The organism is Candidatus Curtissbacteria bacterium (genome assembly GCA_024654445.1).
Lineage (GTDB): Bacteria > Patescibacteriota > Microgenomatia > Curtissbacterales > GWA2-41-24 > JANLHP01.
The window spans coordinates 1-113,056 of the sequence record JANLHP010000017.1 but is presented as its reverse complement, the minus strand read 5'-3'; the positions used below and the strand labels follow the sequence as shown (position 1 = coordinate 113,056).

Annotated in this window: 127 protein-coding genes, 2 tRNA genes and 1 pseudogene (1 of these 130 cut by a window edge); 106 read left to right on the top strand and 24 right to left on the bottom strand. The window is 41.0% G+C overall.

Annotation, left to right across the window (positions count from 1 at the left end; translation table 11 throughout):
• The 6 genes from NUV69_02875 to NUV69_02850 form a co-directional block, all read left to right on the top strand.
• On the top strand, positions 1–826 hold the 3' portion of the coding sequence (locus tag NUV69_02875) for a hypothetical protein (GenBank protein ID MCR4324605.1). The gene continues 146 nt to the left of window position 1, outside the view; the window shows 826 of its 972 coding nt (coding positions 147–972); its start codon lies off the left edge, out of view; it ends in the stop codon at positions 824–826.
• 39 nt (positions 827–865) lie between these two features.
• Entirely contained in the window at positions 866–1,909 is a 1,044-nt protein-coding gene (locus tag NUV69_02870) for an AAA family ATPase (protein MCR4324604.1), read from the top strand.
• A gap of 104 nt (positions 1,910–2,013) precedes the next feature.
• The gene (locus NUV69_02865; GenBank protein MCR4324603.1) at positions 2,014–4,110 is read left to right on the top strand and encodes an FtsK/SpoIIIE domain-containing protein; all 2,097 of its coding nucleotides are present in this window, start codon (positions 2,014–2,016) and stop codon (positions 4,108–4,110) included.
• A gap of 7 nt (positions 4,111–4,117) precedes the next feature.
• A complete protein-coding gene (locus tag NUV69_02860) occupies positions 4,118–4,744 on the top strand; it encodes a helix-turn-helix domain-containing protein (protein MCR4324602.1) in 627 nt (208 codons plus the stop codon).
• A 59-nt stretch (positions 4,745–4,803) separates the two neighbouring features.
• Entirely contained in the window at positions 4,804–5,094 is a 291-nt protein-coding gene (locus tag NUV69_02855) for a hypothetical protein (protein ID MCR4324601.1), read from the top strand.
• Positions 5,075–5,416 (top strand): YtxH domain-containing protein, encoded by a 342-nt coding sequence (locus tag NUV69_02850; GenBank protein MCR4324600.1) that lies wholly within the window; start codon positions 5,075–5,077, stop codon positions 5,414–5,416. The genes NUV69_02855 and NUV69_02850 overlap by 20 nt, the downstream gene beginning before the upstream one ends.
• A 197-nt stretch (positions 5,417–5,613) precedes the next feature.
• Here NUV69_02850 and NUV69_02845 read toward each other — a convergent pair whose 3' ends face one another.
• On the bottom strand, positions 5,614–5,871 hold the full coding sequence (locus tag NUV69_02845; GenBank protein ID MCR4324599.1) for a hypothetical protein: 258 nt from the start codon (positions 5,869–5,871) through the stop codon (positions 5,614–5,616).
• A gap of 52 nt (positions 5,872–5,923) precedes the next feature.
• Here NUV69_02845 and NUV69_02840 point away from each other — a divergent pair, with 52 nt between their 5' ends.
• The 47 genes from NUV69_02840 to rpsI all read left to right on the top strand — a co-directional run bounded on the left by NUV69_02840 (position 5,924) and on the right by rpsI (position 44,764).
• Positions 5,924–7,699 carry an alanine--tRNA ligase gene (locus NUV69_02840; GenBank protein ID MCR4324598.1) on the top strand — a complete coding sequence of 592 codons (1,776 nt, stop codon included), beginning with the start codon at positions 5,924–5,926 and terminating at the stop codon, positions 7,697–7,699.
• A gap of 100 nt (positions 7,700–7,799) precedes the next feature.
• Complete coding sequence (locus NUV69_02835) at positions 7,800–8,519, top strand: hypothetical protein (GenBank protein MCR4324597.1); 720 nt, start codon at positions 7,800–7,802, stop codon at positions 8,517–8,519.
• A gap of 129 nt (positions 8,520–8,648) precedes the next feature.
• On the top strand, positions 8,649–10,868 hold the full coding sequence (locus NUV69_02830; GenBank protein MCR4324596.1) for a baseplate J/gp47 family protein: 2,220 nt from the start codon (positions 8,649–8,651) through the stop codon (positions 10,866–10,868).
• A gap of 45 nt (positions 10,869–10,913) precedes the next feature.
• Positions 10,914–11,630 carry a sortase gene (locus NUV69_02825; protein MCR4324595.1) on the top strand — a complete coding sequence of 239 codons (717 nt, stop codon included), beginning with the start codon at positions 10,914–10,916 and terminating at the stop codon, positions 11,628–11,630.
• A gap of 20 nt (positions 11,631–11,650) precedes the next feature.
• Entirely contained in the window at positions 11,651–12,859 is a 1,209-nt protein-coding gene (purD, locus tag NUV69_02820) for a phosphoribosylamine--glycine ligase (GenBank protein ID MCR4324594.1), read from the top strand.
• Positions 12,856–13,254, top strand: a complete 399-nt coding sequence (ruvX, locus tag NUV69_02815; GenBank protein MCR4324593.1) for a Holliday junction resolvase RuvX — start codon at positions 12,856–12,858, stop codon at positions 13,252–13,254. The genes purD and ruvX overlap by 4 nt, the downstream gene beginning before the upstream one ends.
• Positions 13,255–13,531: 277 nt before the next feature.
• Positions 13,532–14,524 carry an endolytic transglycosylase MltG gene (gene mltG / locus NUV69_02810; GenBank protein ID MCR4324592.1) on the top strand — a complete coding sequence of 331 codons (993 nt, stop codon included), beginning with the start codon at positions 13,532–13,534 and terminating at the stop codon, positions 14,522–14,524.
• Positions 14,525–14,560: 36 nt separating this feature from the next.
• On the top strand, positions 14,561–14,818 hold the full coding sequence (locus NUV69_02805; GenBank protein MCR4324591.1) for a hypothetical protein: 258 nt from the start codon (positions 14,561–14,563) through the stop codon (positions 14,816–14,818).
• A gap of 247 nt (positions 14,819–15,065) precedes the next feature.
• Positions 15,066–18,428 (top strand): DNA-directed RNA polymerase subunit beta, encoded by a 3,363-nt coding sequence (gene rpoB, locus NUV69_02800; GenBank protein ID MCR4324590.1) that lies wholly within the window; start codon positions 15,066–15,068, stop codon positions 18,426–18,428.
• Positions 18,429–18,530: 102 nt separating this feature from the next.
• Positions 18,531–22,223 (top strand): DNA-directed RNA polymerase subunit beta', encoded by a 3,693-nt coding sequence (gene rpoC / locus NUV69_02795; GenBank protein ID MCR4324589.1) that lies wholly within the window; start codon positions 18,531–18,533, stop codon positions 22,221–22,223.
• Positions 22,224–22,543: 320 nt separating this feature from the next.
• Entirely contained in the window at positions 22,544–23,023 is a 480-nt protein-coding gene (gene rpsL, locus NUV69_02790; GenBank protein ID MCR4324588.1) for a 30S ribosomal protein S12, read from the top strand.
• A 93-nt stretch (positions 23,024–23,116) separates the two neighbouring features.
• Entirely contained in the window at positions 23,117–23,611 is a 495-nt protein-coding gene (rpsG, locus tag NUV69_02785; protein ID MCR4324587.1) for a 30S ribosomal protein S7, read from the top strand.
• A 444-nt stretch (positions 23,612–24,055) separates the two neighbouring features.
• On the top strand, positions 24,056–24,331 hold the full coding sequence (locus tag NUV69_02780) for a hypothetical protein (protein ID MCR4324586.1): 276 nt from the start codon (positions 24,056–24,058) through the stop codon (positions 24,329–24,331).
• Between the two features lie 91 nt (positions 24,332–24,422).
• On the top strand, positions 24,423–26,570 hold the full coding sequence (fusA, locus tag NUV69_02775; protein ID MCR4324585.1) for an elongation factor G: 2,148 nt from the start codon (positions 24,423–24,425) through the stop codon (positions 26,568–26,570).
• Positions 26,571–26,675: 105 nt separating this feature from the next.
• On the top strand, positions 26,676–27,857 hold the full coding sequence (tuf, locus tag NUV69_02770) for an elongation factor Tu (protein MCR4324584.1): 1,182 nt from the start codon (positions 26,676–26,678) through the stop codon (positions 27,855–27,857).
• A gap of 350 nt (positions 27,858–28,207) precedes the next feature.
• Positions 28,208–28,516 carry a 30S ribosomal protein S10 gene (gene rpsJ, locus NUV69_02765; GenBank protein MCR4324583.1) on the top strand — a complete coding sequence of 103 codons (309 nt, stop codon included), beginning with the start codon at positions 28,208–28,210 and terminating at the stop codon, positions 28,514–28,516.
• Positions 28,517–28,789: 273 nt separating this feature from the next.
• The gene (gene rplC, locus NUV69_02760; protein MCR4324582.1) at positions 28,790–29,608 is read left to right on the top strand and encodes a 50S ribosomal protein L3; all 819 of its coding nucleotides are present in this window, start codon (positions 28,790–28,792) and stop codon (positions 29,606–29,608) included.
• The gene (gene rplD / locus NUV69_02755) at positions 29,605–30,309 is read left to right on the top strand and encodes a 50S ribosomal protein L4 (protein ID MCR4324581.1); all 705 of its coding nucleotides are present in this window, start codon (positions 29,605–29,607) and stop codon (positions 30,307–30,309) included. The genes rplC and rplD overlap by 4 nt, the downstream gene beginning before the upstream one ends.
• Entirely contained in the window at positions 30,299–30,664 is a 366-nt protein-coding gene (locus NUV69_02750) for a 50S ribosomal protein L23 (GenBank protein MCR4324580.1), read from the top strand. Before rplD ends, NUV69_02750 begins: the two co-directional genes overlap by 11 nt.
• On the top strand, positions 30,665–31,492 hold the full coding sequence (gene rplB, locus NUV69_02745; protein ID MCR4324579.1) for a 50S ribosomal protein L2: 828 nt from the start codon (positions 30,665–30,667) through the stop codon (positions 31,490–31,492). It begins immediately after the preceding gene.
• Between the two features lie 118 nt (positions 31,493–31,610).
• Positions 31,611–31,895 (top strand): 30S ribosomal protein S19, encoded by a 285-nt coding sequence (rpsS, locus tag NUV69_02740; GenBank protein ID MCR4324578.1) that lies wholly within the window; start codon positions 31,611–31,613, stop codon positions 31,893–31,895.
• 99 nt (positions 31,896–31,994) lie between these two features.
• Entirely contained in the window at positions 31,995–32,390 is a 396-nt protein-coding gene (gene rplV, locus NUV69_02735) for a 50S ribosomal protein L22 (protein ID MCR4324577.1), read from the top strand.
• Positions 32,374–33,015, top strand: coding sequence for a 30S ribosomal protein S3 (gene rpsC, locus NUV69_02730; protein ID MCR4324576.1), 642 nt, complete (start codon positions 32,374–32,376; stop codon positions 33,013–33,015). The genes rplV and rpsC overlap by 17 nt, the downstream gene beginning before the upstream one ends.
• Positions 33,016–33,169: 154 nt before the next feature.
• Positions 33,170–33,577: a 50S ribosomal protein L16 gene (gene rplP, locus NUV69_02725; protein ID MCR4324575.1), complete on the top strand. Its 408-nt coding sequence runs from the start codon at positions 33,170–33,172 to the stop codon at positions 33,575–33,577.
• 2 nt (positions 33,578–33,579) lie between these two features.
• Positions 33,580–33,816 carry a 50S ribosomal protein L29 gene (rpmC, locus tag NUV69_02720; GenBank protein ID MCR4324574.1) on the top strand — a complete coding sequence of 79 codons (237 nt, stop codon included), beginning with the start codon at positions 33,580–33,582 and terminating at the stop codon, positions 33,814–33,816.
• A 10-nt stretch (positions 33,817–33,826) separates the two neighbouring features.
• Positions 33,827–34,033: a 30S ribosomal protein S17 gene (rpsQ, locus tag NUV69_02715; protein ID MCR4324573.1), complete on the top strand. Its 207-nt coding sequence runs from the start codon at positions 33,827–33,829 to the stop codon at positions 34,031–34,033.
• Positions 34,034–34,402 (top strand): 50S ribosomal protein L14, encoded by a 369-nt coding sequence (rplN, locus tag NUV69_02710; GenBank protein ID MCR4324572.1) that lies wholly within the window; start codon positions 34,034–34,036, stop codon positions 34,400–34,402. It begins immediately after the preceding gene.
• A gap of 1 nt (position 34,403) precedes the next feature.
• Entirely contained in the window at positions 34,404–34,709 is a 306-nt protein-coding gene (rplX, locus tag NUV69_02705) for a 50S ribosomal protein L24 (protein ID MCR4324571.1), read from the top strand.
• Position 34,710: 1 nt separating this feature from the next.
• Entirely contained in the window at positions 34,711–35,253 is a 543-nt protein-coding gene (rplE, locus tag NUV69_02700; GenBank protein MCR4324570.1) for a 50S ribosomal protein L5, read from the top strand.
• Positions 35,254–35,255: 2 nt separating this feature from the next.
• Positions 35,256–35,441 (top strand): type Z 30S ribosomal protein S14, encoded by a 186-nt coding sequence (locus NUV69_02695; protein ID MCR4324569.1) that lies wholly within the window; start codon positions 35,256–35,258, stop codon positions 35,439–35,441.
• A 61-nt stretch (positions 35,442–35,502) separates the two neighbouring features.
• Positions 35,503–35,877 (top strand): 30S ribosomal protein S8, encoded by a 375-nt coding sequence (rpsH, locus tag NUV69_02690; GenBank protein ID MCR4324568.1) that lies wholly within the window; start codon positions 35,503–35,505, stop codon positions 35,875–35,877.
• Positions 35,878–35,998: 121 nt separating this feature from the next.
• Positions 35,999–36,541, top strand: coding sequence for a 50S ribosomal protein L6 (gene rplF / locus NUV69_02685; GenBank protein ID MCR4324567.1), 543 nt, complete (start codon positions 35,999–36,001; stop codon positions 36,539–36,541).
• Between the two features lie 3 nt (positions 36,542–36,544).
• Positions 36,545–36,892 carry a 50S ribosomal protein L18 gene (gene rplR, locus NUV69_02680; GenBank protein MCR4324566.1) on the top strand — a complete coding sequence of 116 codons (348 nt, stop codon included), beginning with the start codon at positions 36,545–36,547 and terminating at the stop codon, positions 36,890–36,892.
• A gap of 2 nt (positions 36,893–36,894) precedes the next feature.
• The gene (gene rpsE, locus NUV69_02675) at positions 36,895–37,350 is read left to right on the top strand and encodes a 30S ribosomal protein S5 (GenBank protein MCR4324565.1); all 456 of its coding nucleotides are present in this window, start codon (positions 36,895–36,897) and stop codon (positions 37,348–37,350) included.
• On the top strand, positions 37,347–37,871 hold the full coding sequence (rplO, locus tag NUV69_02670; GenBank protein MCR4324564.1) for a 50S ribosomal protein L15: 525 nt from the start codon (positions 37,347–37,349) through the stop codon (positions 37,869–37,871). The genes rpsE and rplO overlap by 4 nt, the downstream gene beginning before the upstream one ends.
• Positions 37,868–39,157, top strand: a complete 1,290-nt coding sequence (secY, locus tag NUV69_02665; protein ID MCR4324563.1) for a preprotein translocase subunit SecY — start codon at positions 37,868–37,870, stop codon at positions 39,155–39,157. Before rplO ends, secY begins: the two co-directional genes overlap by 4 nt.
• On the top strand, positions 39,157–39,705 hold the full coding sequence (locus NUV69_02660) for a nucleoside monophosphate kinase (GenBank protein ID MCR4324562.1): 549 nt from the start codon (positions 39,157–39,159) through the stop codon (positions 39,703–39,705). The genes secY and NUV69_02660 overlap by 1 nt, the downstream gene beginning before the upstream one ends.
• Positions 39,686–40,435 (top strand): type I methionyl aminopeptidase, encoded by a 750-nt coding sequence (map, locus tag NUV69_02655; protein MCR4324561.1) that lies wholly within the window; start codon positions 39,686–39,688, stop codon positions 40,433–40,435. Before NUV69_02660 ends, map begins: the two co-directional genes overlap by 20 nt.
• Before the next feature lie 32 nt (positions 40,436–40,467).
• On the top strand, positions 40,468–40,707 hold the full coding sequence (gene infA, locus NUV69_02650) for a translation initiation factor IF-1 (GenBank protein MCR4324560.1): 240 nt from the start codon (positions 40,468–40,470) through the stop codon (positions 40,705–40,707).
• A gap of 112 nt (positions 40,708–40,819) precedes the next feature.
• Positions 40,820–40,933, top strand: coding sequence for a 50S ribosomal protein L36 (gene rpmJ / locus NUV69_02645; GenBank protein ID MCR4324559.1), 114 nt, complete (start codon positions 40,820–40,822; stop codon positions 40,931–40,933).
• A 1-nt stretch (position 40,934) separates the two neighbouring features.
• Positions 40,935–41,333, top strand: coding sequence for a 30S ribosomal protein S13 (gene rpsM / locus NUV69_02640; GenBank protein MCR4324558.1), 399 nt, complete (start codon positions 40,935–40,937; stop codon positions 41,331–41,333).
• Between the two features lie 3 nt (positions 41,334–41,336).
• Entirely contained in the window at positions 41,337–41,732 is a 396-nt protein-coding gene (rpsK, locus tag NUV69_02635) for a 30S ribosomal protein S11 (GenBank protein MCR4324557.1), read from the top strand.
• 1 nt (position 41,733) lies between these two features.
• Entirely contained in the window at positions 41,734–42,342 is a 609-nt protein-coding gene (gene rpsD, locus NUV69_02630; GenBank protein MCR4324556.1) for a 30S ribosomal protein S4, read from the top strand.
• Between the two features lie 154 nt (positions 42,343–42,496).
• Positions 42,497–43,420: a DNA-directed RNA polymerase subunit alpha gene (locus NUV69_02625; GenBank protein ID MCR4324555.1), complete on the top strand. Its 924-nt coding sequence runs from the start codon at positions 42,497–42,499 to the stop codon at positions 43,418–43,420.
• A complete protein-coding gene (gene rplQ / locus NUV69_02620) occupies positions 43,417–43,902 on the top strand; it encodes a 50S ribosomal protein L17 (GenBank protein MCR4324554.1) in 486 nt (161 codons plus the stop codon). Before NUV69_02625 ends, rplQ begins: the two co-directional genes overlap by 4 nt.
• Positions 43,899–44,315 carry a 50S ribosomal protein L13 gene (rplM, locus tag NUV69_02615; protein ID MCR4324553.1) on the top strand — a complete coding sequence of 139 codons (417 nt, stop codon included), beginning with the start codon at positions 43,899–43,901 and terminating at the stop codon, positions 44,313–44,315. The genes rplQ and rplM overlap by 4 nt, the downstream gene beginning before the upstream one ends.
• The gene (gene rpsI / locus NUV69_02610; GenBank protein MCR4324552.1) at positions 44,312–44,764 is read left to right on the top strand and encodes a 30S ribosomal protein S9; all 453 of its coding nucleotides are present in this window, start codon (positions 44,312–44,314) and stop codon (positions 44,762–44,764) included. Before rplM ends, rpsI begins: the two co-directional genes overlap by 4 nt.
• Positions 44,765–44,906: 142 nt before the next feature.
• Here rpsI and NUV69_02605 read toward each other — a convergent pair whose 3' ends face one another.
• The 3 genes from NUV69_02605 to NUV69_02595 all read right to left on the bottom strand — a co-directional run bounded on the left by NUV69_02605 (position 44,907) and on the right by NUV69_02595 (position 45,964).
• Complete coding sequence (locus tag NUV69_02605) at positions 44,907–45,191, bottom strand: hypothetical protein (GenBank protein MCR4324551.1); 285 nt, start codon at positions 45,189–45,191, stop codon at positions 44,907–44,909.
• 87 nt (positions 45,192–45,278) lie between these two features.
• The gene (locus NUV69_02600; GenBank protein ID MCR4324550.1) at positions 45,279–45,740 is read right to left on the bottom strand and encodes a hypothetical protein; all 462 of its coding nucleotides are present in this window, start codon (positions 45,738–45,740) and stop codon (positions 45,279–45,281) included.
• 153 nt (positions 45,741–45,893) lie between these two features.
• A tRNA-Pro gene (locus NUV69_02595) sits at positions 45,894–45,964 on the bottom strand.
• A gap of 229 nt (positions 45,965–46,193) precedes the next feature.
• Here NUV69_02595 and recA point away from each other — a divergent pair.
• The 4 genes from recA to NUV69_02575 all read left to right on the top strand — a co-directional run bounded on the left by recA (position 46,194) and on the right by NUV69_02575 (position 49,940).
• A complete protein-coding gene (recA, locus tag NUV69_02590; GenBank protein MCR4324549.1) occupies positions 46,194–47,276 on the top strand; it encodes a recombinase RecA in 1,083 nt (360 codons plus the stop codon).
• Positions 47,277–47,284: 8 nt separating this feature from the next.
• Entirely contained in the window at positions 47,285–47,941 is a 657-nt protein-coding gene (locus NUV69_02585) for a RecX family transcriptional regulator (GenBank protein MCR4324548.1), read from the top strand.
• A gap of 138 nt (positions 47,942–48,079) precedes the next feature.
• On the top strand, positions 48,080–49,579 hold the full coding sequence (rny, locus tag NUV69_02580) for a ribonuclease Y (protein ID MCR4324547.1): 1,500 nt from the start codon (positions 48,080–48,082) through the stop codon (positions 49,577–49,579).
• Between the two features lie 88 nt (positions 49,580–49,667).
• Positions 49,668–49,940, top strand: a complete 273-nt coding sequence (locus tag NUV69_02575; protein ID MCR4324546.1) for an HU family DNA-binding protein — start codon at positions 49,668–49,670, stop codon at positions 49,938–49,940.
• 11 nt (positions 49,941–49,951) lie between these two features.
• On the opposite strand, the gene NUV69_02570 is transcribed toward NUV69_02575, so the two are convergent.
• A complete protein-coding gene (locus tag NUV69_02570) occupies positions 49,952–50,263 on the bottom strand; it encodes a hypothetical protein (GenBank protein MCR4324545.1) in 312 nt (103 codons plus the stop codon).
• A 103-nt stretch (positions 50,264–50,366) separates the two neighbouring features.
• Between NUV69_02570 and NUV69_02565 the strand changes: the two genes are divergently transcribed.
• On the top strand, positions 50,367–50,735 hold the full coding sequence (locus tag NUV69_02565) for a diacylglycerol kinase family protein (protein MCR4324544.1): 369 nt from the start codon (positions 50,367–50,369) through the stop codon (positions 50,733–50,735).
• A gap of 22 nt (positions 50,736–50,757) precedes the next feature.
• Complete coding sequence (locus NUV69_02560; protein ID MCR4324543.1) at positions 50,758–51,915, top strand: MiaB/RimO family radical SAM methylthiotransferase; 1,158 nt, start codon at positions 50,758–50,760, stop codon at positions 51,913–51,915.
• Positions 51,916–52,018: 103 nt separating this feature from the next.
• On the opposite strand, the gene NUV69_02555 is transcribed toward NUV69_02560, so the two are convergent.
• The gene (locus tag NUV69_02555) at positions 52,019–53,329 is read right to left on the bottom strand and encodes a phospholipid carrier-dependent glycosyltransferase (protein ID MCR4324542.1); all 1,311 of its coding nucleotides are present in this window, start codon (positions 53,327–53,329) and stop codon (positions 52,019–52,021) included.
• A gap of 23 nt (positions 53,330–53,352) precedes the next feature.
• On the opposite strand from NUV69_02555, the gene NUV69_02550 reads away from it, so the two are divergent.
• The 18 genes from NUV69_02550 (at position 53,353) to NUV69_02465 (ending at position 73,173) form a co-directional block, all read left to right on the top strand.
• The gene (locus tag NUV69_02550) at positions 53,353–54,996 is read left to right on the top strand and encodes a hypothetical protein (GenBank protein ID MCR4324541.1); all 1,644 of its coding nucleotides are present in this window, start codon (positions 53,353–53,355) and stop codon (positions 54,994–54,996) included.
• Positions 54,935–55,951 (top strand): tRNA (adenosine(37)-N6)-dimethylallyltransferase MiaA, encoded by a 1,017-nt coding sequence (miaA, locus tag NUV69_02545; GenBank protein MCR4324540.1) that lies wholly within the window; start codon positions 54,935–54,937, stop codon positions 55,949–55,951. The genes NUV69_02550 and miaA overlap by 62 nt, the downstream gene beginning before the upstream one ends.
• Positions 55,952–56,980 (top strand): AI-2E family transporter, encoded by a 1,029-nt coding sequence (locus NUV69_02540; GenBank protein ID MCR4324539.1) that lies wholly within the window; start codon positions 55,952–55,954, stop codon positions 56,978–56,980.
• A gap of 583 nt (positions 56,981–57,563) precedes the next feature.
• Positions 57,564–57,764: a hypothetical protein gene (locus NUV69_02535; protein ID MCR4324538.1), complete on the top strand. Its 201-nt coding sequence runs from the start codon at positions 57,564–57,566 to the stop codon at positions 57,762–57,764.
• Positions 57,765–57,809: 45 nt separating this feature from the next.
• A complete protein-coding gene (locus tag NUV69_02530; protein ID MCR4324537.1) occupies positions 57,810–58,166 on the top strand; it encodes a hypothetical protein in 357 nt (118 codons plus the stop codon).
• 21 nt (positions 58,167–58,187) lie between these two features.
• Entirely contained in the window at positions 58,188–59,018 is an 831-nt protein-coding gene (locus NUV69_02525) for a carbohydrate kinase family protein (protein ID MCR4324536.1), read from the top strand.
• An 86-nt stretch (positions 59,019–59,104) separates the two neighbouring features.
• Positions 59,105–60,223 carry an AIR synthase-related protein gene (locus NUV69_02520; protein ID MCR4324535.1) on the top strand — a complete coding sequence of 373 codons (1,119 nt, stop codon included), beginning with the start codon at positions 59,105–59,107 and terminating at the stop codon, positions 60,221–60,223.
• Between the two features lie 105 nt (positions 60,224–60,328).
• Positions 60,329–61,795, top strand: a complete 1,467-nt coding sequence (locus NUV69_02515; protein MCR4324534.1) for an L-lactate permease — start codon at positions 60,329–60,331, stop codon at positions 61,793–61,795.
• A 24-nt stretch (positions 61,796–61,819) separates the two neighbouring features.
• Positions 61,820–62,833: a formate--phosphoribosylaminoimidazolecarboxamide ligase gene (locus tag NUV69_02510; GenBank protein MCR4324533.1), complete on the top strand. Its 1,014-nt coding sequence runs from the start codon at positions 61,820–61,822 to the stop codon at positions 62,831–62,833.
• Positions 62,834–62,911: 78 nt separating this feature from the next.
• Positions 62,912–64,192: an adenylosuccinate synthase gene (locus NUV69_02505; protein MCR4324532.1), complete on the top strand. Its 1,281-nt coding sequence runs from the start codon at positions 62,912–62,914 to the stop codon at positions 64,190–64,192.
• On the top strand, positions 64,185–65,300 hold the full coding sequence (locus NUV69_02500; protein MCR4324531.1) for a DUF1297 domain-containing protein: 1,116 nt from the start codon (positions 64,185–64,187) through the stop codon (positions 65,298–65,300). The genes NUV69_02505 and NUV69_02500 overlap by 8 nt, the downstream gene beginning before the upstream one ends.
• Before the next feature lie 114 nt (positions 65,301–65,414).
• Positions 65,415–66,803, top strand: coding sequence for an adenylosuccinate lyase (purB, locus tag NUV69_02495; protein MCR4324530.1), 1,389 nt, complete (start codon positions 65,415–65,417; stop codon positions 66,801–66,803).
• Entirely contained in the window at positions 66,764–67,912 is a 1,149-nt protein-coding gene (locus tag NUV69_02490) for a 5-(carboxyamino)imidazole ribonucleotide synthase (protein MCR4324529.1), read from the top strand. The genes purB and NUV69_02490 overlap by 40 nt, the downstream gene beginning before the upstream one ends.
• Entirely contained in the window at positions 67,909–68,427 is a 519-nt protein-coding gene (gene purE, locus NUV69_02485; protein MCR4324528.1) for a 5-(carboxyamino)imidazole ribonucleotide mutase, read from the top strand. The genes NUV69_02490 and purE overlap by 4 nt, the downstream gene beginning before the upstream one ends.
• Entirely contained in the window at positions 68,424–69,395 is a 972-nt protein-coding gene (locus tag NUV69_02480) for a phosphoribosylaminoimidazolesuccinocarboxamide synthase (GenBank protein ID MCR4324527.1), read from the top strand. Before purE ends, NUV69_02480 begins: the two co-directional genes overlap by 4 nt.
• 5 nt (positions 69,396–69,400) lie before the next feature.
• Positions 69,401–70,921 carry a glutamine-hydrolyzing GMP synthase gene (guaA, locus tag NUV69_02475; GenBank protein MCR4324526.1) on the top strand — a complete coding sequence of 507 codons (1,521 nt, stop codon included), beginning with the start codon at positions 69,401–69,403 and terminating at the stop codon, positions 70,919–70,921.
• Positions 70,922–71,417: 496 nt separating this feature from the next.
• Positions 71,418–71,975, top strand: coding sequence for a non-canonical purine NTP pyrophosphatase (locus NUV69_02470; GenBank protein MCR4324525.1), 558 nt, complete (start codon positions 71,418–71,420; stop codon positions 71,973–71,975).
• A gap of 40 nt (positions 71,976–72,015) precedes the next feature.
• Entirely contained in the window at positions 72,016–73,173 is a 1,158-nt protein-coding gene (locus tag NUV69_02465) for a FapA family protein (protein ID MCR4324524.1), read from the top strand.
• On the opposite strand, the gene NUV69_02460 is transcribed toward NUV69_02465, so the two are convergent.
• A complete protein-coding gene (locus tag NUV69_02460) occupies positions 73,170–73,784 on the bottom strand; it encodes a GtrA family protein (GenBank protein ID MCR4324523.1) in 615 nt (204 codons plus the stop codon). The two genes, NUV69_02465 and NUV69_02460, sit on opposite strands and share 4 nt — an antisense overlap.
• Before the next feature lie 61 nt (positions 73,785–73,845).
• Between NUV69_02460 and NUV69_02455 the strand changes: the two genes are divergently transcribed.
• Positions 73,846–74,409 (top strand): thermonuclease family protein, encoded by a 564-nt coding sequence (locus tag NUV69_02455; protein ID MCR4324522.1) that lies wholly within the window; start codon positions 73,846–73,848, stop codon positions 74,407–74,409.
• Between the two features lie 7 nt (positions 74,410–74,416).
• On the opposite strand, the gene NUV69_02450 is transcribed toward NUV69_02455, so the two are convergent.
• The 3 genes from NUV69_02450 to NUV69_02440 are packed head-to-tail and all read right to left on the bottom strand — an operon-like array spanning position 74,417 to position 77,993.
• Positions 74,417–75,052 (bottom strand): class I SAM-dependent methyltransferase, encoded by a 636-nt coding sequence (locus NUV69_02450; GenBank protein ID MCR4324521.1) that lies wholly within the window; start codon positions 75,050–75,052, stop codon positions 74,417–74,419.
• Positions 75,049–76,524 carry a glycosyltransferase family 39 protein gene (locus NUV69_02445; protein MCR4324520.1) on the bottom strand — a complete coding sequence of 492 codons (1,476 nt, stop codon included), beginning with the start codon at positions 76,522–76,524 and terminating at the stop codon, positions 75,049–75,051. Before NUV69_02445 ends, NUV69_02450 begins: the two co-directional genes overlap by 4 nt.
• Before the next feature lie 20 nt (positions 76,525–76,544).
• Positions 76,545–77,993: a glycosyltransferase family 39 protein gene (locus tag NUV69_02440; GenBank protein ID MCR4324519.1), complete on the bottom strand. Its 1,449-nt coding sequence runs from the start codon at positions 77,991–77,993 to the stop codon at positions 76,545–76,547.
• Between the two features lie 119 nt (positions 77,994–78,112).
• Here NUV69_02440 and NUV69_02435 point away from each other — a divergent pair, with 119 nt between their 5' ends.
• The 4 genes and pseudogenes from NUV69_02435 to NUV69_02420 all read left to right on the top strand — a co-directional run bounded on the left by NUV69_02435 (position 78,113) and on the right by NUV69_02420 (position 79,628).
• Positions 78,113–78,379: a membrane lipoprotein lipid attachment site-containing protein gene (locus tag NUV69_02435; GenBank protein MCR4324518.1), complete on the top strand. Its 267-nt coding sequence runs from the start codon at positions 78,113–78,115 to the stop codon at positions 78,377–78,379.
• A pseudogene (locus NUV69_02430) lies at positions 78,376–78,555 on the top strand (YHYH domain-containing protein). Before NUV69_02435 ends, NUV69_02430 begins: the two are co-directional and overlap by 4 nt.
• Positions 78,556–78,908: 353 nt before the next feature.
• Entirely contained in the window at positions 78,909–79,091 is a 183-nt protein-coding gene (locus NUV69_02425; GenBank protein ID MCR4324517.1) for a hypothetical protein, read from the top strand.
• 249 nt (positions 79,092–79,340) lie between these two features.
• Positions 79,341–79,628 carry a hypothetical protein gene (locus NUV69_02420; protein ID MCR4324516.1) on the top strand — a complete coding sequence of 96 codons (288 nt, stop codon included), beginning with the start codon at positions 79,341–79,343 and terminating at the stop codon, positions 79,626–79,628.
• Here NUV69_02420 and NUV69_02415 read toward each other — a convergent pair whose 3' ends face one another.
• Positions 79,629–80,768, bottom strand: a complete 1,140-nt coding sequence (locus NUV69_02415; protein MCR4324515.1) for a YibE/F family protein — start codon at positions 80,766–80,768, stop codon at positions 79,629–79,631.
• A 48-nt stretch (positions 80,769–80,816) separates the two neighbouring features.
• Here NUV69_02415 and NUV69_02410 point away from each other — a divergent pair, with 48 nt between their 5' ends.
• A complete protein-coding gene (locus tag NUV69_02410; GenBank protein ID MCR4324514.1) occupies positions 80,817–83,399 on the top strand; it encodes a cation-transporting P-type ATPase in 2,583 nt (860 codons plus the stop codon).
• A 26-nt stretch (positions 83,400–83,425) separates the two neighbouring features.
• Entirely contained in the window at positions 83,426–84,043 is a 618-nt protein-coding gene (locus NUV69_02405; protein MCR4324513.1) for a hypothetical protein, read from the top strand.
• Positions 84,044–84,151: 108 nt separating this feature from the next.
• Here the strand turns inward: NUV69_02405 and NUV69_02400 are convergent, their stop codons facing one another.
• Both NUV69_02400 and NUV69_02395 read right to left on the bottom strand, forming a co-directional pair.
• Positions 84,152–84,292 carry a DUF5679 domain-containing protein gene (locus NUV69_02400; protein ID MCR4324512.1) on the bottom strand — a complete coding sequence of 47 codons (141 nt, stop codon included), beginning with the start codon at positions 84,290–84,292 and terminating at the stop codon, positions 84,152–84,154.
• 99 nt (positions 84,293–84,391) lie between these two features.
• Positions 84,392–84,643: a hypothetical protein gene (locus tag NUV69_02395; protein ID MCR4324511.1), complete on the bottom strand. Its 252-nt coding sequence runs from the start codon at positions 84,641–84,643 to the stop codon at positions 84,392–84,394.
• 140 nt (positions 84,644–84,783) lie between these two features.
• On the opposite strand from NUV69_02395, the gene NUV69_02390 reads away from it, so the two are divergent.
• The 7 genes from NUV69_02390 to NUV69_02360 are packed head-to-tail and all read left to right on the top strand — an operon-like array spanning position 84,784 to position 89,626.
• Entirely contained in the window at positions 84,784–85,251 is a 468-nt protein-coding gene (locus tag NUV69_02390) for a DUF4446 family protein (protein ID MCR4324510.1), read from the top strand.
• Complete coding sequence (locus NUV69_02385) at positions 85,248–86,378, top strand: DUF3048 domain-containing protein (protein MCR4324509.1); 1,131 nt, start codon at positions 85,248–85,250, stop codon at positions 86,376–86,378. The genes NUV69_02390 and NUV69_02385 overlap by 4 nt, the downstream gene beginning before the upstream one ends.
• 38 nt (positions 86,379–86,416) lie before the next feature.
• Positions 86,417–86,995 (top strand): winged helix-turn-helix domain-containing protein, encoded by a 579-nt coding sequence (locus tag NUV69_02380; protein ID MCR4324508.1) that lies wholly within the window; start codon positions 86,417–86,419, stop codon positions 86,993–86,995.
• 38 nt (positions 86,996–87,033) lie between these two features.
• Positions 87,034–88,335, top strand: coding sequence for a protein translocase subunit SecD (gene secD, locus NUV69_02375; protein MCR4324507.1), 1,302 nt, complete (start codon positions 87,034–87,036; stop codon positions 88,333–88,335).
• Entirely contained in the window at positions 88,317–89,231 is a 915-nt protein-coding gene (gene secF, locus NUV69_02370; GenBank protein MCR4324506.1) for a protein translocase subunit SecF, read from the top strand. The genes secD and secF overlap by 19 nt, the downstream gene beginning before the upstream one ends.
• On the top strand, positions 89,228–89,386 hold the full coding sequence (locus NUV69_02365) for a hypothetical protein (GenBank protein MCR4324505.1): 159 nt from the start codon (positions 89,228–89,230) through the stop codon (positions 89,384–89,386). The genes secF and NUV69_02365 overlap by 4 nt, the downstream gene beginning before the upstream one ends.
• A gap of 57 nt (positions 89,387–89,443) precedes the next feature.
• On the top strand, positions 89,444–89,626 hold the full coding sequence (locus tag NUV69_02360; protein MCR4324504.1) for a hypothetical protein: 183 nt from the start codon (positions 89,444–89,446) through the stop codon (positions 89,624–89,626).
• On the opposite strand, the gene NUV69_02355 is transcribed toward NUV69_02360, so the two are convergent.
• Complete coding sequence (locus NUV69_02355; GenBank protein MCR4324503.1) at positions 89,619–90,965, bottom strand: CCA tRNA nucleotidyltransferase; 1,347 nt, start codon at positions 90,963–90,965, stop codon at positions 89,619–89,621. The genes NUV69_02360 and NUV69_02355 overlap by 8 nt on opposite strands.
• Before the next feature lie 147 nt (positions 90,966–91,112).
• Between NUV69_02355 and recJ the strand changes: the two genes are divergently transcribed.
• Complete coding sequence (gene recJ, locus NUV69_02350) at positions 91,113–92,744, top strand: single-stranded-DNA-specific exonuclease RecJ (protein MCR4324502.1); 1,632 nt, start codon at positions 91,113–91,115, stop codon at positions 92,742–92,744.
• A 47-nt stretch (positions 92,745–92,791) separates the two neighbouring features.
• Here the strand turns inward: recJ and NUV69_02345 are convergent, their stop codons facing one another.
• Entirely contained in the window at positions 92,792–92,953 is a 162-nt protein-coding gene (locus NUV69_02345; GenBank protein ID MCR4324501.1) for a hypothetical protein, read from the bottom strand.
• Between the two features lie 397 nt (positions 92,954–93,350).
• Between NUV69_02345 and aspS the strand changes: the two genes are divergently transcribed.
• Together aspS and NUV69_02335 are read left to right on the top strand one after the other, a co-directional pair.
• Entirely contained in the window at positions 93,351–94,679 is a 1,329-nt protein-coding gene (gene aspS / locus NUV69_02340; GenBank protein ID MCR4324500.1) for an aspartate--tRNA(Asn) ligase, read from the top strand.
• A gap of 1 nt (position 94,680) precedes the next feature.
• Positions 94,681–95,586: a D-alanyl-D-alanine carboxypeptidase gene (locus tag NUV69_02335; protein MCR4324499.1), complete on the top strand. Its 906-nt coding sequence runs from the start codon at positions 94,681–94,683 to the stop codon at positions 95,584–95,586.
• On the opposite strand, the gene NUV69_02330 is transcribed toward NUV69_02335, so the two are convergent.
• Positions 95,576–96,604: a hypothetical protein gene (locus NUV69_02330; protein ID MCR4324498.1), complete on the bottom strand. Its 1,029-nt coding sequence runs from the start codon at positions 96,602–96,604 to the stop codon at positions 95,576–95,578. The two genes, NUV69_02335 and NUV69_02330, sit on opposite strands and share 11 nt — an antisense overlap.
• 18 nt (positions 96,605–96,622) lie before the next feature.
• On the opposite strand from NUV69_02330, the gene gltX reads away from it, so the two are divergent.
• Together gltX and NUV69_02320 are read left to right on the top strand one after the other, a co-directional pair.
• Positions 96,623–97,870, top strand: a complete 1,248-nt coding sequence (gene gltX, locus NUV69_02325) for a glutamate--tRNA ligase (protein MCR4324497.1) — start codon at positions 96,623–96,625, stop codon at positions 97,868–97,870.
• Positions 97,871–98,032: 162 nt separating this feature from the next.
• Entirely contained in the window at positions 98,033–98,293 is a 261-nt protein-coding gene (locus NUV69_02320; protein MCR4324496.1) for a GlsB/YeaQ/YmgE family stress response membrane protein, read from the top strand.
• Between the two features lie 74 nt (positions 98,294–98,367).
• Here the strand turns inward: NUV69_02320 and NUV69_02315 are convergent, their stop codons facing one another.
• On the bottom strand, positions 98,368–98,943 hold the full coding sequence (locus tag NUV69_02315) for a hypothetical protein (protein MCR4324495.1): 576 nt from the start codon (positions 98,941–98,943) through the stop codon (positions 98,368–98,370).
• Positions 98,944–99,394: 451 nt separating this feature from the next.
• Between NUV69_02315 and NUV69_02310 the strand changes: the two genes are divergently transcribed.
• Genes NUV69_02310 through NUV69_02285 form a run of 6 tightly spaced genes read left to right on the top strand, consistent with a single transcriptional unit; the run spans position 99,395 to position 102,417 of the window.
• Positions 99,395–99,721 carry a hypothetical protein gene (locus NUV69_02310; protein MCR4324494.1) on the top strand — a complete coding sequence of 109 codons (327 nt, stop codon included), beginning with the start codon at positions 99,395–99,397 and terminating at the stop codon, positions 99,719–99,721.
• 3 nt (positions 99,722–99,724) lie between these two features.
• Positions 99,725–100,048 (top strand): hypothetical protein, encoded by a 324-nt coding sequence (locus NUV69_02305; GenBank protein MCR4324493.1) that lies wholly within the window; start codon positions 99,725–99,727, stop codon positions 100,046–100,048.
• Positions 100,049–100,052: 4 nt separating this feature from the next.
• Positions 100,053–100,385: a hypothetical protein gene (locus tag NUV69_02300; protein ID MCR4324492.1), complete on the top strand. Its 333-nt coding sequence runs from the start codon at positions 100,053–100,055 to the stop codon at positions 100,383–100,385.
• The gene (locus NUV69_02295) at positions 100,369–101,046 is read left to right on the top strand and encodes a hypothetical protein (protein MCR4324491.1); all 678 of its coding nucleotides are present in this window, start codon (positions 100,369–100,371) and stop codon (positions 101,044–101,046) included. The genes NUV69_02300 and NUV69_02295 overlap by 17 nt, the downstream gene beginning before the upstream one ends.
• 52 nt (positions 101,047–101,098) lie before the next feature.
• Complete coding sequence (locus NUV69_02290; GenBank protein MCR4324490.1) at positions 101,099–101,389, top strand: recombinase family protein; 291 nt, start codon at positions 101,099–101,101, stop codon at positions 101,387–101,389.
• A 23-nt stretch (positions 101,390–101,412) separates the two neighbouring features.
• On the top strand, positions 101,413–102,417 hold the full coding sequence (locus NUV69_02285) for a recombinase family protein (protein ID MCR4324489.1): 1,005 nt from the start codon (positions 101,413–101,415) through the stop codon (positions 102,415–102,417).
• Positions 102,418–102,419: 2 nt separating this feature from the next.
• Here NUV69_02285 and NUV69_02280 read toward each other — a convergent pair whose 3' ends face one another.
• From NUV69_02280 to NUV69_02260, 5 genes are all read right to left on the bottom strand, one after another.
• Complete coding sequence (locus NUV69_02280; protein ID MCR4324488.1) at positions 102,420–103,139, bottom strand: alpha/beta hydrolase; 720 nt, start codon at positions 103,137–103,139, stop codon at positions 102,420–102,422.
• On the bottom strand, positions 103,123–103,767 hold the full coding sequence (locus tag NUV69_02275) for a cysteine peptidase family C39 domain-containing protein (protein MCR4324487.1): 645 nt from the start codon (positions 103,765–103,767) through the stop codon (positions 103,123–103,125). The genes NUV69_02280 and NUV69_02275 overlap by 17 nt, the downstream gene beginning before the upstream one ends.
• 1 nt (position 103,768) lies before the next feature.
• Positions 103,769–104,719, bottom strand: coding sequence for an alpha/beta fold hydrolase (locus NUV69_02270; GenBank protein MCR4324486.1), 951 nt, complete (start codon positions 104,717–104,719; stop codon positions 103,769–103,771).
• A 150-nt stretch (positions 104,720–104,869) separates the two neighbouring features.
• Positions 104,870–104,940 (bottom strand) — tRNA-Gln (locus tag NUV69_02265).
• 71 nt (positions 104,941–105,011) lie between these two features.
• Entirely contained in the window at positions 105,012–107,336 is a 2,325-nt protein-coding gene (locus NUV69_02260; protein ID MCR4324485.1) for a fused MFS/spermidine synthase, read from the bottom strand.
• Between the two features lie 50 nt (positions 107,337–107,386).
• Between NUV69_02260 and NUV69_02255 the strand changes: the two genes are divergently transcribed.
• Positions 107,387–109,006, top strand: a complete 1,620-nt coding sequence (locus NUV69_02255; protein ID MCR4324484.1) for a glycosyltransferase family 39 protein — start codon at positions 107,387–107,389, stop codon at positions 109,004–109,006.
• Here NUV69_02255 and NUV69_02250 read toward each other — a convergent pair.
• The gene (locus tag NUV69_02250) at positions 108,983–109,561 is read right to left on the bottom strand and encodes a 5-formyltetrahydrofolate cyclo-ligase (protein MCR4324483.1); all 579 of its coding nucleotides are present in this window, start codon (positions 109,559–109,561) and stop codon (positions 108,983–108,985) included. The genes NUV69_02255 and NUV69_02250 overlap by 24 nt on opposite strands.
• A 357-nt stretch (positions 109,562–109,918) precedes the next feature.
• Between NUV69_02250 and NUV69_02245 the strand changes: the two genes are divergently transcribed.
• A complete protein-coding gene (locus tag NUV69_02245; GenBank protein ID MCR4324482.1) occupies positions 109,919–110,857 on the top strand; it encodes an SGNH/GDSL hydrolase family protein in 939 nt (312 codons plus the stop codon).
• Here the strand turns inward: NUV69_02245 and NUV69_02240 are convergent.
• Positions 110,802–111,218 (bottom strand): hypothetical protein, encoded by a 417-nt coding sequence (locus tag NUV69_02240; GenBank protein MCR4324481.1) that lies wholly within the window; start codon positions 111,216–111,218, stop codon positions 110,802–110,804. The genes NUV69_02245 and NUV69_02240 overlap by 56 nt on opposite strands.
• An 80-nt stretch (positions 111,219–111,298) precedes the next feature.
• Here NUV69_02240 and NUV69_02235 point away from each other — a divergent pair, with 80 nt between their 5' ends.
• Positions 111,299–112,492, top strand: a complete 1,194-nt coding sequence (locus NUV69_02235) for a PQQ-dependent sugar dehydrogenase (GenBank protein ID MCR4324480.1) — start codon at positions 111,299–111,301, stop codon at positions 112,490–112,492.
• Between the two features lie 37 nt (positions 112,493–112,529).
• Positions 112,530–112,832, top strand: coding sequence for a metal-sulfur cluster assembly factor (locus tag NUV69_02230; GenBank protein ID MCR4324479.1), 303 nt, complete (start codon positions 112,530–112,532; stop codon positions 112,830–112,832).
• Positions 112,833–113,056 lie beyond the last annotated feature (224 nt).

Genomic DNA, 113,056 nt, shown 5'->3' with positions numbered 1-113,056 from the left:
AAATCAAGACAAGGACGAAGCTCAAAAACTTCTAGAAAAGCTTAACCTCCCAGCAAACACAACAGACGGTATCCAGTTTGAACTCGACAGCGCAACCTCTACCAAACTTGCTTTCACTTCACCTCTTACAATTAACTTAAGTTTCCTAAATAACCGTCTTAGCTTTTCAACAGAAAACCAACAATTCAAAGGTAAGCACTTCATCCCTCCTAAAAATGTAAAAATTCCACAAAACACAAACATCGCAATTTTTGCGGAAAATTTTAACGGTATCGTTTCTAAAAATTTTAAACTCCAACAAAATCTTGAAGATTGGCTGAATGCCAATTTTAAAAGCGAAAGTGGTCAGTTTTTCATAGCCTTCGGCGAAAACAGAAATTTTGTAATTGCCCAAAAATCACAAACATCGATAGACTTTTCGACCCTCGCAGGTATAGTCTCAGAAACAGAACAACAAGAGTTGTACAAGACAGAATCAGACAATGAAGTAAACTATCACCTCCTCAAGTTACCTGGTGACAACAAAGAAGCTACCCTGGTGCTTTTTGAAGCAGAAGACCTTACCTTTTTAACATCGTCCCTAGACACAGCAAAAGAGATAACAAAAATGTACAAAGAGGGAGAAAGTTCAAAGGGTTTCCTGGAGGGTGAATTTGAACCTATTTCGACCGCGATTCTTATTTCAAATAGCAAAGATTCAAACAGTGACAGCATCGAGCTCGTGACAAGTAGCGCGTCTAAAATAAAACCATTTATTTCAAAAATTAAAGAAGCAAGGATAATAATTTCCCAAAATAGACTATCCGGATCTTTGGAAACTCTCTAGTGACTGGAATCTATCCTCGATTACTAAGATAATGTAACTATGCCTGCCCAGTACGACGATATTAAACTTCTTGAGGACAAACTTTCAAAAAGTAACGTCCCCCAAGATCTCAAAATAAAAGCGCGAGCGCTTATAGACAGGCTAACAAGGCTTGCAAGCGCAGAAAGTTATTCCCAGGAATACGATTCTGCGGCAAGATATTTAGACTGGATAGTCTCTCTTCCTTGGACGAACGCCACTCCAGATAATCTTTCTTTAGAAAATGCAAAACGTGTTTTGGATCAAAACCATTACGGCCTAGAGAATATAAAAGAGCGCCTCTTGGAATTCATTTCGATTGAAAATCTCAAGTCAAAAGAAGGCGCAACATCAACAAAGGCTCCGGCCCTACTTCTTCTCGGTTTAGTTGGTACGGGTAAAACAACCATGGCATATTCAATTGCCAGTGCCTTAGGAAGACAAATAGGCAGAATCCCGATGGGTGGTATGGGCGACGCACTTCAACTACGAGGAAGAGCACGCTCGCATCCAGATGCCGAACCCGGACAAATAGTTAAAGTTTTAAGAAGAGTAAACTCTAAAAATCCTGTCATTCTGCTTGACGAAATCGACAGGGTAACCGACGAAGCAAAAGCAGATATTATGGGAGTTTTAGTAGAACTTCTCGACCCAGAGCAAAACAGTAATTTTCTCGACCACTACATCGACCACCCAGTCGATCTTTCACAAGTATTTTTTATAACAACTGCAAATAACACAGCCGGTATTGCAACTGCAGTTTTGGATAGACTTGAAGTAGTCGAAATGCCGTCGTACACAGATGAACAAAAAATAATAATCGGCAAAAACTACTTACTTCCAAGAGCAATCCAAGCGTCCGGTCTTAAAAATACCGAAATTGTTTTTGATGAAGGAGTTTGGTCGCATATCGTAAGACCCCTTGGTTACGATGCTGGTATGAGAACACTAGATCGAACAATAAATGGTATCTGCAGAAAAGTCGCAAAGTCGAAACTGGAAGGGAAAACCACCTCAGTTCAACTGACCCAAGAAAATGTTAAAGAGTACTTGCCGACCTACTAAAGACCTTACGCGCGCAGTTCTGCATTGCAGAACGAGCACCACAGGATACACGAAGTGTATCCTATAGTAGACAAGCCATCAAAATTTAAGTATAATAGAAGATAATGCCAAGAAGATACAGAAGAAGATCCAAACAGCCGCCCTTGGCTCTAGAAAAGAAAACGATCACAAACATAATTGGATTTTCGCTTCTTGCTTCTTCTGTCTTAATCTTTATCTCTTTTTTTACAAGCGCAGGAACTCTACTCGATGTCAAAAATTCACTTTACAGAATATTTGGTGTTGGTATCGTTCTAATTCCTGTCCTTCTTACCGTATTCAGTCTTCCGCTCCTTGCAATTGGTGGCCGCTTCGCGAAACTAAACGTACTTTTAGGTTTAAGCGGAGTTTTTCTTTCCCTTCTTGGATTAGTTGCCATCGCTTCCGAAGAATCAGCCGGTGTCGCCGGAACTTCTATCTGGGTAGTTTTTAAATCACTTATCACTGCGCCAGGCGCGTTTTTTGTTCTTTTATTTGCAACTTTAATTTCACTTATTATTACTTTTAACACCAGCGTCGATAAGGCAATCGCAACGATCGTTGCGATTTTTAGCAAAATCCGAAATGTCCTAAAGGCAATAAAATCGACCGTCTTTAGATCAAAAGGTGGTTTTGTGACACGAGGCCCTGACGACTCTTATAGACCAAGAGGCGTTCCAAAAAGAGACGACGTCCAAATGGGCTTAACGGAAAGTATCGTCGTTAATTCTCCCGGAGAAACGAGAATCTGGCAATATCCTCCTCTTTCCCTGCTTTCAACACCAAAAGAATCTTCTGCCAACCGCGGCAATCTTAAACAAAATGCCCAAACTATCGAAAAAACCCTCGAAAGTTTTGGGATTTCCGCAGAAGTAACCGAAGTTAATTTGGGCCCGACCATTACTCAATACGCAATGAAAATCCCGATGGGAACGAAGCTTTCCAAAATTTTAACTTTACAAAACGACCTCGCGCTCGCGCTTGCAACGTCAACCGGAAACGTACGAATAGAAGCACCAATTCCCGGAAAATCATTAGTCGGTATCGAAATACCAAACATTTCACCCGAAGTTGTTTCCCTAAAAGCTGTTCTGTCTTCCGACGAGATGAGAAGCAACAGATCCAAAACTGCAATAGGTTTGGGTCTGGATGTTTCCGGCAACCCACAAGTTGCAGACATTGCTAAAATGCCCCATCTTTTAATTGCAGGAACAACTGGATCCGGTAAATCTGTTCTTATGAACGCTCTGATTGCAACGATTCTATTTCGTGCAAGCCCGCAGGAAGTAAAATTAATTCTTGTTGATCCTAAACGAGTCGAGCTTTCGGAATACAACGATATCCCGCACCTTCTGACCCCAGTAATTGTCGAACCGGACAAAATTCTCTCTGCCCTTAAATGGGCCATGCAAGAAATGGACAGACGCTACAAGTTATTCCGCGAAGCTCAAGTAAGAAATATCGCAGGGTACAACGAACTGTCAGGCTTTCAAGCCCTTCCTTATATAGTGATCATAATAGATGAGCTTCACAACCTGATGGAATTTGCCCCTGTCGAGGTCGAAGACGCGATCGTCAGATTGGCCGCGATGGCAAGAGCAACAGGAATTCATCTTGTCGTCGCCACCCAAAGACCTTCCGTCGACGTCATAACAGGGCTTATCAAAGCAAACATTCCAGCAAGAATCGCATTCAACGTTTCTTCGATGATCGACTCGCGCGTTGTTATCGACCAGCCAGGAGCCGAAAAACTTTTAGGCAAAGGTGACATGTTGTACGTTCCTCCAGACGCTTCCAAGCCGCAGAGAATTCAAGGCGTTTACGTTTCAGACAGCGAAATAAGAAATTTAATCGATTTCCTAAAGAGTTCCGGCTTTGCTCCAGAGTACACTGAAGAAGTTACCCAAATGCCAATCGGCCAAAGGGGTGGTGCCAGAGACACAGGCGAACAGGATGAACTATTCGAAGAAGCAGTCAGAACCGTTTGCCAGTACGACCGCGCATCCGCGTCTCTGCTGCAAAGAAGACTTCGAGTGGGTTATGCAAGAGCGGCAAGATTAATTGATGAACTCGAATCAGCGGGTATAATTGGACCCGGAGAAGGCTCCAAGCCGCGCGACGTTTTAGTTAAAAACGCAGAAGAATATCTCCAATCACAACAAGAACCTCCGCAGGAATCGTAATTTTGAAATGAGAACGTTAGGCGAACTTTTAAGAACAACCCGCGAGCAAAAACGTCTATCACAAGAAGAAATAGCATCAAAGCTACTACTTAAAAAGGAATTTATAGAAGCACTGGAAGAAGGAAGATGGGAATCCCTACCGGAGCCGGCATACGTTAGGGGATTTATTAGAAGCTACGCCGACATGCTTGGGCTCGACGACAAGCATTTACTGGCTCTTTATCGTGCCGAATATGACGAAAAAAAATACCCGACCAAAAAAATTCTTCCCACCAAAAGAAAAAGATTTATGTTTACACCCGAAAAAATCTTGCCAGGACTTTTTGCGATGTTGGCCATCGCTTTTATTGCCTATCTCCTTATACAGTACACTTCCTTTCTTTCGACACCAAAGCTTGAAATAACATCTCCTCAAGACGACATAACAACCACTGCATCGGTTATTGAGGTTGCGGGCAAAACCCAAACAGAAGCAACAGTCTCTATTGAAGGCGAAATAATCCCCGTGGATCCAGAAGGCAAATTCTCAACCCAAATTAAGCTTGAAGAGGGGAGAAACACAATAGAAATTGTCGCCTCTCGCCGCCTCTCCCCAAAGGCTAAAGTTACAAGGATTGTCCGCTTGGCCAGATAAATGCGCTGATTGACAAAGGAAACCGATTTAAAGTATACCTTTAGAACAAATCTGCCTATATGGACATAACTCAAACAATTCTCCTAACTGTGATAGTTGTTCTTGCCGTTTTTCTTGCAGCTCTTGGATTCCAAGTATTTTTCGTGCTGAAAGACATGAGAAAAACTCTCTGGCGCATGAACAGACTTTTCGACGACGCCGACGATCTTGTTTCGCAAGTTAAAAAACCGATAGATTCTGCAGGCAACTTTTTTACTGCACTAACTGCAGGTGCTGGCATTGCCCACATCTTAAATAAACCAAAAGGAAAAAAATCACCATCAAAAAAGAATGAGCAACAGCAACAGTAACCCTTCCAATTTGATACTTGGGGTAGCCATTGGTGCGGCCCTAACTTATTTGTTTACAAACGAAAATGGTAAAAAAATACGCGATCAGCTTTTGGAAGAAGGAAAGAAAATCCTAGAACAAATCCAGGAAAACGCCGACCAAGCTCAAGAAGCAATAGAGCAGACAACAGAAAAAATAGAGTCTCAGCTTTCACAGGTATCTGAGGAAGTTGAAGATCAAATAGAAGAACTCAGGGAAATTACACCTGCCCACATCGAAAACCTCCAGAAAAAAGGCCGCCGCTTTTTCCACCGCTCTCCTCAACATGCCCACGAATCCTAACTCTTCCCAGACTTTTTAATCATCGAGAAGGTCTCGGAGTAAGTGGTACCTGCTTTCCATGTTCTAAAATTCCATGGGATTGATCTTCGATCTGCGCTAGTATTTGATCAAAAGTACCTCTAAAAGTATCAGCAGTTACTGGTGTTTCCAGGACTCGGTCTTCAGCTTCTGATAAGTATCTGACTAAATTATTCTCGTCATCCTGCCAGACGGCTCCCCAAACTTTTAACCGGGGGTTTATCTGCCATGTCTAAAAGCATTCTCACAGAATGCCCAACTTTCCCTTCGTACCACGTGTATGACCTCGAAGGTAAGCCAAATTCCCCGCTACGCAAATTTCCACCATGCTGATTTATGTGATCGTTTATAATGCCATCAACCCCAGGGCAATGATTTGACCAATTACGTCTTGCAACTCGCTGAACATCTAAATCTGACGGTCTCTCTCTTGTCATTTCTCTATATAATTTCTCGGCTATGAGGATCGTCTGATATATAATTAGACTGATGAAATCAGCAGAACTAAGACAAAATTTCCTTAAGTTTTTTGAAGAAAAAGGGCACACAATAATCCCGTCAGCATCACTCGTTCCAAAAGAAGACGTGGAGCTTGCTGGTACTCAGCGTGTTATGTTCACTACAGCCGGAATGCATCCGCTCATTCCTTATTTATTAGGCCAACCTCACCCGGGAGGAAAACGATTGGTTAACGTCCAAAAATGTCTGCGCACAGATGACATAGATGAAGTAGGGGACACAACCCACAACACATTTTTCGAGATGCTTGGCAACTGGTCACTTGGTGATTACTGGAAGGAAGAAGCAATTTCCTGGTCCTACGATTTTTTAATTAATCATCTAAAACTCGACGCCAAAAGAATCTACGTCTCTGTCTTTGCCGGCGATGAAGATGCTCCGTTTGACCAAGAATCTTATGACATTTGGATCAGTCTCGGCATGAGTGAAGGTCATATCTTTAAATTCCCTAAGAAAAATAATTGGTGGGGACCAGTTGGTCCAACGGGCCCATGTGGTCCGGATACCGAAATGTTTTACGACGTAGTCGGCGGTCCTTTAAACGGCCAAGACCCCGACCGCGACGGAGAACGGTTTGTCGAAATCTGGAACGATGTTTTCATGGAATACGATAAGCAAGCAGACGGAACCTACAAACCACTTGCCCAAAGAAACGTCGATACCGGTATGGGCCTCGAACGAATTCTTGCCATCCTAAATAAAGCTCCTTCCGTTTTTGAAACGGACGTATTTCTTCCTTTAATGAAGCAAATAGAGGAGTTATCAGAAGCATTTAATCCTAAATCAGCCCGCATCGTCGCTGATCATATGCGCTCGGCAATTTTCCTAATCTCAGACGGAGTAACGCCAAGTAATGTTGATAGGGGATACATACCACGAAGACTTATAAGACGCGCAATTCGTCACGCTTCACTTCTTAAAATAAAAGAAGATTTTTTGGGAAGACTCGTTAAAACCACAATTGACATTTACGGCGATTTTTACCCCAAACTTCAAGAATTCCAGGAGTCGATAGTAGGGGAACTTCAAAAAGAAGAGCAAAAATTCAAAAAAGCGCTAGAAAGCGGTATAAGAGAATTTGAAAAAATCCAAGGCGACATCTCTGGCAAAGTTGCTTTCGACCTTTACCAAAACTTCGGCTTTCCAATCGAACTTACAATGGAACTTGCAGCCGACGCTGAAAAAGAAGTCGATGTGCCCGGTTTTGAAAAAGAGCTCAAATCTCACCAGGAACTTTCAAGAAAAGCCGGAGAAAAAACTAAAGGAGGCCTTACAACACAATCCGACCAAGCCGCCAAACTTCATACCGCAACCCACCTTCTCCATCAAGCACTCCGAGATGTTTTGGGCACGCATGCTCATCAAACCGGTTCGCATATAACAGACGAAAGATTAAGGTTCGATTTTACTCACGACGCAAAAATGACCGACGAACAAATAAAAGAAGTCGAGACAATCGTCAACGATAAAATCCAGCAAAACCTGACTGTCCACAAAGAAGTTATGCCCAAAGCAGCTGCTGATGAACTTGGTGCAATCGGCTTATTTGATGAAAAGTACGGCGATTTGGTAAATATATATTACATGGGCAATTCCGACAAAGTAGAAGAAGCATACTCTAAGGAATTTTGCGGAGGACCCCACGCGGAAAGCACGGGAAAGCTCAAATATTTTAAAATAATAAAAGAAGAATCCACGGGTTCTGGAGTCAGAAGAATCTATGCTACAATATCTGATAATAACTAAAATCAATTTTGAATCTGGCTTTTGCTAGTTCAAAATTGACCTTTTAAGAAAAGAGGAATATTAAGGAGAAAACCGTAGGTTGTCTCCTTAAAGTAACTTTATGGACCCTGCCCAGAGAGACGATAACCAAAATCCAAATCCCGCACCGGCTGACCCTCAGCCCGCACCACCAATTGAACCAGGCTCACCCCCACCTACAGGTCCAAGCCCAATAGAACCTGGGCAATTTGCCCAAGCATCGGCAGATACTCTATCAAATGACGTTTTCAAACAACCACCGTCGCCTGAACCTCCTTTTTCTACACCTCCAATTGATCCACCTCCGTCCATGGAAACAGCGCCTCAAGCTCCACCACCGCCACCGATGCCGGAAGTCTCAACTGCTCCAGCAGATCCAATTCCGGCCCCACTGCCGGAAGAATCAATTATGCCTAGCGGCCTTAATCTTGCAACAGACGCCCCTCCACCTCAAGGCCCTGGCACTGCCTTCCCGCCACCAGAACCCACGCCTCCCGCGGGACCAGACCCAACCCCATTTACAGACCCAAACCCGCAACTTCCAACTGCAGAACACCAGATGCCAGAGGGCGGAGGAAGCAAAATGAGAATCGTGACCATTGCCTTAGTTGTTATTGCAATTCTGGCTCTTATCCTTGGAGCTGTCTGGTTCTTTGTTTTAAGAAGTGACGGTACACCAAATGCAAATCAAGATGCAGAAGTGCAGTTACCTACGCCTCAACCAGTAAGAACAACAGGCGGTTTTTCTGATCTTCCTGTAGCAACCGGAGGAGCTTCCGAATCAACAGGCTCAGCTCAATAAACTTCTCCAGCATTTATACTTCTGGAGAAGTATGTAGCCGTTTGACATCAGACCTGCGATTTTTAAATCGCAGTTTTCTGTCAATCCGTTATAACAGTACTTAATTTTGATATATAATGACTTCGTGTTATGGGTCCGCTAAAAGTCCTTGGAAATCTGCTTAAAAGAGACAATTCGCAAGAAGAAAACTATCTTTCATTAGTTTTAACTCCCGACAGAATTCTGGCATCAATCTGGAAATTCAAAGAAGACGAAATAATGACCCTGGGTTTTGGGCAGAAGAACTTTCAAAGCCAAGAAGTTCTAGTTCATCAAGCTGCAATCGCAATCGACGCTGCCGGCAAGCAGGCAAAGGTAGATATCACCAAGGCCGTTTTCGGACTCTCGGAATCTTATCTTGAAAATTCGACACTTCAGGACAGTACAACAAAACTACTTAAAAAACTTTCCCAGGAACTCGAACTCGATCCTCAGGCATTCGTTTCGATTGCATCTAGTGTAAATCATCTTTTAAAATCTGAAGAATCAATTACCCCCCACGCAGTTCTTATCGGCATTTTCGGCGATTTTGTTGAAGTCCATTTGTTAGAGGGTGATAAAGTTGTCAAATCAACAATATCCAAATCCCCAGTAAATATCGAAAAAATAACAACACTAATAAAAAACCTTAAAGAAGAAGATAAACAGCTGCCTGCAAAAATTGTTGCCTACGGCATAAACGAATCAACCGAAATTGCAGAAAAAATTACTAAAAATAAATGGAAGGATATATTTGTCCACGAACCAAAGATAGATTTTCTCGACGATGCGGAACTTGCAAGGGCCGTCTGTTACGCGCAAGCTGCCGATATTTTAGGTCATGACCCAATAAATCAAGCAGCTGGAGCAGCAGATTTAGCAGGCGAAAAACAGCGGGAAGACGCAGATGAAGTAGTGGAAGAAAAAGTACAAAAAGAACCAGACGAACTCGGCTTTATAGAAGGCGAAGACATTCTTTTAAGTGACACTCGAAAGCCAACAGAAAGCGAACCCCTCGAAGAAAAAGTAGATTCGGACAAAAGCGACGCATCGCCCAGCGAAGAATTAAGGCCAGTAACTAGGCACGAAGAGTACGCAGTTCACGAGCAAAATAGTCAGATGATGCAGCCACCACAACACGAACAAAAACCCCGAAAAAACCCATTAATTTTTCTTACAAACTTTACCCATCTGTTCCACTTTAAAATGCCGTCAGGCAAAAAGGCAGCAATCATAGGTGGAGTCATCTTGTTGTTTTTAATAACGGCTTCTTACGCCGCAGCCCAAACTCTTACAAAGGCAGAGGTTGTAATTAAAGTAAACGGCAGCGATTTTGAAAAAGAATTTGCGGCAACTGCAGTTGAAGGTGGAAGCTTGGATGCAGCAAGGTCTCAAATCCCCGCACAAACCGTTAGTACCGAAGCTCAAGCGAGCCAAAAAGGCGTGACAACAGGATCTAAAAAAGTGGGAGATCCTGCAAAAGGCGAAATTACAGTTTTCAACTGGACTACTGCTTCAAAGACTTTTGCCCAAAAGACATCAATTATAACTAGCGGTGGGATAAAGTTCACTCTCGACAATGACGTACAAGTTGCATCCAGAAGCGCACAATCACCGGGTCAATCTGCTGCTAAAGTTACGGCACAAGAAGTAGGGACCGCGGGCAACATCGGGGGCGGCAGCGACGTAACTTTTCCAGAGTTTGACTCGCTTTCTTACTCAGCGGTAAACAGTGCCGCTTTTTCAGGTGGGTCAGAAAGGCAAGTAACGGTAGTAACACAACAAGATATGAGCAAGCTTGAAAGCGAGCTCATAAAAGTGCTTACTCAAAAAGCCAGAGAAGACCTCCAAGCAAAAGCAGCCGGCGCCAAAATAACAGACGATGCAATAACTACTACAGTTAAAAATAGAAATTTTGATAAAAAATTAGACGAGGAAGCATCGCTGTTGAACTTGGATTTATCTGTTGAAGCCAAAGCTATCACTTATAGCGAAGACGATTTAAAAAACCTTCTCGCCGAAAATTTTAAAGAAGAAGCGCCAAACAATCTTGAAATTAGACCGGAAAATATAGAAATAAATAATCTGCAACTGAAGGCCGGTACCAACGGAACCCAACTTTCGGGAAGGTTTAAAGCAAACCTCACCCCCAAATTTGATGAAGGTGACCTTAAAGAAAAGATAAAGGGCAAAAGCGTCAAGGATACAAGGGGAATAATAAAACAATTACCAGACGTTTCGGACGTTTCCGTTAACTTTTCTCCAAATATTCCAATATTCTCATCAATCCCAAGGGTTAAAGATAAAATCACGTTTAAGATTGAGACTTAAAACTTATTCGAAGAAAAGCTTTGCTTATAACTCATAACCTTTATCATGTCTCTCGCTGTATACATTAAGGAAGACACAGCTCTAAAACGCATCCTAAAGCGGAAAAGAAACAGAGCATTTGCGCTCATCATCTCCGCATTTGGCCTTTTTGCAATTGTATTTGCCGTTTGGCCTTATTTGGCTTGGCAATTTGTAACATTGCCAAAACTCACAAAAGGAGTAGAACATGCTCCTGTTCCTCAATCTCAAGTTCTAGCAGATCAATCTTTTCTTTCAGAAAACGTGCAGGTCGCAAAGGACGAAGATGGCTTTTCTTACTTTACGACGAACTATGTTCCGACAGGTGAAAAGCCAGACGAGTTTTCCCTTACAATTCCCAAACTTAAAATAAGCGAAGCAAAGGTTAAAGTAGACAGCTTAAAATTTTACGAGCAGCTTTCGCACTTCCCAGGCTCTGCTCTTCCGGGCGAATTAGGGAACAGTTTTATAACCGGCCACTCGGTTCTCCCGCAATTTAACGACCCCGAAAATTACAGAACGATTTTTACAAAACTGCCCGAATTGGAAGTCGGCGATGATGTATATGTCGAAATAGAAGGTCAGCATCTTCACTTTGTCGTCCAGTACGCGAAAGTTGTCGATCCGCACGACGTTTCTGTCCTTGCACCAATTTCCCAGCGCGGACACAACCTAACCCTCATGACCTGCGTTCCTCCCGGAACCAGCATCAAACGCCTCGTTGTTATAACAAGTTTAATTTAACTTTCTGTTACAATTTGTCCATGCCGGAAAGAGTCGTAGTTGTCGGAAACGGCGGCAGAGAAGATGCGCTCAGTTGGAAATTATCTGAAACGGCAGATGTGTTTTCCCTTCCCCGAAATGTCACTGCTGAATCATTAAGCGCTTTCTATAAGGAAAACGAAATTGACCTTGTGGTAGTTGGCCCGGAAGACCCGCTCGCCGCTGGCATCGTTGATCAAGCCCAAGAACGAGACTTGAAAGCATTCGGCCCAAGAAAAGACGCGTCTAGAATTGAGTGGGACAAAGAATATGCCGACAATTTTGCGGACCGGCACAACATCCCTCACCCGAAATCTCAATCCTTCACAAGTTACGAAGAAGCACTTGAGTATGTTCAAAATCAAAATCCAAAAGACATAGTAATCAAAGCAAACGGTCTTACACTCGGAAAAGGTGTACTACTTCCCGAATCAAAAGAAGAAGCCGAAGCTGCTCTTGCAAGAATCTTCAAATGCAAAGAGTTTGGGACTCACGATACTGTTGTAGTCCAGGAAAGATTACGCGGAAGAGAGGTATCTCTTATTTGCCTAACCGACGGCACAACAATTATCCCGCTTCTTCCTGCCCAAGATCACAAACGTATATTCGACAACGACCAAGGCCCCAACACTGGGGGCATGGGAGCTTTCGCCCCAGCCGAACTTCCAGACCAAGAAAAAATTTACGAAGAAATTGTTAAGCCAACAATAGACGGATTGAATCAAGATGGAATTTTATATCAAGGTGCACTTTACATTCAGTTAATGCTTACATCTGAAGGGCCAAAAGTCATTGAATACAATAGCCGATTCGATGATCCGGAAACGCAAGCTCAAGTGATGCTTTTTGACGGAGATTTCTACAGGGCACTCAAAGCATGTGCAGACGGAACACTAACACCAGACATCGTTTCTTTCAGAGATGGATTTGCTGTTTGCGTAGTGCTGGCAACCGCTGGATATCCTGCGACTACCCGCACGGGTGATGAGATTTATGGGCTGGAAAAAATCGAGGATCCAGATGTTTACTTTTTCCACGCTGCGACAAAAGTTGAAGACGGAAAAACATTTACAAATGGTGGAAGAGTTTTGGGAGTAACTGCGGTCGGGCCAACGTTGGAAGAAGCACGCCAAAAAGCATATTCTCAAATTGGTCCGGAAGGCGTCCACTTCGACGGGATGCAATACAGAACGGATATTGGCAAAAAATGATCTTAGGAATTGATCTTGGAAAATCAACAACTGGTATTGCAACTTCACAAGGCGCTTTCGCGTCTCCTTATAAAACATTAACCCACAAATCTCAAAAAGAAGCACTCGAAAAAATATCAGCTCTAATTAAAGAAGAAGGCGCGGAAACAATTGTCATCGGTTTTGTCGAAGGCAAAATAAAAATCTTCTTTGAAAACTTCGCTAAAAATTTAAAAGAAAAAAATCCCAATGTCGAAATTATTTTATGGGACGAAACTTTAACATCTAGACAGGCCCGCGAATATATGGTTAAACAAAATGTACCAAAGTTAAAAAGGGCTACCAAAGAACACGAAGTAGCAGCTGCCCTAATTTTACAAAGTTATCTAGATGCCGATAACACGTCATTGCTATAATGTCATTCTGGTAAGTAACCGAAGGGAACGCATCCAGAATCTGATTCTGGACAAGCCGGAATGACAGAGAACCTATTATGATCAAACGTATGCTAGCTCCTGTCCAAGCGTGGATTCTTCTTCAAGGAAAATGTGTGGGTTGTGGCAGAAATTTATCCCACGCTGCAAAAGTCGAAAGACAGGACAATTCTCAAAAAGTAACTTGCAGGTGCGGCAGAATTTTCATTTTCGATAAAAGAAAAGGAAGATATCACCGGGCAAGTTTTCAGGAGGCTTAATGATTAAAAGCAAAACACTTTTTATCCCACTTCTTATCGTTTTAATTTTAGTTCCTCTCATTGCTCTTTTGCTCTACAACCAAAGCTTGAAGCCGGTTTCCACCAGTGCCGAACAAGTCCCCTTTAGAATTACACCAGGGCAACCAGTTACCCAAATTGCGGCAAATCTTAAAGAAGAAAATTTAGTAAGAAATGCTTTCACCTTTAGACTTCTTGTTGCGCAAATGGGTATCACAAAAAGCATCCAAGCGGGAGATTTTATCTTCACAAGAAATATGTCGGCAAAAGAAATCGCCCAAAGCCTAACGCATGGCGCGATCGACCTGTGGATAACGATTCCAGAAGGTTTAAGGGAAGAGGAAATAGCGGAACTTATCGAGAGTAAATTAAAAGATCCAGACAGCACGTCAACATATCAATTCGACAAGGAACAATTCACAGAATTTGCAGACGAAGGATACATGTTCCCGGACACTTATCTTATTGCCAAAGATGCCAACTCGAGGGAAGTGGCGGACAGACTCAGGAGAACTTTTGACGAAAAAGTAGGGGAGGACCTCCTAGAAAAAGGGGCGGAAAATAACTTAACACTCGAAGAAGTTGTAACACTCGCGTCTTTGATAGAGAGAGAAGCAAAAACAAACGAAGAACGAGCGACTATTTCGGGAATTCTCATTAACCGTCTTAATGCGGGAATCGCGCTTCAGGTAGACGCGACGGTTCAATACGCAAAAGGTTACGACAGCGCAAATGGCAAATGGTGGCCTCAAATCACGGTCGATGATTATCAATCTGTTCGCTCCGTCTACAACACTTATCGCAACCCAGGACTTCCGCCCGCCCCAATTTCCAATCCTGGAATCGAATCAATTCGCGCTGCTGCTAACCCTCAAGAAACAGATTACTTATATTATCTCCACGACGCGGATGGCAAAATCCACTACGCTGAAACCGTCGACCAACACAACCAAAACATCCAAAATTATCTGTAATTGATTTAATCAGTTCTTAGATGTATTATTTCGCAAATGGCGGAGAGAGCTGGAAGAAAAGCATCACATTATAAAATAGACACACGTATACCTTTTAATCTCAATTTAACACATAAAGAGGTAGCGCCAATCGAAAGAGCAGCGGAAGAAAAAGAAACAAGCGTGTCTGCTGAAGCAAGACAAAGGCTAAACTTTGCAGAATTAATGATTCAAGAACTAAGATCGGGAACGAAACTTTTCGTTCAAAGGGAAGGTGAAGGTGCACTTACAGAATTAACCATCGTATTCCTTTAGATTTTTTTATTGTTGCATTCATTTCAAACTCTTGACAAACTTTCTTTCCAGTGATATAAATTGATCTACAAACACCTTTACAAGGAGGTATTAATGTACCTTCTTGGTTTTTGTCGTGTAAGAAGCCCTGTGGATCATCCTCAACTTGATTTGGAGACAGCCGTCTTGTTTGATCCTCTACAAAACAGCGTAAGCTACTTGTAGAAACTGCCAAATTCGAACTTAACCTAAACAAGCTTATAAAATAGTGCAAAGAATCTCCTGGGGTAAACCAATTACTGCTAAGTTACCACCCTTGGACTTAGTAGAAGTCCAGAGGGAATCTTTTGCCAAATTTTTGGAAAAAGGCATCAGCGACGTTCTTGCAGAAGTTTCCCCGATCGACGATTTTACAGCTAAAAACTTTACACTCACATTCGGCAATTACAGCTTTGGTAAAGCAAAAAGAACCCCCGAAGAAGCAATCGAAAAAGGCGTAACATACGATCTCCCTATAAAAGTAGAAGCAACAGTTTTAAACAAACAAACCGGCCAAAAAATCAGTCAGGAAGTATTCTTGTGCGATTTGCCAATGATGCTCGAAAAAGGTTCCTTTATTGTAAACGGAATCGAAAGAGCAGTTGTTAACCAGTTGGTTCGCGCCCCAGGTGTCTATTACAGCGCGGAAATCGACCCTTCAACCGGAAAAATCCTTTACAGTTGCGAAATCCGTCCGCTTCTTGGTTCTTGGCTGGAATTTGCAATCACCAAAAACGACATTTTGACAGTTAAAATCGACCGCAGAAGAAAATTCCCGGTCACAACTTTTCTTCGAGCAATTGGATTTGGCACAAATGAACAAATCTGGGAGCTCTTTAATTTTGTCAAAGACGAAGAATTTCGAAACGTTTTGGAAAACACTTTTGCAAAAGATCCAACTGCGAATCAAGACGAAGCGCTCCTGGAAATTTATCGCAGAATGAGGCCAGGAGACCACGTAATCCTAGACAACGCTAAAGTTCTTTTGGAAAACATGTTTTTTAGCCCTCGCAGATATTCTCTTGGCAAAGTCGGTAGGTACAAGGTTGAAAAACGCTTGGCGCCGATTAAAAAGAAAATTGGCAAAGAAGAAAACCGAACTGGAGAAGAAGCGTACACCCTCTCTGCCGAAGATTTTGTCGCATCTATTGCCTACCTTTTTGAACTCGTCGCCAAAAGAGGCAAAGTCGACGATATCGACCATTTAGGAAACCGAAGAGTAAGAAGAGTAGGTGAACTCGTTTCTCAAAATGCTTTCAGGGTCGGAATTTTGAGGTTAGAAAGAGTAATTAGGGAAAGAATGAGCTTGACCCCAACAGATACAACCCCTACCCCATCATCATTAATTAACGCAAGACCGGTGATTTCTGCGGTCAACGAATTTTTCCGATCTTCCCAACTTTCGACAATTCTAGACCAGACCAACCCACTTTCCGAACTAGACAATTTAAGAAGACTTACAGTTATGGGCACTGGCGGAATTGCAAGAGAAAGAGCTGCGTTTTCGATTCGTGACATCAACCATTCTCAGTACTCCAGAATTTGTCCAATTCGTTCGCCCGAAGGTCCCAACATCGGTCTTGTTACCTACATGTCGCTTTACGCCAAAATTAACGAGTACGGATTTTTAGAAGCTCCTTACAGAAAAGTTGAAAAAGACCAAAACGGAAAAGGTAGAGTAACAGACGAAATCGTTTATCTGGCAGCAGACGACGAAGAAGATTACTACATTACACATGCACAGGTGCCACTAGACGGCAAAGGTTACTTTGTGGAAGACAGGTTGCCAGTAAGATACAAAGGGGAATTTACAACTGCCCCCCAAAACGTTGTCGATTACATAGACGTTATCCCCAGACAAATCACAGGTACATCAGCCGCCCTAATTCCATTTTTGGCTCATGACGAAGCAAACCGGGCACTCATGGGAACACACATGCAGTGCCAAGCAGTACCTCTTATCAGCCCTAATTCTCCCGTCGTCGGGACTGGAATGGAAGAAGTGGTTGGTAAAAATATGGGTAGAGTTTCTATCGCAGAAGGCGACGGTGAAGTAACTTACGCGGACAGCAAGAAAGTAGTTTACACAATTAAGGATGGAAATAACTCTCGCGAAATTACGATCCCCATTCAGAAATTCTTAAGATCTCCTCAAAGCACGTGTTATTCTCAAAAACCCATTGTAACCGTGGGTCAAAAAGTTAAGCGCGGCGATGTTTTGGTAGATGGTCCCGCGACCCAAAATGGAGAGCTAGCGCTTGGTCAAAACTTAACAATTGCCTACATGAGCTTCGACGGTCTGGGTTACGAGGATTCAATCGTCATTTCCGACAAGCTTTTCAAAGAAGACGTTTTGACTTCAATTCACATTGAAGAGTATGAAACTTCCGTTGTCGAAACAAAGCTTGGTCCGGAAGAAACTACAAGAGACATCCCCAACGTTTCCGAAGAAGATCTTAGAAACTTAGACGAAAACGGAATTGTTGTAGTCGGAGCAGAAGTCGGCCAAAATGATATTTTAGTCGGCAAAATTGCTCCAAAAGGCGAAACAGAATTAACAGCAGAAGAAAGACTACTTCGTGCGATCTTTGGAGAAAAGGCAAGGGAAGTAAGAGACACGTCTCTTCGCATGTCTCACGGAGAAAAAGGAACAGTAATAGACGTTAAGATTCTGTCGCGCGAAAAAGGCGACGAGTTGGAACACGGCGCAATTTCCAAAATATACGTAAAAGTTGCCCAAATGCGAAAAGTAGTAGTCGGTGACAAATTAGCGGGACGCCACGGAAACAAAGGTGTTATTTCGAAAATCGTTGCCGCTCAAGATATGCCATACCTTTCAGATGGCACCCCAGTTGATATCATCATCAGTCCGCTTTCTGTTCTTTCGCGTATGAACTTGGGCCAGCTTCTGGAAGCTCATCTTGGTCTTGCCGTAGATAAACTAAACTATAAAGTTGCTCTTCCAGTTTTCGAACACATTTCGGAAGATCGAATTACCGATGAGCTCCGAAAAGCAAACCTTCCTGAAGACGGCAGGCTCACACTTTACGATGGCCGAACCGGTAAAGCCTTCGATCGCCCAATCGTTGTTGGTCGCGGCTATATTATGAAATTAATTCACATGGTCGAAGACAAAACTCACGCAAGAAGCACAGGCCCGTACTCTCTAATTACCCAACAGCCTTTGGGTGGAAAAGCTCAAATGGGTGGTCAGAGACTTGGAGAAATGGAAGTCTGGGCGCTCGAAGCGTATGGAGCTGCTTACACCCTGCAAGAAATGTTAACGATTAAATCCGACGACATTGTAGGACGCGCAAAAGCGTTTGAAGCTATCATCAAAGGAACCGAAATTCCACAAGCCCTTATTCCGGAATCATTTAAGGTTTTGGTTAAAGAATTAAACAGTCTTTCCTTAAACGTCCAGACAATTGGCGCAAAAACCTTAGAAGCGGAAGTTTCGCCTAAAGAGGAAGAGGTCTCAAAAGAAGCAGCCGAACTTGCTCGAGAATCAGGAGCAGAAATTATTGCAACAGAAGGCGGCCTTACGCCTGAAGCTGCAAGCGGCATGGACCTTGCAGAAGTAGAGAAGTGACTAAAATGAATTTTAAATCTAGATTTGCCAGTTTAAAATTATCTTTTTAGGGAAAGAGGAATATTAAGGAGAAAATCGTAGGTTGTCTCCTTAAAGTCAAAAATGAACGAACTAATCGATTTTGAAGCCTTAAAATTAACACTCGCGTCAGCAGACGACATCAAGACGTGGTCTTTTGGTGAGGTCACAAAACCTGAAACCATTAACTACAGAACGCTGAAGCCGGAAAAAGACGGACTTTTCGACGAACGCATTTTCGGCCCCACAAAAGACTGGGAGTGTTACTGCGGTAAATACAAAAGGATCAGGTACCGCGGAATAATTTGTGACAAATGTGGCGTTGAAGTAACCCAATCTAGAGTCCGTCGTGAAAGAATGGGCCACATTACACTTGCTGCTCCGGTTGTTCACAACTGGTTTTTCAAAGGCAGCCCGTCGAAGCTCGGGCTTCTTCTTGATGTTTCCCCAAGGAGCTTAGACGCTGTAATTTATTTCGCGTCATACATCGTCATCGACCTCGACGAAGATAAAAGAGCAGAAATCATAAAACGCTTAGAACAGGATCTGGAAGCAAAGAGAAAAGAACAACAAGTACTTTTAAAGAAAAACTTAGAAGAGCAGGAAAAAGAAGGCAAAAAAGAGGTCGCGGAAGTCAAAGGTAAATCGACAGCAAAAGAACAATCAGAACTTAAAATCGAAGAAATGCAGCTGATCACGCGCCAAAGACAGGCAATGCTCCGGGACGAAAACGCCAAGGAAGTTTCCAGACTCGAGGAAATCTACAAGAGCATTACCAGTATGGTCAACTCTGTCAAACCTCTCGATTTAATTTCTGAAGACGAATATCAAAAAATTGCAGACTACGAAGCGCACGAGTTCTTAAAAGTTGGAATGGGTGCTGAATCCGTCCTGGCTGTTCTTGAGAAAATAGACCTTGCACAACTTGCGGCTAATCTTAGAAAAGAATTAACGACCGCCAGCAGCCAGAAATACATCAAAGCCGCAAAAAGATTGAGGGTTGTTGAAGGAATGCGAAAGGCGCAAATTTCCCCAACCTGGATGATTATAAAAACTCTCCCTGTTCTGCCGCCAGATCTTCGCCCTATGGTTCAGCTTTCAGGTGGAAGGTTCGCAACTTCGGACCTTAACGATCTTTACAGAAGAGTCATCAACAGAAATAACCGACTCAAAAAGTTAATAGAGCTTGGGGCTCCGGAGATCATTCTGAGAAACGAAAAAAGAATGCTCCAAGAAGCAGTCGATGCTCTCATCGATTCTCAAAAAGTTAAAACAACTCGGGCATCACAAGAACTAAGATCACTTTCTGACATGCTTCGAGGAAAACAGGGAAGATTCAGACAAAACCTTCTTGGAAAACGTGTTGATTACTCCGGTAGGTCCGTAATCGTCGTCGGACCGGAACTCGACCTGCACCAAACAGGTATTCCTAAAGAAATGGCGCTCGAAATGTTTAAGCCATTTGTACTGCGCGAAATCATATCAAGAGGTCATGCCCCGAATGTCAAAAGCGCGAAACACTTTTTAGAGAGAAGAAGCGGAGAAATTTGGGATATCCTCGAAGAAATTACTAAAAATCATCCAGTTCTTTTAAATAGAGCCCCGACTCTCCACCGCCTTGGTATCCAAGCTTTCTACCCGATTCTAATAGAAGGCGACGCGATCAGAATTCACCCTTGTATATGTGCCGGGTTTAACGCCGACTTCGACGGAGACCAAATGGCGGTTCATGTTCCTCTTTCTGAAGCGTCTCAAGCAGAAGCGATAAGCCTGATGGTTGCTTCTAAAAACTTGCTTAGACCCGCAGACGGCTCTCCAATTACTTTGCCAAATAAAGAAATGGCGCTAGGTGTTTACTACTTAACTTCTATCGACGAGGGGAAAGAACCTTACGAAGGCATCTTCCGCGACGAAGAAGAAGTTGTAATTGGGGTCGCGACCGGAAGGGTTGGCATAAGACAAAGAATTAAAATCAAACTCGGAAAAGAAATCATTGACACAACGGCGGGCAGAGTTATTTTTAACATTCAACTTCCGGAGTCACTCCGGTTCATAAACGAACCCATAACAGCTGCTGCAATCAAAGGCATCATCAACAAGAGTATCGACACACTCCCCGAAGAAGAAGTTCTTGGAATTATCGACAGACTTAAGAGCTTAGGGTTCGAAGGCGCAACGTTCTCAGGTCTTTCGGTTTCTGTTTTTGACTGTCAGATTGTAGGAGACAAACCGAATATTATTGCCAAAGCCGAAAAAGAAGTCGAAGCGATCGAAAAGAACTTCAAGATGGGTCTTATCACAAAAGAAGAAGAAAGACGCCTATCCCAGGAAGTATGGCTTACAACAACCAACGAACTTGCAGACCTGACATGGAGAAATCTTCCCGGGACAAACGCCATCAAGATTATCTCGGATTCCGGCGGTTCAAGGGCAACCGCAGAGCAGATTAAACAGCTTTCAGCAATTCGAGGACTCGTTACAGACCCATCAGGTCAAATCGTTCCACTGCCAGTTAAATCCAACTTCCGTGAAGGTCTTTCCGTATTCGAGTACTTCACAAGTGCCCGAGGCGCAAGGAAGGGACTAGCCGATCGGGCTATTAAGACAGCGGAATCTGGATATCTAACTCGAAGGCTTGTTGACGTTGCTCACGATGCGATAATTAGACTTGAAGACTGCGGTACGACAGAAGGAATAGAATTCTCCAAACGTGACAAAAGACAAGCGCCCCTTGCTTCAAGGATTCACGGAAGATACGCTGCCAAAGATGTACTTTCATCAAAGGGCAAAAATGCGATTGTAAAAGCAGGCGAAGAAATCACCGAAGAAAAAGTCGCAGAAATCGAAAAGGCCGGCATAGAAGAAGTACTTGTAAGGTCCGTTCTTACTTGCCAGGCAAAGCATGGCCTCTGCGCATTGTGTTACGGAAGAGATTTGGTAACCAGAGAGTTAGTTAAAATTGGAACACCAGTTGGCGTAATTGCCGCCCAGAGTATCGGAGAACCTGGAACGCAGCTTACTATGAGAACGTTCCACACTGGTGGTATCGTAGGTCTCGATATTACTCAGGGTCTTCCAAGGGTCGAAGAACTCTTTGAAGCAAGAGTTCCAAAATTTGTCGCTCAGCTTGCAGAAATTGCCGGCAAAGTTAAAGTCGAAGAGAACGAAGAAGGTTACGCCGTCACAATTAAAAGCACCAGAATCAAACCAGCCCAAGAAAAAGAATACTTTATTCCATCCGCAGTCGACCTTTTAGTCGCAGACGGAGACTTAATTGCGGCCGGTACTCCTCTTTCATCTGGATATCTCGACATCAAAGAGGTTCTGGCAATTTCCGGCTTGCGCGCAGCTCAGAAGTACATAATTGCGGGTGCTCAACAAGTGTACGAAAGCCAGGGTGTTGCAATTAACGACAAGCATTTTGAGGCAATCGTCAGAAAGATGAGCGAAAAAGTCAGAATCGAAACATCCGGCGACACGACTCTTCTACCGGGCGAGTTAGTCGACAAGAACCGATTCGAAGGCGAAAACGGAAAAGTCTTGGCAGAAGGCGGAGAGCCAGCGACAGCCCAAGTTGTTATCCTTGGTATCACGAGAGCTGCCCTTTACACAGAAAGCTTCTTGTCTGCTGCATCCTTCCAGGAAACAACTAGAATCCTTACAGACGCAGCTAGCGAAGGCAAGTACGATCCGCTTCTTGGTCTAAAGGAAAACGTCATAATTGGTAGGTTAATTCCTACGAGCCCTGATAGGGCAAAAATAAGCACCGAGTCTTAAACTCCATTAGAAACAAAAATTATATCAGAGGAGCGCGAAGCGACCTGCTGATATCATCGGTCACCTGATTCCAACCAACCCCGACCGCGCCAAAATCGTCCAACAGAAAGCTAGATTTAATCACAAATATGGCTGAAGCTGAAAGGATAAAAGAAATATTGCCAGCCCCTCAAGCCTTAAAATTGTTCGGATCAAATTTTTATTTTACTACCAGATCTCGACATACTACGCCCAGATTGTTATAATCTCCCAACGCAACTTTTAAGTTTTGAGTTGTAATTTTGACTTTTAAACTTTAAATTTTGAAATTGAGATAAATTATGCCAACAGTAAATCAATTAATTAGAAAAGGCAGGACGTCTAAGATAAAGCGCATTAGGGCAACCGCTTTGAGACGTGCCTTCAACTCTAGAACTAATAGATACACAAGCTATCCTTCCGGACAAAAGAGGGGAGTTTGTGTCGTGGTAAAAACAATGACTCCTAAAAAACCAAATTCTGCTCTTCGAAAAGTCGCACGTGTAAGGCTTTCCAACAAACAAGAAATTACAGCTTACATTCCGGGAATCGGACACGAACTTGCAGAGCACTCTGTAGTTTTAGTCAGAGGCGGACGTGTCAAAGATTTACCCGGCGTTAAATATCACATTATTCGCGGTAAATACGACACAACTGGCGTTAACAACAGAAAACAAGGAAGATCCCTTTATGGAACTAAGAAATCTGGCGCGACAAGCGGCGCTCAAGCAGCCACGACAGCCGGAGCATCTGCAGCAGCAGCTCCGCCAGCCGAAGGCTAACGCTACAAATGCAAACGAATGAACCTACCATGAACGAATATTCGATTAAATTAGTCAAAATTAGTTCAAATTTGCAAGAAACCGGAGGTTTCTATGCCTAGAACCGGAAAAATCATAAAAAGGCAAGTGGGCGCAGACCCAATCTACAATAGCCCTCTTGTGACCAAATTCATCAACAAGGTAATGAAAGACGGTAAAAAAACCATCGCCGAAAAAGCGGTTTACGGAGCTTTTGCAGAAATAGAGAGAAAAGGCGAAGACCCAATCGTTTTATTCGAAAGAGCCCTCGAAAATATCACCCCTAAAATGGAAGTTAAACCAAGAAGAGTTGGCGGTGCCTCTTACATGGTGCCTATTGAAGTACGTGGACCAAGAAGGCAATCTCTTGCCTTAACTTGGTTGGTAGATGCAGCTAGAAGCAGGTCTCCAAAAGACGTCGAAAAAATAGGCAAATTACCACCGATTGCCGCGAAAATCGTGGCCGAACTTCAAGAAGCAGCTCAAGGTGCAGGTAAAGCTGTCGCCAAAAGGGAAGAAATGCATCGCATGGCAGAGGCGAATAAGGCGTTCTCACATTTCCGGTGGTAATGTGTTCCGCCTTGCGATAGTTCCGGACCTTTCGGTCCGTAGTAACTATCTAAAAGCTTTTTCCCATTTCAGATGGTAAATTAACAAATTGACTTTTACCAAATGTCTAGCATATAATTCCCGCTTAAGAATCCTCCGTTATCCTCTTGGATTTTGCTCAAAACGGATGTCGCGGAACAAGCCGAAATGACCCTTGTATAAGGGAAGCATTTTCTGCTTAAATGAAATTTGCGTATAAATGTCATCCTGAGCGCAGCGAAGGATCTAGATTCTTCATTTCATTCAGAATGACAGTGCAATACAATCGAAATTTAAATCTAGCTTTGCTAGTTTAAATTTCTCCATTAAGGGAAAGGGAATATTAAGGGAAAACCGTTAGGCCCGCAGTCCGAAGGACGAGGACCGCAAGCTTTGCTTATTAGGTTGTCCCTTAAAATCAGAAACATGGCATTATCAAAAGGACAGAAGTTAAAACAACTTAGGACAAAGCTAAAAGAGCTCGAGGAGGTCAAACTCAAAGATGCTCTGACTCGTTATGGAGAAGCTTATCAAGATTCTGGTGCTGCTTGGAACGAAAACGCCGCCTGGGAACTCGCGGACGAAGAAGTTTCTGTGCTTCGGGCCATGGTTGCCGAAATTAAAGCAGAAATAAGAAAGATAGAACGTCCTCCAATTGGAATCGGTCAAGCTAACTCCACCAAAGAAAAGCTTTCCAAGTAAGAGATTAAAATGAATCAAAGCGTCTAAGACTTAAAGTGTCAAAGCATAAACAGTGATACATGATACTTTGACACATTGACACAATAAAAATATGGCCCAAGCTCAACAGGAAAAAACAAATAGGTTGTATCCGCTGGATAGAATAAGGAACATTGGCATTATTGCCCACATCGACGCGGGCAAAACGACGACTACAGAGCGAATTCTCTATTACACAGGTAGATCTTACAAACTCGGCAACATCGATGAAGGAACAACGGTAACAGATTGGATGGAGCAGGAAAGAGAAAGAGGAATTACCATAGTTTCTGCAGCTGTCACTACTTTTTGGACTCCAAAGTCCGGTCCTTATAAAGACGTAGAAACTAGAATCAATATTATCGACACGCCAGGACACGTTGACTTCACCGCAGAAGTCGAAAGATCGCTTCGCGTTTTGGACGGTGGCGTTACAGTCTTGGATGCCGAAGAAGGAGTTCAGTCGCAATCTGAAACGGTTTGGAGACAAGCTGACAAATACAAAGTTCCAAGAGTATGTTTTGTTAACAAAATGGATAAACTTGGCGCAGACTACTACGCTACCTTAAAGTCCATTCGTGATAAACTTGGAGCCCCTGCTTATCCTTATAATCTTCCGCTTGGGAAAGAAAATGATTTTAAAGGCATAATCGATCTTTTAACTCAAAAAGCATACACCTGGGATGAAGGCGATAAATCCGGAATGAAATTTACAGAAGTACCGATTCCAGATAGCGAAAAAGAAAACGTCGAAAAATACAGACACGAACTTATTGAAAAAATTGCCGAAGGTGACGACACACTACTCGAGAAATATCTCGCAGGCGAGGAATTATCTGTCGAAGAACTCAAAAAGGTTTTAAGAAAAGCAGTAATCGATTACAAAATTGTCCCTGTTCTGGCAGGATCTAGCCTTAGAAACAAAGGCGTCCAGCCACTTCTTGACGCAGTTGTTGAATACTTGCCGTCCCCTATGGATATTCCGGAAATCGAAGGTATCAATCCAAAAACGGGAGAGGCGGAAAAAAGAAAACAAGATAAAGATTCTCCATTTTGTGGAATTGCTTTCAAAATCCAAATCGACCCCCATGTCGGTAAAATTACTTACGTTCGGGTTTATTCTGGAGTTATGAAGGCCGGTGCTTCCGTTATGAACTCCACTAAAAAGAATACAGAGCGAATCGGAAGAATTCTTTTGATGCACGCAAACACAAGGGAAGAAATCCCGGAATCATACGCCGGTGAAATCGTCGCCGTCGTCGGGCTCAAAAATACTGTAACTGGTGACACTCTTTGCGACCCCGCAGCCCCTATTGTTCTCGAAAATATTTCTTTCCCAGAACCTGTTATTTCTCTTGCTATCGAACCGACAACTAAAGCCGACCAGGAAAAACTCGGTTATGCTCTGGGCAGACTTTCCGAAGAAGATCCAACATTCCGTATAAAAGGAGATCCGGAAACAGGCCAAACTATTATTTCAGGTATGGGTGAACTCCACCTAGAAATTTTGGTAGACAGGATGAAAAGGGAATTCCAAGTTTCTGCAAATATCGGTAGCCCACAAGTTGCTTACCGCGAAACGATCAAGCAAACCGGTAAGGGCGAAGGCAAATACATCAAACAATCCGGCGGCCGCGGTCAATACGGACATTGTTTCATCAGGGTCGAGCCGCAACCAAGAGGTGAAGGTTCTCAATTTGTTTCCGAAATTAAAGGTGGTGCGATTCCTCAGGAATTTATCGGCTCAGTCGAAAAAGGTGTAAAGGAAAAACTCGACATGGGAGTTCTTGCAGGCTATCCGCTTGTTGACGTAAAAGCAGCAGTCTACGACGGTAGTTTCCACGACGTTGATTCAAGTGACATCGCCTTTAAAATCGCGGGCAGCATGGCCTTAGAAGCGGCCGCAAAAAACGCCGAACTCGTGCTAATCGAGCCAATTATGAAAGTTGAAGTAACAATCCCCGAAGAATTTATGGGCGATGTCATTGGTGATCTTTCCGCAAAACGGGCTCAAATTCACGGTTCTGACCACCATGGCAACAGCGTCATCATCAACGCCATCGTTCCTCTTGCAGAAATGTCCGGCTACGTCACAACTCTCCGCTCAATGACTCAAGGTCGAGGGTCCGCTTATATGGAACCATCCCACTACGAAGAAGTACCAAGTAATATAGCAGATAAAATAGTTGCTAAAAATAGAGGCGAAAGCAAAGAAAGTTAAAACCGACATAAAACGTTTTAACTACTTGCATTTGGGAAAGTTTTTATATTAAACTTAGCAAACGAATCAGCCTCTTTTGGCTGATCTGTTGTTTTAAAAAGAAACATGGCTGAAAAATTTGAAAGAACTAAACCGCACGTAAATATTGGAACAATTGGTCACGTCGACCACGGTAAAACCACGCTTACAAGTGCGATTACCACTGTTCTTGCCAAAAAAGGTCACGCCGAAGCCCGAAGCTTTGAGCAGATCGACAGCGCTCCAGAAGAGCGACAACGTGGAATTACTATTAATATTACCCACGTAGAATACGAAACAGAAAAAAGGCACTACGCCCACATCGACGCCCCGGGTCACGCTGATTACATCAAAAACATGATTACAGGTGCAGCACAAATGGATGGTGCGATTCTAGTTGTTAGCGCACCAGACGGCCCTATGCCTCAAACACGAGAGCATGTACTTCTTGCCAAACAGGTCAATGTTCCAGCGATCGTCGTTTTCCTCAACAAAGTCGACATGGTAGACGACCCTGAACTGCTCGACTTGGTCGAACTAGAAGTCAGGGAGCTTTTGGACAAATACGAATTCGACGGTAAAAACGCAACAATCATCCGCGGATCCGCAAAAAAGGCCCTCGAAGGCGATGCAGAATCGGAAAAAGCGATCGAAGATCTGATGGCAGCAGTCGACGAAAAGATTCCAACACCAGTAAGAGACCTCGACAAACCATTTATTATGCCTGTAGAAGACGTCTTTTCTATTAAAGGCCGAGGAACAGTTGTTACAGGAAGAGTAGAGCGGGGAATCGTAAAAGTTAACGACGAAATCGAAATTGTTGGAATCAGACCAACCAAGAAAACTGTCGTTACAGGTGTCGAAATGTTCCGAAAACAACTCGATGAAGGTCAAGCCGGTGACAACGTCGGCGTTCTTCTTCGAGGCGTTGAAAAAGACGATGTTGAAAGAGGACAAGTTTTGGCAAAACCGGGTACCGCTACACCTCACACCGAATTCGAAGCAGAAGTCTACATCTTAACTAAAGAAGAAGGCGGAAGGCACACACCATTTTTCACTGGTTACAGGCCACAATTCTACATTAGAACCACAGACGTCACAGGTGAAGCCACACTTCCTGAAGGAACCGAAATGGTTATGCCTGGCGACAACGTCAAAATGAAGGTCAAGTTAATTGCTCCAGTTGCTATGGACGAGGGCCTTAGATTCGCAATTCGTGAAGGCGGCCACACTGTTGGTGCCGGCGTTGTAAGCAAGATAGTTGCCTAAATAAGACAAGATCTCAAACAGCCACTTACTACAAGCCTAACAGAAGCTTGCAGATAAGTTGCACAAAGAGGTCTTTTTTTGTACAATTTGCACTGTTACAATTGTTCGAGTGATTTTGTTCGAGTCGAGTCGAAGAAAGAACACATTACATGAATTCAACCAGTTTAATCTTCAAGCCTAACCGCTTAAGTTAATTAACTCTCGGCTCTTTTTGCACTACAGAATTTCTCGACCAATAACTGTCATTCTGGAGCGAAGCGATAGAATCTGGATCCTGAATCGAGTTCAGGATGACAAAAAGTAAATATTCCCTGAGCGTAGTCGAAGGGAAAAAAGGAGCACATTAAAAGATGCCTAAAGGTAGAATTAGAATAAAACTTAAAGCGTACGACGGCAGGGTAATCGATATTGCTTGTCGGGATATTATAAATACTGGGCTCTCAACCGGAGCCAAAATTTCCGGGCCAGTTCCACTCCCGACCAAAATCGGAAAATTCACCGTACTCACTTCGCCTCATACAGACAAAGACGCGAGAGAGCAATTCGAAATGAGAATCCATAAACGCTTTATTGACATCATCGAACCAACGAATAAGACAATTGACTCACTTACTCATCTTGAATTGCCAGCAGGTGTGGATATAGAACTTAAGATGTAAGTTCGTCAACTGTCTTGCGAGAGTTTCACTACTATCAAAGTCGTTGTTTGATAGTGTTTCACTCTCTAAAAACAGTTGATTCCTTGACTCATTTGGAACTCCCGGCTGGAGTTGATATTGAGCTAAAGATGTAATGAGTACATCGAGAGGCGAAAAAACAATTAAATAATAATCGATTAACGAGAGACGTTAATTGGTGGGGCACCTGAAACTCACAGGAATGTGATTAATTTCAAGGAGTCCTGCTTTTTTAGTACTTTTTGGGAAACTTAAATGTTAAACACAATTATTGGAATAAAAGGAGAAATGAAATCAGGCTATGACACGAGGGGTCAAAGAATCCCCGTTACTGTTTTGCGCGTTGAACCGAACGTTATTGCTCAGTTAAGGGATAAGAAAGTCCTTTTAGGCTTTGGCACAAAGAAACAAGTCAAAAAAACTGACAATAAATTTATAACAGATCTTGGCTACGCACCAAAGTTTAGAAAAGAAGTTAAAAGTGAAGGCGAAATAAAAATTGGAGATAAGATAACTGTCTCCCTTTTTGCAAAAGGAGATGCCGTTAAAGTAACTGGAATATCAAAAGGAAAAGGTTTTGCAGGGGGAATTAAAAGATGGGGATTCCACGGAGGTCCTAAAACCCATGGACAATCAGACAGACATCGTGCTCCAGGATCTATCGGGCAGGGAACAACGCCGGGGCGGGTTTTAAAAGGCAAAAAAATGGCGGGGCATTATGGGAGCGCACAATCAACAACGATAGGGCTGGAAGTAATAGAAGTTGATATTGCCAACAACTTGCTACTAGTAAAAGGAGCAGTGCCAGGCGCCAAAAACGGCTATTTAATAATCGAAAAAACAGGAAAAGTTAAAAGATATATTGCGCCTCCGGAAGAAAAACCGGATGAAGATGAAGGAGAAGGAGAAGGAGAAAAGAAGACTGAAGGCAAGTCCGAAGATGGCGATAAACCAAAGGGGGAAGAAAAACCCCAAAAAACTGAGCAAAAAGACGAAGGTCTCATCGAATCTGAGCCCGAGGGCTCATCCCTCAGAGTCGAACGACCTGATCAAAGCGGAGGGAAAGATAAATGAGTGAAAGTGTTAAAGCTCAAACTGAACTAAAACCAAAAGTGGCAGTTGCTAAAAAACCTGTCGCAAAAACTGCGGCTGTTAAAAGACCAAGTGCAAAAGCTTTCGACATGCAAGGAAAGGCAGCCGGAGTGGTGGCACTGCCAAAAGAAATATTTGGTCAAGAGCCGAACGAGAAGCTTTTAACGCAAGCCCTCAGAATCTATAGGTTCAATGAAGCAAGCAATACTGCAAATACCAAAACCCGTGGTGAAGTAAGAGGTGGAGGAGCGAAGCCATGGAGACAAAAGGGAACAGGAAGGGCACGAGCGGGGTCTCGAAGGTCTCCGCTTTGGGTTGGTGGAGGAATAACATTTGGGCCACAAACAAAAATTGTGAAGTTATCCCTGCCTAAAAAAATGAAGCACAAAGCATTAATCTCCGCTCTCTCCACTAAAACTGAAGCAGGACAAATAAAAGTAATTACTAATTTAGAAAAAGTTGAACCAAAAACAAAAATCGTTGCAAATCTTTTGAAAAGGCTGGAAATTTCTGGAAAAACGATACTTGTAGTTTCACAAAAAAGCCAAAATATAAAACTCGCATCCAGAAATATCAAAGGAATTCTTATCGACACTCCTCAGGGACTTAACGCGTATCGAGTATTACAAGTAAGAAACCTTTTACTCTCGAAGGAGGCGGTAGAAAAATTTAATGACAAATAAAAACATAGTGCAAAAAGCAATACTTTCTGAAAAAGCGTATGGCCTCATGGAAAAAGGTATCTACACTTTTATGGTAGAAAAGCACTCTACAAAAGAAGAAATTGCAAAATATGTCCAAAACTTATTTTCAGTAGACGTTGTCAACGTAAACATTGCCTCTGTTAAACCAAAAACAAAAAGGGTCAACAAAACTAAAAAATTCACAAAAAGCGGAGGGGGCAAAAAAGCAATAGTAACTTTAAAAGCGGGCCAAAAGATTGCAATACTTTCACCAAAAACCGCTTCCAAAAAAACAAAAACATCCGGCAAAGAAAAAGACGTCGAAATAGCAAATATAGAAGGGAAGGAAAAATAAATGGCAATTAAAATTTACAGACCAACAACACCAGGACAAAGATTTAAATCAGGGCTAACGTTTGAAGAAATAACAAAAACAAAGCCCGAAAAAACTCTTGTCTCCGCACTCAACAAAACAGGGGGAAGGGCAGGCACCGGTAAAGTGTCGGTCAGAGGAAAGGGTGGCGGCCATAAAAGAAATTTTAGGCAAGTAGATTTTAAAAGAAACAAAAGGGAAATTATGGCAAAAGTAGCTAGCATTGAATACGATCCTAACAGATCTGCAAATATCGCCCTTTTGCATTATGTCGACGGCGAAAAAAGATATATTCTTGCTCCAGTTGGTCTGAATGTAAATATTAACGTGGTCAGCGGCCAAGCTGCAGTGATCAAACCGGGTAACGCGCTACCTCTTGGCAGAATGCCTATTGGGACTGTAATCCACAATGTAGAACTCATTCCCGGCAGAGGCGGCCAGATCGTTAGAAGTGCAGGGGCGGGAGCAATAGTTGCCGCAAAAGAAGGAACTTGGGTACACATAAAACTTCCCTCAAAAGAAGTCAGAAAAGTTAACGCTACCTGTTATGCAACAGTTGGCCAAGTGGGAAACGTCGAATGGAAAAAGATTTCAATCGGAAAAGCGGGAAGGGCCAGACACATGGGCATGAAACCAAAAGTTAGAGGTGTTGCCATGGATCCCGGTTCTCATCCACACGGTGGTGGAGAAGCAAAATCCGGCACAGGAATGAATCCAAAAACTCCATGGGGTAAACCGGCAATGGGTAAGAAAACAAGAAACAGGAATAAGCCATCAAGCAAATTCATATTATCGAGACGACGTAAATGACAATTAATTTTAAAAATCTAAAATTAAAATTTGGATCTGGGTTTGCCAGTCCAAATTTGTCCAATAAAGGGAAAGGGAATATTAAGGGAAAACCGTTAGGTTTGCCCTTAAAGTCAAAATGAGTAGATCGAGTAAGAAAGGTCCATACGTTGACGAAAAATTAATGAAGAAAGTTATGGCCCAAAAACAGGCTGCACAAAAAGCACCTATTAAAACTTGGGCTAGGGCTAGCCAGATTGCGCCCGAATTTGTAAATCATACGTTCTCCGTTCATAACGGCAGAACATTCATTAATGTTTTCGTTTCCGAACCAATGGTAGGTCACAGGCTCGGTGAATTCGCGCCAACCAGAACTTTTAGAGGACACGGCAAAATGACAGAAAAATCATCAGCAAAAAAATGAAATTTTTTAACGAATACGAACAAATTAAACCGAATATGAACAAATATTCGTATAAATTAGCAAAATTAGTTCAAATTAGTAAGTAACCGGAGGTTACAAATGGAAGTAATTGCAACAGCTAAAAACATAAGAATATCACCGCAAAAAGTCAGCATTGTTACTGATCAAATCAAAAAAGTAAAACCGGCTGACGGCATTGCAGTCCTGGATTTTGTTGACAAATCTGCGGCAAAACCCGTAAAGAAGGTAATTGCATCGGCAATAGCAAACGCCAAGAATAATTTTAATTTAGATGAAGGCACATTATCGTTCAAGTCAATAATAGTGACAAAAGGACCCGTGTTTAAAAGATACAGAGCAGTCTCAAGAGGCAGAGCTCACCCGATTCTTAAACGGACAAGCCACATAAGGATTGTTCTTGAAGGTCAGCCAAAAGCAAAGTCAGAGCCAAAAGAAAAAGTTATTGAAGGAGGGGAAAATGGGACAAAAAGTTAGTCCTTTCGGATTCAGATTAGGAACCGTTTACACCTGGAAGTCAAGATGGTTTGCGCCAAAGGGTGAAGTATACGCAAAGCAGCTACTTGAAGATCAACAGCTGAGAAAGTACTTAATGGAAAACCTTAGAGCTGCAGGTATAACTGAAGTAGAAATCGAAAGGTCCTTCGACAAAAGAACCATATTTATTCACGTAGCAAGACCCGGTGTCGCAATCGGCAGAGGAGGTACGGGGATTGAACAACTTAAAGAAGCGTTAATCAAAAAATTTAAAATCTCGGATCCGGGTAAATTAGAAATAAAATTTGAGGAAGTTAAATCTCCGGACCTAAATGCCTATCTGGTTGCGACAAACATCGGCGACCAGCTGACAAGAAGAATACCGTTTAGGAGAGTAATGTCTCAATCTTTGGAACGAGCAAAAAGATCGGGCGCAAAAGGCGTAAGAATATCGCTTGCAGGAAGACTTGGTGGTTCGGAAATAGCACGTCGTGAAACTGTAAAAGACGGTGCCATACCACTGCACACAATTAGAGCGGAAATAGACTTTGCCAAAATACACGTTAAAGTTCCAAAAGCAGGAATCGTGGGAGTAAAAGTTTGGATATTAAAACAAGAAGCATGAATAACAACATCAAAAATCAAAAGTCAAAAATCAAATTTATGGAAGTTCTCGACTTCGCTCGAACAATAAAATTAAAAGTTAACGAAGTTAACCTCCTTAACTTTGAACTTTGCACTTTGAACTTTAAACTTTCTGCGACTGAAAGGAGCAAACCATGTTAGCGCCAAAAAGAGCAAAATTTAGGAAACAATTTAGAGGGAAAATGGGTGGCGTCTCGATAAGAGGCAGCGTCCTCGCCTTTGGTTCATATGGACTCAAAAGTCAGGCGGCGGGTTGGGTGACTGCCAGGCAAATTGAAGCGGCAAGGCGCGCAATGACTCACTATACCAAAAGAGGTGGGCGTATTTGGATTAGGATTTTTCCAGACAAACCTGTTACCAAAAAGCCAGCAGAAACCCGTATGGGTTCTGGTAAAGGTGACGTTGACCAATACGTTGCAGTTGTAAGACCTGGAGTAATCATTTTTGAAATGGGAGCAGTAGAGGAAAAAGTTGCCATGGAGGCAATGAGACTTGCAGCTCATAAGTTACCACTTAAGACAAAAATAGTAACAAAAGGATAAAGATGAAAAAAAACGAATTTGATAGTTTAAAAAATAAAACAGTAGATGATCTTAAAAAAACAATTCAAGATTTTAGAAAAGAAGTTGCTAACACTCAGCTAGAAACAAGAATGGGAAAAGTTAAAAACGTACACATGGCAAATTCAAAGAGAAAAGAAATAGCAATAGCTAAGACTATACTTTCGGCAAAAATAAGTGCAGACAAAGTAGCGAAGGAGGACAAAAATGCCACAAGTTAAACAAGGTACAGTGGTTTCTGTCAAAATGCAAAACACAGTCGTTGTTAATGTAGCAAGCAAGATAAAGCATCCTCTGTACAAAAAGCAAATTACAAGAACCAAAAAATTTAAAGCGCATAACGATCTAGAAGTTAAGGTTGGTCAAACCGTCAAAATCATAGAATCAAAACCTTTTTCAAAAGATGTCCATTTTAAAGTTTTGGAGGTTGTATCTTAAATGCTCATTAAAAGATCAAAACTAATTGTTGCAGACAATAGTGGCGCAAAAGGTCTCTATGTAATTGGTATGGGTAAGGGCACAGGGAAAAGGTTTCTCAGGCTTGGAGAAATTGCGACGTGTGTTGTCCACGGAGCAAGTCCAACAGGACAAGTTAAAGATCACGAAAAGGTTAAGGCTGTAATTGTCAGAACAAGAAAAGAAACGAGAAGAAGAGACGGCTCATACGTCAGGTTTTCCGAAAACGCTGCCGTGATAATAGACCAAACAAAAGCACCTAGGGGAACCAGAATATTCGGACCCATCGCGCAGGAAGTAAAAGAAAAAGGTTTCGCTAAAATTGCGTCACTCGCCAAGGAGGTCGTTTAAAATGTTAAAAATTAAAGCCGGTGATGAAGTCTTAATAAACGTAGGCAAAGACAAAGGTAAAAAAGGCAAAGTCGAAAAAGTTTTGGCCAAAGAAAGCAAAATAGTGGTCGCTGGAGTAAACGTTTATAAAAGGCATAAAAAAGCGACCGCAACTCAAAAGGCCGGTATATATGAAATAACAAGACCAATTGTTATATCTAAAGCAGCTCTTATTTGCCCTAAATGCGGTAAACCGACAAGGGTTGGGTTTCAAATAGAAGGTAAAACTAAAAAAAGGATATGCAAGAAGTGTAAAGGAGAAATATAAAATGGCATCACTGCAGGCAATATACAACGAACAAGTGTTACCAAAGTTAAAAGAGGAATTAAAACTTACGAACAACCTCTCGGTTCCCCGTATCGAAAAAGTCGTTTTGAATATGGGGCTAGCAGAAGCTGCAGGGAACAAAGAAGTAATGGCAAAAGCAGCGGAACAACTGGCAGCTATTTCTGGACAAAAACCAAGGGTTACGAAAGCAAAAAAAGCTATCTCGGGATTCTCTCTGAGACAAGGAGACGAAATAGGACTTGCAGTTACCCTAAGAGGCAAGAAGGCATGGAACTTTTTAGAAAAATTAACAATTATAGTTCTACCAAAAATGAGAGATTTCCGCGGGCTTACGACAGATAAATTTGACCGTGCGGGCAATTACAGTCTCGGTATTGCGGAACAAGTTCTATTTTCGGAAGTTGATTATTCGAAAGTAGACAAAGTTAGAGGTTTAGTTGTCACAATCGTTATCAAAAATAGTGATCCAGAGAAATCCAAAAAATTATTGGAACAAATTGGAGTTCCATTTAGAAAAGTTTAAAAATGGCAAGAAAATCTAAAGTTATTAAAAACGATAAAAAGCAGAAATTTGAAGTAAGGCACAGAAACCGTTGCCGTCTATGCGGCAGGCCAAGGGCTTATCTAAGAAAATTTGGTATGTGCAGGCTTTGTTTCAGGGAACTTGTTCATAAAGGAGAAGTGCCAGGAGTGAAAAAATCATCATGGTAATAATTAACTTTAAATTTGAAATTTTAAATTTAAAATTTTTGCGACAGAAAGGAGCAAAACAGTGGATCCAATAGCAGACATGTTAGTTGCGATAAAAAATGGTTATATGGCCCGGAAACAAACCGTTTCTATGCCGCATTCAAAATTCAAATTTGAGATTGCTAAAGTTTTAGAAAAAAGTAAATTTATCGCTAGCGTTCAAAAAACAGACACTAAACTCGAAGTAGGTCTCTTATACGAAAACAATAAACCAAAGTTAAAAGAAGTCAAAAAAGTCTCTAAATTAGGTCTTAGAGTTTACACAAAAAGCAAAGATATTAAGTCTATAAAAGGCGGAAGAGGCATAACAATTGTTTCTACACCTCAAGGTGTTATGACGGGAAGCGATGCAAGGTCTAAAAAATTAGGGGGAGAAGTGATATGTATTGTATGGTAACCAAAAATATCAAATATCAAATATCAAATATCAAAATAAAAAGCCAAAAATCTTTTGGCTTCCTCAATTTTGAACTTTGCACTTTGAACTTTGAGATTCTTGCGACTGAAAGGAGCATATTATGTCAAAGATAGGAAAACAACCAGTACCGATCCCACAAGGCGTTACGGTTTCCGTGATGGATTCTCAAATTAACGTAGTGGGCCCAAAGGGTGAATTGTCATTCCAAATTCGTCCAGAAATAAAAGTCGATGTGAATGACGGGAAAGTAGACGTAAATCGCCTTTCAGAAACAAAATTTGCTAAATCTCTTCACGGGTTAACCAGAAGCGTTATTGCAAATATGGTAAAGGGTGTAACAGATGGGCACGAAAAAGTTTTGGAACTCGTTGGTGTTGGTTACCGCGCAGCAAAACAAGGCGAGAGTCTGGTATTGAATATTGGATATTCGCATCCCGTGACCTTTGAACAAATCAAAGGTATAAATATCGAAGCCAAAGAAAACAAAATAATAATAAGCGGCGCCGATAAAGTTCTGGTCGGTGAAGTAGCCGCTAAAATCAGAAGAGTAAGACCGCCTGAGCCTTACAAAGGGAAAGGTATCAAATACGCCGGTGAGATTGTAAGAAGAAAGGCAGGCAAAGCAGTCAAAACTGCGCAATAATCTATGGTAAACAAACAACTTAAAAGACAAAAGCGACATTTCAAAATAAGAAGAAGAATTTCGGGAACCAGCGAACAGCCACGACTGACTGTGTACAGATCTAATAAATTCTTGTACGCACAAATAATAGACGACACAAACTCTAAAACGCTTGTTGCGGCATCAAGTGCCATCAAGTCTGGCGAGAAGGAAAATAAAGTCGAAAAAGCGAAGAAGGTAGGAACAGAACTCGCAAAAGCCGCGCTTGTTAAAAAAATCAAAAAAGTAGTTTTCGACCGTGGAGGCTACAAATATAGTGGAAGAGTTAAAGCGCTCGCAGAAGGCGCGAGAGAAGGAGGGTTAATCTTCTAAAAATGGCAAATCCATATTATCAAGACCAACCTAAAGAATTCGACGAAAAAGTCATTCAAGTCAACAGGGTATCCAAAAAAACTCAGGGCGGAAACAAAATAGGCTTTTCCGTTTTGATGGTAATAGGCGATAAAAAAGGCAGAGTAGGTGTGGGTCTTGGAAAAGCAAAAGACGTATCTTCTGGAATAAGAAAAGGAATCGCTTACGCCAAAAAGCATTTAATAGAGGTGCCTTTGGTAAACGGAACGATTCCTCACGATGTTTATATTAAAAGAGGAGCCGCAAAAATCATCCTTAAACCCGCTCCCGAAGGTTCGGGTGTAATTGCAGGCGGCGCAGTAAGAAGCGTAGTAGAAGCAGCTGGAATTAGGAATATTTCAAGTAAAGTTCTTGGAACTAAAAATCAAGCTTCCAACGTTTACGCAACTTTGGAAGCGCTTAAAAGTCTTGAAAGATGAAACTTGATAAATTACCAAAACTAAAAAAGAACTCCCCGAAAAGGATTGGCCGAGGGCCGGGATCAGGGAAAGGGAAAACCAGCGGCAGGGGGCAAAAAGGTCAAAATGCAAGAGGAAAACTATCAATTGGACATCCTCATTTTGAAGGTGGTCAAAGGCCTCTTTTCAAAAGGCTCCCCTATAGAAGAGGCAAAGGGAATAAAAAGATATCTAAAAAACCTCTAGTTGTAAACCTGCGCGACTTAAGTAGCATTCCCAAAGGATCAGCAGTTAATCTAGAGACCCTAATAGAATTAAGAATCGTTGATAAGGCAGATGCAAAAGTCTATGGAGTCAAAATTTTAGGCGAAGGAATTCTAACAAATTCTCTTAACATTGCTCTCCCGACATCAAAAAGCGCAGCAGAAAAAATCACCCAAGCAGGAGGTAAAATCCTACCTGGTGATGTCCAAAAGACAGAAAAAACAACAACCAAAAAACCAGTTAAACCTTCACCTAAAAAAGAAATACCTAGCAAATGAAATATTTAGAACTAATCAGGAAAATATTCAGAGTAAAAGAATTAAGAAAGAAAATACTTTTCACAGCATTTATATTTCTCGTGTTTAGAATTTTCGCCTTCGTCCCTGTTCCAGGTGTCGACTTAGCATCAATCAAAAACATTTTTGCTCAAAGTCAGCTACTCTCTCTTCTCGACATTTTTTCCGGCGGAACCTTAGCTAATTTTTCTGTTATGTCCCTCGGCCTAAATCCTTACATTAACGCCAGCATTATCATGCAGCTTTTGCAATTGGTAATTCCAAAACTAGACGAGATGGCAAAGGAAGGAGAATCGGGTAGAGAGAAAATTAACCAGTACACAAGGTACCTCACTGTTCCCCTTGCTGTAATGCAGTCATTTGGTATGTATATTCTTTTGAGAAACTCTCAAATCATCTCTACGATTACACCCTTAAGCCTTCTTTCACTCGTCGCGACGATGGCCGCCGGCACGATTCTGTTGATGTGGTTAGGAGAACTGATTACAGAAAAGGGCATAGGCAACGGAATATCAATGATAATTTTCGCAGGAATAGTAGCAAGGTTACCCGTAACTTTATTTCAGACCGCGTCCGTTTTCGACCCGAGTCAAATCAGAAATATCCTAATCTTTTTAGCAATGGCTCTTTTGGTCATCGTCTCCATAGTTATAGTTACGGAAGCACGAAGGCCAATTCCTGTAAATTACTCAAGAAGGGCAGCAAATGCGGCAACTAGTGTCGTTTCAAGTTACATACCACTAAGAGTAAATCAAGCAGGTGTTATACCAATAATTTTCGCAGTATCATTGATTCTCTTACCAACTACATTTGCAAATTTTCTTCAATCATCACCGAACGTTTTTGTCGCAAATTTAGCACAAACCATTCAAAGAGCATTCAATCCTGTAGGCATCGCCTATAACGTCACATATTTTGTACTTGTGGTTGCTTTCACGTATTTCTACACCACAGTCGCTTTTAACACAAAACAAATTTCCGAAATGTTAATGAAACAAGGAGGATTTCTCCCCGGAATTCGTCCCGGAAAACCAACAAAAGCATTTTTGGATTATGTCTCGCTTCGGATCACGCTTTTTGGCGCTTTATTTTTAGGACTTATCGCAATTCTTCCGTCAATCGGTCAAAGACTAACGGGGATTTCAACGCTTATGGTTGGGGGTACAGGTCTTTTAATAGTCGTTTCGGTAGTTTTGGAAACAACCAAGCAGGTAGGATCACAACTTGTAATGAGAGATTATGATTCATTTTTGAGGAGGCGCAAATAATGAAACTAATATTTCTTGGCCCTCAGGGATCAGGAAAATCGACGCAGGCAAAAATGCTTGCAGAGAAATTAAATTTGCCTTACGTCGAAATGGGCCAAATTCTTAGGGATAAAGCCGAAGACAATGACGAAGATGCGGCAAAAATTAGATACGCGCTCGAAACAGGAAATCTTGTTCCGAACGAAATAACAATAGAAGCACTCAAACAAAGGTTAGAGAAACCAGACGCAAAAGGTGGTTTTGTTTTGGACGGTTATCCAAGAAACATAACCCAACTTGAACAGCTGCCTTACAAAGCAGACAAAGCAATTTACGTTAAGGTGTCGGACGATGAGGCGCTCACAAGGCTCACAAAAAGGGGAAGGCATGATGACAGCGAAGATATTATAAAAAGAAGACTGGAATTATTTCATTCGGAAACTGAACCACTTATTTCTGAATTTGAAAAAAGTGGAATGTTAATTGAAATCGACGGCGAAAGAACTATTGAGGAAATTCACGAAGACATAAGGGCAAGAGTACAAGAAAATGAAGATGGTAAAAAATGATAAGCAAATAGAGTCAATGAAGATTTCTGGGAAAATTGCCGCCCTTGCTCTAAAAAAAGTCTTACAAAATGTAAAAGTCGGAGCAAAGTGTATAGATCTTGATAAAATCGCGCAAGACGAAATAGAAAAACATGGAGCGAAACTTTCCTTTCCGACAGTCGAAGATTACAAATGGGCGACGTGCATTACGATAAATAATCAGGTGGTACATGGCATACCAACAGAGAGAAAATTAGAGGAGGGCGATATTTTGAGCATCGACACAGGGGCACTTTACGAAGGTTTCCATAGTGACATGGCTATTTCTGTTCCGGTAGGCAAAGTCAAACCGTCCACTGAAAAGTTTTTAGAAGTTGGCCGGAAAGCTTTGGAGGAAGCCATCAAAAAGGCAAAGCCAGGCAATCATATCGGAGATATTTCAGCGACATTGCAAATAAATATAGAAGAAGCTGGGTATTCTGTTGTAAAAAACTTGACGGGTCACGGGATTGGTAGAGAACTTCATGAAGAGCCAATGGTTCCAGGTTTTGGGGAAGAAGGAACAGGACTAAAAATTAAAGAAGGTATGACGCTTGCAGTCGAAGCGATTTACGCTGAAGGCTCTGGTAATATAATGATGGAATCTGATGGTTGGACCATAAGTACTGAAGACGGATCGCTCGGAGGGTTGTTTGAAAAAACAATAGCAGTCACAAAAAGTGGCCCTATAGTCTTGACGCCGTATCTTTAAATTATGTACAATACAGTTTCGGATCAAAAGTCATGAAGCCAGGAATCATTGAAGTCGAAGGAGAAGTAATTGAAGCTCTGCCCAACACAATGTTTAGGGTTAAAATCGCAAGAGGATCGCTGCCAAGCGTTGAAGAAGACAAGGTTGTTCTCTGCCATCTTTCCGGAAAAATGAGAATCCATTATGTAAGAATCCTTCCCGGAGACAGAGTTAGGATTGAAATGACGCCTTACGATTTAACAAAAGGGAGAATATCGTACAGACTTAGGTAATATGAGTTTAAAATATAAAATTAATTTTGGATCTGGCTTTGCCAGTACAAAATCGTCCACTAAAAGAGAAAGGAAATATTAAAGGGAAACCGTAGGTGTCCCTTTAAAGTGTATGAAAGTTCAAGCAAGCGTTAGAAAAAGATGTGTAAATTGTAAAATCGTCAAAAGACGAGGGGTCCTTTACGTAATTTGTGTTAACCCTCGTCATAAGCAAAGACAAGGATAACATGGCAAGAATTGCAGGAGTAGACTTACCAAACGAAAAACGAATAGAAGCCTCCCTTCCTTATATATATGGAGTTGGGCCAAAGGTGACAAAAGATATTCTAATTAAATGTCAAATAGACCCAAGCACAAGAACGAAGAACTTAACGGAAGGTGAAGTAAGCAAGTTGCAAAAAGCGCTTGAAGAATATAAAGTCGAAGGCGACCTAAGGCGCGAAGTTCAAGGAAACATTAAAAGGTTGCAAGAAATTGGAAGCTACAGGGGTACGAGACACACGAAAAATTTACCGGCACGAGGACAAAGAACCAGAACCAACGCCAGAACCAAAAGAGGCAAACGAATAACAATAGGAACTGTCAGAAAAGAAGTGGTTACAAACCAACCACCTAAACAGCAATAATATATGGCACAAGCAAAAACCAAATCAAAGCCAAAAGAAAGAAGTAGAAAAAGTTTAAGCACTGCAAGGGCTTACGTTACTGCAACTTTCAACAACACCATAATCACAATTACCGATGAAAACGGTAATACTGTTTTATGGGGATCTGCTGGGGCATCCGGATTTAAGGGCGCAAGAAAAGCGACTCCTTATGCTGCAACTTCAACAGTTGATAACCTAGCCAAAAAAGCCAAAGAACTCGGAGTCACGAAAATCGAGCTTTATATTAAAGGTCCCGGGCCGGGGAGAGATGGAGCAATTAGAGCATTCAAGTCTGCCGGTCTGGATATAACAATGATTGCAGACGTAACGCCGATTCCACACAACGGGCCAAGAGCAACAAAAAGGAGAAGAGCATAAAATGGCAAGATATACAGGACCAAAACATAGACTTTGTCGAGCAGAAGGCGTTGCCCTTTGTGGTTCACCCAAGTGTCCAGTTACTAGAAAAAATGCAGGACCTCCAGGTCAGCACGGTGCAAAGATGAGAAGAAAGCTTTCCGAATACGGAATTCAGTTGCGAGAAAAACAAAAAGTAAAAAGAATGTACGGCATATTAGAACGACAATTCGCCAAGTACTATAAAATGGCGGCGGGCAAGAAAGTCGCAACCGGCGAGGCACTTCTTAGTATTCTGGAAACCCGACTCGACAACGTCGTTTATCGCTTAAACCTTGCATCAAGCCGAAGTCAAGCAAGGCAACTCGTTTCGCACGGGCACGTCTTAGTCAACGGAAAGAAAGTGACAATACCATCCTTCAATGTTAAAATTGGTGATGTCATTTCTCTGTCGACAAAAACTGCCAACCTCGATTTCATTAAAAAACTGATAGAGGACACAAAAGATGCGAAACTTCCTCCGTGGCTGGAAAGAAAAGCTACTGTTGGAAAAGTTGCAGCTATGCCCAAACGTGAAGATTTAGACGTTGAAGTAAACGAAAGATTAATCGTTGAGTTCTATTCAAGATAAAATTATGGAAAGAGCTATCATAAAATCTAAAATTAAATCTGGCTTAGCCAGTTTAATTTTGTCCATTAAAGGAAAAGGAATATTAAGGGAAAACCTGTCTGCCGACAGGCAGGCCGTAGGTTGTCCCTTAAATTAAAAAAAGGAGGTGAATTAGATGCTTGATTTATCACAGATAGAAGTCCAAACAGAAAAAGAAACACCAAATTTTGGTAAGTTTATTATTGAACCTTTAGATCAAGGATATGGTCACACAATCGGAAATTCCCTCAGAAGAGTACTCTTAAGTTCTCTTTCCGGCGCAGCTATTACTCAAGTCAAAATAGCTGGTGTTCGTCATCAATTTTCTACCCTTTCCGGAATGTCCGAGGATATTGTCGAATTTATTCTTAATCTCAAAAAAGTAAGATTAAAAATAACTTCAGACAAGCCAGTTAAATTATCTCTTGATGTAAGAGGTCCAAAAGAAGTTAAGGCTAGCGATATTGAAAGAAGCGCAGGCGTAGAAATAGTCAATGCCGATTTGACTATCGCACATCTTGCAGACAGCAAGAGCAGACTTTCCGTACAAATGGTTGCAGAAGTCGGCAGTGGTTATTCTCTTGCAACAGAGAGAAAAACCGGCGAAATTGGATTAATTCCTCTGGATGCCAATTTTTCACCCGTTATTAATGTTAATTACAAAGTAGAAGCAACACGTATCGGAAGGGTTACAAACTTTGACAAATTAACACTGGAAATAACAACGGACGGAACCATAAAAGCGTCAGACGCACTAAGACAATCAGCTAAGATTTTGGTAGATCATTTTGCAACAATTTACGAACCTCAGCAGGCGAAGAAAAAAGAGGTCCCAGAAACACAAGTTACTGAAGTAACTGGTGAACTAAGAAACACTTCTCTTGAAGAACTCGACCTTCCCGTAAGACTCACAAATAGTCTTAAATCGGGAAAGATAGAAACGATAGGAGATTTTCTGGACAGAGACAGAAGAGAACTCTTAAAGATGAAAAATATGGGTCCTAAATCGATTTCCCTCGTTGAGGAAAAGCTTAGAGAGAAAGGAATAGAGGCAAAGTGAGACACTTAAACTCTGGACGCAAACTTGGAAGGGATACTAACGCAAGAAAGGCGCTTACGAACAATTTAGCAAGCGCTCTACTTGTGTCTGGAAAAATTACGACAACTCTGACAAAAGCGAAGTTCGCAAAAGGCCACATCGAAGAACTCATTACACTTGCGGCTAAAAATAAGTTATCCAAAAATAGACGTCTGGCCGCGACTCTTAGTCGAGATGCCTTCCAAAAACTAATTAGGGAAATTGGACCAGGCTTTAAAGAGAGACCGGGTGGTTACACTCGAATTATCAAGCTAAATACAAGGACCGGAGATTCTTCTCCGATGGCAAGACTAGAGATTTTAGAATTCGAAAAACCTAAAGTCGCTGTCGTGGCTAGCAAACCGGAGACAGCTAAAGGGGCGGCCACTCTAGCCAAAAAACCGGTAGATACAGAAACGACCAAATCTGCCAAGCCAAAGTCAACAGAAGTCAAAAAGAAATGAAAAACCCGAAAGCTGCAGAAATAAAAAGAGAGTGGCGCCAAATAGACGCAAAAGGAAAAATACTAGGAAGACTCTCCACAGAAGTCGCGCACATCCTTATGGGTAAAAACAAACCTTACTACGCGCCGTATATGGATTGTGGAGATAACGTTGTTGTGGTTAACTCAGCGAAAGTCGAACTGTCTGGAAAGAAAGAAATTAATAAACCTTATTATCGACATTCAGGGTACCCAGGCGGCCTTAAGGTTAAAACTGCACAACAAGTAAGAAGCCAAAAAAGTGAGGAGTTAATTAGGCATTCAGTCAAAGGAATGTTACCGAAAAATAAATTAGCAAGAGGTATGCTTAAAAAACTTTACATTTTTCCTGGTTCCGAAAACCCTTTTCAAGATAAATTTTCTAAACCAAAATGAACGACGAATTAAAAACAACTGAGGTAGCATCACCGCCAATAACTACAAACAAAAAAACACCCGGATATATTTCCGTGCACGGACGAAGGAAAGAAGCAACTGCGAGCATAAGACTTTTTACGGGTAAAGGAGAGACACTTGTAAATGATACTCCTGCAGAAAAATACTTCACGTCAGCAGTCGCCAAAAGCATGTGGCAAAAGCCTTTCAGGTTAACTAAAACAAACGATACATTTTACGCGACAATCAGGGTTGTGGGTTCAGGCAAAGCCAGCCAGATCGACGCGATAATACTTGGACTATCAAGAGCGTTGAGTGCGGCGAGTCCAGAATATAGAGCGATTCTTAAAAAAGCTCATCTTTTGACACGCGACCCCAGAGTTAAAGAAAGACGAAAGTACGGAAACGCGCAAAAAGCGCGAAAAGGGAAACAATCTCCAAAGCGATAAAGCTCAAATCATTTTTTCCCAACGAGCAAAGATATATCTCGCTGTAACTTTTTGAGACCCTGATTTATTTGATTTAGCGTTGCCATTATTGCTTTATCTTGCGTGTCATCCTCTTCGATGTCCTCAGATATTTCTTCAACTTTCACCGGATATCTTCGATTTCATCCTCAACTGCTTCCAGGGATGCAGTATTTCTATTAACCGTCATTTGAATAAAAATTGCCATGTAAATTGCTTCAAGCGATACAGCTGTTGTCAAAATGAGTAGAATCTTATCTGTGCTGACACCAAAAATTGAGAGCGCAAAAATCCCCATGAATAATAAAGTATGCAAGATTATAGACAATGGAGTACCAATCCAATGAGTAAGTTGGAAAGAGAATCCTTCCAGAACGTCCAATTTATTTTTTCTTATCTTTTTAGGCATAAAAAAAACACCTCGTAGGTCTACATAGTTTCTCAAACTTATCCTATGGAAAGCAAATTTAATGAGCGAAGAAGTAATCCAGCGATATTAGAAATTTCCTTCAAAAATATGCTCTTCAGGTTTTCCATCCAGACCATTTAACCTAGTTTCAAGAGTAACAACAACTTTATTGTAATCTGTTAGATCTATATCATCTCGAAAATCAATTCTCATTTCGGCTCCTTCAGGATAAAGTTCACCAGTTGAAAGAAATAAATTCCCCTTCGCCAACCAAGCCTCATAAAATTTTCCCTCTGGAGGACTCGGGAGCTCCCCCGACACACTGTGCCTAAACCATTTTCCGTCATAGTTTCTTGATGAATGTAATGTCCCTTCAACATTTCCAACAGAGTTAAGCTGTATGAGTTCAAATCCTTCTATGCCCGGAGTAAGTTGACTGGTAACTTGCGAAGAATCAGATCTACTAAGGTATCCCTTTGAATACAAAAAGTAAATGAGGGGTACACCAACCAAAATCAATAGTAATACAAATAAGAGCAGCTTACGCACTTCAAGTTAATGATATGCGCTTTTATAAAAGCAGTCAACCACAAACATAAGAAGATGTCGGGGAGGGGAGAATATCAGCTCTCGCAAGCTCACCTGATATTTCTTCGCTTCGCTCGAAATCGAATCCCGATACAACACTTTTTGACAGCTATGTCGGGGTGCTCGGAATCGAACCGAGACTATACACACCCCATGCGTACGTACTACCACTATACTACACCCCGAAAATCTGCCACTACTTTTTCGCTTGCGAAAAATCAAAGTTCTTCAAGCGAGCAGTAAAATTATCAAATACTGCGAGCGAAGAAGGTTTTTATACTGCTCCCCTAACAGGGGATATTATATATCGTCGAGGCAATTTTCTCACTCGTAAAACTGCTTATTGTATTTTAGGATTAACTGTAGTAAAAATAACCCTGATTTGACTCTGCTCCGAACCTTACCTTTCAAAAAATGAGTTCCGACGCTAAAAAACAAGCAATCGCAACTGCCATCTCCCAAATAGAAAAAGCCTATGGGAAAGGCTCCATCATGAAGATGGGGGAATCTGTAGGCAAATGGGACATAGAGGTTATCTCCACAGGGATAATTCCAGTAGATCTCGCCCTCGGCGTTGGCGGTTTGCCCCGGGGTAGAATTATTGAAATTTATGGCCCGGAAGCTTCCGGAAAAACTTCAGTAGCCCTTTCTATAATTGCCCAAGCGCAGAAAAATGGCGGCAACGTTGCGTTAATCGACGCCGAACACGCCCTCGATCCTGTATGGGCCCAAAAGATTGGCGTTAATCTTGAAGACCTACTCATCTCTCAACCAGACACCGGTGAACAAGCATTGGAAATAACAGAAACATTAATTCGCTCTGGGGCAGTCGACGTCATAGTTATCGATTCGGTTGCAGCTCTTGTCCCTAGGGCGGAAATAGAAGGCGAGATGGGCGATTCCGTAATGGGAATTCAGGCCAGATTAATGTCCCAGGCCCTCAGAAAATTAACTGGTGCAATCTCAAAATCCAAAACCATCGCCATTTTCACTAACCAACTCCGAGAAAAAATCGGCATCATGTTTGGGAATCCTGAAGTGACTCCGGGTGGTCGAGCTCTCAAGTTTTATTCTTCTGTCAGGCTTGATATTCGCAGGATTGATAATATAAAGGAAGGCGACAAAGTAATCGGCAGCCGGCATCGAGTAAAAGTTGTCAAAAATAAAGTTGCTCCTCCCTTTAGAATTGCAGAATTCGACATAATGGCCGAAGAAGGCATATCAAGAGAGGCGGGACTCTTGGATGTTGCCGTAGAACTTGGGCTAGTCTCCAAGTCAGGCGCATTTTTCCGCCTCGGCACAAAACTGATTGGCCAAGGTAGAGAAAGCGCCAAGGCATATCTTGCTGAACATAAAAAAGAAGCCCAAAGCCTAGAAAAAGAAATTTGGGCAAAAGTCAAAAAAGGGTCAGGGATTAAGCCAACAAAAGTCATAAACCACGAAAGCGAAGACGACGAAATTTTAGAGTCATTAACAGGAGAATCACCTCAAGTGTAAATCTGTTTGTGCCACAGATAACTTCTATAGAACCTCAAAAGAAAAACCCCCAGAGATTCAATATTTTCCTCGATGGAAAATTCGCCTTTGGAGTTAAAGAAATTGCCGTTTTCGAACACAACTTAAAAATCGGTAAAAACATTACCGAAGAAGACGTAACAAATATCTTGGCCAAAGAAGAAATAGGGAGGCTTACAGACCTTGCCGCCCACTTTTTATCGTACAGGCCGAGAAGCGAAAAAGAAGTTGCAGATTATTTGATAAAAAAGATTTCACTAAGACAAAAAATTAAATTCCATGAAGCAAAAGAAAGTCTACAGATAGCAATTGTCATAAAAAAGTTAAAAAAATACAAATACATCAACGACCAACAGTTTGCAAAGTGGTTCATTGAATCAAGAATGCGCTCTAAGCCAAAAGGGAAAATCGCATTAAGATCCGAATTAAAAGCCAAAGGCGTCGAAGAAGATTTGATTGCGAAGATGTTAGAAGGTGCAGTTAACGAGTTGGAACTTGCCCAAAAAGCTATTCAAAAAAAGATCAAAAGGTGGCAAAATCTTTCCAATTTAGATCTTAAAAAAAAGGTGTATATGTATTTAGGGGCGCGAGGATTCAGCGTAGAAATAATCCGCGAAATATTTGCAAATTTACCGAAAAAGGGCTAGAATTTTAAATTAAAGAAAGAGAAATAGCATTTTTGTAAGTGTGAAAAATGAATTACCAAACGGGATCTTTCTCCATTCGTATTTAAACTTACACCAGTTCCTCAGAAGCAGGAAATATTTTGCATTTCTCACAATTAAATGGCTAAAGTTTTTGGTAAAAAAACTCAATATAACGATCAACGAGACCAAGTGAATGAACCCAAAAAGGTCGTCGTTTCTGTGGGAAACTCAGGAGGCAATAGCGATCAATCATCACACGCAAGAAACATAGTTCAGGACGCAAGAGACGAAGCCTTCCGCATTAAAAAAGCCGCGGAAGACGAAGCCAGAAAACTTAGGCAAGAATCCCTCGAAATTGAAAAGAGGATTGCCCAAAAAGAGGAATCCCTAGAATCAAAGATCGAGGAATTGTCTCGCCAAGAAGGAAGTTTCCAAAGTAAAACCCAAGCGATTCTCAAGCAGGAAAAAGAACTCGAAAAACTAAGAGACGATCTTTCTGAAAAACTCCAAAAAGTAACCAGCCTTACATCCGAAGAAGCCAAGAAAATAATTCTAGAAAATACAGAAGAAAAATTAAAAAGCGAAATCGCAAAAAGAATTAAAGAAGCCGAAGAGGAAATTAAAGCATCGGCAGATGAGAAAGCAAAAGAAATTTTAATAAATTCCATGATGGCAGGCGCCACTGATTGGGTCGCGGAATACACGGTTAGCACAATAAAGCTTGAATCAGACGATATCAAAGGCCGAATTATCGGGAAAGAAGGCAGAAACATTCGCGCCTTCGAACTTGCGACTGGAGTAGACGTTGAACTCGACAGTGATATAGAAGGTGAAGTAAGGCTTTCTTCCTTTGATTCTGTAAGAAGGGAAATTGCCAGAATGGCGCTCGAATGGTTAGTAAAAGATGCAAGGATCCAACCAACTCGGATCGAGCAGCTCGTAGAAAAAGCAAGGCAACAAGTCGAAGAAGACATGTCAGAAGCTGGAAGGAAAGCCGCTCACGAGCTTGGCCTTTACAATCTACCCCAGGAAGCTCTCGACACCTTAGGTCGACTCAAATTCCGATATTCATACGGCCAAAACCAATTAATCGCGTCTTTGGAAACCGGTAAAATTGCTAAAAAACTCGCAGAAGAATTAGGGGCAAACAGTACAATTGCAGCAACTGGAGGCCTCTTCCATGATATCGGAAAAACTCAGGTAGACAAAGAAGGGACTCATGTGCAGCTAGGTGTGGAGCTGGCCAAAAAATGGAATTTCCCTCAACAGGTTATCGATTGTATCGCTCAGCATCATGAAGACGAGCCTTTCTCCCATAACGAATCTATTATCGTTCATATCGCAGACGCGGTTTCTGGCGCAAGACCAGGTGCGCGCCATGAAGCAGTAGAGGACTACATTAAGAGACTTACAGAAATTGAAAATATCGCCATGAACTACGAAGGTGTCGACAAAGCCTACGCAATTCAAGCAGGGAGAGAAGTAAGAGTTATAGTTAATCCGCAGATTTTAGACGATGATAAGATCGTGATTCTCGCCCACGAAATTAAAGAAAGATTAGAAAAAGAGCTTGCATACCCCGGACAGATAACCGTTACAGTTATTCGTGAAACAAGGGCAGTCGATATTGCAAAGTGATTGACTAACTTAGCTTGAGTGAATATAATTCTAGTTTGTAAGACTGTCAAAGGAAACCGCAAGGTTTCCTAAAAAATAGGGGAAAATTATGACGAAAAACGAACTTGCCGAAAGAGTTTCCAAAAAAGTAGGTTTAACCAAAAAGTCGGGTTTTGACGCAGTCAATGCTGTTTTTGGAACGATCCGTGAATCACTTGCAAAAGGTGATAAAGTTGTAATTACGGGTTTCGGAACGTTCAAGGTTAGAAATCGAAAAACCAGGAAAGGTCGCAATCCCCAAACCGGCGACGCCATACAAATTGGCGGGCACAAACTCCCCGGCTTCACAGCCGGAAAAACTCTCAGAAGACTAATTAAATAATTTAAGAAGAATCAAGCAGCTTTCCTTTTAGCTTTTAATCTAGCAGCTCTATCGGCAAAAATTATAAGTCCCTTTTTAGACTCATGATCGCCAACCTGTTCAGGGGTAGTCAATGAACTAGATTTCACCGTAGATGGAACGTGAGATCCGTTTATTGTCCTTGGGTCGAGTATTTCTACGCCAGAAAGTTCTGCGTCTATTGGAGGTTTTGGGAAAATACCCTGAATCTCATCGCGTATTGAATCATACTTCGCTTTTTTGACGGCGTCGTCATTACTGTTGCTTACAACAGTTCCTAGTCTCTCTGTATCTTTTTCTGTCATTTTATTACTCTTTCTGGCCGAAATATACTCTTTTCGAGGCTAAAAGTCAACGTAGCCAAATCCTATAGCTTGCCAGATATGTGCCGCTATGTATAATTAAATAATGGTAAAACGAGACTCATTTTTAGTCCATCAAGTGAAAAGCTTCTCTTTTGCAATTGAAGGAATAGCGTACAGCTTCAAAAAAGGAACACATTTCAAAATTCATACAATAACTGCAATTGCCGTTGTTGTTTTGGGTCTTTTCTACACAGTCTCGCCCTTAGAATGGCTAGTATTAATTTTAACAATATCAGCAGTCATTTCTGCAGAAACAATGAATACGGCAATCGAAGAAACATGCGACATTTTACATCCAGACGAGCATCCGAAAGCTAGGCTTGCAAAGCACTGTGCTGCAGGCGCGGTCCTTATTCTTTCAGTCGCCGCAGCCGCAATCGGCATAATTATTTTTGCTCCCAAAATCATCTAATTCTGTGCTAAAATTTCAAGCGATGAAAGATTCTACTTTTTATATTAAGACGTTTGGTTGCCAGCAAAATATAGCTGACAGCGAAAGGATTTCCAGCTACTACGTAGCGCGAGGGTACAAGGTTGCAAAATCAATGAAAACCGCAAGCGCTGTTGTCATTAATACCTGCATGATCCGTCAAAGCGCAGAAGATAGAGTAACGGGCTTGGTCAAAAATATAACAGCAAATAGAAAAGAAAAACCCAAAATCGTCATTACTGGGTGTATGGTTGGAATGGCAGCGAGAGACGAAACTGGAAAGTATTTAAAAGCCTTAAGAAATCGTATGCCCGAAGTCGACGAATTTTTACCGCTCGAAGAAGTCGGCTTTGATTACCCGGCGCTGAGACATACGGTCGAACATTCCTGGGTACCAATTTCTAATGGTTGTAACAATTTCTGCACATTCTGCGTAGTCCCTTTCACAAGGGGGAGAGAAGTCTCTAGACCATTTGCAGACATTCTTGGTGAAATAGATGAACTAGCAAAACTCGGCTGTCGCCAAGTAACGCTTTTAGGTCAAAACGTTAACTCCTATGGAACAGATTTAGTCAAAAACGCTCAAAAAGGTTATTTGCTTCCAAATGGTAAAAAGGTAAAACCAGTGATGGTAAAACATTTGGGACGATACAGAATACCTACCCTTTTTCCTTATCTATTGGAAGAAGTTTGCAAAACTCGCGGAATCGAAAAAGTGAAGTTTATTTCTTCTAATCCCTGGGATTTTTCGGATGAGCTTATAGAAACTATCGCGAAGAATCCCAAAGTAGACAGAAACATCCATCTTGCAGTTCAGTCCGGAGACGACTCAGTTCTAAAACGAATGAACAGATGGTACACAAGAGATCAGTACATTAAGCTGACCCAAAAAATAAAAAACAAAGTCAAAGACGCTCAAATTTCAACAGACATAATTGTCGGTTTTCCGGGTGAAACCAAAGAACAATTCGAAAACACAGTAAAGCTCGCCAAGGAAGTTGGTTTTACCTATGCTTACGTTAACAAATATTCACTTAGACCCAATACAGCAGCCACAAAAGCATTCGAAGACAACATAACCCACAAGGAAAAAGATCGAAGATTCCAAATTCTCGATTCTCTAATAAACCAAAACGCAAATCCTCGTTCTGCTATTCACTAAGCACCTAAAATTAATTTTGAATCTAGCTTTTGCTAGTTCAAAATTGTCCTCTTAGGGAAAGAGGAATATTAAGGAGAAAACCGTAGGTTGTCTCCTTAAATATCTATCGCCAGCTATCAAACCACATATACCTACCAATCGATTTGATCTCGATTGGATATCCTGAGGAAATTGGGTATAGATAGAAGAAAACCAAAGCAAATGCAACTAACGCAAATACGGCAATATAACTTCGACGTGTTTTATAAATATCAGAAAGAACTATCCCAAGAGCGATTGAAAGAAATGGAATTGCTGGAAGGTAGTGATACAAAAACATTATTCTTGGGCTAAATATCCAGGGCACCCAAAAAATAAAGTAAGCAGCAAGTACAAGGGCGAGCTTTTTTTTCGAAGCAAAGCTTTGCTTATTCACAGAAAAGCTTTGCTTATCCCTCTTTTCAACCAACCTTCCGATTAAAAAGAAAGAAGCAACGAACCCGGCCCAAAAAATTAAGGGATTTCCGAGCGCATAGATGTATTCGGCTTTTCCGCCTTGTTCATGGTAAGAGAAATAAACCCCGCGGGCATCAAAAACCCAAGGGCATAAACTCTTCTGACCACCAAGACCTTCCGGTACGCAGTAAATTGGGGTAGTACCATAAGAATGAACTAAATCGTGGCGGTTCTGATACCACAAGATTTGCTTATGAAGATCGATAAACTGGCGGACCGAATGCCCTTGCAACCAGAACTGTCCATAACTTAAAAGATATATAAGAGGGGGCAAAAGTAGCGTTAAAAGAAGTTTTGTGTCCCACCGCCTTTTCTTGAAAGAAATGTAAGACAAATATCCAAAAACTAAAGGAATGGCGTAAACACCCGACCACTTTGAAGAAATTGCCAGTCCCAAAAATATGCTGCTTAAAATTATATGCATCGACTTACTTGCCTTTGCGTAGAATGCAGCGAATATTAAAGACAACAAGATAAAGACCACCACAAAAACATCGTTCATCGTAATTCTCGACATCACAAAAGTTAAATTTTCAAACGAAATCACAGCAGCTGCAAAAAGTCCGACCAGGGGCCCAAAAAGCAGGGTGGCCAAGATAAAAGTTAGCGGGATAATTGCTGTCCCAAAAATTACACTTGGAAGTCTCCAGCCCACAGGATTATCACCCAAAACCTTAATAGACCCGGCTTGTATTAATTTAGCCAAAGGAGGATGAAGCCAATCGTAAGCAGTGCCTTGTTCGGGTGGTGGTGCAAACGGATCATAAGCAGCCGGGTTATTTTGAGAATATGCCTTTGCTGTTACAACGTGGTACACCTCGTCGAAGTAATATTTGCCTGGAGATGTAAATCGGTAGATACGAATTACAAAGGAAACTAAGGTTAAGAAAATCAAGACGTAGAGAAAAGTTTTGTTCATCTTTCGAGTATATAATATGTGGTATGCGAAAATCGATTCAGATTTTCCCAGCATTCACATTTATTTTCTTTGGATTTCTGTTTTTTCACCTGGCAAGACAGATGCTCCAAATAAGAAGCGATGGTTGGTATGTAGGTCAGGTTAACCTTTACGGCGATTTAGTTTTTCATCTTGGCCTTATTAATAGATTCCTAGAGACGAATAGCCTGACAATATCAAGCCCTATTTTTGCAAGCACGAAACCTAACTATCCCATTTTTGCAGATCTTATAACGAGCAAAATCGCACAAATATCAAGTATAGACTTTGCACTTTTTATAACAACTTTCACAGCAGGTATCGTTTTAATCTTCACCTCACGACTTTTTATTAATAAATTCACCAAAAGTGAAGGTACCGTATTTTTAACGTTGCTTCTTTTCTTGGTTAACGGCGGATTCGGTTTTTACTATTTCTTTTCGGATTTCTTAAAATCTGCCCAGTTACCGCTCCAATTTTTAAGCAATTTACCGGGTGAATACACCGATATTAAAGAAAGTGGATACTGGTTTATAAACACTACGCTAGCCTACTTTCTTCCACAAAGAGGATTCTTAATTGCATTTCCAATGACTCTAGTTGTTTTACTGTTGCTTTTTAAAGGACATAAAAAAGTTAAACTCATACCCTTTGCTCAAGCGGGTTTAATAACAGGAGCTTTACCAATAGTTCAGGCCCACAGTCTTTTCGTAATTTTTCTCCTTTCGCTTTTCTTTGCGCCGGCCTCCATTTTGACAGCGAAGAAGAAATCTAAACTTATTCAAAGCTGGGCAACCTTCGCAGTTGTATCAGCAATTCTGTCATTTGTACTCTTCTCGTCAATTTCCCAAAGCAGTAATGCCCTAAAGTTTATAAGAATAGACCCCGGTTGGACGAGCGCAGAGAATATAATCTGGTTTTGGCTTAAAAATTTAGGACTTTTTGCGCCACTTCTAATATGGTCTCTTATATGGCTTTATAAAAAGTACAAAAACCTATTTTTGCTTTATCTACCATTTCTATTTATATTTTTCTTATCTAACATTTTTATATTCCAGCCCTGGGAATTTGATAACAGCAAGATAATGCTCTATTGGTTTTTCGCATCATGCATCGTCGTCGCACTCTTCTTGCACGAAAATTTCTTTTCAGAAAATGTTAACAGAAAAATACTTGGAGCTATTATCGTTATATTCACAATACTGGCGGGGTCAATAGATATCTTCCGCACCTTTACTCCCGTAAGCAGTTACCAAATTTTTTCGAACAATGATTTAGAAATTGCATCTTTAACTAAAAATCTGACAGACAAAGATGCAATCTTTGTAACCGCTCCCGTCCACAATCACCCAATTCCAGCGTTAAGTGGCCGCACCACACTATTGGGCTTTCACGGATGGGCCTGGACCCACGGATTGCCTTACCAAGAAAGGGCACAAGACATCAGAACAATATATCTTGGGGGAGAGGAAGCGGAAAAATTAATTTCAAAATACAAGATAAAATACGTTACAATTGGTCCTCATGAAAAAACATTCTTTAGTATTAATGAAAGCTATTTTAAAAAGTACCCACAAATTCATTTAGATGAAAACTGGCAAATCTACGATGTTGGTACTATATGGTCCGACGGCAACCGGCAAAACTGATCTTGGAATAAAACTAGCCAAATGTGCAAACGGTGAATTAATCTCTGCCGACTCCCGACAGGTTTATAAAGGTCTAGATATCGGAACCGGTAAAGTAAGCTTTAAATCTAAGGTTGAAAAACACAACGGTTATTGGATCGTTGACGGAGTAAAAATCCGCGGTTTCGATCTAATAGAACCTGGCAAACAATTCACGGTCGCAGACTTTTTAAAATTCGCCAATAGTTCAGTAATTCAGATCACTGAACTGAAAAAAATGCCAATTGTTGTTGGGGGAACAGGTTTTTATATCAAAGCACTTGTGGACGGTATGGACACGCTAGGAATAAAAGCTGACCAAAAACTACGCGCAAAACTGGAAAAGTTATCAAGGCAGGAGCTTTATCTAAAGTTAGGAAAACTAAATCCTCAAAAGGCAAAGTCCATGAACGAATCCGACAGAAAAAATCCACGCCGGCTCATCCGCGCTATAGAGGTATCCATAGAGACGCCAAGCAAAAGTCGTCATTCTGGAGTGGCATCGACCACGATAGAATCTAGATCCCATCGCTCCGTTCCACTACGCTCCAGGATGACAGAAAAAGTGCTCATCATCGGTCTCACCGCGCCTAATAATTTTCTTTTTAAAAGAGCCGACGCATCCTTCAAGGCTCGTCTTGAGCATGGAATGATTGAAGAAATTCAAAGTCTAATAAAAGGCGGGATTAGCCCTGAATGGATTAACTCGCTTGGTTTGGAATACAGGCGTCTTGCAGACTATATTTTAGGGAAAACGTCGAAAGAAGAATCAGTCGACCTTGCAAAAGGAGACCTACACCGCCTTATCCGCCGACAAAAAACCTGGTTTAATAAGTTTAAATCAATCGAACTCTTCGATATCAGTCAAAAAGGTTGGGAAAATAAGCTAGATGAAAAAATTGCGATCACACACAAAGCTGATATATACTTCAAATAGATGAAAGACGACAGAACCGTTAGAGTCGAGATTTCGTATAAAACAATAATTTTCGCCGTAAGTTTATTAATCGGACTTTGGTTTCTTGTCCAAATAAGAGAAATAATTATCCTCATCTTTATATCATTGATTCTTCTCTCTGCTCTTCTTGGCCCGGTTGAATACCTGACACAAAGAAGGGTCCCGAGAGCCCTTTCTGTATTAATCGTTTACGTAATACTTATTGCATTGATTTCTTTTGCAATCGGAATTATCTTCCCACCATTAATATCTCAAACGACAGAATTCGTTACAAAGCTTCCACAAATAACTGGCACAATCAATGACTTCCTTATATTTAACAAAATACCGGTAGAAAATGTTTCCAGCGTAGTTGCATCTCAAGCTCGTGCCATAGGCGGCAATTTAATCGCAATCTCGAGCGCAATACTTTCTAGCATATTTTTAATAGTAACTTTCCTTGTGTTTACCTTCTACCTTCTCTTGGAGTGGAAAAGCGTCGTCAGACTTATCGCTTCCCCGTTTTCCGGTAGACAAGAAAAGAAAGTAAAAGACGTAATCGCAAAAGTTGAAGGCGGCTTAGGTAAATGGGTTAGGGGACAATTAACTCTTTCCATAATTGTCGGAGTAATAACTTATATTGGCTTGAGGGTTCTGGGGATTCCATACGCGCTGCCCCTTGCGCTCGTTACCGGAATTTTGGAAATAATCCCAATTATTGGTCCAATTATTGCAGCCGTTCCTGCAATCTTAGTTGGTCTCACAATTTCTCCAGTCGTCGGTCTTGGCGTTGCCGCGCTTTTCCTGGTGGTTCAACAGCTGGAAAATCATCTTATCGTACCAATGGTTATGTCCAGAGCCGTAGGTCTTCAGCCGACTGTTGTTATAATCGCGCTTTTGATTGGGGCAAAATTAGCAGGAGTCGGGGGAGCATTTCTAGCAATCCCGCTGCTTGTCGCTGGAAGAATTATTTTTAAAGAGTTTTTAGTCGAAGACAGAAAACTGGAAGAAGAACTTCAAGAAGTTTAACTTTTGGGAAGAGAGTAAGCCGGATTCTGTTTCACCCCTCATAGCTTTAGCGACGTGGGGTTTGTGCGATCATCTGTCTCGAAGTGATGTAAATGTCACTCCGTTCTGCTTTATGCAGAATGCCTCTACTTAGAGCCTCCCGGAATCATGGTAATTGCGGCTCAATTCTGAGTTGCAGCAAGAAGGATTGCCTTTAGTCCGCCGAAGTTCTGCAAAAGCAGAACGAAGGAGACCGTTTCACTTTCAATCCATATCTTACGACTTAGGATCTTTTCGTCACTGTGGCTCTCGAATCCTGTCAATTCAGGACCCGTCCTTTTTCCCTTTCGGTACTCAAGAAACTAGCGCTTACGCGTCGGATCAAAAATCCGTTCCTTGATTCCTGCTGTCCGGACTTTCCTGATCTGGAATTATAAAAAATTATCGACCAGCCGTCCCCGAGTGGGGGAAAGCTGGAAGGGGGGCTTGCCCCTCTTCCAAACCTAATCGCCCTTCTTCCCAAAAGTCTACGTATTTTACCAAATTTAGACTATTTACTCAAACCGATTGACTAAGAAGCAAAAAGATGCAATTATAATGTTGTATGGCAAAAAAGCTACTTCCAAAGAGGTCTAAAAATAATCCGCTGTCGCAATTTTTAATCGCGGCAACAGTTGTTGTCATAATGGTGGCGGCGTATGAAGCGGTAACCCAAAACGATTTCACGTCTCTTGCGCCAACTCAGCTCTTCCTCGTCGCGGGGGTCCTCGGCGTCCTCGGCCTCTACCTTAAAGACGAAAAGTAGTTTCCCTCTATTGACAGATAAGTCTACCTTTTGTTAAAAATTAATATGGCCCCTGTAGAAGTAGACAGACTCATCGGTCAAAACAGAGCTGAAAGAGATTTCACTTTGAACAGAGGCGAGATAAAAGTACTAGACATATTTTCCCCTGCAGAAATCACAGTTATTTGTAACCAAATAGACCGCAAAGTCGGCATACTTTTTGGTGGCTACTTTGATCATCTTGTTGTTGTTAAATCGCCCGACAAAACTTTTGCAAATTGGGAATATGTTGAGCCCGACAGAGTAGTAGTAACAGGAGAGGAAATGGTCGTTATTCATCATAGAGACAACCCAGACTTAATGGTAAGAGTTAGCCACTCAAATGTCATAGCATATGCTTTCACAACTAATAGTAGTGATTAGTTCTCCTGCCCCCAAAAAAATATGGCAGACATAGTTGGAATCGGATCTGCCTACACCGATTATTTTTTCGAAACAAATAACGACTTTTTAAAAAGCATCAACTTAAACCCCGAAGACGATTTCCTTTTCTCCGAAAAGAAAATAACCAGGGAAGAGATCTTAAAACATCTTAAACCCACAACCAAAAGTCCTGGGGGAATTGCGCCAAATACACTATCAGCGCTATACACGTTAAAAACTAAAAGCGCATATCTTGGAGTAATTGGCAAAGATGAAGACGGCGATTATTGGATAAAAAATATCAATCTAGAAAAAACAAAAATCTTACGAGCCGGCAAAACACCGATGTGCCCTTGTATCCTAACAAGAGTAGGCAAACAAAGAACATTCTTGTCAGAAGAAAATAAACACGAAAGAGACTTTTTTTCAAGTTTAGATTACAACTTTATCAACAAAGCAAAGATTGTTCACATTACGCCACTTGTTGTCGATGTAGAAAAAGGTATTAATAAAACCCTAGATTTTTTAGAAAGCGTAAAAGGCCCAATGATTAGTTTTAATCCTAGCGGCTTTTATATTCAAAGAGCTAAAACTAAAATTAAACCCATTATTAAAAAGAGCGATATTATTTTCTTAAATGAGCATGAACTTAAAAAATTAACCGGAAAACCTCCAAGAGCAGGAAGCAATTATTTACTTAAATTTGGTCCAAAAATTGTAGTTTGCACTCTTTCCAAAAAAGGCGCTTTAATTACCACAAACAAAAAGCAGTTCTTAACGGGCAGACATAAAGTGAACAATATCGTAGATACAACGGGGGCAGGGGATACGTTTGCCGCGGGATTTCTATAGGGGATTTTAAAAGACAAATCGTTAAAATGGTCAGCAGAATTTGCCAATAAACTCGCATCAAAAAGTCTTGGCAATTTCGGACAATCATGGCAAAAACAAATATGACACCGCGAGACATCTACGAAAAATCAGGAGTCTCTTATAGAGCAATGGATCCTGTCAAAAAGAGTGCGCAAAAACTGGCAAAATCTACTGCCAAAAACCTCCTGAGACTAAAAGAAAAAGAAGTACCCGAATCAAGAGGAGAATCATCCTATGTCTACGATTGCGGCGATCATTACCGCGCATTTGTTATAGAAGGACTCGGTACTAAAAATATTGTAGAAGATGAGATGATCAAAATTACCGGTAAGAGTTACTACAGTGTAATTTCGCAGGACACAGTAGCAATGATAGTAAACGATTTAATTACCGTTGGCGCAAAGCCCGAAGTCATTAATGCATATTTTGCGGTGGGTCATTCTTCCTGGTTCAGTGATAAAAAAAGAGTCCGAGAATTGCTCTTAGGATGGAAGCGTGCTTGTAATCTGGCTGGGGCAACCTGGGGCGGGGGAGAGACGCCCACCTTAACCAATATCGTTCACAAAAACACAATCGAACTTGCAGGTGCTGCCACTGGCGTAATCAGACCAAAATCAAGACTTGTGCTTGGGGAAAAATTAGGAGCTGGGGATTTAATAATCCTGTTGGAATCGTCAGGCATTCACGCCAACGGTTTAACGCTCGCAAGAAGAATTGCGAAAAAATTACCTCAAGGTCTAGCAACACCTATGCCAAGCGGCAAAATGTTTGGCGAAGCCCTAAGAAGACCAACGATTATATATGCTAAATTTATCGACGAATTGTTCGATCAAAAAGTAGACATTCATTACATGGTCAACATTACCGGACACGGTTGGCGAAAAATTATGCGCCATCCAAAAAAATTATCATATGTAATCGAAATGATCCCAACTCCTCAGGAAGAATTCACGTTCATGCAAGAGCAAGGTCAAATAAGCGAGAAAGATATGTATGGAAATTTTAATATGGGAGCAGGCTTCGGTATTTTTATAAATCCAAAAGATTTGAATAAAGTAGAAACTGCAGCAAAGTCTCAAAAGTTAAAAATTTACAATGCAGGCTATGTCAAAAAGGGCCCGCGCGAAGTCCAAATTCTGCCCAAAAATCTTACATTCAAATCCGAATCACTAGATTTAAGATGAGCGAAAGATTAAGACTTGCAAGTTTAATTTCGGGCGGCGGGACGAAAAAGTTACAAAATCGCAACCCTCGGTTAACTTCGTAATAATTATTTGTTAAAATATTTTGTGCAAACTTTTTTGTCGCTTCTGCCGATATTAATACTTGTAGGTGGCCTTTTACTCTTCAAAAACAAGCTAAAAATATCAGCACTCATAAGTTTGTTTGCTGCCATAATCTTAAGCACGTTTTATCTACATACGTCCTATCAAGTTATTCTTTCAAGCCTCTTAAAAGGCGCTTTTGTCTCGCTCGACATTGTGTTAATTGTTTTCGGTGCTCTCACCTTTTTATATTTAATGCAAAAAGCGGACGTAATTTCTTCCCTCGAAACATACCTGCATAAAATATCACCAGACATCCGAGTACAAACAATTTTATTGGCGTGGTTTTTTGGAGCGTTTCTGGAAAGCACAGCCGGCTTTGGAATCCCGGCACTAATCGTTGCGTATCTTTTATTAAGAACAGGAATAAAACCGATTTGGGCAGTGGTTATCGCACTAGTTGCAAACAGCGCACCTGTTACTTTCGGTGCGGTAGGAACTCCAATTAAAATAGGTTTTCATAATTTTAATATGCAAGAAATAGCCCAAAACACTGTTGAGTTAGGAGCAATAGTTGGAGTTTTTGTGCCTCTTATGGTACTGGCAATTCTTACTTATGCATTAAAGAAACCAGTGTGGCAATTTTTTATAAAAGCTTCGCCCTTTGCCATATTTTCAGGACTCTGTTTTGTTATTCCTTATTATTTTGGTTTATATCTGGGGTTGGAATTTCCATCAATTGCGGGAGCCACCATCGGAACGGCGGTTGTTCTTTTAGCCCTAAAATTAGGACTGTTTAAATTCAATAATGACTTCAAAATTAAAGATCCATCAGAACCCAAAGTGAGGATTTCGCCGACTAAAGCTTTAATGCCTTACGCTTTACTTGTTTCACTCTTGATAATTGCGAAACTTATACCCCTGAGGTTAACGGCAGAAATTAACGAGAACATTTCTCATACTTTTGTCCTTTTTAATCCCGGAACTATATTTTTGATATCGGCAGTCGTCATTATTGCTGTATCAAGCTTAACTTTAAGAGACGTCTTTAAAGGCGCAAAAGAAGCTTTCGTCAAAATACCCTATATTGCAACAATAATTTTTTTAGTTGTGGGGCTAATGCAAGTAATGGTCAACAGCCAGCTAGCGACCCAAGCCTTTAAAAACTTAGAGACACCCCTACTGCCGCTTTTGTCGCCATTTATAGGAGCATTCGGCGCATTTATCGCGGGAAGCGCAACGGTCTCAAACTTACTTTTCGGCCCTGCACAAGCTCATGCCGCAGAACAAGCAGGTATAAATATTTCCATTATCCTTTCATTGCAGCTTCTAGGCGCAACAGCAGGAAATATGATTTCAATCCCAAACATTATTGCCGCCCAAACAGCAGTCGACTTAAAAGGAAAGGAAAGGCACATCATTAAAAAAATTATCCCCTGGTCTCTGCTTTATATCCTCCTTGTTCTAGCCGCCGCCTTTTTTGCAATTTAGCCTCAGAGTCTGTAGAATACAAAGATGGCGGGACGAAAATCCTACAAAATAGCAACTCTCGGTTCCCACTCTGCTCTCCAAATTTTAAAAGGCGCACACGACGAAAAATTCAAAACAGTTCTGGTCGCGACCTCAAACAGACTAGACCTCTACAAACGCTTTAACTTCATCGACAAGATAATAGAAATCCCCACATACGCGGAATTTCCACAAGTAGAAAAAACTTTAATAAAAGAAAACTGCATCATAATTCCTCACGGATCTTTTGTCGCTTATCTGGGTATAGACGAAAACAAAAAAATGAAAGTTCCTTATTTTGGCAATAAAGAAGTTTTAGACTGGGAATCAGACCGCAAAATGCAAAGAGAGTGGCTAATACAATCAGACATTCCAGTCCCAAAGCGTTATAAAAAAGGAGACAAGATAGACAGCCCGGTAATTGTTAAAGCTTTTGGGGCAGCGGGAGGCGAAGGGTACTTTTTTGCAAAAAACGAAAAAGAGTTACTAAGGCGTCTAAAAGGGTTTAAACCACAAAGGTTTATCGTCCAAGAGTACGTCATCGGCGTTCCTCTTTATATTCATTATTTTTATTCCCCAATATCAAAAGAACTCGAGATTTTATCAATAGACAAAAGATACGAGTCTAACGTAGACTCTCTAGGGCGAATCCCAGTCCAAAACCAAACAGGTCTTGGAATAGAACCGTCGTTCGTCGTCGTTGGAAACTCACCGTTAACTCTGCGAGAGTCGCTTCTTGCAGAAGCGTTCGAAATGGGGGAAAGAGTTGTGGCAACTTCGCAAAAATTAATGAAAAAGGGAATATGGGGCCCATTTTGTCTTGAGACGATTATCACTCCGGAGCAAAAATTTTCTATAATAGAAATCTCCTGCCGAATAGTTGCTGGAACTAACTTATTTATAAATGGTTCACCATACGCTGCCCTTTACTGGGATAAACCCGTTTCAACAGGCAGAAGAATCGCAATGGAAATAAAAGACGCGATTAGAACAAAAAAGTTAAACAAAATTTTAGATTAATATTACCGTCACCCTGGAGCGAAGCGATAGGGTCAAATAGATTCTATCGACCTTCAGTCTCCAGAATGACAAAATTTAGTGAAAAGTAATAATTTAAAAAACTGGTCAGGTGTTGCTGCCGTAATCGGAGTCGATTGGGGAGACTCGGGTAAAGGACGGCTTATTGACGATTTAGGACAAAGGGCAGCCGTTGTTGCCAGATTTAACGGCGGATCAAATACAGGCCATACGATCAAAAACGAATTTGGCACTTTTGCTCTTCATATAATGCCCTCCGGAATATTTAACCCAAAAACAAAATGTTTAGTTGGCAAAAACGTCTTGGTCGATTTGGAATCGCTTATCGACGACGAATTGGAGCAACTTAGAGCTGCTGGCGTTTCTTGGAAAAATTTAAGAATCGATCATAGGGCAACTTTAGTTATGCCGTGGCATAAGCTCCGCGACGCGCTTCGAGAACAAATGAGAAGTTCCAAATTAGGAACGCTGAAAAGGGGAGTGGGCCCAGCATACGCCGACAGAACCGAAAGAGTTGGTCTTCGGGTTAAAGACTTGGTAAGTGCCGATTTTGCTAAAAAATTAAAAGAAGAACTCACGGTTCAAAATAAGTTTTTCAACCTAAAACTTTCTTACCGCGAAATTCACCAAAAATTTACCGACTACGCAAAAATCATTAAGCCTTATGTTGCTGATACCAACGAAATATTAAATGAAGCGATTAAAAACAAGCAAAACGTTCTATTCGAAGGCGCCCAAGGATATTTTCTTGATATCGACGCGGGTACGTACCCGTACGTTACTTCTTCCAACCCGGGGCTAGTTGGGATTCTACGGTCGTTCGATTTAAACCCTTCTGTTATTAACCACCCAATTGGTATAACAAAAGCCTATACGACAAGAGTAGGCGCGGGCCCAATGCCGACAATAATAAAGGGCAAAGAAAGAAAAATAATTATAGAAAAGGGTGGGGAAGTGGGAACAACGTCGGGCCGCGTCAGAGACCCTGGATGGCTGGACCTCGTCCTATTAAAAGCAGCTTGTGAAGTAAATAACATAAAACATCTTGCCGTAACAAAATTAGATATCTTAACCGAATTTGACGAAATTAAAATTTGCATAGGCTACTTGCTAAACGGTAAAAAAGTAGGATACATTCCGGGCGACGCGGACAAACTTGAAAAATGTAAACCGGTTTATCAAACTCTGCCGGGATGGCAAGAAGACATCACCAAAGTCAGGAAATTTGCCGACCTTCCCAAAAACGCCAAAAAATATATCCAGAAGATTGAAGAATTTGTGGGTGTGCCGGTTGATTTTATCGGTGTCGGACCCGCAAGAAACGAGGTAATCTATGGCTAGGGTAGCGGTAGCAGTCATAGGAAGCCATAGCGCTTTAGACGTCTGCCGAGGAGCTAAAGACGAAGGGTTGGCAACTATTGTAATAGTAGAGGAGGGGAGAGACAAGACTTACGCAAAGTACTTTAAGACAACTAGCAGAAGCCCTTCGGCAAGCTCAGGACCTACGGGCTGTGTGGACGAAGTTTTATATGTCGACAAGTTTAAAGATATTTTAGACCCCCGATTCCAGAAAATTCTAAAGGCCAAAAATGCAATTTTTATCCCCCACCGCTCATTCGAGGTTTACATCGGTGATTATGACGCAATCGAGAAGGATTTTAAAATCCCAATATTTGGAAATAGGTTTTTACTCCGCGCCGAAGAGCGAACAGAAGAAAGAAATCAATATGACATTTTAAAAACTGCTGTTATTCGCTTTCCCAAGATCTATCAAAATCCGCAAGAGATCGACAGATTAGTAATTGTTAAAGTTCCCGAAAAGCAAAGAGGCTTCGAGAGAGCCTTCTTTTTAGCTAACTCCCCCACTTCATATCAGCAAAGAGCCAGGATATTAATTAAAGAAGGAAAAATAACTAAAAAAGATTTAGACGCTGCAACGATTGAAGAATTCGTTCTGGGCGTTCAAGTGAATTTTAATTTTTTCTACTCCCCTATTTTAAATCGACTTGAGTTGATCGGAACTGACACCAGACGCCAAACAAATCTTGAAGGGTTTCTTAAACTTCCGGCCAGCGAACAATTATCCATTAACGATCAACAGTTTTTCGACATCAAATACGAAGAAGCGGGACACATCGCAGTTACCACTCTCGAATCAATGCTGGAAGGGGCATTTGAAGCCGGGGAAAAATTTGTTGCGGCTGCAAAAAATATGTACCCCCCAGGGGTCATTGGGCCGTTCAGTTTGCAATCCGTCATTACTCCAGGGCCACCCAAAAAGGAAATAGTTGTTTTCGACGTTTCCCCTAGGATGCCAGGTTCTCCCGGAATCTTCGCGACTCCTTACAGTGGATATTTATTTGGTCAAAGCATAAGTATGGGGAGGCGCGTAGCGATGGAAATAAAAACAGCAATCAGAAGCGGGAAACTCAAGAAGGTGACAACGTAAAACTGTCATCCTGGAGGGAGTGAAACGACCGATAAGCAGAGCTTTTCTACGAATAGGATCTCAATCGTTTAGATTCTATCGACCTTCGGTCTCCAGAATGACGAGATCAAAAATATGACAGAAATTAATTTCAACACATATCAATCCGCATTTTCCTGGCGTTATGGCAGCGACCAAATGCGGCAACTTTTCTCCGAAATAAATAGAAGAAAAACGTGGCGCAAAGTATGGACGGCGATCGCCAGAGTTCAGCATAAAGCAGGTCTTCTTACAAAAGCAGAATTTTTGGATATAAGAGACAATTCACAAAAAATCGACATAGAAAAAGCTCACGAAATAGAAGCAGAAATTAAACATGATCTAATGGCCGAGCTTAAAACATTCGCGGCTCAATCAAAAATTGGTGGAGGTAAAATCCATCTTGGCGCCACATCGCAGGACATAGAAGACAACGCAGATGCAATTATTCTACTTTCTGCTTTGGAAATAATCGAAACAGAATTAAAACAAGCTCTTGCCGAATTTTCCAAAAAAATAAGCGAATATAAAGAGCTGGTATGTATGGCCTACACGCATCTGCAGCCAGCCGAGCCAACAACATTGGGTTACAGGTTCACACTTTATGCTCAGGACCTTTTAATCGACCTACAACTACTTAACTTTGTTAAAGAAAACGTTAAAGGCAAAGGAACAAAAGGAGCAGTTGGAACTTATGCGTCATATGTAGCATTACTTGGAAGTAAGGCAAAAAATTTCGAGGAAGATGTGATGTCAGAACTCGGAATTGAAGCGTTTGACGTCACCGGACAAGTATACCCGAGAAAATTGGATTTTCTAATTTTAAGCTTGCTGTCATCCATCGCGCAGAGCGCAAGCAAATTCGCTTTTGATTTAAGAATCATGCAATCCGCAGGATTTGGAGAGTGGATGGAACCATTCGGGAAGAAGCAGGTAGGGTCTTCCGCAATGCCATTTAAAAGAAACCCAATAACTGCAGAAAAAATTTGTTCACTCGCAAGATATGTTGCATCTCTTACGAAAGTCTCCTGGGACAATGCAGCAAATTCACTACTGGAGCGGACCCTTGACGATTCCGCATCCAGGAGAATAGTTCTACCTGACGCATTTCTCGCAACAAATGAAATTCTATTATCAACCAAATCAATTGTAAGCGGCCTGGTCATTAACCAAAAAAATATTGAAAAAAACTTGGAGAATTTCGGCCCCTTTGCCGCGATTGAGCTCATTTTACTAGAATCGACAAAAAGAGGCGCCGACAGACAAGAAATGCATGAAGTTTTACGCGAACACGCCCTTGTCGCTTATGAGTTCAATAACCGGCTTGGAACAAATCCCCTTTTTGAAAATTTAAAAAAAGACGAGAAGATTACAAAGTATTTAAATAGCAAAGATATAGATAAACTTTCTGATTATAAAACCCACATAGGACTTGCAAAAGAAAAATGCGAAATATTACTTCAAAAAATAAAAAAAGCAGCTTAGGGATAATCGGCGGAGGCCAACTGGGCAGAATGTTGGTCCAAGCCGCCCAAAATCTAAACATAAAAACTGTCGTTTTGGACCCCACCCCCCAAAGCCCTGCCGGGCAAATTGCAGATAAACAAGTTGTGGGTAATTACAAAGACCCAAAGATGATTAAAAAACTTGCAAGTCTCGTTGATTTTTTAACATACGAAATTGAGTCGGCGCATGCCCAATCTCTCGTGGAACTTAAAGGTGCCGGCAAATCAATTCACCCTTCACCCAAAACTCTTAAAATAATCCAAGATAAATATCTCCAAAAACAAATCTTAAAAAAGGCCAATGTACCCGTACCAGACTTTTTATCTGTCGAAACAATAGATGATATAAAACGCGCAGCGAAAAAGTTCGGCTTTCCTCTCGTTATAAAAGCGCGCCATCACGGATTTGACGGACGGGGCAACGCGAGGCTTGCCAAAGAGTCAGACATTAAAAAGGCTCTCTTAAAATTAGGTACTCGCGACCTTTATGTCGAAAAGCTAGTCCCTTTTAAAAGTGAACTTGCAATTCAAGTCGTCAAAAGCGGCAAAACAACCAAAATATATCCTCTTGTGGAAACAATTCAGAAAAACGACATCTGCCATATCGTAATTGCCCCCGCTCGCGTGACCGACACGGTCAAAAAACAGGCAAATATAATAACCGGAAAAGTGGCAAAAATGTTGAAGGGCAATGGAGTCTTCGCGATAGAGATGTTCCTGACAAAAAATAACAAAGTTCTTGTTAACGAAATTGCTCCCCGCGTTCACAACAGCGGCCACTACACCATAGAAGCAACTAACGCGTCACAGTTTGAACACCACGTAAGAGCTGTTTGTAAATTACCCTTAAAATCGATTAAAATGACAAGTCCCGCGGCCGTCATGGTCAACATCTTGGGCACAAGAAATTCTCCTGCTGTGCCCAAAGGTATCGAATCTGCTCAAAAACTGGAAAACGTATTTGTCCATATTTACGGCAAAGCCCAGACTAAAAAAGAACGCAAAATGGGGCATGTAACCGCGCTTGGAGAAAATGTAAAAGAGGCACTGGCAAAAGCACAAAAAGCAAGAAAACTAATTACAATATGAAAAAAGAAATAGCGATAATCATGGGCAGCGATTCGGATCTGGAAATAATGAAAGAGTCAGCTACTGTGCTCGATGATTTTGGCGTAGGCTATGAGCTGACCGTGGTTTCCGCACACAGAACCCCGGACAGAATGTACAAGTTCGCAAGAAGCGCAAAATCAAAGGGCATTAAAGTAATAATAGCCGGCGCGGGCGGCGCGGCCCACCTACCGGGAATGACAGCTTCCATTACTACTCTTCCAGTAATCGGCGTCCCTATCAAAACGAAAACAATGGATGGCATCGACTCTTTTTTATCAATAGCTCAAATGCCCCCAGGCATTCCTGTTGCAACAGTTGCCATCAATGGCTCGACAAATGCGGCCCTCCTTGCGATCGAAATTCTGGCAACAAACAATAAAAATTTAAGTAGTAAGCTAACTCGATACAAAGCCAAAATGAAAAAGACAGTAGGAGAGAAAGCTAAAAAGTTAGAAAACTCAGGATATAAAAAATATTTACAGCTAGCAAAATGACTTCAGATAGCATAATCAAAAATAACATAGGCCGCGAGGTAAGCACAGTAAAGGTACCTCAACTCGGCAAGAGAAACAGTGGTAAGGTCCGCGATTGGTACACCAGAAATGGCTTGCGAATCTTAATTGCAACCGACAGAATCTCCGCTTTCGACAGAGTTTTAGGGTTGGTGCCATTTAGAGGCGCAGTATTAAATAAGCTCTCGGAGTTTTGGTTCGAAGAAACGAGAGACATAATTCCAAACCACATGATCGGAGTGATCGATCCAAACGTCATGCTAGTTTCAGAAGCTCAAGCACTACCCATTGAAATTGTCGTGAGAGGATACATCACTGGGGTAACAGACACATCTCTTTGGAAGCAATACTCAGAAGGAAAAAGAATCATTTACGGAATTAAATTTCCTGACAAGCTTATTAAAAATCAAAAACTACCAAAACCCGTACTTACCCCGACGACCAGAGCAACAGGTAAAGGAGGCCACGATGAACCAATCACAAAACAAGAAATCTTCAAGCAAAAAATAATTTCTCCTGCAATTTGGAAACAAATCGAAAAAGTAGCCCTGAAATTATTTGAAAGGGGAACCAAAATTGCTGGTAATGCCGGATTTATCCTTGCGGATACAAAATACGAATTCGGTCTCGACAAAAGAGGAAAGTTAACACTAATAGACGAAATTCATACACCCGACAGCAGCAGATATTGGCGCAAAGAAACTTACAAAGAAAGGTTTAAAAAGGGACAAGAGGTTGAAAATTACGATAAAGAATTTATGCGAATTTGGTTTAGCCAGCAAGGATTTGTAGGACGCGGTAAAATCCCACAAATGCCCCCAGACCTCATTATAAAAATCGCAAAACGATATATAGAAGTTTACGAAAAGTTAACAGGCGAAAAATTAGAAATAGACACGACAGAAGATCCCCAGAAACGGATTGTTGATGCGCTCAGTAAGCTGATCTAAAGACTATGGTAATTGTTGTTAACTTTGGTGGGCAATTTGCCCACCTTATTGCAAGAAGAATAAGAGACCTAGATGTTAAAAGTGAACTCGTTTCACCGGAAATATCTCCTACCGAAATAAAAAAAATAAATCCCGAAGCAATTATACTTTCCGGTAGCCCTTACTCTTGTTACGAAAAAGGAGCGCCAAAAATCGATCCTAAAATTTACAAACTCAAGTTGCCGATTTTAGGTATATGTTATGGCCAGCAACTAATGGCATATCAACTGAGGGGTAAAGTAGTTCCGCACACCAAAAAACAATTTGGTAAGGTCGAGTTAAAAATTTCAAAATCTCCACTGTTTAAAAACCTAAAAAGCCCACAAACTGTTTGGTTCTCTCATGGAGACCAGGTGAGCAAACTGCCTCAAGGATTCACAGCAATAGGATCCACTCAAAGCGCCAAATTTGCTGCAATACAAAATCTCAAACATAATTTCTTTGGAATTCAATTCCACACAGAAGTTTCTCACACAACAAAAGGTAAGGAAATCCTAAGCAATTTTCTTTTTGGTGTTTCTGGTGCCAATCGTGATTGGACAATCAAAAAAGTAAAAGAACAAATCGTATCCGATCTCAAAAACCAAATCGGCGACGAAAAAGTTCTGATGGCAATCTCAGGTGGAGTAGACTCTCTTGTCGCGGCGATACTCATAAAAGAAGCAGTACCCAAAAATCTTCATATGGTTTTTATAAATACCGGCTTGCTCAGGAATTATGACGTTTCCGACCTTAAAAACGTTATTAAAACCGTAGGCTTTAAGAATTTCAAAATAACAGACGTAAGTAGCAGGTTCATCAAAGGGTTAAAAGGCGTAAGTGACCCAGAAGAAAAAAGGAAAGTTATCGCCAAGCTCTACTTTAAAATATTAGAAGAAGAAGCCAAGAAAATCGGCAATGTTAAGTTTTTAGGTCAGGGAACAATTTACCCTGACCGAATTGAATCTGCTCAGACATCTAAACACGCGGACAAAATCAAAAGCCATCACAACGTTACGCTGCCTTCAGGATTAAAGCTCACGCTCATCGAACCATTACGCGACCTCTATAAAGACGAAGTAAGAAAAATAGGCAATCTGCTTGGCATTAGCCGCGATTTTACAAACCGCCATCCATTTCCAGGACCAGGCCTCGCGATTAGAGTCCTAGGTGAGGTGACAGAAGAGAGACTTTCGATACTGCGAGAAGTCGATGAAATATTCATTTCAGAGCTTAAATTCCATGACATATATAATAAGGTAGGACAATCACTGGCAGCCCTTCTACCTGTCAAGTCTGTAGGCGTAATGGGTGATAGCCGCACTTATTCCTATATCGTATCCCTTAGATCTGTAGACACCACAGACTTTATGACCGCCGATTGGTCCAAAATTCCACATGAGGTTCTGGAAAAAATCTCCAGCCGAATCGTCAACGAAGTTCGAGGGGTCAATCGCGTTGTTTACGACATCACCCAAAAACCACCAGCAACAATAGAATACGAATGAGCTTGACAAGTAACCCATAGTAGCTATATAATCTGCGTTCAATTTCGAAGACGATGAAAGAGGAGCAACAATTTTAGATGGAATTGCCCTTTATATTTCCAACCCCGATATACTAAAAGAACATTATGTTGATCTACCTGGCACACAAGTTGAGTCTGGCGGCGCTCCGTTTCTGCGCTTGTGGTACGGTCGGCCGGGGTTGCCCTACTACTGGACTAGCGATGCCCATCCGAGGTTTGGTTCTGCTTCCTGCGGGAGATAAAATTGAGTTTTGGCTTTAGGTAATTTAGTTCCTTTTGGCTTCTTGAAAATTGGTCCCCGTTTTTGTAAACTTTCTTTGAAATTAGGTTAATGCATTCTAGGCTACCGTCCAGAGTCACCGAAATCCTTGATTTTCAAAATAATTGCCAGAGTCTAAGTGTTCAAGGACACTCAGAGCGTGCATTAGAAGAGCAAGACACTCCTTGTTTTGTGCTTGTGGAGGTGTTTCTAAATTATGAATCTCTCTGACTTGGTAGTTGTTACCAGCAATAGAAACAAAATTGCCGAAATAAACGCGATTTTGGGAACGAATCACAAAGTTTCAAAAATCAACATTCCCGAAATCCAGTCAATGAATATTGACAAGGTAATTACGGCAAAAGCGAAGTCCGCATTTGAAAAAATCCAAAAACCCGTACTTGTAGAAGATGTAAGCGTTGACATAAAAGAATTAAGAGGTCTTCCTGGACCTTTTATTAAATTTTTTCTTGAAACTTTAGGAACCGAAGGAGTTGCTAAACTCACAACCGGTAAAAAACCCGAAGCAACTGTGACAGCGGCTATCGCGATTTACGATGGCAAGAACCTCAAGATCTTCAAAAGCCAAGTGAGCGGTACGATCACCAAAAAAGACAGAGGCGTGGGAGGATTCGGTTTCGACAGGATATTTATCCCAAATGGTTACAAACAAACTTATTCCGAAATGCCGCAGGAATTGAAAAACAAAATTTCGCACCGCTCAAAGGCTTTGAAAAAAGTCGCAGCCTATCTAAATAATAGTGTTGACAAGTAAAAATCAAAGGACTATTCTGAACGAGAAAGAGACGACAAAGATGACAAGAAACAAAATAGCAGCCATATTTTTAACAGTAATCGCATTGTTTACGCTCGTTACTCCGGCTCTTGCCGCGCCAAACATGGTACATCAAGAAGTTGCGCTTTTACCTCAAGGAGAAACGATAGAAGGTGATTATTTTGCAACAGGAGAAAAAGTTACCATTGCAGGCACCGTTAATGGGGACGTATACGCCGCTGGTGGAAACGTTATCGTTGAAGGCACAGTAAACGGCGACCTTCTGGTTGCAGGAGGCTCCGTTAACATCATGGGTAATGTTAAAAATGACGTCCGAGCGGCTGGCGGGGAAGTAATAATTTCAGGTGACATTGGGGGAAACGTAACAACCACTGCAGGAGCAGTTAATTTTACCGATTCAGCAAACATCGGAGGTAGCGTGGTTAATGCTTCAGGAAGCTTTAGTCTTTTTGCCCCAGTTGGCAAAGGAATAACCTTAGCGTCTGGCGACGCAACAATCGGAAATACGGTTGGCAGCAACATTACTGCAGGCGTAGGACAGTTAACCTTAACATCAAAAGCTCAAGTTAAGGGCGATGTAAATTACTGGAGCGAAAAAGATGCGCAAATCCAACAAGGAGCACAAGTCACTGGCTCTACCGTTAAAAATGTACCTCAAAGGCAAAGTCAGCAAGATGCAGAAAAAGCTCTAGGCGCCGCCTTCTTGATCTTCAAAGCAATTAGCTTTTTGGCAGCTCTTATAATCGGCCTCCTGTTCATTAAATTCCTGCCGAACTTTACGGAAAGGACTGTGGACAGCGTAGTCGAAAGACCTCTGAAAAATCTTGGCGTTGGACTCTTGACGCTAGTCGTGACACCTTTAGCTGTGGTTGTTTTGACAATTACAATCGTAGGCATCCCAATTGCTCTAGCCTTACTTGTCGACTTTATATTTGTCCTCTACCTCGCAAAATTATTCGTCGCGATCGCGGTTGGGAGAATAATTCTTAGATTTGCACAAGGAAAAGAAAATAACTATTTAGCTCTTATTGCAGGTCTGTTAATTTACGGAATTCTTACAACGATACCTGTAATTGGCTGGCTTGTTACCCTATTTGTAGTTCTTATAGGATCTGGTGCTTTAGTTAGCGAGAAACTTAATTCCTACAAACTCTTGAGAAATAAAAAGGTAGTTTAAGAAGAAACTGCTGCCTGCTTTTTTGAAGACCCAAAAACGATTATACGGTACCCCATAAAATTCCATACAAGAGAAATAACTGTTGCAAAAACCTTAGCTAAATTCGCCCACAAAGTTTCATCTAGCCCAAACATAGGATCAGCAAACGTAGTCAAAGCAAAAACAATCCCCGTGTTGATACCCAGCCCGACTAAAGTTACGGCTACAAATGCGAGAAAGCTACCCTTACTAGCACTAAAAACCCACCTTTTGTTCCAAAAATAGCTGTTTAAAAGCGCAATCGAGTAAGAAGTTATATTAAGCGGAATGATTCTCACGCCGCTCGTAATATTAGTGACGAGTATAAGTAAATTAAGTATTCCGAAATCAATTGCTGTGTTGCAAACTCCAACCAATGCAAACTTTGAAAATTGCCACAGAATAGCGAGGCGTTTACCCAAAAAGTACGCAACAAAAGTCCCAAATGTTGCTAAAAGCGGATAAGCAGCGAGTATCAAAATCGGAGACAAGGGCAACTTGTCCAGAGAACCGGTATTAATCAGTGTTGGAAATAAGAATACAGTCGTGAGAATTGAAACAGAAGCAGCGTACAGCAGATCGCGTCTAGGCATAACTCTATCTTAAAACAAAAAACGAGGCATTACAAAGGAGAAGCATGATAAAATCACAAAAGTGTCCATTCGCAAAAAATCCTCACTCGCACTAGCAATCATCGCAGTTGCAATAATTACTCTAGCTGACGCATTCACAAAATCAGATTTAAACCTCAACTCTCAGAAACCCGAAGAAGTATTGAGCCAGTCAACGCAGGAATCTCCTTTGCCGCAAGTGCACGATGCAGCAACAGTTACTGTAACTAAAGTTATTGACGGCGATACAATTGAAATAGAAGGAGGACAAAAACTCCGTTATATCGGCATGGACACACCAGAAACTGTCCACCCAAAAAGAGGTATTGAATGTTATGGAAAAGAAGCGTCAAGCAAAAATAAAGAGCTCGTCGAAGGAAAAACTGTTAGGCTTGAAAAAGACGTATCCGAAACAGACAAATACGAACGACTTTTAAGGTATGTGTACGTTGACGATGTTTTCGTCAACGAATATATGGTCAGAGAAGGATTTGCCTACGCGTCTTCATATCCGCCCGACGTTAAATACCAGGAAAAATTAAGAGCTGCCCAAAAAGAAGCCCAAAATCTTAAAAAAGGGCTTTGGGGTTCATGTACAAGCGGCTAAGAAATCGTCATTTCTGCAGAACAAATACCACTTCCATTCCAAAATGAGTAAAAAACTTTTTGCGAACTTTCCACTTGGTGCGTTTTATTAGTGCCTCCAGTTCCTCATGATGAAACGGATGAAGATGAGCGTCTTGCCAAACTCTTCCTTTTGTATTTTCCCACACAAACCAAACTGCTCTAAAAAGTAAACTCCCAGAATCCATGGCCAAAATTAAAGCCCCATCCTTTTTAAGAACGCGCCTCATTTCAAGGAGTGCCACTTTGGGATGTGTCACGTGTTCCATCGTTTCGTAGCAAATTATCAAGTCAAAAGACTCATCTTTATAAGGAAGTTTTTCGGCAACACCAACTTTAAAGTTTATATGGCTATATTTTTTATTTGCAAACTCAATAGCTTTGTCATACGCGTCAATTCCAAAATACTTTGCATTAGGAAACTCACGAGCTATCTGGGAAAGCATAAAACCACTTGCGCAACCAACATCCAGAACCTTTTTAAATTTAAGGTCCCTAATTATACTTTTAGCCTTCCTAATCTTACGCTCGTGCCAAATTCTTTGATAAGGGTTCCTTCTAACACCTTTTTGGTAATAATCAACAGGAACCCTACTCCAAATTTCGTAAAGATCAGACTTAGTCATTTTTGGTGATACTTGTATAGATTTATCTTCCGGTGTGGCCCCTTATCTTGTGATAATATCAAAAAAACGGGCCAGTCTTCAGGCGCATCCGCCGTTTTGTTTAAGAGGATGAAATTAATATTGGTATTAGAATTATTTTCAAGAAAATTATTTAAGCTAGACGGAAAATGATTCGGTAAGGGGTAAACAATGACATTCTCTTCAAGATAAATATTAGGTAAAGCCCATGTTAAAAGAGTATCGTTTTCGACAAAAAGAGTAATTTTTTCCCTTCTCGAAACCGAGTTCAAAAAAGAACCAATCTCCGCAAGTCCTACACCGGAAGTCCAATCTTCGTAAAACTGCTGCTTATCCTCTAAAGCCAGCCCCGAATTTTTAGCATCCGACAAAATTAACAAGTCTTTTTGCAGAAGCGGGATCAACACAAAACCTAATGCTAAAAAACCCATCCATCTTCTCAGAGCCATTATTTCATACACTAGATAAGCAAGAAGAAAAGAAGCAGGGGCCGCTACTGGAAATAAGTGTCTTGGGAAAAATTTTGTCCCAACTAAAGAGTCTATAAGAATTACAGAAAGTGCCCATAACGAAAACCAAACCACCAAGACGTCTTTCTTAAAAAGACCCAAAATGGATGAAAAAAATATAGCAAAAAGAATTGGAATCGGAAAATACGCTTTAATCCACCAATAAGACCTCCATAAATTTTGTTTGAAATTAAAAACAACATCATTATTTCCTCCAATAGCATGATAATTCTCAAACCCAGGGAATATAACGATCGCAAATGGCAAAATTAAAAGCGTAAAAAAAAGAAAAACAAAAAAGGCTGGAATCATTTTTATCATAGCCATTAGGACGCTCACTTTTCTTTTGAGGATAAAAAACGGAGGTAAAAACAATAGAGAGCCGAAAGAAACCAGAGCAAGGGGTTTGGTTAGAAACGATAAGCTTAAAAATAGTGCGGAAGTAAGAATTAGTTTAATGCTGTATTTTTTATCATAAATTTTCTTGTAAATTTTAATTAAGAAATATAAACCAATTAAAAATAGCATTTCCATTAAAGGCTCAAGCATAATTAATCTCCCATGGAAAAAATTCAGAGGTATCAGCATGTAGAGTATTAAAGATAAAAATCCGAATCTTTTGTCTACCAACTCCCTTCCTATAAGAAAAACAAAAAATGCGGAAATAATATCAGTGGTGGTTAAGAGAATGCGCGCAACATTAAAAATGTTGAAGGCATTTCCGAAAATAAAATAAGATAATGCCAGAAACCAAGGTAAAACTGGGAGAACAGCGGCAGGAAAAGATACAAACAAATTGTGGGGATTATTTCTTATCGAATCTGCAAAACTTAAATAAGTTGCTTCATCCAGGAATATTGGGACATCCAAAACTCTACAAAATCTTAAAAAGCTCAAGAGAACAAGTACCATAAGCACTGGGGTGTAAGTTTTTAGAAATTCCATAACAATCTAATTTTAAACAACTACAGTGTAAGCCCCCATAAAGAATCTAGATTATTTATGGGATCAGTACAAACAGATGTGTTATTAAAAGTTACACTTTCCGGTCTTATTACTCCTAATTTACCAAATTGGGGGGTCACGTCATCTGGCAATTCATCTCTGGGAATAAATATTTTGTATACAGGCGCACCGCTATCCGGCTTAATGGCAACAAGGCCCTTTTGCCAAAAAATGTAACGAAATCCAACAGCTCTCCCAAAATCCGCGATGTAATCTATGCCAATACACGGGTAACCACGAGCCATCGAATCCGATTTAATAAACTCCACAACCTGCTTTTTATAGAGGTAATTAAATTTATTCTCTTCGCGAGAAAAAAGTGAATAAACGTTAAAAACTAAAACCAAGGAAAGTAGTATTGGGACCAATAGATTATTTGATTTTTTATGTAAATAAGAAAGAGTCAGGCTAAAAAGAAGAAGAGAAAGAATAATTAAATTATTAAAGTAATATTCGCTGATTGCACGCTTAGAAAAAAGCTGAGCAGCAACAGTTAATAAAAACCAACCTACTATAATCGAAAATTGATTTTTGGCCATTAATTTTCTGGCGTATACAAACCAGACAACCAAGACCAGAGAAGCAAAATTTACCAAAGTCGGGAAATGGGCTTCGAAAAAGATTCTGCTTGCAACGGAAGAAAAACCCGAAACGACTAAGTTTAACTTCAGTGCCAAAGGAAGCCCTGGATCAGAAGAAGTAAAAAGTTTCCCCAATGCTTTTAACATAGTAAAACCATGTCGTGCTTCGAATGCCAAGAGTGGTAGTGAAGAAATTAAAAATATGGCAGTCGAAATTATTACTTCTCGAAGATGTGGCTTTTTCCTAGAAAGGAAAACAGCAACAGGAACTAGAAGCAATGATGGCACAAGTGTGGGGTGAATATTCCAGGCAACTCCAGCTAAAAGCCCAATCAAAATTAATGCTTTAAAATTGCCTCGAAGAATTGAAAGTAAAGCAAAAATAAACCAAATAGACCAAAGAAAAACTCCTTGAGATGGGACAACCCATCTGTCTATAAACACAATTGGAAGAGAAACAGAATACAGAAAAGTAGCGACCCTCGCAGTTACGGTGTCAAAAAATTCAGAAAACACAAAATATATGCTTGCAATTGTTGCAAGGGAAATTAGAGTAACAGCAACCACTCCTCCAATTGGGTCCATACCAAAAATTGCATAGAAAGGAGAAAGAAAATAATTAAGTAGTGGACCAAGAAATATCCCTTCGATGCTGCTCATTTGCCCAATGAGCCTTATATGGTGATCAATAAAAATATCCTTGACGATGAAAGAATTTATTTCCTGGTCGGCTTCGAAAATATAAAAATCTCGAATCCGGGAAAGGCGCATAAAAAGCCCTAGCGTTAAAACCACACACAGAAAAACAAAATTCTTTTTGAGTTTCACAGCTACTTCAGTTTAACTAATCCGTTTAAAAATGACATTATTTTGTGACTGCCATTACCAATTACAGTTAAATTTTGACTTTTTCCCTAAAAAGTCTATACTAACGCCGCTGCCAACTATTGAAACAAATAATTGTAGCTTTTACTATTGCATTAATCCTTTCCGCTTGCAGTAACCCCCAAAATTTGAATGGCGCAGATTCTTTTGACAGAGACGACGATCCGACGACGGAAAGGTCATTTGAAGAGACTGGTGATTATGATTGTTCCGACTTCACCTATCAGAGTGAGGCACAAGATTTCTTTGAAAACGAAGGAGGATCGAGTGGAGACTATCACAATTTAGATAGAGATAGTGACGGTGCTGCTTGTGAAACATTGCCATGACAAAGCAGATAGCAACAAATTCGAAACGAGTCGTTCTTGCCCTACTACTTTTGTTAATAAGCAGTTCACCTGTCTATGCCCACCCTGGCCGCACCGATTCTTCGGGAGGGCACACCTGCAGAACAAATTGTGAAGACTGGGGATTGGATTACGGAGAATACCACAGTCATGGAGGCAGTCTACCGCCACCACCTTCAAACTATACTATTACACCCAACACGACTCCTGTTGTTGCTCCACCTAAAGCCACGCCTAGTCCAAGTGTAACTCAAGTTCCAACGCCAACCCCGACTCCTACACCAAGCCCGTCTCCCGAAGTGAAAGGCGAATCTTCAGTAATAACACCAAGTCCATCTCCTTCCAGTCCGAAGACAGAAGTAACTGCGGGGGATTTTGTTGTTGGCCTAAGTATACTCGCTGCTATGTTAGGAGGAGCATATTGGGGGGCTAAAAAAGTATCCAGAAAATTCCGCCGAAGTGAATAAAATCGGCCTGAAAGCCTAATTGAAAAATCTGTTAAAATATACTCATGACAAATTTTCCTAAAAATCCTAAACCCCATATCGAAAATAATTATCCTACAACATCTACAAAAGAGGTTTACGACGAACAAAGTGTTCTCGAAGAACCCCTAGATCTTATAAGAAAGAATAGAAAAATCGTTAAAGAGAATGAACCAACCCCAGAACCTCGAAAGCAAGATCTTCTTTAGCGAAGGTTTACAAGACTTATTAAGCAGCCAATATATTTTCTTGACTGTGACTTTCTGGGTAAGCTTTTTAACGACGAAGAAGTTTTCCTGCAACTATATGACGTACTGAAACAATCTTGGTTGTTAATAGACGCAACCACAGAATTTGAGTTTTTAAGAAGCGTTTTTCTTCCTGAGCAAATGAGATTAAAGCAAGATTTTTTGTCGAAACCTTACTTTTTGCCAGCCATTAATCATCAATCAATCTTCATGAAAATTCAAGAGAACGCCCCTTTAATTTCCAAAATATATGCTCAAAATAACGTTGCCTTAAACGCGAGCTTTGTTGATCTTCATTTAACTGGCCGCTTAATGTTTTCTGGCGGGAAATCAATTTTGATTACTGGTAATAAAAAAGACTTTCCAGATTGTCTCTTCAGCATAGAGGGAGTGATCAATGCAAAAACAGCCGAAGGCACAGTCCACAACTTCTATGCGTTGAAGTTTGATGAAGCCAAGTTTAAAAAGGCTTACGAAAATTTAGACAAATTAAAGTAATTATTTTTTTCTTGAAAAATACCAAGCGGCAGAAATTGTTGTAATTGGCACCGCCAAAAGTAACCCAAAGCTTCCTGCCATAGTTCTTATTACTTCTTCTGCCAAAAATTCGCTATTTAATATAAACCACAGTGGTTGCTTCGTAGGGTTCAAAACAATGAATAGAAAAATTGGAAGAGCAACTCCTGCATATGCGAGAACCAAAGTATTTACGAGGGATGTTATATGCTCAACACCCACCCTGTAACCGCTTTTTGCCAGCTGGGCGAATTTTAATTTCGGATTACTTTTTGCAATTTCCGAAATCGTTGCAACCAGGCTCGTCGTAATATCGTCAAGAACACCCAACGACCCGATGATCATTCCGCCTAACAGCAAACCCTTTAAATTAATGTTGCTCGTTTGCCCAAACCGAAGAGAATAAGCGTCTTCACTTCCTCCCCCAGTAAGCTGTGAAAGATTAACGAATATCAGCGAAAGAATGCCCGAAAATATAAGCGTCACAAGTGTTGAGGAAACCGCGATGGTAGTCCTTTTGGAAAATCCGTGTGCAAGATAGATAGTACTGATCATAATAACGAATGAACCCGCGATGCTGACAACAAGCGGGTCACGCCCAGCTAAAATTTGAGGAACGATTAATTTAACAATTACAGCGAGGCTAATCACGAGCCCAACAATAGAACCCAACCCTTTAAGCCTTGCGAGTCCAACGACTAGAACAAAAAAAGCCAAAACAATCGCAATTACCTTATCTAGTCGGTACTTGTCTATAATGTGGTATTCCGTCCCAATGCCTTCGATACTACTTTTAATAACGACAACCTTTTGTCCTTCTTCTACCGTCTGATTCCGACTTATCGAAAACTTTTTACCATGGTCAAGTGTCGTCTCGCGATCCTTTTCCGACCCATCCAAAAATTTAACTTTCACTATTTGGTACGGATATTTATTGCCGACAATTTCCTTTTCACCCTCCTCTAAAACCTCGACAATTTTTGCCGTCGAGATTTCCTCTTGCGAAGGAGGAACAAGCGGTTGCTGGTTTTGGTCCTGCGCATAAACACTATTTGTAGTCGAGAAAACCAGAAGTAATAAAGCAAAGAAGGAGACGAAAAGTTTAAAAATTAACCTTGGCATCCGTCAATAATTATACATAAAAACCAAGTATAATGATTCTACTGCCCGATGAATTACTACCAGAAAAGTACAAGAGACGTTTTGGATGAACTCTCAACATCCCAAGACGGCGGTCTTTCTTACGACCAAGCCGCTTCTCGTCTCAGAACGTTCGGCTCAAACATCCTGGCGTCCAAGAAAAAAGAAACGCTCGCAGATATATTTTTAAGGCAATTTAAAAGTCCGTTAATCTACATTCTAATTTTTGCAGCGATTTTAGTTTCGTTTTTCGGGAAAGCGATAGACGCGATCGTTATTATTCTGGTAATAACGATAAATGCCGTAGTTGGCACGATTCAAGAAGGGAAAGCGAAAAACTCTCTCGAAAAACTTCAAAGCCTAACTCGGCATAAAGCACTAGTGCGGCGGGATTCGGAAGAAATTCTGGTTTCTTCGGAAGAAGTAGTGCCCGGCGATATTCTTATAATTCACGAAGGAGACAGAATTTCTGCAGACTCAAGAATAATCATAGCTGAAAGTCTTAAAGTAGATGAGTCTGTTTTAACTGGTGAAGCTTATGCCGTAGAAAAAACCTCTGGCACTCAAGAAAAACAGAACCTTACAGTTGGAGACCAGAAGAACATGCTTTTCACCGGAACCAACGTGGTTTCCGGATACGCTGAGGCAGTAGTTGTCGCGACAGGGTTCAACAGCGAATTAGGGAAGATATCAAAAGGTCTGCTTGAAACATCTAACGTTCCACTTCCTCTTGCCAAAAAAGTCACACAGCTTACCCACTTCGTTGCAAAAGCCGCGATTGGAGTTTCAATTTTTGTCCTCATAGTCGGCTTTGTCCGCGGCATGGAACTATCTGAAATTCTTACTTCCGTAATTGGTCTAACTGTTTCAATCGTCCCCGAAGGACTCCCCGTTGCGGTCACCATAGTTCTTGCTAAAGGGGTGTGGCGCATGGCAAAAGCGAAAGCTATCGTAAGGCAAATGGCAGCAGTAGAAGCAATGGGTAACGCGGACACTTTACTTGTTGATAAAACGGGCACAATAACGACAGGCAAAATGGTAATTAGAAAAATATTGATTAACGAAAAGGCGTACGAAGTCACAGGCGAGGGTTATAAACCAAAGGGAATCGTAAAAGAAATTAACCAAAAAGATGAGCATCTTCTTAAAAAAATCATGGGGCTCACATACCTTTCACTTAAGGCAGACGTTGTAAAGCTTGATGGCCGCTGGAAACCAACAGGTGATCCAACAGAAGTCGCGGTAGCCGTGCTGGCCAGAAAAGTATCTCTCAAAAAAGTTGTCCTGGAAAAAGAGTACAAAACGATCAAAGTAAGCCCTTTTGATTCAAAGAAAAGATATATCGAAGCAGAATTCGAAAAAGGGGAAGAGATATGGAAAGTATACATTGGCGCGCCAGAATTTTTAAGTCGTGACTTAAAAATTGATCACAATCTCTCTAGCAATTATCATCACCTGGCACAAGAAGGTTTAAGGGTAATTGGCGTTGCTATTTTTGGACCTAAAAAGAAACTGTTTTCTTACGCCCTTTTGGCAATAGACGAGGAGATAAGAAAAAATGTAGAAAAATCAATAGAAGAAGCCAAAGCGGCAGACTTCAAAGTAGCAATGATTACGGGCGATTTTGAAGAAACGGCAAAGACAATAGCAAAAAAGGTCGGAATTTTCAAAGACGGCGATGAGGTTTTAACCGGTAAAGTTATAGAAAATTTAACGATGGAACAGTTGCGCGAAAAAGTAAGGAATGTAACGGTATTTGCAAGAATATCCCCCGTACATAAACTAAAAATAGTAAATGCTCTAAATAAGAATGGTCGTATAACCGCAATGACAGGGGATGGAGTAAACGATGGCCCTGCCCTCCAGGCAGCAAGTTTAGGAATAGGACTTGGCTCCGGAACTCAAGTCGCAAAGGATGCCTCGGATATTATTCTCACAAACGATAATTTTAAAACAATCGTAGCTGCAATTGCGGAAGGAAGAGCGATCTACCTGACGCTTAAAAAAGTAATTCTATATCTATTTTCGACGACTGTCGGCGAAGTTTTGGCAATTACCCTAAGTATTTTGATCGGACTACCACTGCCACTAGTTGCGGTTCAAATAATTTGGCTAAATTTTGTGACAGACGGGTTTTTTGTCGTTGCTCTTGCTCAAGACCCTCCCGAATCTGGCCTGATGTCAAAAGGTGAACTTAGAAGTGACGCCCTAGTTGATCCTGAAATGGTCAAAAGAGTGATACTGATGAGCACGACCATGATTCTTGTCACGCTGCCAATTTTCTATGTTTATCAAAAATCAGGGATCGTTGAAGGCCGTTCAATGGCGCTTCTGATACTCGCAGTTACTCAGTGGTTTAACGCGCTTAATGTTAGATCAAAAACAAAATCAGTATTCCAAACTCCCATTTTCAACAACCATTATTTAACTGGCACATTTGTTATAGTTTTCATCCTCCAGTTCTTAGCACTTCAAACACCAGTAGGCAATCAACTACTTCACACGTCTCCCCTGACGCTCACTGATTGGGCAATCGCATTTTTAGCCTCAACGGCAGTCATAATCACAGAAGAAATACGAAAACTATCAAGCCGCAGCAGAACCAGGAATTGAGAGACCTTCTTTGTTAAAATACTGATATGAGGAAAAAGGCATTAATTATTATCGCTCTCATCACGATAGCCGGAGCGGTAGCAGTATTGAGCTCTCTCGTTCTCAGTCTCTTCGTGATAAAGCCCACGACCGACCAAATAAGCCAAAAACTCCGCGAACAATTTCAAACGATCATAATCATCCCAGAAGAAATTCCTCCTCCTGCAAAAAGTTTTAACGAAACAGCCTACTACTGGCAAATGATAACTCCGGAGGGGGAAATTGCCGGTGTTATTGCAAAATATGAAAACGGGTTCAAAAAAAGCGACAACAGTCTTAAAATAACGCTCGAAAAAGAAGAAAATGGGGATCCAAGCATTTTCCATAAGCTACTGCCGCATCTAATAGTCGACGAAAAATCAAAAAAGGCAGCAGAAGACCCTGAAAAAGTGCAAGTAAAACCAGAGCCTCAAGACACCTACAAAAGCGTAAGCGTTTTTGTTACGCCTGATAGTAAAAAAACAGCAAGAATCGTTTGGGAGGTCGACAGACCTCAAACAGAAGAACTTAACAATCTATACAGCAGACTCAATAAATATCCAGAAGGGTTTGTAAAAATCTTATTTAATTTACAAAAAACAACACTCGACCTAGCGGGAGTTTAAAAGACTAGCGTTCTGAAGAAAAAACCCCAATACACTTGACAGTATTATTCAAACCTTGTGAGAATAATAAACTCTCTTTAATTGGGGTTTTTTAGAGTCCAAACGAAATTAGCCACCAATTTTGAACATGGCTGTACCGCAAACTGGGCATTTACCTTTCTTTGCGGGTTTGCCATTTTTCATGGTAACTGATTGAGCGTTGGGATCGTCTCTTTTTGCGCGGCACTTAACACAATACATTTCTGTCATATATTAATCACCTCCTTCAGGCAGTGAAGATTTGCATAAGCTGTATGCTTAGCAGTCTGAGGCTGTCTAGCCTCAAGTAGCCTCACGATAGCACAGATTTTAAGCGAGTGTCAAGCTAAATCCAAGCTGGGCTAAAATTATGACACTCGCACCTGACAAAATTTTGACAATATCAGATCTAACATAATCGAGGTTTTCAATCGACTTGGAGTCTGTTTTTGTTGATGTAATTTTTATAGCGGGATTCTTAATTGCCTTTACATTAGAGGAATAGTTAATTTCTGCAGCACCTTCAAAAGTAAATCTTCTCTGAGATGCAGATATTTTTTGTCGCTTCGTTTTAAAAGGCATGATACAAATATTAGCACAAAATAGAATAATATTAGTTCAAATTAGTTAAGTGTCTACACATTGACAAAAAATTAGGCTGCATGGTAAAAGAGTAGAGTACTAATTTTATCCAAGGACAATACCCAGTTCCTAGCTCCTTAATGGAAAGCCTACAAATTTCGAACTTTATACTAATAGGACTGGGAATTTGGATTGCACTTTTAAATATTTATCTGTTTAAAATAATGAGCGCTTACAAGCGCTTAACTCGGGGTGCTAACAACCAAAACCTAAGCCAAGTTCTGGAAAGTCTAATTTCTAAAGTCCAGATCGAAGAAAAAAGGCTATTTGAGATCGCAAAAGAAGTAAACAAAATCGAGGAAAAGAACAAGTCAAACTTCCAAAAATATGCTTTAATAAGGTATAACCCTTTCGAGGATTCGGGTGGAGACCAAAGTTTCATCGCGGCCTTCTTAGATGGCAACAATAATGGCATAGTGCTCTCTTCCCTTCATTCGAGAGGTGGCACCAGAGTTTACGCAAAACAGGTAATAGAAGGAAAAGCAACTTCACACCAGTTTTCTAAAGAAGAAAAAGAAGTTGTCGAGAAGGCAACTGCAAACAAATGACTTTATTAAATTCGAAATTAAAAATTTTAATCGCAAGCATAGTGTTGTATGTTGCTTCGGCGGGTATTTCTTACGTCGTTTTCAATTCGGTTATCGAAAAACCCCTCAATTTAAATACTCCCTTTGGTAACCTTACAGACATCACTTCGGGTTCTGACGAAGGAACAAAAGATAAAGAATGTCCAATTAATGGAGAACTCCACACCGAAAACAGACAAGACCAGTGGGAGAAAAGAAGACCGCTTGGCGTAATGATAGAGAACCACCTCGACGCAAGACCAGTGATTGGATTGACCCGCGCGGACGTCATTTATGAAGCAGTGGCGGAAGGCGGAATCACAAGATATTTGGCCGTTTACCTCTGCCAGGATGCAGGTGATATCGCGCCAATAAGAAGCGCTCGTACTTACTTTCTCGATTGGGTTTCCGAATACGATGCTCTCTACGCCCACGTAGGCGGAGCAAACACCCCGGGCCCTGCCAATGCCCTTGGTCAAATTCGAGATTACGAGATTAGGGACATGGATCAATTCGGTTTAGGTTACCCGACTTATTGGAGAGGAGCTGATAAACTAGCTCCTCACAACGTCCATTCAACGACAAAGAAACTTTGGGAAGCTGCCGAAAAAAGAAAATTTGGTTCTGAAGACGAGGACGGAAACAGATGGGATCAAAATTTCACCAAATGGCTGTTCAAAGATGAGGCAAAGCTAGAGGAGAGAAAAGATCAAGGACCAATAACCGTTCCATTTTGGCCGCAAGGGGCAGATTACACAGTTACCTGGAATTATGACAAGACGTCAAACACTTACAGAAGATCTCATGGCCAAGAAGCCCAAATTGATCCTTTGACGAAAGAACCACTTTCTGCCAAAAATGTTGTCGTGCAGTTCCAAATAGAAAGAAATGCCGATGATGGCTATCCAGATGAACATCTGTTGTATGGAACAACAGGTACCGGCAATGCCCTAATCTTCCAAGACGGAAAAGTCATCGAGGGAAAGTGGTCCAAACAATCAAGAACAGCAAGAACAAAGTTTACAGATAAAGCCGGGAAAGAAATATCTTTCACTCGCGGCAGAATTTGGATAGAAACAATTCCTGTTGGTAATTCTGTTAAGTATTAAATTTGCTGCCTCAGCCCGCGTAAACTCTGCCTGATAATATGCTAATAGACCTTTTGATCTCTAAAGTCCGTGTCAAAATCCTGGAGCTTTTCCTAGGCAGTCCCGACGAGACTTACCATGTTCGAGAAATAGTAAGGAGAGTAGGCGAGGAAATTAATGCCGTCAGACGAGAGCTTGCAAGGCTCGAAAAGACAGGACTCTTAGCCTCTCAGTGGAGGGCCAACAGAAGATACTACAGCGCAAGAAAAGACTACATCTTTTACTTCGAACTACTTTCGGTAATCAATAAGTCCGTCGGCCTCGGCGGCAATATTCTAAAAAATAAAGCTAAACTTGGAAAAGTTCGTTACGCAATGATTTCAGGATCTTTCGTAAGAGGAAAACCATATGCTCAAAACGACGTCGACCTTTTTGTTGTCGGAACAATAGTTCTTCCTGAACTTGGAGCAATCGTCAGAGAAGAAGAAGCAAGAAGAAACAGGGAAATAAACTTTACGCCAATGACAGAAGAAGAATTTGCCTTCCGCAAAAGCCGCAGAGACCCCTTTGTTGTGGGCGTCCTCTCTAAGCCGCGTGTCATGTTAATTGGTGATGAAGAGGAAATGGTCAAACTCTAAGCCTTGGATCACATCTGGCACTGATATATAATCCCTTTATGCCCAAAAGGCCCAGGTTCACTTTACTTTTTATAATCCTGATAACGCTTGCGGCTATATTTATCAATCTTCCTTTAATTAATATTAAAGGAAGAGAAATTTCTCATCCTCAAATCAACACAAGCATCTTCAAACGTGATCTTGAACCTAAGCTAGGGCTCGATCTGGCAGGCGGAGTGCAACTTACGATGTCGGCGGACATGACAAACGTTCCCCAGGAAGATCGAGACAATGCTCTTGAGTCTGCAAAAGATATTGTTGAAAACCGAATAAACGCGCTCGGTGTCGCAGAGCCGGTAGTTCAGGCATCAAAGTCAAACGACAAATACAGACTCATCGTTGAAATAGCAGGGATATCCGATATCGACCAAGCAATTTCTATTGTCAAAAAGACAGCTCAATTGGAATTTAAAACGGTCAAAGATGTCCCACCAGAGGCAACAGCGCAAGCAATAGAGCCGACATTTGAATCCACCAACCTTACCGGAGCGGACCTTAAAAGAGCCTCCGCTGCCCCCAGCCAAGATCCAAAAGACCCAGGATACATCGTAAACCTTGAATTTAACGAAGAAGGAGCAAAAAAGTTTGAAGAAATAACAAAAGCAAACATGGGCAAACCCGTTGCGATGTTTCTTGACAACGAAATTATTTCTGCGCCCGTTGTACAAGGCGTCATCTCGGATGGTAACGCTCAGGTCACCGGAAACTTTACTTCCCAGGAAGCAAAACAACTAGCTGTAGCTTTAAATGCGGGAGCTCTTCCAGTTCCGCTTGTTATCGAAAGTCAAACAAGAGTCGGTCCAACGCTTGGCGCAAGCTACATTGAAAAAAGTTTGGTAGCAGCTGCAATCGGCATTGCATCCGTTAGCCTTTTTATGGTCTTCTACTACGGCTTTCTTGGAGTTTTTGCAACTGTCGCGCTTATTATCTACACCCTAATCACTTTTGCTGTTTTTAAGCTTATTCCTGTTACCCTAACTCTAGCCGGTATTGCAGGGTTTATTCTCTCGGTTGGTATGGCGGTCGACGCCAACATTTTAATTTTTGAAAGGATCAAAGAAGAAAGAAGATGGGGTAAGGCAAAAAGCGAAGCTCTTTACACGGGCTTCAACAGAGCATGGTCTTCTATTCGCGATTCGAACGTTTCATCTCTAATCACAACAGCCATACTTTTCAATTTTGGAACCGGTTCGATCCGTGGCTTTGCCCTTACTTTAGCTCTCGGTATTCTAGTTTCAATGTTTTCGGCAATAACGGTGACCCGAACATTGCTTAGAGTATTTTGGGTAAGACAAAAATGAACATCATAAAACACAAAAACATCTTTTTCACTTTTTCTATCGCAATCACCTTAGCTGGACTCATCGCGCTTTATGCTTGGGGCCTGAAACTTGGAATAGACTTTGCGGGCGGTACTCTGTGGGAAATTAAACTCACAGAAAAATCATCCCTAAGCCCTCAAGAAATCGAAAAGACTTTTGAAGAAAACGGTGCCGAAATATCCTCAATCGCGAGAACTTCCGAAAACTCGGCACTTGTCCGGATGAAAGCGACAGAAGAGGAAAAAATTAGCACCCTAAAACAAAAACTAAATGAAACTTATGGAAAAGTCGAAGACGTAAGACTTGAAACGGTCGGCCCAACGGTTTCAAAAGAGCTGACAGAAAAAGCCATATACGCTGTAGCAATGACAATTGGCGCGATTGTAATTTACGTTACTTGGGCTTTCCGCAAAGTTCCAAAACCAGCCTCATCTCTTGCTTTTGGAGTTAGCACTGTTATTGCTCTCGTTCACGATGTCGTTGTTGTTATTGGAGCCTTTTCGATCCTTGGTCACTTCTTAGGCCTAGAAGTAGATTCACTCTTTATAACTGCGCTTCTTACTGTCCTTGGATTTTCTGTTCACGACACCATAGTCGTATTTGACAGAATTCGCGAAAATCTTAGAAGGCACAGCGCAAGCAGTCTGGAAGAAATTGTTAACCACTCAATACTGCAAACTTTGGCAAGATCCTTAAACACGTCACTTACGGTTGTGATAGTTCTTAGCGCCCTGCTGCTCTTTGGCGGTGAATCAATTCGTCCCTTTATAATCGCTCTTTTAATCGGAGTTGTAACCGGAACTTATTCTTCCATCTTCATCGCATCGCCACTTTTAGTTGTTTGGAATAATATCAGGTCAAAATCAAAAAGATGAAAGTAAATCCAAAGCTAATTGCTTTAGTTATTGCAATAGCCATACTGTCGGCAGTTCTTTTAAAAGCCAAAAGTCCAGGCCAAATACTGCAAACTCAAGCATCATCTCCACCATCAAGCAATAATAGCGACCCGTGGATTTCCGAGTTCACATGAGGTGTATTAGAGATAAAGAAGGAGAAGTATGGTACTTACAAAGATTCCAGATTAATATTGGTCAAAAGAAATGACAATAATGGAACGGAATTCGTTTATGTTTTTAATGACACAGAGATTGCCGACAAGAACGGCCAAGAAGCCGAATTTTCGGATATTGAAGTTGGAACCACTTTACTGGTAAAAGGCGGACGAGGTGAAGGGCAAGTATCAGCAAAAGAACTAAAAATTGTCAACTAGATAATTCTTTAATCCTTGAGATCAAGTAGTCTCTCTTATTTTTCTTATCATCTTCCAAAACTTCCTCAAACAATTTATTTAAAATTTCTCCAACTTTTGGCCCGGGTTCAAGCCCTAAAATCTCCATCACATCACGCCCGTTAATCTTAAGATCGGCAACTGTAAACGGTTTTTTAAGAACATCCGCAATTCTCTGCTTAAAAAGCTTTAGGCGCCATCCTTCTGCTTCCTCCAGCCCTCCCCCCAGCCTATCCCCAATTCGAAGATCAATCATGTCGTCAATATTCTCCAACCCCACATTTTTAATAAATCGTCTTATCGCCTTATCGGTCTGCTCCTCGTTAACGCTAAACTGGTGCCACCTCACAAGTTTAAATACTTTTTCTTTTTGTTCGCGCGACAAATGAAGCCTGTCAGAAATTTTATTTGCGATTCTGGAACCGACGACTTCATGGTTATAAAAGGTCCTGACTCCTTCTTCCGTAACATCTGCAACTTCCGCTTTACCGATGTCGTGAAGAAGCGTTGCAAATCTCGTTATCGTGTCATTGGATGGAGTGTGCTTCAAGCTCATTACACAATGAGTGCCAACGTCAAAAATGTGATGCCTCTTTGGGCTCTTCTGCTCAACGGCAAAACACTTTTCAAGCTCCGGCATAAAAACTGCCAACAAGCCAGTGTCTCTCGCAAGTAGAATTCCTTCTGCCCCTTTACCGCTCGCGATCATCTTGAAAAGCTCATCACGTATGCGCTCACCGGAAATTTTAGAAAGTAATTTAGCGTTTTTGCCAATCGCCGCGAACGTCTTTTCTTCGATTTCAAAATCCAAAGTAGCCGTGAATCTTACAGCTCTTAAAAGCCGCAAGGCGTCCTCCTTGAACCTTTTGTCTGGGTCTCCAACAGTTCTAATCACCTTTTTCGCAAAGTCACTAACTCCCCCGAACGGATCAATAGGCGTCTCATCAAGCTCTCCGTCTTTGAATCTAAGAGCAACAGCATTTATCGTAAAATCACGCCTTGCCAAATCCTCTTCAAGCTTTTCTCCCCACTCAACACGGTCGGGGTGACGGCTATCCGAATACTCGACATCTTTTCTGTACGTAGTAATTTCAACAACGTTTTTGCCTTCCTCTCCGATAGCAACCGTGCCGAACCTATTATTGTAAAAAGCCTTCGGAAATATTTTCAAAATTTCCTCCGGTTTGGCGTTGGTCGTAAGGTCCCAATCCACAGGTTCCTTTTTGGCCAGAATATCACGCACCGCGCCTCCAACCACAGCGACCTCGAAACCGGCTTTTTCGAGTTTATTCATAATTTCTTTTACTTTTTCATCCACCATAATGAAATTATATATTAACGAGGCTCAAAGAATAACGTGGATCATTATTGACTGAGCTTGTCGAAGTCATACATTATGACACTTCGACTCGCATCGCTCGCTCAGTGAATAAGTCTGCTGATATAATGTCTTGTTAAAATATTTTAAATGACTAAATTCGTTTGGAAGGTAAAAAGTAAGGCTCCCATTAAGAAAAATAAGGATTGGCTTCTTAAAATACTCGCGGAAAATAGAGGACTCACAACCCCAAAAAAAATCAAAGACTTCTTGAATCCCACGATAGACCAAATATTGGAAGTTAAAATTTCCGATTTAGAAAAAGGGAAAAAGAGAGTAATTACAGCCATTAAAGCCAAGGAAAAATGCGTTGTTTATTCCGATTACGACGCCGACGGTCTTAACGCGACAGCCATTATGTGGGAAACACTTTACGATCTCGGCGCCAATATTCTCCCCTACGTTCCTCACAGAATAACCGAAGGATACGGCCTATCAAAGGCAGGAATAGAAAAATTAGCAAGGGAAGGAGTAAAGCTCATAATTACAGTCGACAACGGAGTAACAGCAGTTGAACAGGTAGACTTTGCCAAAAGTTTGGGCGTAGACGTTGTAATAACGGATCACCACGTTCTGCCAAAAATTCCACCAAAATCGTACGCACTCGTCCATACAACCGAATTGTGCGGGGCCGGGGTTTCCTGGCGCTTCTGCTGGCAGATTATAGAAACGCTGAAACCCGACTACAAAGAAAAGTTGACTGATAAACTCGAGCTCGCAGCGATAGCGACGGTCGCTGATCTCATGCCTCTCGTCGGAGCAAACAGAGCCGTTGTAAAACTGGGTTTAGAAAAACTTAGAAAAACGAAAAGGCCAGGTATTAAAGCACTAATTACCGAATCTCGCATAAACGGCCCAATTACAACCTACGAAATTGGGCACATCATTGCCCCCCGGATTAACGCGATGGGTAGAATAGAGCACGGTATTGATGCGCTAAGACTTCTTTGTGCAAAAAGTGAAGAACAGGCGAACTCGCTCGCCAAGCTCCTTGGTAAAACAAACGTCAGAAGGCAAGATCTCACCATCAAAGCAGTAGATCACGCAATAAGCATGGTCGATAAAAGTTCCATTATAGGTGTAATTTCACACGAAGAATGGCACGAAGGAATAATTGGTCTTGTCGCGTCCCGACTAGTAGAAGCACATTACAGACCAATGATCGTCATCTCCAAAGGCGTAACTTTTTCTAAAGGTTCCGCGCGTTCCATCGCAGGATTTAATATTGTGGAAGCGATCAGGGAATCGTCAGAATATTTAGTCGACGGCGGAGGCCACCCGATGGCAGCAGGCTTCACAATAGAAACAAAACATATCGAAATGTTCAAAGAAAAAATTATAAAGTACGCAGAATCTAAAATTACAGAAGAAATCTTAACTCCGACAATCGAAGTTGAGTGTGAACTCGAGAAAGAAGACATGACGGAGGCGAATGTAAAGGCCGTCGGAACATTCGAGCCTTACGGCATAGCAAACCCCCTTCCATTATTCCTTACAAGAAGAATGATCGTCGAAGATGTGAGAGGAGTCGGACCTCAAAGCCGCCACTTAAAACTCCAGCTAGATGGCATCGGCGCAATTGGATTTAACATTGGCAACATGAGAACAGAAATAAGGCCAGGCAGTCTTATAGACCTAGTCTACACACTCGAAGATGACAAGTACGCGGGCAACGGTACAATCCAACTCAAAATCCGAGACTTAGTTGTAAACAGCAACTAAGCGTTCATATTGTTAACAAATTCTCTTTGATTAATTCTTCTATTTGCCTAGTCAATGACTTCGTTGATAGAAGTCGCCCTTCTTATTTGTGAATATTCCTCGGCTGCCTCTTGACCCCAAATTCTTCCAACACCGTCAGGATGCATTTCAATACCGTGCTCTACCAAATGTTGCGGTTTAGTAGCCCGGACTTCAACCTGGCCCGGCATTCTGAAAATCAATTCTCTGTTCGGTTGATCTCTCTCTGACATAATAGTTTCACCTCCTTTTTAGCCATTAAAAAACCTCCTGCTTTTAGGAGGTAATCTTTTGTAAGACTGGCTTTAAAATTTTAAGCCATACCCTCCCGAAGCCTCTTGCCAAGCAAGAGACCTTGTGTAAGGAGAGTAACAACTACAAAATTCAAAGCCATTTCTAAAAATGTATCAAACTTTAGCTTTGAATGCAAGCCCTGTTAAGGGTTCACCCAATAATCTCACATAACAAGTGAACCATATTCCTAACGGGGCAAGCCCGGCCAAAATAGCCCCTTAAACCGCACTAGAAATCTAGTAAGGCGAAAGGTAAGATTGGACGGGTCAAATCTATTTAGTTTAGAATTTACATATGCCTCGAACAACGATCGCAGATACTCCCGTCAAAGCAGGTGAAAAAGTTACCGTTTATGGTTGGGTCGACACCAAAAGAGATCACGGCAAAATTACTTTCGTCGATATTCACGATTACAGTGGTTCTATTCAAGCAGTTGGCTCGGGCGAAGATGTAGTTTCACTAAAACCCCAGTACGTAGTAAAGATCGAAGGCGAAGTTCAAAAACGTCCACCTGCGATGGTCAATAAAAAGCTAAAAACAGGCGAAGTAGAGCTTAAAATCGGAAAAGTTGAAGTGTTATCGCAAGCCCACGAACTTCCTTTTGACATGGGCCAAGAAACCCTGGATTTGGAACTACCTACATTGTTGGACTTTCGAAGCCTTACTCTCAGGCATCCAAAAGTCAGAGCGATCTTCAAAGTTCAAGAAGTTATAATCGACGCTTTCCGAAGAAGTCTTAAGGAAAAAGATTTTACAGAATTCCAATCGCCCGTAATTATTCCTCAAGGTGCGGAAGGCGGGTCGGAAATGTTCGAGGTGAAATATTTCGACCACAAAGCACTTCTTGCTCAAAGCCCTCAATTTTACAAACAAATTCTTGTTGGCGTTTTCGAGAGAGTTTTTGCTGTTAACAAAACCCTTCGCGCAGAGCCAAGCGTTACAACCCGTCATCTTGCAGAAGTAACAACGCTCGATGCGGAGTTTGGATTTATAGAAAATTGGGAAGAAATAATAGACATGGCAGAGTATGTTATTAAATATATCTTTGACAAAGTAGAATCAGAAGCCGGCGACGAACTAAAATTGCTTGAAGCAAGCTTGCCAAAAGTAAAAGGCGAAATACCAAGAATTAAACTAAGAGAAGCACAGGAAATAATTGCCAAGAGAACAGGAAGAGAAGCCAAGAAAGAACCGGATCTTTCTCCCGAAGACGAAAAAGAAATATACAAATGGGCGCAAGAAGAGAAAGATTCCGAACTGGTTTTTGTTACTCATTTCCCAACAAGCAAAAGACCATTCTACACATTTGTCGACCCGGAGGATTCTGAATACACTTTAAGCTTTGATCTTATCGGCAGGGGAGTCGAATGGCTCACAGGCGGTCAAAGAGTCAACGACCTAGAAGAACTTACAAAAAGAGCCAAAGAAAGAGGAGTAGATTTGGCCAAAAGCGAACTATACTTACAAGCTTTTAAATACGGGATGCCGCCAGAAGGGGGTTTCTCGTTCGGATCGGAAAGAATAACAATGAACATCTTAGGTCTCCAAAATGTAAGAGAAGCCTCTCTTTTCCCCAGGGACATGGAAAGAGTCGACACAAGATTTTCGACTCAAGAAAAATGATGTGAAGTACGTACGTTTTTTGATAATTGCCTTAATCTTCGCCTCACTTCTTTTAGTAATTACAAAACCAAACGTTGAAACTCGAGTCAAGAAAAAAACTCAACCACTGCAAACTGAAGATCTACCGAAACTATTCCCTTATCCTTTGCCCGTTGAAAATCCGCAACCATCACCTCAAATTTCAGCTCAATCAGCGGTTATAATCGACGCCAAGAGCGGCGTTGTTCTGTTTGAGAAAAATCCACATCTCAGACTCCTTCCAGCGTCAACCGCAAAATTAATGACAGCGCTCGTTGCCTTAGAAAAATGTTCTCCAGACGATGTGGTTACAGTAACCTACATCGAACAATCACCAAACAGCATGGGTCTTTCTCAGGGTGACAAAGTAACCATTAAAAGTCTGCTTTATGGCATGCTCGTTGTCTCTGGTAACGACGCCGCTTACGCACTCGCTTATTCTTGCAGTAATAATATTGGTGAATTTGTTCGCGAAATGAACCAGAAAGCCTTGGAACTCGGCATGAACAATACTCATTACACTAACCCCGCCGGCTTTGATGATCCTGCTTACTTTAGTACAGCAAGCGATCTTGCAAAACTTGCTAAAGTTTCCGTTTCCAACCCATTAATTGCCAAAATTGTTGCGACAAAAAGCACAGTCGTTACAGATCTTACCGGAAACAAAACCTATTTTCTGCAAAGCACCAACGAATTATTAGAAGAAGTCGAAGGGGTAATTGGTGTTAAGACGGGTCAGACGGAAGGGTCTAAGGAAATTCTGCTTTCTCAAACGGCCAGGAACGGAAACACAATAATTACTGTCATTCTAAAATCTGAAAGCAGGTTTGTTGAATCAAAGGCGCTGATCGAATGGGCGTTTAAAAACCACTATTGGGTTAATCCTTAAGCCATTCACTAGAAACGGCCGGTACATAAGCGGCAAAACCATCAACACCGCCAAATATATAAACCGGTTGCAAAAAATCTCGGGAATTTTGAGAAACAACATATCCAATCGACACATCAAGTATGGAAATCTTTCCCGCATGAGCTTTACTGAAAGCAGCTTTTCCTGCTTTTAATTCTTCAAACGCCCGGGCAGTTCCCTTCAGAGGATAAGTTGCAAATTTATATTTTTGTACTGGAACAATATTTACTTTCGCCCTAACAACCTCGTCATCAAAAACAAGAGCGACGAGCGGTGCATCGTTTTCCCTCAACAAAATTACAGGCGCGTTGTCTATAGGCCCTGGCCTAAAAGTTACTTCAACTACATTTGACTGTGAAAGCGAATTAGCATCAACCAATACCCCGTTTTCGATTCTCAGCATTCGTGTTTGGGCCAGCTCTTCTGGATAATCTTCAAGACTTATGCCCCAGCGACCAAAAAAACTGGAAGCTTCTGCTATCGCAAAAGCGGCATCCTTTGACCGGGAACTCGACAACTTCGGGTCGTTCATGAAACCACTGTCAAAAGTAAAATTACCGCTCAAAATATCTACGGTCAAAATCTTTGAAGGATCCTCGTCGTCTCTAAATATTAATGACGTGCCAGTGTCTTGAGGTGTTTGACCAAAGCCAATTCCCAAAGCACTCGATATAATCCTTTGTTGCGCCCCAAACGAAGGTTCAGGCATGGCGATTGCGAAAACTTTAAAAAACGGAGAAAGCGCAGGTAAGTCTCCGCTAATATTCTCCAGCTGATATGTAGTTCCCGGTGTCGGGGCAATTCCTAAGGTTAAATCCATCCTGGGAATTTTTCCAAATGAAACAGTTCCAGGTAGAGGCGCTGAAGGAAAAAAAGAATTCTTCAAAGACATTCCGATCATAAAAAGTACAATTAAGGAGACAATAACGGCAACAGTAAGCAGTGCCCACCTGAAAGCTTTATGGGAAAATATAGCTGTTTGGGTTAGAGAAGACATCGATGATACAATTTTAGCATGTCCGAAGTACGCGTTCGCTACGCACCATCGCCAACAGGAATACCTCATATTGGCAACATAAGAACAGCCCTTTACAACTACCTTTTTGCAAAAGCGTCAGGCGGAAAGTTCATTTTAAGAATAGAAGATACCGACAGAAAAAGATTGGTCGAAGGATCTGAAGAGAAAATAGAGGAAAGTCTTAAAGTTTTAGGCTTGATCTGGGACGAGCAATACAGGCAGTCCGAAAGAGTCGATACTTATAAAAAATACCTGGAAGAACTTAAGAAGAAAGACGTCGCCTATGAAGATGAAGGGGCTTGGCGTGTCCGTGTTCCCGAAGATGGAATCTTGTCCTGGGAGGATGTTGTCCATGGCAAAGTCGAATTCGCGTCTAAAGTTCTTGAAGATTTCATAATAATAAAATCCGACGGGTTTCCCACATATCATTTCGCATCCGTTATTGACGATCATGAAATGAAAATATCTCATGTAATAAGAGGAGACGAATGGATTTCTTCTACGCCAAAACATTTGCTCCTATACGAGTCTTTAGGGTGGAAGCCGCCAAATTTTGTCCATGTACCACCGATATTAGGGAACGACCACAAAAAACTCAGCAAGAGAGAAGGCGCAAAGTCCGTCTTGGAATATGTGGAAGAAGGTTATCTGCCTGAAGCACTTGTAAACTTCTTGGTACTTCTTGGCTGGTCACCCAAAGACAATAAAGAAATTTTTTCGCTCGAAGATCTCACCAAAATTTTTTCCCTAGAACGTCTTAATAAAAACAGCCCAATATTTAACGTAGAAAAACTCAACTGGCTAAATGGTCAATGGATTAGGAAGCTCTCCGACAAAGAACTGCTCGCAAAAATTCTTAAAACTTTTCCAGGTTATGACGCTGAAGTTACTAAAAAACTCATCCCAATCACAAAAGACAGAATCAACAAAATTAGTGAATTTAAACTTCTTGTAGATTTCTTGTTTGAACCACCCAAAGAACCTCTGCCTGTTTCGATAGCAACGGAATTTTTAGAAGATGCTGTAGTTAAATTTGAAAAGCTAGAAGAATGGAAAGCGCAGAGCATAAAAGGTGCAATAGACGAGACAGCTCGTGAAGAGGGCGTAGATAGAATTGAACTTATAAAAGCAATCAGAAATATCGTCTCCGGCCGCGAAGTGACACCTCCGCTTTACGAATCACTGGAAATACTCGGGAAAGACGAAACCGTAAAGAGACTGCAAAAATTCACGCAGAAAAAGTAATAAACACATCCCATTTAGCCTCATTTTTCTTTAGTCCCGCAGCCCGAAAGGGCGAGGAACACAATAAAAATTCACAGAACTTTCTTACTAATTCCTTTCATAATTTTGATTTAAAAAATACCTTTTATACCTAGAATTTAAATAACTGAAAGGAGGTGAATTATGAGTATCATTGGTTGGGTATTATTTGGCATCATAGCAGGCGTAATCGCGAACATGGTTGACCCAAGGCCTTCTTACGGAGGAATTCTAGGAGCAGTAGTTCTAGGTATAGTAGGCGCATTTGTGGGTGGACTCATTGGCGCTATGCTATTTGGTGTCGGAATCACAGGATTCAACCTAAGCTCGTTCCTTCTAGCTGTCGGCGGATCGCTTTTACTTTTGATGGTAGGAAGGTATTTGGGCCACGGACGACACGTCTAAAAAAAGTGAAAAGTAGAAAATACGAGCTTGCACTGTCTAGTTTGCAAGCTCGTATGGTGTCGGCAGGTGTTATTTCATTTCAATTTCTTCGAAAGTCTCCAAAGTAGAGCTAGACCAGGCAGGGTCGTATAAGCAAACGCCATCACGAAAGACTTATGAGGGAAGTCTTCTGCAATATGCGTAAATTCCTGAAACAACTTTGGCACAAAAAGCAGAGGCAAAATTACAAAATAAGACTTCTTAGTGTTAAATAAGTCCTCCTTTTTCTCGAAAAGCCTGAACAAAAGGTAAAAAATAAAAAACGTTTCGAAAAAGTTTGGAAACAATAAAAAGACAAAGTCTTTCTGGGTCATTAAAAACATCAGAATACCGACTAGCCGATAAAAATAAGCAACAAGAGCGATATTCCGAGAGACTTTATCCTTCCACCTAAGCGCTACAATGGCCGCGAAAGTCATAAAATAAGCATCTAGAATTTTGTCAACAGCTTGATAAATAGCAAATTGCTGCTCGTTTTCTACGTTGTAAAATTGCCAGTCAGCAATGTCTAAATTTATTGCCCAGAGAAAACCAAGAAGTGGGAATTTAAGGATAAGGAGGGGAAACGCTAATCTCGCAAAAATAATAAGCGGTAAACCGAGTATTTCCATTCGTACTTATATTAAGAAAGTATATCAAGAAAAGGTATGCACACTTGCACAGAGGAAAGATAAATGCTGAGCATGCCGGTCAGGACCCCTTGTGTCGCTATAACTCAAACAACTCAGTGTACCACTTTCGAGGCTAAATGGGACAAATGGGACACTATAAAAAGGGACTGTCTCAAAAAAGACAACGATATAGTTAAATATAGGTAATCTCTTCGGATTTAATCTCCCAATTGCACTGGAATTATTTTAGGTGAAAATAAATCAAATATTTAACGACATAAAATTGTAAACTTGAAAGAGGCTAATTATAGCCTCAGAAGCATTAAACTTCCTTTTGATTATGACATTAAACAAAAGAGCTATTGACAGTAATGTTTAATTTTTGCTAAGCAAAAACCCCCTTGACAGACTAAATACTTTGGAATAGAATAATGAAAATAATTGAACACTTATGGGTAGCAAAGATCCTCTCACAATTATCAGTCAACTGGAAAGTCTTTTAAAAGAACTCCGATCTTCGATAAGTTCAGGGCATAGTGGTTCTAGAAGATCCGGTTCAAAGAAATCAACTGGACTGGCCGGAGACCTGCATAGCTTAATTGGAGAAGGTTTTTTTGATCAGCCGAAAACTCTTTCTGAAATCCATGAAAAGCTTCGAGTGGAGGGCATAAATAAACCAAAGACTTCTCTTATGAAGCCGCTTCTTAGTTTGATAAAAAATAAAGCTTTAAAAAGAGAAAGGCCAGAAAAGGGACAATTTAAATACCAAATGAGATAAAAGATGAAAAAAGATCCATCGGAAATCGCAAGGCAAATTGTTTCTTTAGTTTACGAACTAGCAGAAATAGCAGGGAGTCCAACTACTCCAAAATTACAAAAAAAAGAAACCAAAGGGACAGTTGGTGCGTTGAATATTTTGATCGGAGAGGATTTTCTCAATAGTCCTCAGTCGCTCATCGCAGTAATAAATAAACTCCAAGAGATGGGTAGACACTATCCAAAGTCAACAGTTGCCATGGGACTGCTGAATCTAACACGCTCAAGAGTTTTGGTACGAATAAAAAACTCAAAAACAAAAAACTGGGAGTATGTAGTGAGAAAGTAACCTAATGGGTAACAAAGTTTTAGAACAAATTCAGCAAATCAAAAAAAGACTCGAAAAGCTTGAATCCGCAGTGTTTGATAACATAGCCCAAGAAAAAGTCACAAACTCTCAAAATAAGAAGTACGATGGTTCTAAAGGTGGAATTTTACTTTTGATAGATAAAAATTTCTTTGAAAAACCGCGGACGGCACCGCAAGTTAAAACGGCCATGGCTGAGCAAGGGTATAACTATAGTATCCAAGTTATTCAGACTACCTTGAATAGGTTATCCATAAAAAGTGGGCCATTAACAACTATGAAAGAAGGTAAAACGAAAGTATATGCAAAAAGAAAATGATGCAGACACTAATAGCGCAACTGGGGCAATAAAACTGCTATGGATTAAGGGCTTCTTCAATGAGGAGCGCGCATTATCGGTTGTTGCGGACCAAATTAAAAAGGAATGGAATCATAATTTCTCCCCGTCAGATCTTAGTAAAGCACTTACAAAATCTCCATTTTTAATTCGTAAAGGGAAAAGGTTGGCTTTCAAATACATTCAGAAAATAAGTGCAACAAGCGAGAAAATTGAATCCGTGAAACAGAACCTTTTCTCGGAAGAGGTACTGCAAAAATTAAAAAAAGATTTCAGAGTAGAACTTAAAGATCTTAATTTGAACTTTGGCAATAGTGGAACATGCACAGCATTCCTTTTAAGAAAAATTTTGGAAAAGTTGGTTTATATTGTTTTCGCAAGAAATAATATCGGGGCAAAAATTGAAGATAAAAATTCCCCTGGAGGCCTAGTTGGACTCGAGAAGATGTTGAATGTTGCTGCTGTAGAGAAAATTCGAGGGGTTCCAATTCTAACGCCTAAGACTGCTCAAAAAATACAGGGTATAAAATTTCTCGGTGACGCTTCCGCACATAATCCTTTAGTTGGAGTGGATATGGAAACAATTACGCCACAGATGCCTTTTATTATTACTGCTTATAAAGAACTTACTGAGCGACTATAAAAATTCCCCTGGCTAGACTTCCACAGCCCATGCGGTACTCTGTACCACTGGCATGGACAATACGGCGTTACCGACCCTACCTTTAAACCAAATACCACAAACAGAATATTGCCTGTATTCGAGAAAAAGCAGCGAGTCAGACGAACGCCAGACAATGTCTATTGATTCCCAAATCAAAGAGATGAACGACCTGGCAATTCGTGAAGGGCTTTTCATAAAGGAAATAAGGCAGGAGAGCCACTCGGCCAAGATGTCAGGACAAAGGCCAGTTTTCAATCAAATACTGACGGATATCAGATCTGGTATGTTTACCGGAATTTTAACCTGGGCTCCCGACAACTGAGTCGAAATGCAGGAGATTTGGGAATGCTAGTCGATTTGATGGATCAGGAAAAACTTACACAAATTAAGACTTTTTCCCAGACTTTTACCAACAACCCTAACGAGAAATTCCTGCTTATGATTCTATGCTCTCAGGCAAAACTAGAAAACGATCAAAAAGGAATCAACGTAAAAAGAGGTATTAGGGCAAAATGCGAACAGGGATGGCGGCCAGGTGTTGCGCCACTTGGCTATTTTAATAGGGCATTTGGAGGAGTAAAAGACATAATAGTTGATCCCGAAAGAGCGCCAGTTATTAAAGAAATGTTCGAAAGGGTTGCCTACAAAAGGGAAAGCGGAAGAACTATAAAAAGGTGGCTCGATAAAATTGACTTTAAAAGCCGTCAAGGAAAACACGTCGCGCTCAGCCAGATATATCTGTCACTAAAAAACTCATTCTACACAGGAAGGTTCGAGTACCCAGTTAATAGCGGAATCTGGTATGTAGGTAAGCATGAGCCGTTCGTTACGCAGGCACTTTTTGATGAGGTACAGAAAAAACTCGCAACTTATCCAAAGTCAAAATGGGGAGCCAAACAAATCATATTTAAGGGATTATTCAGATGTGGTAGATGCAAATCAAATATGATTGGCGAGGAAAGGTTTAGAAAAAGGAAAGTCTATGAGCCAAGAAGACACGTGTATTACCACTGCGCCAGACCGCTTGGAGGTTGTAAAGAGCCATACATTGACGAGGAGAAACTAATAAAACAAATACTAAGATATATCAATTTCATGAACATAGCCCACCCAGGTTTTTTAAAGCTTGCAGACAAAATGAAAACAAGCAGCGATTCGTACACAAAAATAAGGGAAGAAGTACTTTACGAACAAGATATTAATCCAAACAGCAGACCGCTAGAAGAGGTAAATTTTGCGAAATACATTTTATACAGTGGAACTGTTAAAGAAAAAAGAGATCTTGTGATGTCATTCGAAAGACAACTATACATAAAAGATCGCACTGTTACGTCCTCGTTACCTTCTTAAAGTTAATTATTCAACCAATTTAGAGTTTCATTAAATAGTCTTTCTTCCATACCATCTTCATGAAAGTTGTGAGAAGCTTCGGGAAGTAGTACTCTGCTCTTTGGATCATTTGCAGCATTAAAATATCTATCCCAGTCTATTTTCTTCATGTCTCCCTTACCCGCAAATATGAATTTAATTGGCACATGAATCTTTTTGACAAGTTCAAGCGGTTTAACCTTTTTATCTTCTTTAGCCATTTTCTTGCCCATAATTACTGCTAAACCCCAATCTACATAGTACATATCGGTGCCCTCAAGTTTCTTGAATTCCTTTTTGATAATATCTTCCGGGTCAATGCTTGGATCCCAAAGGACTATCTTGTCAAAATTTTTATTTTTTGAAGAAAGAATTGTCGGCCCTCCGTAACTATGTCCGACGACATAGATTTTTTTAACTTTTTGTTTTCTGAAATAAGCTATTACTGTATCTAAATCTTTGGCGTGAGTTGCCAATGTACAATCCTGCAGTTTCCTGGCGTCTTTCTCATAACCATATAAGTTAAAACGGAAGACGGAATATCCTTTTTTTTCAAAAAACTTCGAACCGTTAAAATGTATATGTTCATCTTTGAATCCTCCCAAGCCATGAACTATGATAATTAGTGGATTATTAAGAGATCCACGAAGTGTCCCGTAAATATATTTCTTATTTCCTAATGGAATTTTAATTTGTTTTTCCATTGCCAGTCTTATAAATACAAAGCTCAGGCTCAGGCACTGCTTCAAGCCAAGAACTCATAAATTTTTCTTTTGAAACTTTTGTGTTTGGGGCATAAGCTGGGTCATGAAAAATAACTTCATCATCACTTATTCCTAACACAACAACTCTATGAAGCGAAAAACCCTCACGATCTCTGAGTGTCCTGGAATCGAGTACTACTTCACAAACCCCATCATTCTTAACGGCGTTTTCCAATAGTTCAAAGGTCGGTTTTTCTTTTACTAAAGTAAAATTTTGATGTTTTAACACTTTATTAATATCTGATGTATATGTTTCCAAGTCTTTAGAATTTTCCAAGTAATACTCAAATTCTTTTTCGGGTACTGAGTTTTTTAGGCCGATGAGACCGTTTTTTGCCCAGGCTTCATAATCAAGAGTATCATATTCATTTACATGTACTCCTTTATCCATAATCCAAAGCCAAAACTTGAAAGCCCATACCACATATCCTTTTTGCCAATTGGATATTTCTGCTATTTGTTCAAAAGTAATCTCTGGAAAAAAGTATTTTGCAACCATTGTGTAGCAAGCTAAGGCACAAGATTTTGGATCTGGCTGTTTTACATAAGGCATATCAATCATTGCCATTCTATAAAGTGGTCACTTTCTGCTCTGGCTTCCATGCGATATTAACTAAGTCGAGGAACTTCTCTGCTGGTAGATTGTCCATGTCATGCGCAAGTCTTCCAGTATTTTCATCTGCTTTCTCAGTTTTATCTATCACCAAATATCCTCGACCAAGCGTCGTAAGAATCTCTTCTGCTTCTTTTATAGGAACTAATTCGTCGTTTTCCACCATTACACAGATTACTTCTGTTGATTCCGGTATCACTTTTGCTTCATCATGAATCTCTTCGTAAGCATTTTTGAGGATTTTTAAATTTTCGGTGGGTTCTCCAACATTAACCCGTTCTCCGGCTGAATCTCTTGGTAAATAATCTGCCCATTGTTTGAGAATTGGATCATCTTGGTTTTTAATTTTCCCTGATGTACCGGAAAGGGATATTATTCTATGTACTTTTTGTGCTTTGTCAGGTCGCCTTTTAACAAACTCAATCAAGCTGTAAAAGACAGCTAGGCCTCCGAAAGAATGCCCGATTAGAAAAATTCCATCAAACGTATCTTCAAGTGCTTCCAGTGCAATGAGTGGTTCAACTAACCAATCGGCAAGCGTGTAAGAATCTTTCTTTCCCAAGAGTAATTGCTGATGTTTTTTAGCCCAATCTTGCTTTTCCGGACAGTTCAAGTAATTATCGGAATACTTGCCATTGATAATAGTTCCATTGTGACGTGTAGCAAATACCGTAAAGTTGTTCTTGAGAAGATCATTAAGCCACAATTTTTCAAGACGAGTTGATGCGTCTCCCGGGAAGCCTGGTTCAAAAATAATTAGCTGTTGACTGCCAAATTCCGGTCGATGCAACTTACCTTCAACAAAACCGCTTTCGGATTTTAAAGTTATCCAACTTGAGTTGTGGTAATTTGGCAGTTCAATGACACTTTCAGTGTCAAAATAGTCACCAAAATTTCTTATCTTCACAGTGCTACTTTAGCACTTTGAGGCTAAAAATTCGAATTATTGTAGATATTGTTGAGTGGATAACTAGACGCTTCTTGCAACATTAGGCAGACCATTCAGCATTTGAGGGTGTGAATACCGAGGGTACGGTTACATGGGTGCACAGTCGTGCTGCGGGACTAGGATTCGAACCTAGATAGACGGATCCAGAATCCGTCGTCCTACCATTAGACGATCCCGCATCGTTCCGCATATTTTACCAGATTTTTACCAATCCTTGGCCAATCACAAAGACGAAATTGGTAGAATAGGTCTAATCGCTCTCCCGCTTAGCGAAAAGACTATCTATGGAGTTTTTAAAAACGTCTTCTCTTTTCGTGAATTTGTGTCTTAGAATAAAATATTCCGTTTGCGGGTATTGGTCCGAAACTGCATTAACTCCTTGAGTCCATCTGACCAGATCTTCACGGTTCGCAAAAACTAATTCCTCAAGTTCGCTGATAGAAAAATCAGAGAAACTCTCGCTGAGATCCATCCTGGCTCTAGGGTTCTCGTTCAACCTTTTTTCAATTTTGTCCCGGTCAATTACAATCGGACTGAACGAACCTTCCAGGAACATTCCTCCTCGCCCCCTACTTTCAGGCGCGTGTATCGCCAAAACGTAAGGAAAAACCTCGACAAAACTTTTTGTGACCATCGCAATATCGTCATCCCTTGAACCAAACCACACCCATTGACTAACGACCCCTCCCTCCTTAAGTTTTTTTGAAATATCTTCATAAAATTCCCTGGAATACAATAAGGTAGTACCCGCGGCATTAAAAGGCGGGGGCGGATCGATAGTCACAACGTCATATTTTTCCCTAGTCAAAAATACGTAGTTTCTGCCATCGTTTATGATAACCGCACCCTTTGGATTTTTTAGCACCTCATCGGCATCCGGATAGAACAAGCTCATAAGTGGAGGCACGGACGGTACAAGTTCAACGACATCAGCCTCAATATTATGGGTAAGACTTGAACGGAAAGTGCTTCCCATCCCAAAGGCAATCACCAAAATATTTTTAGGGTCCGGGTGTAGAAAGATTGGGATATGGGCCATTAACTTCGTCTCTCTGACTTTTGTTGTAGTCGGAATGCCATCGATAAAAAGGTTGTGATTGCCCGAAGTATCGGCAAACGCCAAAACAGACGCTACCTGATCTTCTTTGAACACCCAACTCACATTATTTTTTTTCGCCCAGTCAATTCTCGCTTGATTAATGCTCGTGTAAAAATTGCCTCTCGAAGAATACAGCCAGCCCCAAAGTACTACGGCAACCACCAACGTTAAAGTGGCCGAAAGCTTTAAATATTGCCTGGCTTCTTGCTCTTTGAAAATAAAAATAGCGGCAATCACCAAATTAATCGCTGCCAGAAAAATTACACCCTGCGAACTGCCTATTTTGGGAATTATAAAAAAGCTCGCGAAAAACCCGCCGCAAATAGAACCGACAGTGTTGGCAAAATAAGCAAGACCGACAGTGCTTCCGTAAAGCCGCTTTTTGTCGAGTAAATCAACAACGGCCGGAAAGGTAAGCCCCATAAATAAGGTCGCCGGGATTATCATCAGAACGATTAGTTGCCGCCTGTTAAAAGCTGCCTCTCTAGCCTGATACAGAATATTTTCATCCGCGCCGAACATTTGCCCAAAATAACGGCTCGTCAAAATGACAGTCAAAAGCGCAAATAAGCCGATTGCCAGCTCACAGATCGCAAAAGCCATATTCCGACCACCAACCAAAGTTTTAAATTTGTCCCAGACCAGACTTCCGAGCGCAATACCCAGAAGATAAATCGCAAGCACACTGGCAAAAGCGTATATAAAGGTTCCAAGCGTCGGAGTAAAGATTCTCGTCCAGAGTATTTCGTAAGCGATAGAAACTAGGCCGGAAACTCCAAATAAGGATATGACCAGAACGTTATTTAAACTAAAGAGGGCGCTGAAGTTTGACTTGAGGTTTTCTCTTGATATGGTTTTTAGCCCGCGAGCGGCAATACGTCCAGCCAAAGCCGAAATCAAAACATTAAGTAAAACGCCGATAAGTAGTGTGCTCACCAAACCAAACAGTTCAATTAGAATGAAAGCTGAAAGGACTACCCCCACAACTCCCCCGAGCGTATTTACCGCATAGAGATAACTCAAGCTCCTGGTAGTAGACTTGTACTGTCCTTCCAAAAAGCGTGCCAAAATAGGCAACGTCGCGCCCATTAAAGTCGTCGGGATAATCAGAACCAAAATAGTTAGAGCAAACTTCACAGCAAGAATTCCGGGAGTAATTTGCGTCCCATCCGATAACACGCTGTAGAAATTTTTGATAACAGGGATAATCAGTAAAGTCGCCCCAGCGCTTAAACCTATGAAAAGCTCCAGCCACGAGTAGGTTTTAATCAGTTTTGCAAATGACAATCTGTCCGCAATCTTTCCGGATATAAGACTACCAATTGCCAGCCCTCCCAAAAAAGCAGAAATCACCGCAACTATTGAATTAGTTGTAGAGCCGAAGACCAAAACCAGAAGTCTGCTCCAAACAACTTCGTAAATTAAACCGGCAACTCCTGAAAGGAAAAACAATAAGTACGCGAGCTTAAATGACATTAGTTGAAATATCGTGAAAGATACGAAAAAGATGATACCATTTGTTCAAGATGTCTGACTACAAGGCGCAGGCCTTGATCCTTCTTGCAAGCGCCGCAATTTTAATTTTGATGCTGCCCCTAAGAAGCCAGACTGCGGGCGACGATTTTGCGTACGCCCAAAGCGCAAGGACTTTTGCACAAACGAATCAAATTAAAATATCCGAATGGAGTTCCCCGTCATTAATTATGCCGATTATTTGGGGAGGCATGTTTTCAAAAGCCTTAGGTTTTTCTTTTTCCACGCTACACATCTCAACGCTGGTCTTACTCCCCTTATTGTTAATAGTTATATATAAAATACAACGCCTGCTTGAAATTTCAACAGAAAATAGCCTTTTTTTAACCTTATTCTTTTTGTCGCTACCATGGATAATCCAATATTCATATACGTTTTTAACAGAAATTCCTTTTTTGACCCTTGAAGTAATCACGATTTATTTTTACCTCAAGGGGTTAAGGGAAAACAGGTATCAAGATCTAACTTTAGGTTCATTGTTTGCAACCGGTGCTATTTTGACTAGGCAAATTGGTATTCTTCTTCCCCTCTGCTTCGCTCTCGCGGTACTTTTTTCAAGCAGAAAACCGCACACAATTGAAAATAATTTAAAAAAAGTATTTTTCGCAACTTTAGTGCCGGCAATGGCCGGAAGTTATTATTTTTGGAACTCGCAACAACCCCAAAACCAAACAATCGCAAGGTTTATTTATACAGCAGAGATAAAAAAGACAATTCTAGAATTCAACTTAATTGAAGTTTTCCATAGGTTGTTGAATTTCCTAAGCCAAGGTTTTGGATTATTTTCGCCTATTATTATCCTTTTATATTTTAAAAACGTAAAAAAAATATCACGTTTTGTAAAAAACAATTTAATGCTGGTTTCTTTCTCTCTTGCGCTTGTAGTGATTATCTACGGACTGGATATTATTTTATTCCCCCAAAAAGTCTACCTGGGATTCCCGCTTGTTCTCTATAGATATGAATATCTTTTCCCAATCCCTTGGCCCCACGTCTGGAAATTTCTTGTTGGTCTATCTCTGCCTTTTTGGGCGATTATCCTGTCGATTGGAATTTCTAGATGGAGAAGAACCACAACCTCTGCCGCGTTTTTGATATTAGTTTTTTGCGCCATTACTGTTTCTTCAATAGTTACAGTCTTCAACTTCCCCAAATATATTATTCCTGCCCTCCCGTTTTTCGCATTAGCGACAGCTCTTGCTGCTAAAAATTTACAAATCGAGGGCAAAATTGGCTACGTACTTATAATTTTTTTAATTGTCTCCTCACTTCAAATGGCCAAGCTTCGTTACGATGAAAACGGCATTGCGCAACAAAAGGCCTACGAACTTAAAAACTCTGGCATTTGCCATTGTGACATCCTGCCGAATTTAGAATACACCTGGTCGATTTGGTTCGATTTTGAAAACAAAGCAGCGGAGGAAATCAAAAAAGCCGGAGGAGACAAGAAAAAAGCAGTGTTGCCGCTACCGGGCGACAAACAAACGTACTGGATCATTTCAGAGAGAAACCTGGAAGGTAATTACCTAAAAGGGGAGTGGGTAATCTTAGAAGAAATTCCTTTCAAAAGTTTGTTCATTAACTCGAAGCTAGTTGTTCTTAAAAGGCAGTGAAGTAGACCCCTCGTTCACCAAGATGTCGACAACTAAATCATGCTTTTCTCTCGGAAGCTCGTCAACGGCCTGAAAATTGAAAGCCAGACCTATTTTTACAGCCTTCGATCCAGCTAGTAATTTATCAAAAACTCCTTTTCCATAACCCAACCTTATGCCATCTTTGGAAAATGCAACGCCTGGAATAATTGCCAAGTCTACTGAGCTATTATTTACCTCGTGCATAACTTTTGGCTGCAGCACTCCATAAGGACCCGCAATTAGATTATTTAAATCTGATAACTCAGCCAAAATATAACCATCGTCAAAATATGCCGGAACGACAACTTTTTTGCCAATTTTCAACAAGAATTGAACGATTTTAGTTGTTTTTACTTCACTTCCTAAGGATAAATAACAAAGAACGACTTTTGCACTATCCAGATTTTCCAGTCGAGTTACCTTGTGAAAAATAACATCGCTTTTTTGTTCAACTTCAATATCAGTCAACTTGTCCCTTAACAAAAGAACCTTTTTTCTTACATCGTCTTTTTGCTGTTTTACTGATGCATTCATGCGAGTGAGTAATTTATTGACCTATGAGCAATAAATTTTATCATTTCAAAAACCCTCCCATGTCGTACTCGCCCCCCCCCTCTGTCATTCCCGCGGAAGCGGGAATCTAGATTCAAGGGTCTGGTCGAGAATGACGTCTTACTTTTTGGTAACATGTTCCATATGCTCTTTAATCTCTGGTCCAGACTCAGCTACTTTCTAAAAGACTTCTCCTTGTTTCTAATTTTATTATTTCTGTCCTTCATCTTGCTAATTTTCGGAAGCTTCAAAGTATACAAGTCGGAAAAATCTCAAAAAACAAAAAAGATCATTATTTCTCTCCTGTTCACGATTTTCCTCTTTATTCTAGCCGCGAGTATGCTCGAAGCTTATTTCCGTTACGTTTACGACGAATCCGACGGCCTCGGCTTCCTGAATACAAATACCAGATGGCAGCAAAGGCACGTTGTCACAAATAATTATTTTTATAGAGACCGAAACTTTAACACGGAGAAAGAAACTGGAGTAATCAGGATCGGAGTCTTGGGCGACTCTATCACTTTCGGTGGAGGGATCGAAAAGCCGGAAGACAGATTCTCCAACCTGCTGGAGTCGAAATTAAAAGGCACAAGTTACAAGGTTGAAGTCTACAATCTCGGCAAATCGGGAACAGACACAGAAACTCAGATAAAAGATTTTGAAAAGGTAAAACATTTAAACTTCGACATTATCGTTTGGCAGTATTTCTTAAACGACATTCAGCCTGAAGAAAAAAGTACCGGTACTCCGATAATTGACAAAAACAGTCAGCAAGCTAAAGTGGTGAAATTCATGTCCGACCGCTCGTTTCTTTTCGATTTTCTTTACTGGAGATATTCGAGCCGCTACAAACAAACTTTTGAAGAGCTGAAAAACGCGGATCTTAACCAATACCAAAAAGTCGAAGTTTTCGAAAATCACAAGAAAGAAATGAAATCATTCCTCGACGAGTTTAAAAAAGAAAAGAAAGAAGTTGTTGTAATCATTTTTCCGTTCACACACTTGCTTGGGCCAAACTATCCTGCCCAAAATGTGCACGATGAACTTAAAAGTTTTTTTGCTCAGAATAAAATCACAACAATTGACTTGAGAGAAGATCTGGAAGGACAAAATCCACAAACTCTAGTTGCCAGCAAATTCGATTCACACCCAAACGAGGCAGTTCACGCTATTGCGGCACAAAAACTCTTCGAGGCAGTCGAAGCAATCCTTAATGCTAAAACTACTTCCTTCCAATTGGACCAAGGAACCTCGAAACAGCCCAGACTTCCAAAGTAAGAACAACAGCTACCAAAAGAACATACACGATGCTTGAAATTCCAAGCCCTGTTACGTCTGCTAGCCTTTTAAGAGCCCATACGCCAAGAATATTAGCTAGGAGAAATACTCCGTACCACGCGTTTTCATTTTTCACGAGCACTTTTTCCATACCAACAGTTTTAACCGCGGTTGGAACAATGTAAACAATAACAGCAATAACTATGCCGGAAATTGCGGCTGCAAGTGGAGCAGTAAGATTTGCGTTGCCCAAAACGACAGATACACCCAAAACCATATCGAGAACAAGAAGCGTAACGGTAGCAGCAAGCCATAAACTTAAGAATTTAATGAGGTCACTCTGCTTATTCAATTTTGCCATAAGTAAAAATCACCCCCCTTCGGATTTTCAGATATTTTTGCCTCTAATGATAGAATAGACCAAACACGCACTCCACTTCAATGAGAATCAGGACCAAAATTCTTTTAGTCGCTTCCCTTGCTTTTATCACTGTCGCAACACTGACCATTTTTCGCTTCCGCGGCGCGCTTCCGGCTGCGCTTCCCGCCAAATCTCCTGCTGATTTGATAAACAAAGTGGAAAATAAAAATACAGGAGCAACCGTCAACGAACCAGGTCTACAGATAGCAGATGGCTTTAACATTTCTTATTTTGCAAAAGGCGTAGAAGGCGCAAGAGTACTAATGATTGATAGCGGAGGAACTCTTTTAGTCAGCCAACCTGGCGAAGGAAAAGTTGTTGCGCTTCCTGATAAAAACAAAGATGGAAAAGCAGACTCGACAGTTACAGTTCTCGATGGGCTTGATCGTCCTCATGGTTTAGCCGAAAGAGACGGCAAATTGTACGTTGCCGAAGTTCAAAAGCTCTCTCGCTACAACTATGACCCAGAGAATCTAAAGCCAACAAGTGGTGAACAACTAACGACTCTTCCTTCAGGCGGCAGACACTCAACGCGAACCCTGGGGTTTGATAAAAGTGGCAAACTTTACATTTCTGTGGGCTCCACCTGCGACGTTTGCGTCGAAGCCGACGAAAAACTAGCGACAATTCTAAGTTACAACCCTCAAACAAAACAAACCGAAATTTTCGCAAAAGGCTTAAGAAACAGCGTATTTTTCGACTTTCATCCACAAAGCGACAAAATCTGGGCAACCGAAATGGGAAGAGACTTTTTGGGAGATAATCTGCCCCCAGACGAAATCAACATAATTGAACAGAAAAAAGATTACGGCTGGCCTTATTGCTACGGAGATCGCGTCCGCGATAATAAATTTGAATCAGATAGTTCCAAATCTTGTTCTCAAACAGAGCCGCCCGTCTACAAACTGTGTGCTCATTGTGCCCCTCTCGGCGTACGGTTTGTCGAAAGCAAATTGTTTCCGGAAAGTTGGCAAAAAGATCTTTTAGTTTCGCTTCATGGATCTTGGAACAGCACACGCCCCGTAGGATACAAAGTCGTCAAACTTAACGTGGAAGGGGACAAGGTAGTGGGCGAGGAAGATTTTATTTCTGGATTTTTAAATGGCAGCCAAGCTATCGGCAGACCAGTGGACTTGATCTTCGACGACAGCGGCAATTTATATGTTTCTGACGATAAAGCCGGAGTAATCTACCGCGTCTGGCGTCAAAATTGACTTAGATTCCCCTCGTAGTGTAGAGTTAGGCTGCATAATGATTTCCCAGGAACTCATAATCGACAAGCTTCGTGAATGCATCGACCCCGAACTCGGTGTTAACATTGTTGACCTTGGCCTTGTTTACTCTGTAAACATCGAAGACACTCACGTTAATGTTGTTATGACCTTAACGACTCCAGGTTGTCCTCTCGATTCTTACTTTACCCAAGATATTTCTGCAAGGCTAAAATCACTAAAGGGGATAAAAACTGTTTCCGTGGAACTTACCTTTGAACCTCCTTGGAGCCCAACAAAAATGTCAGAAGAGTCAAAAGACCTTCTTGGCTTCGTAAATTAACCCAATAAAGTTATAAATCCGAATATCGCTTTTCGAAGAAAACGAGACTTATTTCAAAGCTAGAAACAATATCAAAATTCTAAATTACAGTGCTCAGTATTAAGGGAAACTTCTCGACCCACTTCGTTCGCTCGAAGAATATTTAGGCCCGCAGCCTGTAAGGCGAGGACCGCAAGCTTTTGCTTATTCGAGCGAAGTCGACCCTTCGATTCCACTCAGGGTCG

What these genes read in the sequence shown, in the direction of transcription:
- NUV69_02870 (MCR4324604.1), top strand. Translation starts at nt 866, where the DNA reads ATGCCTGCCCAGTACGACGATATTAAACTTCTTGAGGACAAACTTTCA.
- NUV69_02865 (MCR4324603.1), top strand. Translation starts at nt 2,014, where the DNA reads ATGCCAAGAAGATACAGAAGAAGATCCAAACAGCCGCCCTTGGCTCTA.
- NUV69_02860 (MCR4324602.1), top strand. Translation starts at nt 4,118, where the DNA reads ATGAGAACGTTAGGCGAACTTTTAAGAACAACCCGCGAGCAAAAACGT.
- NUV69_02855 (MCR4324601.1), top strand. Translation starts at nt 4,804, where the DNA reads ATGGACATAACTCAAACAATTCTCCTAACTGTGATAGTTGTTCTTGCC.
- NUV69_02850 (MCR4324600.1), top strand. Translation starts at nt 5,075, where the DNA reads ATGAGCAACAGCAACAGTAACCCTTCCAATTTGATACTTGGGGTAGCC.
- NUV69_02845 (MCR4324599.1), bottom strand. Translation starts at nt 5,871, where the DNA reads ATGACAAGAGAGAGACCGTCAGATTTAGATGTTCAGCGAGTTGCAAGA.
- NUV69_02840 (MCR4324598.1), top strand. Translation starts at nt 5,924, where the DNA reads ATGAAATCAGCAGAACTAAGACAAAATTTCCTTAAGTTTTTTGAAGAA.
- NUV69_02835 (MCR4324597.1), top strand. Translation starts at nt 7,800, where the DNA reads ATGGACCCTGCCCAGAGAGACGATAACCAAAATCCAAATCCCGCACCG.
- NUV69_02830 (MCR4324596.1), top strand. Translation starts at nt 8,649, where the DNA reads ATGGGTCCGCTAAAAGTCCTTGGAAATCTGCTTAAAAGAGACAATTCG.
- NUV69_02825 (MCR4324595.1), top strand. Translation starts at nt 10,914, where the DNA reads ATGTCTCTCGCTGTATACATTAAGGAAGACACAGCTCTAAAACGCATC.
- purD (MCR4324594.1), top strand. Translation starts at nt 11,651, where the DNA reads ATGCCGGAAAGAGTCGTAGTTGTCGGAAACGGCGGCAGAGAAGATGCG.
- ruvX (MCR4324593.1), top strand. Translation starts at nt 12,856, where the DNA reads ATGATCTTAGGAATTGATCTTGGAAAATCAACAACTGGTATTGCAACT.
- mltG (MCR4324592.1), top strand. Translation starts at nt 13,532, where the DNA reads ATGATTAAAAGCAAAACACTTTTTATCCCACTTCTTATCGTTTTAATT.
- NUV69_02805 (MCR4324591.1), top strand. Translation starts at nt 14,561, where the DNA reads ATGGCGGAGAGAGCTGGAAGAAAAGCATCACATTATAAAATAGACACA.
- rpoC (MCR4324589.1), top strand. Translation starts at nt 18,531, where the DNA reads ATGAACGAACTAATCGATTTTGAAGCCTTAAAATTAACACTCGCGTCA.
- rpsL (MCR4324588.1), top strand. Translation starts at nt 22,544, where the DNA reads ATGCCAACAGTAAATCAATTAATTAGAAAAGGCAGGACGTCTAAGATA.
- rpsG (MCR4324587.1), top strand. Translation starts at nt 23,117, where the DNA reads ATGCCTAGAACCGGAAAAATCATAAAAAGGCAAGTGGGCGCAGACCCA.
- NUV69_02780 (MCR4324586.1), top strand. Translation starts at nt 24,056, where the DNA reads ATGGCATTATCAAAAGGACAGAAGTTAAAACAACTTAGGACAAAGCTA.
- fusA (MCR4324585.1), top strand. Translation starts at nt 24,423, where the DNA reads ATGGCCCAAGCTCAACAGGAAAAAACAAATAGGTTGTATCCGCTGGAT.
- tuf (MCR4324584.1), top strand. Translation starts at nt 26,676, where the DNA reads ATGGCTGAAAAATTTGAAAGAACTAAACCGCACGTAAATATTGGAACA.
- rpsJ (MCR4324583.1), top strand. Translation starts at nt 28,208, where the DNA reads ATGCCTAAAGGTAGAATTAGAATAAAACTTAAAGCGTACGACGGCAGG.
- rplC (MCR4324582.1), top strand. Translation starts at nt 28,790, where the DNA reads ATGTTAAACACAATTATTGGAATAAAAGGAGAAATGAAATCAGGCTAT.
- rplD (MCR4324581.1), top strand. Translation starts at nt 29,605, where the DNA reads ATGAGTGAAAGTGTTAAAGCTCAAACTGAACTAAAACCAAAAGTGGCA.
- NUV69_02750 (MCR4324580.1), top strand. Translation starts at nt 30,299, where the DNA reads ATGACAAATAAAAACATAGTGCAAAAAGCAATACTTTCTGAAAAAGCG.
- rplB (MCR4324579.1), top strand. Translation starts at nt 30,665, where the DNA reads ATGGCAATTAAAATTTACAGACCAACAACACCAGGACAAAGATTTAAA.
- rpsS (MCR4324578.1), top strand. Translation starts at nt 31,611, where the DNA reads ATGAGTAGATCGAGTAAGAAAGGTCCATACGTTGACGAAAAATTAATG.
- rplV (MCR4324577.1), top strand. Translation starts at nt 31,995, where the DNA reads ATGGAAGTAATTGCAACAGCTAAAAACATAAGAATATCACCGCAAAAA.
- rpsC (MCR4324576.1), top strand. Translation starts at nt 32,374, where the DNA reads ATGGGACAAAAAGTTAGTCCTTTCGGATTCAGATTAGGAACCGTTTAC.
- rplP (MCR4324575.1), top strand. Translation starts at nt 33,170, where the DNA reads ATGTTAGCGCCAAAAAGAGCAAAATTTAGGAAACAATTTAGAGGGAAA.
- rpmC (MCR4324574.1), top strand. Translation starts at nt 33,580, where the DNA reads ATGAAAAAAAACGAATTTGATAGTTTAAAAAATAAAACAGTAGATGAT.
- rplN (MCR4324572.1), top strand. Translation starts at nt 34,034, where the DNA reads ATGCTCATTAAAAGATCAAAACTAATTGTTGCAGACAATAGTGGCGCA.
- rplX (MCR4324571.1), top strand. Translation starts at nt 34,404, where the DNA reads ATGTTAAAAATTAAAGCCGGTGATGAAGTCTTAATAAACGTAGGCAAA.
- rplE (MCR4324570.1), top strand. Translation starts at nt 34,711, where the DNA reads ATGGCATCACTGCAGGCAATATACAACGAACAAGTGTTACCAAAGTTA.
- NUV69_02695 (MCR4324569.1), top strand. Translation starts at nt 35,256, where the DNA reads ATGGCAAGAAAATCTAAAGTTATTAAAAACGATAAAAAGCAGAAATTT.
- rplF (MCR4324567.1), top strand. Translation starts at nt 35,999, where the DNA reads ATGTCAAAGATAGGAAAACAACCAGTACCGATCCCACAAGGCGTTACG.
- rplR (MCR4324566.1), top strand. Translation starts at nt 36,545, where the DNA reads ATGGTAAACAAACAACTTAAAAGACAAAAGCGACATTTCAAAATAAGA.
- rpsE (MCR4324565.1), top strand. Translation starts at nt 36,895, where the DNA reads ATGGCAAATCCATATTATCAAGACCAACCTAAAGAATTCGACGAAAAA.
- rplO (MCR4324564.1), top strand. Translation starts at nt 37,347, where the DNA reads ATGAAACTTGATAAATTACCAAAACTAAAAAAGAACTCCCCGAAAAGG.
- secY (MCR4324563.1), top strand. Translation starts at nt 37,868, where the DNA reads ATGAAATATTTAGAACTAATCAGGAAAATATTCAGAGTAAAAGAATTA.
- NUV69_02660 (MCR4324562.1), top strand. Translation starts at nt 39,157, where the DNA reads ATGAAACTAATATTTCTTGGCCCTCAGGGATCAGGAAAATCGACGCAG.
- map (MCR4324561.1), top strand. Translation starts at nt 39,686, where the DNA reads ATGAAGATGGTAAAAAATGATAAGCAAATAGAGTCAATGAAGATTTCT.
- infA (MCR4324560.1), top strand. Translation starts at nt 40,468, where the DNA reads ATGAAGCCAGGAATCATTGAAGTCGAAGGAGAAGTAATTGAAGCTCTG.
- rpmJ (MCR4324559.1), top strand. Translation starts at nt 40,820, where the DNA reads ATGAAAGTTCAAGCAAGCGTTAGAAAAAGATGTGTAAATTGTAAAATC.
- rpsM (MCR4324558.1), top strand. Translation starts at nt 40,935, where the DNA reads ATGGCAAGAATTGCAGGAGTAGACTTACCAAACGAAAAACGAATAGAA.
- rpsK (MCR4324557.1), top strand. Translation starts at nt 41,337, where the DNA reads ATGGCACAAGCAAAAACCAAATCAAAGCCAAAAGAAAGAAGTAGAAAA.
- rpsD (MCR4324556.1), top strand. Translation starts at nt 41,734, where the DNA reads ATGGCAAGATATACAGGACCAAAACATAGACTTTGTCGAGCAGAAGGC.
- NUV69_02625 (MCR4324555.1), top strand. Translation starts at nt 42,497, where the DNA reads ATGCTTGATTTATCACAGATAGAAGTCCAAACAGAAAAAGAAACACCA.
- rplM (MCR4324553.1), top strand. Translation starts at nt 43,899, where the DNA reads ATGAAAAACCCGAAAGCTGCAGAAATAAAAAGAGAGTGGCGCCAAATA.
- rpsI (MCR4324552.1), top strand. Translation starts at nt 44,312, where the DNA reads ATGAACGACGAATTAAAAACAACTGAGGTAGCATCACCGCCAATAACT.
- NUV69_02605 (MCR4324551.1), bottom strand. Translation starts at nt 45,191, where the DNA reads ATGCCTAAAAAGATAAGAAAAAATAAATTGGACGTTCTGGAAGGATTC.
- recA (MCR4324549.1), top strand. Translation starts at nt 46,194, where the DNA reads ATGAGTTCCGACGCTAAAAAACAAGCAATCGCAACTGCCATCTCCCAA.
- rny (MCR4324547.1), top strand. Translation starts at nt 48,080, where the DNA reads ATGGCTAAAGTTTTTGGTAAAAAAACTCAATATAACGATCAACGAGAC.
- NUV69_02575 (MCR4324546.1), top strand. Translation starts at nt 49,668, where the DNA reads ATGACGAAAAACGAACTTGCCGAAAGAGTTTCCAAAAAAGTAGGTTTA.
- NUV69_02570 (MCR4324545.1), bottom strand. Translation starts at nt 50,263, where the DNA reads ATGACAGAAAAAGATACAGAGAGACTAGGAACTGTTGTAAGCAACAGT.
- NUV69_02565 (MCR4324544.1), top strand. Translation starts at nt 50,367, where the DNA reads ATGGTAAAACGAGACTCATTTTTAGTCCATCAAGTGAAAAGCTTCTCT.
- NUV69_02560 (MCR4324543.1), top strand. Translation starts at nt 50,758, where the DNA reads ATGAAAGATTCTACTTTTTATATTAAGACGTTTGGTTGCCAGCAAAAT.
- NUV69_02555 (MCR4324542.1), bottom strand. Translation starts at nt 53,329, where the DNA reads ATGAACAAAACTTTTCTCTACGTCTTGATTTTCTTAACCTTAGTTTCC.
- NUV69_02550 (MCR4324541.1), top strand. Translation starts at nt 53,353, where the DNA reads ATGCGAAAATCGATTCAGATTTTCCCAGCATTCACATTTATTTTCTTT.
- miaA (MCR4324540.1), top strand. Translation starts at nt 54,935, where the DNA reads ATGAAAACTGGCAAATCTACGATGTTGGTACTATATGGTCCGACGGCA.
- NUV69_02540 (MCR4324539.1), top strand. Translation starts at nt 55,952, where the DNA reads ATGAAAGACGACAGAACCGTTAGAGTCGAGATTTCGTATAAAACAATA.
- NUV69_02535 (MCR4324538.1), top strand. Translation starts at nt 57,564, where the DNA reads ATGGCAAAAAAGCTACTTCCAAAGAGGTCTAAAAATAATCCGCTGTCG.
- NUV69_02530 (MCR4324537.1), top strand. Translation starts at nt 57,810, where the DNA reads ATGGCCCCTGTAGAAGTAGACAGACTCATCGGTCAAAACAGAGCTGAA.
- NUV69_02525 (MCR4324536.1), top strand. Translation starts at nt 58,188, where the DNA reads ATGGCAGACATAGTTGGAATCGGATCTGCCTACACCGATTATTTTTTC.
- NUV69_02520 (MCR4324535.1), top strand. Translation starts at nt 59,105, where the DNA reads ATGGCAAAAACAAATATGACACCGCGAGACATCTACGAAAAATCAGGA.
- NUV69_02510 (MCR4324533.1), top strand. Translation starts at nt 61,820, where the DNA reads ATGGCGGGACGAAAATCCTACAAAATAGCAACTCTCGGTTCCCACTCT.
- NUV69_02500 (MCR4324531.1), top strand. Translation starts at nt 64,185, where the DNA reads ATGGCTAGGGTAGCGGTAGCAGTCATAGGAAGCCATAGCGCTTTAGAC.
- purB (MCR4324530.1), top strand. Translation starts at nt 65,415, where the DNA reads ATGACAGAAATTAATTTCAACACATATCAATCCGCATTTTCCTGGCGT.
- NUV69_02490 (MCR4324529.1), top strand. Translation starts at nt 66,764, where the DNA reads ATGCGAAATATTACTTCAAAAAATAAAAAAAGCAGCTTAGGGATAATC.
- purE (MCR4324528.1), top strand. Translation starts at nt 67,909, where the DNA reads ATGAAAAAAGAAATAGCGATAATCATGGGCAGCGATTCGGATCTGGAA.
- NUV69_02480 (MCR4324527.1), top strand. Translation starts at nt 68,424, where the DNA reads ATGACTTCAGATAGCATAATCAAAAATAACATAGGCCGCGAGGTAAGC.
- guaA (MCR4324526.1), top strand. Translation starts at nt 69,401, where the DNA reads ATGGTAATTGTTGTTAACTTTGGTGGGCAATTTGCCCACCTTATTGCA.
- NUV69_02470 (MCR4324525.1), top strand. Translation starts at nt 71,418, where the DNA reads ATGAATCTCTCTGACTTGGTAGTTGTTACCAGCAATAGAAACAAAATT.
- NUV69_02465 (MCR4324524.1), top strand. Translation starts at nt 72,016, where the DNA reads ATGACAAGAAACAAAATAGCAGCCATATTTTTAACAGTAATCGCATTG.
- NUV69_02460 (MCR4324523.1), bottom strand. Translation starts at nt 73,784, where the DNA reads ATGCCTAGACGCGATCTGCTGTACGCTGCTTCTGTTTCAATTCTCACG.
- NUV69_02450 (MCR4324521.1), bottom strand. Translation starts at nt 75,052, where the DNA reads ATGACTAAGTCTGATCTTTACGAAATTTGGAGTAGGGTTCCTGTTGAT.
- NUV69_02445 (MCR4324520.1), bottom strand. Translation starts at nt 76,524, where the DNA reads ATGGAATTTCTAAAAACTTACACCCCAGTGCTTATGGTACTTGTTCTC.
- NUV69_02425 (MCR4324517.1), top strand. Translation starts at nt 78,909, where the DNA reads ATGACAAATTTTCCTAAAAATCCTAAACCCCATATCGAAAATAATTAT.
- NUV69_02420 (MCR4324516.1), top strand. Translation starts at nt 79,341, where the DNA reads ATGAAAATTCAAGAGAACGCCCCTTTAATTTCCAAAATATATGCTCAA.
- NUV69_02415 (MCR4324515.1), bottom strand. Translation starts at nt 80,768, where the DNA reads ATGCCAAGGTTAATTTTTAAACTTTTCGTCTCCTTCTTTGCTTTATTA.
- NUV69_02410 (MCR4324514.1), top strand. Translation starts at nt 80,817, where the DNA reads ATGAATTACTACCAGAAAAGTACAAGAGACGTTTTGGATGAACTCTCA.
- NUV69_02405 (MCR4324513.1), top strand. Translation starts at nt 83,426, where the DNA reads ATGAGGAAAAAGGCATTAATTATTATCGCTCTCATCACGATAGCCGGA.
- NUV69_02400 (MCR4324512.1), bottom strand. Translation starts at nt 84,292, where the DNA reads ATGACAGAAATGTATTGTGTTAAGTGCCGCGCAAAAAGAGACGATCCC.
- NUV69_02395 (MCR4324511.1), bottom strand. Translation starts at nt 84,643, where the DNA reads ATGCCTTTTAAAACGAAGCGACAAAAAATATCTGCATCTCAGAGAAGA.
- NUV69_02390 (MCR4324510.1), top strand. Translation starts at nt 84,784, where the DNA reads ATGGAAAGCCTACAAATTTCGAACTTTATACTAATAGGACTGGGAATT.
- NUV69_02385 (MCR4324509.1), top strand. Translation starts at nt 85,248, where the DNA reads ATGACTTTATTAAATTCGAAATTAAAAATTTTAATCGCAAGCATAGTG.
- NUV69_02380 (MCR4324508.1), top strand. Translation starts at nt 86,417, where the DNA reads ATGCTAATAGACCTTTTGATCTCTAAAGTCCGTGTCAAAATCCTGGAG.
- secD (MCR4324507.1), top strand. Translation starts at nt 87,034, where the DNA reads ATGCCCAAAAGGCCCAGGTTCACTTTACTTTTTATAATCCTGATAACG.
- NUV69_02365 (MCR4324505.1), top strand. Translation starts at nt 89,228, where the DNA reads ATGAAAGTAAATCCAAAGCTAATTGCTTTAGTTATTGCAATAGCCATA.
- NUV69_02355 (MCR4324503.1), bottom strand. Translation starts at nt 90,965, where the DNA reads ATGGTGGATGAAAAAGTAAAAGAAATTATGAATAAACTCGAAAAAGCC.
- recJ (MCR4324502.1), top strand. Translation starts at nt 91,113, where the DNA reads ATGACTAAATTCGTTTGGAAGGTAAAAAGTAAGGCTCCCATTAAGAAA.
- NUV69_02345 (MCR4324501.1), bottom strand. Translation starts at nt 92,953, where the DNA reads ATGCCGGGCCAGGTTGAAGTCCGGGCTACTAAACCGCAACATTTGGTA.
- aspS (MCR4324500.1), top strand. Translation starts at nt 93,351, where the DNA reads ATGCCTCGAACAACGATCGCAGATACTCCCGTCAAAGCAGGTGAAAAA.
- NUV69_02330 (MCR4324498.1), bottom strand. Translation starts at nt 96,604, where the DNA reads ATGTCTTCTCTAACCCAAACAGCTATATTTTCCCATAAAGCTTTCAGG.
- gltX (MCR4324497.1), top strand. Translation starts at nt 96,623, where the DNA reads ATGTCCGAAGTACGCGTTCGCTACGCACCATCGCCAACAGGAATACCT.
- NUV69_02320 (MCR4324496.1), top strand. Translation starts at nt 98,033, where the DNA reads ATGAGTATCATTGGTTGGGTATTATTTGGCATCATAGCAGGCGTAATC.
- NUV69_02315 (MCR4324495.1), bottom strand. Translation starts at nt 98,943, where the DNA reads ATGGAAATACTCGGTTTACCGCTTATTATTTTTGCGAGATTAGCGTTT.
- NUV69_02310 (MCR4324494.1), top strand. Translation starts at nt 99,395, where the DNA reads ATGGGTAGCAAAGATCCTCTCACAATTATCAGTCAACTGGAAAGTCTT.
- NUV69_02305 (MCR4324493.1), top strand. Translation starts at nt 99,725, where the DNA reads ATGAAAAAAGATCCATCGGAAATCGCAAGGCAAATTGTTTCTTTAGTT.
- NUV69_02300 (MCR4324492.1), top strand. Translation starts at nt 100,053, where the DNA reads ATGGGTAACAAAGTTTTAGAACAAATTCAGCAAATCAAAAAAAGACTC.
- NUV69_02295 (MCR4324491.1), top strand. Translation starts at nt 100,369, where the DNA reads ATGCAAAAAGAAAATGATGCAGACACTAATAGCGCAACTGGGGCAATA.
- NUV69_02290 (MCR4324490.1), top strand. Translation starts at nt 101,099, where the DNA reads ATGGACAATACGGCGTTACCGACCCTACCTTTAAACCAAATACCACAA.
- NUV69_02285 (MCR4324489.1), top strand. Translation starts at nt 101,413, where the DNA reads ATGCTAGTCGATTTGATGGATCAGGAAAAACTTACACAAATTAAGACT.
- NUV69_02280 (MCR4324488.1), bottom strand. Translation starts at nt 103,139, where the DNA reads ATGGAAAAACAAATTAAAATTCCATTAGGAAATAAGAAATATATTTAC.
- NUV69_02275 (MCR4324487.1), bottom strand. Translation starts at nt 103,767, where the DNA reads ATGGCAATGATTGATATGCCTTATGTAAAACAGCCAGATCCAAAATCT.
- NUV69_02260 (MCR4324485.1), bottom strand. Translation starts at nt 107,336, where the DNA reads ATGTCATTTAAGCTCGCGTACTTATTGTTTTTCCTTTCAGGAGTTGCC.
- NUV69_02255 (MCR4324484.1), top strand. Translation starts at nt 107,387, where the DNA reads ATGTCTGACTACAAGGCGCAGGCCTTGATCCTTCTTGCAAGCGCCGCA.
- NUV69_02250 (MCR4324483.1), bottom strand. Translation starts at nt 109,561, where the DNA reads ATGAATGCATCAGTAAAACAGCAAAAAGACGATGTAAGAAAAAAGGTT.
- NUV69_02245 (MCR4324482.1), top strand. Translation starts at nt 109,919, where the DNA reads ATGCTCGAAGCTTATTTCCGTTACGTTTACGACGAATCCGACGGCCTC.
- NUV69_02240 (MCR4324481.1), bottom strand. Translation starts at nt 111,218, where the DNA reads ATGGCAAAATTGAATAAGCAGAGTGACCTCATTAAATTCTTAAGTTTA.
- NUV69_02235 (MCR4324480.1), top strand. Translation starts at nt 111,299, where the DNA reads ATGAGAATCAGGACCAAAATTCTTTTAGTCGCTTCCCTTGCTTTTATC.
- NUV69_02230 (MCR4324479.1), top strand. Translation starts at nt 112,530, where the DNA reads ATGATTTCCCAGGAACTCATAATCGACAAGCTTCGTGAATGCATCGAC.